The organism is Dactylosporangium sp. CA-233914, assembly GCF_050942935.1.
GTDB lineage: Bacteria > Actinomycetota > Actinomycetes > Mycobacteriales > Micromonosporaceae > Dactylosporangium.
Genome location: NZ_CP192030.1, coordinates 12,941,836 through 13,056,744, shown reverse-complemented (window position 1 = coordinate 13,056,744; position 114,909 = coordinate 12,941,836). Strand labels below are relative to the sequence as shown.

Below are 114,909 nucleotides of genomic sequence, written 5' to 3'. Positions count from 1 at the left end.
TCGCGGTGCAGAGCGCGGCCGTGAAGGTGCGCAGGGTGTACTGCTCCCGCTCGGTCAGCTTCACCGCCCCGGTCCGGAAGCGCAGCCGCAGCTCGCCGAGGTCGCCGTCGCCGCGGTAGCTCTCCAGCCGCACCGGGATCAGGAAGCCCTCGGCCTCCGGCGCGTCGCCGGGCGGGCCGTCGTAGGTGATCTTCTTGCCGTTGTGGCGGACCAGGCGCGACTCGCCGCTGGGCGGGCGGATCTCGACCTCGGCCTCGTCGGTGGAGAAGATGTCGGCCGCGCGGCGGACGGCGGCGTGCAGCACGTCGGTCTGGTCGACCGAGTTGAACTCGTCGGTGGCCTCGGCGAGGCGCTGCCAGGCCTCGTTGCCCTGCCGGGTGCGTACGTGGTTGGCCGTGGAGAGGTGCAGGGCGTAGACGAGCAGCGGCAGCAGGACCAGCAGCCAGGCGTCGACGTGATACGCCAGGACGGTCACGACGGCGACCGGCAGCTGCACGAACCGCGTGGTCAGCTCCGCGCCGCGGGGGGCGAGGATGCGCTGGCGGTACGGCGTGTTCGTGACGATCGCGAACAGTGCCTGCCAGATGATTTCGTCCACCAGTGCATAGGTGATAAATGCCGCAAAAACCGCGGCGAGTTCGCCGGTGACCGAGAAATGGGACGCGACCAGAATCGGCTCGGTGCCGACCCCGGCGACCGCGAAAACCGCGGCGGTCGCGGCGAGCGTCTCTTTGCCGACATTGAAAGCAATCTTTTGTGGATCGAAGCGCCGCCGGGCCAGCAGGCTGAGGAACATCCCGCAGAGCGCGCCGAGAATCATCGGCGCGGCGGGGAGGAAGACGGCGGCCACGGTGAGCAGCGCGGTGGTCGGCGTCGTGGCGAACCAGGTGGAGCGGACCCGGATCTCGATGAAGGTGAAGCCGGCGCCGATCATGGCCACGACCAGCAGCGCCATGGCGAGGAACTGTTCGCTGTGCGACGGGATGGTCCACAGCGCCCAGAACGCCGCGGCTCCCCCGCCGACGACGACGGGACCAACGAGGCGCCACAGGCGCCGGTTGGTCGCGTCGTCGGTTCGCGGTGGGTTCTGCATCGCTCCGAGGCCCATCGTGGCCGATGCTCCCCGGATGTCAACCCGCGTTACAGATGGTTCAGATCGAGACGATACGGATCCATGTGGATCCTTTACAGCCAGACGTAGTCCTTGTTCATTCTTTTCACCCCAAACAGTCGTCGTTGAATTCGACCCCCGTGTGCACCAGAAATCGAATGTCATCGAAGTTCTGAGTGCTGAACGCAGCCTAGGGTGCAAAACGCAAGATGCCCAAACCGATTTGTCCGTCGAATCATAGTTTGCGAACTATACCGGCCTTTGTCACGATTTGCCGACGCGAATGTGACGCTCCGTATAGCGAATTCGACGTTCCTAGCCCTAGCCTGCATGATCAACCGACGTTCCGCCCGGTGGCGGCTAGGCTCATCGAGTGCCAGAAAAGCTGACCCACGTGGACGCTTCGGGGGCCGCGCGGATGGTCGACGTGGCGGCCAAGGACGTGACCGCGCGGAGGGCCGTCGCGGCCGGATTCGTCCGCAGCACAAGTGAAGTGGTCGCGCTGCTGCGTGACGGAGCCCTCCCGAAGGGTGACGCCCTGGCGGTTGCCCGCATCGCCGGGATCATGGGCGCGAAGCGGACCCCGGACCTCATCCCCCTGTGCCATCCGATCTCCCTGCACGGCGTGACCGTCGAGTTGACGCTGCGTGACGAGGCGATCGAGATCGAGGTCGTGACGAAGACCGCCGACCGCACCGGCGTCGAGATGGAGGCGCTCACCGCCGTGGCCGCCGCCGGCCTGGCGCTCATCGACATGATCAAGGCCGTCGACCCGGCCGCCTCCCTCGAGAACGTCCGCGTGCTGCGCAAAGAGGGCGGCAAGACCGGGCTGTGGGAGCGGTCGTGAGGGCCGTCGTGGTGGTGGCGTCCAACCGGGCGGCCGCCGGGGTCTACGCGGACACGAGCGGGCCGATCCTCGTCGAAGGGCTGCGGGCGCTGGGCTTCGAGGTCCCCGACCCGGTCGTGGTGCCCGACGGCGAGCCGGTCGAGGCGGCGCTGCGCGAGGCGGTCGCGGGCGCCGCCGACGTGGTGCTGACCAGCGGCGGGACCGGGATCACGCCGACCGACGCGACGCCGGAGATGACCCGGCGGGTCCTGGACTACGAGATCCCGGGCATCGCGGAGGCGATCCGCGCGGCGGGGGCGGCGAAGGTGCCGGCCGCGATCCTGTCCCGCGGGCTCGCCGGGGTCGCCGGCCGCACGCTGATCGTCAACCTGCCCGGGTCGCGCGGCGGCGCCAAGGACGGCATCGCCGTGCTCGGGCCGGTGCTCACCCACGCGGTCGATCAGCTCCGCGGGGGCGACCACCGCACCGAGGACTAGGCTCTCCTCGTGACGTTACCGATCGCGTGGGCGGCCGCCCGCGAGGCGGTGTTCGCGGCGGGCACGGCGGCCGCGCCGGGCCCGGTCGCGGTCCCGCTCGCCGAGGCCGACGGCCTCACGCTCGCCGCGCCGCTTGCGACCCTGACCGACCTGCCGGCCTTCCCGACCTCCAGCGTCGACGGCTGGGCCGCGCGCGGGCCGGCCCCGTGGCGGATCATCGGGCGGGTGCTCGCCGGGGACACCGCCGAGCCGCTCGCCGAGGACGGCACCTGCGTGGAGATCGCCACGGGCGGGATGGTGCCCGAGGGCACGACCGCCGTCGTCCGGGTCGAGGAGTCGACCGTGACCGGTGGCGCCGTGACCGGCGAGCCGCGGAAGCTGCCCGACTGGCGCCGCCAGGGCGAGGAGGCCACCGCCGGCGAGCAGCTGCTGCCGGCCGGGACGACGGTGACGCCCGGCGTCATCGGGCTGGCGGCGTCGTGTGGGTACGACTCCCTGGTCTGCCGCCCTTCGCCAAGGGCCGCGCTGCTCGTCTTCGGCGACGAGCTGCTCACCGCCGGGACCCCGGGCGCGGGGCGCGTCCGCGACGCGCTCGGCCCGGCGCTGCCCGCCTGGCTGCGGCGCGCCGGCTGCGACGTGGTCCAGGTGCGCGGGCCGGTCGCCGACACGCTCGAGGACCACGTCGCCGCGCTGCGCGGGGCGATCGACTCGGGCGCGCGGCTGATCTGCACCACCGGCGGCACGATGCACGGGCCCGTCGACCACCTGCACCCCGCCCTGGCCGAGCTGGGCGCCCGCTACATCGTCAACACCGTCGCGGTCCGCCCCGGCTTCCCGATGCTCGTCGCGCAGCTTCCCGGCGGCCAGCTGGTGGCCGGCCTGCCGGGCAACCCGCAGTCCACGTTCGTCGCGCTGGTCTCGCTCGTACTTCCCCTGCTGGCGGGCCTCACCGGGCGCTCGCTGCCGCAGCTGCCGACGGTCACGCTCGGCGCCGACGTGCCCGGCCGCGGCGACTTCACGCACCTCGCGCTGGTCACCCTCGCCGACGGTCGCGCCCACCCGGTCGCGCACGTCGGTTCGTCGATGCTGCGCGGCCTGGCCAACTCGGTCGGCTTCGCGGTCATCCCGCCGGGCACCGAGGGGCGCGCGGGCACGGTCGCCCAGCTCGTGCCGCTGCTGGACGGAGAGCTTTCGTGATCAGGAGCGAGGTCACCACCGAGGCGCTCGACGTCCAGGCGCACGAGCGGGCCGTCGCGCACCGCTCGGCGGGCGCGGTCGTGTCGTTCGCCGGGGTCGTCCGCGACCACGACGGCGGCCGGGGCGTGGTCGAGCTCGAATACGAGGGGCATCCGAGCGCCGGCGACGTCCTCGCCGAGGTCGCGGCCGAGATCGCCGCCGACCCGGCCGTGTGCGCGCTCGCGGTGTCGCACCGGGTCGGCCGCCTGGAGATCGGCGATGTCGCACTCGTGGCCGCCGTGTCGACCGCGCACCGGGCCGAGGCATTCGCGCTCTGCGCCCGGCTCGTCGACGAGGTCAAGGCGCGGTTGCCGGTGTGGAAGCGTCAGGTGTTCACCGACGGCGAAGAGGAGTGGGTGAACTGTCCCTGAGGTGCCGGCGGGCCTTCTTCAGCGCCTTCGCGGCGTGCCCGGCCCGCCAGCGCAGGTCCGGCCGGCCCTCGCGATCGAGCGCGGCCAGCAGCAGCCCGCCCACCAGCCCCATGTTCTTCATGAACTGAATGCGCTGCATGTAGCGCTGCTGCGGGTCCTGCTCCGCCCAGAAGGCGTGCCCGGCCAGCGTCGTGGGCACCAGCGAGCCCGCGAGCAGCAGCGCCGCCGGCCGCGCCGCGTGCCCCGTGGCGAGCAGCACCCCGCCGGCCACCTGAGCCGCGCCGTTGACCCGCACGAGCGTCGCGGCGTCGGTCGGCAGGCTCGGGTGCAGCGCCTTGATCGTCGGCTCGAGCCGGTCGGTGACCGGGCGCGCCCGTTCGGCGAGCTTCGCCGGGTCGCGCATCGCCGCCCAGCCCTGAACCACGAAGATCGTCGCGAGCAGCGAACGGGCTGCTGTACGTACGGGTCTCATAACGCGAACATACCCACCCGCGAAATGTCGTACCCCCTCACTACGGTAAGCAGCATGGCCGAAACAACGACGGTCACCACGGTCTGGACCATCGACCAGGTGATGGCGCTGGCGCCCGACTCGTCCGCCCAGCGGGCGGCGCGCGGGCTCGCCGGCGACCGCGCGTGGCTGGAGACCGGGCTGAGTGCCGCCGACGACATCGACCCGACCCTGTGGGGGCTGTGCCAGGGCAGCGGCACAACGCCGTATCAGACCGCGATCGACCTGACCGAGCCCGCGTTCAAGTGCACCTGCCCGAGCCGCAAGTTCCCCTGCAAGCATGCGCTGGGGCTGCTGCTGCGGTGGTCGTCCGGGTCGGTGCCCGAGGCCGTCGCGCCCTCGTGGGCGAACGCCTGGCAGGCCGCCCGCGCGGCGCGCGCCGATCGGGCCGCCGCCGGGCCGTCGTCGGACGAGCCAAAGTCCGGCAGCAGTACTGCTAGCAGGGCCCCCACCAGCGAGAAAGCGCAGGCCCGCCGGGCCGACCGGATCGCCGCCGGACTCGAGGAGCTCGACCGCTGGCTCGCCGACCAGGCGCGCACCGGCCTCGCCGGGGCGGCCAAGGGCGGCGCCGCCTGGGACACGATGATCGCCCGGCTGGTCGACGCCCAGGCCGCCAGCGCCGCCGGCATCCTGCGCCGCACCACCGCCGTCATGGGCTCACCCGAGCGCCTCCTCGGCGAGCTGGCCCGGCTGCACCTGCTCGTCGGCGGCTACCGGCGCCTCGCCGACCTGCCCGAGGACCTCGCCGCCAGCGTGCGCATGCGCGTCGGCGTCCCGATCGCCACCGAGACCGTCCTGGCCGGTGAGCCCGTGCGCGACCGCTGGCAGGTCCACGGCGTCCGCGACGAGATCGAGGACCAGCTCACCGTCCGGCGCGCCTGGCTGCGCGGTGCCGGCTCCGGCCGCCCGCTGATCGTGCTGTCGTTCGCGGTCGCCGGCCAGTCCCTGCCGATCGATCTGCTGCCCGGCACCGAGTTCGACGCCGACGTGTGCCTCTACCCGGGCGGCCGGCCCGAGCGCGCCCTCATCGCCAAGCGGCACGCGCCGCCCGAGCGGATGCACTCGGTCGCCGGCGCGGCCGGGATCGAGGACAGCCTGCTGGCCCACGCCCGGGCGCTGGCCGCGGACCCGTGGCTGGACTTCTGGCCGATGGCCCTCGACGCGGTCGTGCCGGTCCGCGACGGCGCCGGATGGGCGCTGGCCGACGCCGGCGGCAACGGGCTGCCGCTGGACCCGGCCGCGGGCGAGCCCTGGCGGCTGATCGCCGTCACCGCCGGGCGCCCCGCCACCGTGACCGGCGAGTGGTCGGCGGCCGGGCTGCGGCCGCTCGGGGTCTGGGCCGACCAGCGGCTGGTGCGGCTGTGACGACTCCTGACTGGGGCGAGGTGCTCGCCACCGCGCTGGTCGGCACGCAGCGGCGGACGCTGCCGGCCGGCGTCGGGGCGCCTGGCGAGGACCCGGCCGAGGCGCTGCTGGACGTGGCCGGGACCCTGACGCTCTACCGGCGGGCCGGGTTCCGGGCCCGCGGCGGGCTGCGGCCGCCCGAGCCGGCCCCCGACGACTCTGCGATCCCGCTGGTCTCGTGGTCGGCGGCGGCGCGGGCGGCGGATCTGCTGGCCGTCGACGCCGCGGGCTACGGCACCAGCAACGCCGTGCCCGTGCGCGATGCCGACGGGCGGCTGGAGCTGCTCGCCGAGTGGCTCGGGGCGGTGCACGACCGGCGGGTTCCGGGCGAGCTCCTGCCCGCGCTGCTGGAGATCGGGCGGCGGCACCGGGCCCTGCGCCCGCTCGTCGCCGCGGCCGGCGGCCCCCGGGTGGCCTGGCTGGCCCGGCAGCGCCCCGACTGGGCCTATCTCGACTCCGCGGCCCTCGACGGGGCCGGCGGGGCGCCGGCCGACGATCCGCAGGGCTGGGAGCTCGGCACGATCGGGCGCCGAGTCGGCATCCTCACCGCCGTGCGGCGCGGCGGGCCGCAGGGCGAGCAGCGGGCCCGCGACATGCTCGCCGACGTCTGGCCCACCGAGACCCCCGACGACCGGGCCGCGCTGCTCGGCACGTTCGCGACCGGCCTGTCCGCCGCCGACGAGCCGGTGCTGGAGGCCGCGCTGGACGACCGGCGCAAGGAGGTCCGGCTCGTCGCCCTCGACCTGCTCGCTCAGCTGCCCGAGAGCGCCTACGCACGGCGGATGACCGAGCGGACCATGGCCGGCGTGCGGATCGCGGGCGGGCGCATCCACGTCGTGCCGCCCGCCGCCTGCGACAAGGCGATGCGCCGCGACGGGATCGTGCCCCGCCCGCCGGCCGGCGTCGGCGAGCGCGCCTGGTGGCTGGAGGAGCTGCTCACCCGCACGCCGCTGTCGGTCTGGGGCGAGCCGGAGGAGTTCCTCGGGCGGCCCGTCACCGACGAGTGGGCCGCCGTGCTGCGCCGTGGTCTGGCCCGCGCCGCCGCCGGGCAGCGCGACCCGCGCTGGGCCGCCGCCCTGACCGGCCGGCTCACCGAGGAGGTCGCCGCGGGCGGGCGTCCCGACGACCGGCTGCTGCTCGAGGCGCTCTATGACGCCCTGCCCTCCGAAGCCCTGGCCGCGCTCGCCGTCGACGTCCTGCGCCGGGGCCTGGCCGGCGCCGCCGCGGTCGGCGTCGAGCACGTCCTGGAGCTGTGCCCGCGGCCGTGGCCGCCGCCGCTGGTCGAGGCGGTCTTCGGCGCGCTCGCCGACTTCGACGACCTCGGCGGCCGGCGCTCCGCGAGCTGGCGACTGGCCGGCCTGTGCGAGCTGGCCGCCCTGCGCCTGCCGGCCGGCACCGCGGCCCGCGCCATGGCGCTGTCCGCCGCCCTGCCCTCCGACGACCCCCTGTCCTCGATCGTCGGCCGCTTCGCCGACACTCTTCGCTTCCGCCACGACATGCTGGCGGAGCTGAGCGCCTCCCCCGAGAGCCCTTCAACCGACACTTCCCCCGGTCAGCCTGAGGAGCCCGCGTGACCAGCACAGTCGATGTCACCGCCGCCCATGTCGACGGCGCGCCCGTCGCCGAGACGGTCCAGCGCCGGCACGCCGAGGACGAGTTCGCCGCGGAGCTGGCGGTGCTCGCCGCCGGCGACGACCGGCCGCGCCCGCCCGGCTGGAGGCTCTCCCCCGCGGCCGTCGTCACCTACCTGCTCGGCGGCGAGGCGGCCGACGGGACCGCGATCACGCCGAAATACGTCGGTCCCCGCCGGCTCATGGAGGTCGCCGTCGCCACCCTCGCCACCGACCGGGCGCTGCTGCTGCTCGGCGTGCCCGGCACCGCCAAGACCTGGGTGTCCGAGCACCTGGCCGCGGCGATCAGCGGCGACTCGACCCTGCTGGTCCAGGGCACCGCGGGCACGCCCGAGGAGGCCATCCGCTACGGCTGGAACTACGCCCGCCTCCTCGCCGAGGGCCCGAGCCGGGGCGCCCTGGTGCCGAGCCCGGTGCTGCGGGCCATGGCCGACGGGCGCATCGCCCGGATCGAGGAACTGACCCGCGTCCCCTCCGACGTCCAGGACTCCCTGATCACCATCCTGTCCGAGAAGACGCTGCCGATCCCCGAGCTCGGCCAGGAGGTCCAGGCCCGCAAGGGCTTCAACGTCATCGCCACCGCCAACGACCGCGACCGCGGGGTCAACGAGCTCTCCTCCGCGCTCCGCCGCCGCTTCAACACCGTCGTCCTGCCCGTGCCCGCCGGCGTCGAGGAGGAGGTCGACATCGTCGCCCGCCGGGTGGCCGCCCTGGGCCGGGCGCTCGAGCTGCCCGAGCTGCCCCCGGCCGCCGACGAGATCCGGCGCGTCGTCACCGTCTTCCGCGAGCTGCGCAACGGCGTGACCGCGGACGGCCGCACCAAGCTCAAGTCGCCCAGCGGCACCCTGTCCACGGCCGAGGCGATCTCGGTGGTCACCAACGGCATGGCCCTCGCCGCCCACTTCGGCGACGGCGTGCTCCGGGCCGGCGACGTGGCCGCCGGCATCGTCGGCGCCGTGGTGAAGGACCCGGTCTCCGACCAGGTCGTCTGGCAGGAATACCTGGAGACCGTCGTCCGCGAGCGCGAAGGCTGGCGCGACTTCTACCGGGCGGCCCGGCGCGGTGAGTGAGCCGTTGCTGCTCGGGGTGCGCCACCACGGGCCGGGCTCGGCGCGGGCGGTGCGCCGCGCGCTGGCGGCGTTCCAGCCCGACATCGTGCTGATCGAGGGCCCACCGGAGGCCGACCCGCTGGTGCCGTTCGCCGGTGACGAGGACATGCGAGCGCCGGTGGCCCTGCTGGCCTACCCGGCCGACAACCCCGACCCGAAGCTGCGCGCCTCGTTCTGGCCACTGGCCGAGTTCTCCCCGGAGTGGCAGGCGATCCGGTGGGCGGTCGCACGCTCGGTGCCGGTCCGCTTCATCGACATGCCCGCAGCCGTCCGCCTGGCCGCCACCCTTTCACCCACGCCCGCCGCCCCCACGTCCGCCGCCCCTGCGTCCGACGATTCAGTGCGCCTGGATCCGATCGGCGCACTGGCAGAGGCGGCGGGGTATGACGACCCAGAGCGCTGGTGGGAGGACGTGGTCGAGCACCGCTTCAACCACCCAGCCCCAACGTCGTCCCCACCCTCAACGTCGTCCGCGGCTTCGACGGCGTCCGCGGCTTCGACGGTGTCCGCGGCTGCGGCGGCTTCGGCAGCCGCAGCGGGCGAGGAAGCTGCGGCGGCCGAAGCCAGCGACCTCACCTGCGCTGACGTGGCTGTTTCCGGCGCGGCCAGCTCGGTGGCCGTGCCCTCCGCCGCCGTCGCCTCTTCCTCCGGCGTCGCCGCTTCCTCGGACGTTTCCCCGTCCGCCGCCGCTTCCTCGGGTGCCGCTCTCTTGGGGGACGGTTCTTCTCGGGGCGTTTCCTCAGGTGTTGCTTCCTCAAGCGACGGCTCCTCCCGCGACGGCTCTCCAGGCGTCGTCTCCTCAGGTGCCGTCTCCTCAGGCGCTGCTCCCCCTGGCGCCGCTTCCTCGGGTGCTGCTTCCCCGAGTCCTGCTTGCTCGGGTGCTGTTCCCTCCGCCGCCGTCTCCTCCCGCGGTGCCTCCTCAGGCGATGTCTCTTCTCTCGCCCCACCCTCCTCCCCCATATCGGATTTTTCGGACATGGATGGAATCGGGCTTTTCGCACACGAACCCGATATCGACGAAGGTGAGCTGGCGGCCGCGGTGGCGCCGTTCGGGGCCATTGCCGAGGCCATGAGTGTCGTGCGGGCGCATGCGCCGGTGCTGCCCGAGGCCGAGCGGGTCGAGGAGGAGCGGCGCGAGGCGTATATGCGGATCGGGCTGCGGGCGGCGCTGAAGGAGTACGAGCGGGTGGCAGTGGTGTGCGGGGCCTGGCATGTGCCCGCGCTGACCGCGCCGCTGCCCAGTGCCTCGGCCGACGCGGCGACCGTGCGCGGGCTGTCCAAGGTCAAGGTCGCGATGACCTGGGTGCCGTGGACGCACGCGCGGCTGGCGTCCTGGCAGGGGTACGGGGCGGGGGTGCGCTCGCCGGGCTGGTATCACCACCTGTTCACCTCGGTGGACGAGCACGCGATCGAGCGGTGGCTGGTGCGGGCGGCCGGAGTGCTGCGCAAGGATGGGGTGCCGGTGTCCAGTGCGCACGTCATCGAGGCGACGCGCCTGGCCCAGGCGCTGGCGACGATGCGCGGGCGGCCGCTGGCCGGGCTGGCCGAGGTGACCGATGCGGCGCACGCGGTGCTGTGCGACGGGGACGACCTGAGGCTCGCGCTGATCAACCGGCGGCTGGTGGTGGGGGATCGGCTGGGGCGGGTGCCGGATCAGACGCCCGGTGTGCCGATCGCCAAGGACGTGGCCGGCAGCCAGCGGAGGCTGCGGCTGCCGCCGCGGGTGGAGCGGCGGGAGCTCCGGCTCGACCTGCGGCAGCCGTTCGACCTGGAGCGAAGCCGGTTGCTGCACCGGCTGCGGCTGCTCGGGGTCGAGTGGGGCAAGGTGCTGGCGGCGGCCAAGGGCAAGGGGACGTTCCGCGAGGAGTGGGAGATCGCCTGGCAGCCCGAGTTCGCGGTGGACCTGGTGGAGGCGGGGGCGTACGGGACGACGGTCCTCGAGGCGGCCACCGCACGTGTCGCCGAGCAGGCCGCGTCGGCTGCGACGCTCGCCGACGTTACCGCGCTGGTGGAGCGGTGCCTGCTCGCCGATTTGCCGGACGCGCTGCCGGGGGTGCTCGACGCGCTGGATGAGCGGATGGCGCTGGACGCCGACGTCGCGCACCTGATGGACGCGCTGCCGGCGCTGGCGCGCACGCTGCGGTACGGGGATGTCCGCGGCACCGATCTCTCGGCGCTCCGCGAGGTCACGCTCGGGATGATCACGCGCATCTGTGTCGGGCTGCCGGCGGCGGTCGGCGGGCTCGACGACAGCGCGGCGGCGGTCATGCGGGACCGGATCGACGCGGTGCAGGGGGCGCTCGCCCTGGTCGACGACGCCGAGGCGCACGAGCGCTGGCAGGCGGTGCTCGCGGGGTTGTCGACCCGCGACGACCTGCACGGGCTGCTCACCGGGCGGATGAACCGGCTGCTGCTGGACGCGGGGGCGGTCGACGCCGACGAGATCGGGGCGCGGATGGCGCTTGTGCTCACGGTCGGGGTGCCGGTGGCGCGGACGGCGGCGTGGATCGAGGGCTTCCTGGCCGGCGACGGGCTGCTGCTGGTCCATGACGAGCGGCTGCTGGGGCTGGTCGACGCCTGGCTGAGCGGGATTCCGGCGGAGGCGTTCCTGGAAGTACTGCCGCTGCTGCGGCGGACGTTCAGCGGATACCCGGCGCCGCAGCGGCGCATGATCGGCGAGCGCGCGGCGAACATCGGCACCGGCAGTGCGGGGGCGGACGCGGACGACGACGTGGACGCGGCGCGGGGGGCCCTGCTGCTGCCGGTCGCGGCCCGGCTGCTGGGGAGGGAGCTGCATGTCTGAGGAGGAGCTGGACGCCGCCGGGGATGAGCGGCTGCGGCGGTGGCGGCTCGCGCTCGGCGGGGCGCCGGGCGCCGAGGGGACCGGGTACGGGCTGAGCGGGACGGATGCGGCCGTCGACGCGGCGCTCGGGGCGCTGTACGACCAGGGGGCCGACGACGGGGTGCCGCACCAGCGCGGGGCGGGGCTGGGGGCGTCGGCGCCGCGGGTGGCGCGGTGGCTGGGGGACATCCGGCAGTACTTCCCCTCGACCGTCGTGCAGGTCATGCAGGCGGACGCGATCGAGCGGCTCAACCTCACGCGGCTGCTGCTCGAGCCCGAGATGCTCGACGCCGTCGAGCCGGACGTGCACCTCGTCGGGACGCTGCTGTCGCTCAACCGGGTCATGCCGGACAAGAGCAAGCGGGCCGCGCGGAAGGTGGTCGCCAAGGTCGTCGCCGAGCTGGAGCGGCGGATCGCGCAGCCGACGCGCACCGCGCTGAGCGGGGCGCTCAACCGGGCCGCGCGGATCAACCGCCCGCGGCATCGCGACATCGACTGGGACCGGACGATCCGGGCGAACCTGCGGCACTACCAGGCCGAGCGGCGCACGATCGTGCCGGAGCGGCTGGTCGGGTACGGGCGGCGGGCCCAGGCAGTGCAGCGGGACATCGTGCTCTGCGTGGACCAGTCCGGGTCGATGGCGGCGTCGGTGGTGTATTCGGGGGTGTTCGCGGCGGTCCTCGCCTCGATGCGGTCGCTCAAGACCTCGCTGATCGTGTTCGACACCGCGGTCGTGGACCTCACCGAGCGGCTCAGCGACCCCGTGGACGTGCTGTTCGGCACGCAGCTGGGCGGCGGGACCGACATCAACCGGGCGATCGCGTACGGGCAGCAGTTGATCAGCCGGCCCCGGGAGACGATCTTCGTGCTGATCAGCGACCTGTACGAGGGCGGCGTGCGCGAGGAGATGCTGCGCCGGGTCGCGGCGATGACGGCGGCCGGGGTGCAGGTCATCACGCTGCTGGCGCTGTCGGACGAGGGGGCGCCGGACTACGACCGGGACAACGCGGCGGCGCTGGCGGCGCTCGGGGTGCCCGCGTTCGCCTGCACGCCGGACGTGTTCCCGGAGCTGATGGCGGCCGCGATCGAGCGCCGCGACCTGCGGGGAATCATGGAGCGGGCGGAGGCGACCAGGGCGGCGAAGTGACTACTCGGCGGGCTGGGTGCGCAGGTAGCGGGCGAAGTGGGGCACGGTGAAGGCGACCGTGCCGCGTTCGCCGGAGTAGATCAGGCCCTTCTTGATCAGGGCGTCCCGGGCCGGGGAGAGGCTCGCCGGCTTGCGGTTCAGGGTTTTGGCGATCTCCGCGGTCGGCACCGCCTCGGAGACGTCGACCGCCGGTAGCAGGGTGGCCATCGTGCGCATGTACTCGCGCTCGGCCGGGGTGGCGCGCTCGTAGCGGGAGCCGAAGAAGCCCACCGCCAGCTCCGCCTCGGCCTCGGGCGCGGCCACGCGCACGTCCGCGGCGGTGATCGGCGAGCGCGGGGCGTGGTCCCAGGTGGCCTTGCCGTAGGCCTGCACGAAGTACGGGTAGCCGCCCGAGGCCTCGTAGAGCGCGTCGAGCGCCTTCGGTTCGTACTCGACCTCCTCCCGCTCGGCCGGTGCGGTCAGGGCCAGGTCGGCGGCGATGCGGTCCAGCCGGTCGATGCGCTGGTAGCGGAAGAGGCGCTCCGAGTACGACTTCGAGGCCGACAGCAGGGCGGGCACGTGAGGCAGCCCGGCGCCGACCACGATGAGCGGCGCGCCGGTCTGCGACAGCTCGTGGCACGCCGCGCACAGGGCCGAGATGTCGTCAGCCGCGAGGTCCTGCAACTCGTCGATGAACAGCGCCACGCCGGTGCCGACGTCGGTGGCCACGCTCGCGGCGTCGGTGAAGAGCTCGACCAGGTCGATCTCGATGTCGCCGGAGTCGGCCCGGCCGGTCGCGGCGGGCACGTCGATGCCGGGCTGCCAGCGGTCGCGCAGCTTGGACGGGGGCTTGCGCGGGTCCTCGCGCAGGGCGAAGGCCTTCAGCACGCCCAGAAACTCTTCGATGCGGTCGGGGGCGCGGTGGTGTGGCGCCAGCTCGCGGATCGCCATGTGCAGGGCGGCCGACACCGGGCGGCGCAGCGACTGGTCGGGGCGGGCCTCGATCTTGCCGGTGCCCCACAGGTGCGAGATCGCCTCGGAGCGCAGGGTGTTGAGCAGGACGGTCTTGCCCACACCCCGCAGGCCGGTCAGCATCAGCGAGCGCTCGGGCCGGCCGCGGGCCACGCGCTCCAGCACGACGTCGAAGGCGTGCAGCTCACGGTCGCGTCCGGCGAGCTCGGGCGGGCGCTGCCCGGCGCCGGGCGCGTAGGGATTGCGAACCGGATCCACGAATCGCACAGTATCGGGCTGTCTAGCGCGCAGGCTAGAACCGCGTAGAGAAACCTCTACGGCGTGTCGTCGTGGGGCATCTACGGCTTTCTAGCGCGCACGCAAGACAGCCTTATAAGGCGCCATCGAACGTTACCGAACACGCGTTCGATGCCAGGCTCGAACTAATGTACTACACCCCTCCGGCAGCCCGTCGCAAGGGGGTGGAAAACGCCACACGGAAACGGCGACGGCCCGGGCAGGGGCCCGGGCCGTGGAGAAACCCCAGCTCAGTTGCGCAGCTTGAGGCAGAGCACGAAGTCGTTCGAGTCCACCGGGCTGTCGAAGAAGTAGTTGTGCGAGTAGCCGGCCGTGCCCTCGCACTTGTTCTTGTCCGTGGTGCCGGGGATCCGCTTGAGCACCTCATAGGCCCCGGCGCCGCACTGGGTCTTCTGCATCACCGGCTTCTGGTCGGTGCCGACGTTCTTCAGGCACTCGCCGACCTGGACCGACGCCGCGTCGCCGGCCTGCACGCCGCTGGCCTTGGAGGCCGACGGGGCCGCGCTCGCAGGCGCGGACTGGCCGTTGCCGCCGGCCGCGGAGCTGGACGAGCCCGGCTGGGCCGAGCCGGAGGCCGAGGGCGAGTCGGCCTTCTTGTCCTTCAGGACGTAGTAGTACACGCCGACGCCACCACCGCCGCACAGCAGCAGCGCGAGGAACGCGACCAGCGCGATCGTGCCGCCGGAGCGCTTCTTCTGCTGCGGCGGCTCTGAGCGCGGCGGGCCGCCCCACTGATCGTCGTTGTAGCCGGGCCGCTCGTCGTAGGGCTGGTAGCCGCCGCCGGGCTGCTGGTAGGTGCGATCGTCGCCGTAACCACCGCCGCGCCGGTCGTCGTAGCCCTGGTCGTAGCCGCCGGGACCCCCGTAGCCCTGGTTGCCGTAGCCCTGATTGCCATAGCCCTGGTCGCCGCCGTAGCCGCCACCGCCGCCCTGGCCGTAGCCACCCCCCTGGCCGTAGCCACCGCCCTGACCGCCACCGCCGCCCTGGCCGTAGCCACCGCCTTGGCCGTAGCCGCCGCCCTGGCCGTAGCCGCGGTCACCGCCGCCGCCCTGGCCCCGCTCGGGCGGGCCCCAGGGTTGCTGGCCCTGGCCGTAGCCCGGCTCTCCGTAGGGGTCCTGCTGACCGCCCTGCTGCCACGGGTCCTGAGGTTGGCCCTGGTACGGTCCGCCCGGCGGTCCGTAACCCGACATGATTGTCCTCCTGGTCTGCGGCCGGCTTTCGTGAGCCTATCGGGGTCGATGCAGCTACGGTAGCTCCAAGCACCACCCCTGTGACCTCACGGATCCGCGCCAAACCGAGTTCAGATCAGTCGCAGCTGGCGATCCTTCGGCTTGCGCGGGGCGGCCGGGCCGCGGCGTTCCAGCAGGCCGGGGTCGATCGCGGACAGGAACGGCGTCGGCGCCATCTCGCGCTCGGATCCGAAGCGGAACCGGATGCGGCTGTGCGATACGAACAGCCGGTCCTGGGCTCGGGTCAGGCCGACGAAGAACAGGCGGCGCTCCTCGGCGACGTCGTCCTCGGACTGGCGGGCGCCCGCGTGGGCCCGCAGCGGCAGCAGCCCGTCCTCGCAGCCGACCAGGAACACGACCGGGAACTCCAGGCCCTTCGAGGCGTGCAGGGTGAGCAGGTTCACTCGGTCGGCGCGCGGGTCCCAGCCGTCGACCTCGGCGCCGGTGGCCAGCGCTGCGAGGAACTCGTCGAGGTCGGCGCCGGCCCGCAGCGCGAGTGGGGTCATGAGGTCGACCGCGTTCCACACGTCGGCCTCGTTCAGGCTCATCAGGTCGCTGTCCAGCGTGCCGCAGCGCCCGGCGACGACCTGGCCGGCCAGGCGGACCCGGGCAGCGATCGAGCCGCCGAGGCCGTCGGCGTAGCGCAGCTCGCGGGCGATGGCGGCGACGCCGGGGCGGTCCAGCAGGCGGTCGTGCGAGCGCTTCTGCACGGGTACGCCCGCCCGGGAGAGCGCGTCGACGATCGGCGCGGCCTGCGCATCGGTGCGGTAGAGCACGGCGATGTCCGAGAACGACATCGCGCCGACGGTCGCGCGGGAGTCGACGCGGTTGTCGTGGGACCGGTGCGACAGGCCGCCGACCAGCTCGTCGACGGTACGGACGACGAAGTCCGCCTCGTCGGCGACGGAGACGGCCGGGTACAACCCAACCATCGGCGCCTCGAGGTCGAGCCGGGCCGGGTCGAGGCGGCGGCCCGGGACCAGCGTCGTCGGGGCGATCGCCTGCACGGCGGCGGCCAGGATCGGCGCCGAGGAGCGGTAGTTGCGGGTCAGCCGGACCACTCGGGCGTCGACCTCGGGCGTGGAGAAGTCGCCGGTGAAGCGCAGGAAGAAGGAGACCTCGGCGCCGCGGAAGGAGTAGATGGCCTGGTCCGGGTCGCCGATCGCGCACAGGTTGCCGCCCGGCGGGCACAGCAGCCGCAGCAGCTCGTACTGCACCGGGTCGACGTCCTGGTACTCGTCCACGAAGATCCACCGCCACCGCGCCCGGTACCGATCGACCAGCGCCGGCGTCTCGCGCAGCAGCTCGACGGTGAGCGTGAGCAGCTCGTCCAGTGACACCTGGTCGCGCGCCCGCAGCGCCTTGGCCAGCGTCTCCTTCGTCGCCGGCTCCATCGCGGCGAGCGCCTTGCGGGCCTCCCGCTCGGGCAGCGGCTCGAGCGCGGCCAGCAGGTCGGCCTCCTCGGCGATGCGGAACTGCGGGGTCAGCCCGACCGCGGCCGCGTTCTCGCGCAGGATCGACAGGCCCAGCGAGTGGAACGTGGAGACCGTGACCGCCTCGGTCACCGGCCCGAGCAGCCCCTCCAGCCGCTCGCGCAGCTCCTCGGCGGCGCGGCGGGTGAACGTGATCGCCAGGCACTCCTCCGGGAAGACGCCCAGCTCGGCGCAGAGGTAGGCGACCCGGTGCGTCAGCGTGCGCGTCTTGCCGGTGCCCGGGCCGGCCACGATGAGCAGCGGCCCGCCCGGCGCGGAGGCGGCCACCCGCTGCAGCGCGTCGAGCCGGTCGAGCAGCCCGGTCCCGACCTCCTCCATCCCGGCGAGCATCGGTTCGAGGGGCTCGTGCGGGGAGGGCGGCGGGGCGATGGGTGGCGGCGGAGGCGCGGCCTCCGCGGGCGTGGGCCGCTTCCGTCGTGGCTGGGCCTTCGGGGCCACCTCGGCTCGGCGCTGCTTCGGAAGAGCCGGCATCGGTACCTCGAACAGCGCGTCCTCCTGCGCGTTCACCCGCAGCTCGGAGGGGTCGAAGAGCTTGATGACGCCGTACTCCCCGTCGAAGCCGGGTGTGCGCCGCACCTGCCCGCGCCGCAGCCGGGCGATGCCCTCACCGAGCAGCTCCCCGCCGGCGCGGGTGATGTCCTCGACCGGCACGTCGCGCAGGATCGCAAGCTCCGGGCCGAGCTCCGCGACCAGCGCGGCGAGCTTCTCGTCGACCGTCTTCGACTTCGGGCCGACCCCGTTGATCTCGCCGAGGATCTCGTGCAACTGGATCAGGTGGGTGACCCCGGGCGCGCCCGCCGGGACGTAGCCGCCGGGCCGGTCCGCCAGCTCCTCGACCCGGTGCAGGACGCCGACGGTGAGCGGCTTGCCGCACTCGGGGCAGCGGCCCTGGGCCTCGCGGGTGCGCGCCGGTGGCCAGTTGACGTCGCAGGCACGGTGCCCGTCGGCGTGGTACTTGCCCTCCTCGGGGAAGAACTCGATGGTCCCGGCCAGTCCGTCGCCCGTGCGGAGCATGTCGCGCACGCCGGTGTACGACATCTCGCCACTGAGCAGCGTCGCCTCCCGGGCCAGCGCCGGGGCCGAGTGCGCGTCGGAGTTGGAGACCAGGCGGTACTGGTCCAGCGACGACACTCGCCAGTTCATCTCCGGGTCGGAGGACAGGCCGGTCTCGACCGCGAAGATGTGCTCGGCCAGGTCGGCGTAGCAGTCGGCGATCGCGTCGAAGCCGGACTTGGAGCCGAGCGCGGAGAACCAGGGCGTCCAGATGTGCGCCGGGACCAGGAAGCCGTCCGGGCTCGCCTCCAGCGTGATCTCCAGCAGGTCGCGGGAGTCCAGGCCGAGGATCGGGCGGCCGTCCGAGCCCAGGTTGCCGATGCGCCCGAGCGCGGTGTTGAACCGTGCGACCGCGTCGAAGTCGGGCTGGTAGATCAGGTGATGGACCTTGCGGGTGCGGTCGCCGCGCTTGTAGATCGTCGAGATCTCGACCGACAGCATGAACCGCACGGCGCTGTCGGCCACGCCGAGGCGGGCCGGCAGCCGGCGCAGGATGTCGGCCTCGCGGTCGGGGTGCAGCCGGTAGAGCCCGGGCTCGGCCGGGACCAGCGCCTCGCGCAGGTGGTCGAACCAGGCCGGGTGGGTGAAGTCGCCGGTGCCGAGCAGGGCGATGCCCTTGCGCCGTGCCCACCAGGTGAGCGTCTCGATGCTGAGGTCGCGGCTGCACGCCCGGGAATACCTGGAGTGGATGTGCAGGTCCGCGACGAACGAGTCGGAGGCGACGTTCGAGGGCACGCTGCATCCTGTCACAGGCGCCCCACCCGGCGCGGGCTACGCGCCGTGAAGCTCGACGATCGAGATGTCCGGTGGTGCCCCGAATCGCACCGGCGGTCCCCAGAAGCCGGCGCCGCGGGTGACGTACACCTGCGTGCCGCCGACGTTGCCCAGCCCCGCGACGATCGGCTGCTGCAGGCCCACGAGCAGGTTGAACGGCACCATCTGCCCGCCGTGGGTGTGGCCGGAAAGCTGCAGGTCGACGCCGTGCCGCGCGGCCTCGTGCGCCTGGACCGGCTGGTGGGCGAGCAACACCACGGGCCGGGCGGCGTCGCGGCCGTCGAGCGCCTTGGCGAAGTCGGGCCCGTCGCCGACGTCCTCGCCGCTGACGTCGTTCACCCCGGCGAGGTCGAGCCCGAGCACGTCGACGCGCTCGTTGCGCAGGACGCGCACGCCGAGCGAGTTCACCTCGTCGATCCACTCCTGGTATCCGGAGAAGTACTCGTGGTTACCGGTCACGAAGAAGCTACCGTGCTTGCCGCGCAGGTCCTGCAGCGGTTCGGCGGCCGCCCCGAGCTCGGCGACGCTGCCGTCGACGAGATCCCCGACGACGGCCACGAGGTCGGCGTCCACCGAGTTGATCATCCGGACGATCCGCTCGGTGTGCGACCGACCCAGCAGCGGCCCGAGGTGGATGTCGGACACCACCGCGATGCGGAACCCGTCCATGCTGGCCGGCAGCTTGGCGAGCCGGATCGGGACGCGCTTGAGGTTGGGGGCGCTCATCGCCTGGTACACCCCGATCCCGACCGCGCTCGCCGACAGCACCCCGGCGGCGACGGCGAGCGACCGCCCGAGCAGCAACCGTCGACCCGCATCGAACGTCGGCTCCGGTGGGGCCTCGGCCGAAAAGGCGCTCTCGTCGGAAATATCCCCCGCTCCGCGAGGGATATTTCCGACATTTCCGTTATGTCCGGAACTGGCGGCATGCGCCGGTGGCGAGGTGGGCAGCGAAGCCAAAGAAGGGGTCGAGAGCGCCGAAGGCGCCGCGAGACCGGACGGCACGGACGGCGCGGACGGCGCGGACGGCGCGGACGGCGCGGACGGCGCGGACGGCGCGGACGGCGCGGACGGCGCGGACGGCGCGGACGGCGCGGACGGCGCGGACGGCGCCGATTGCGCCCCGCTGGCGGACAGTGGTGCGGCGGCGGATGGCGCGGTTTGCGCTGCGGCGTCGGACGGTGGTGCGGCGCTGGATGGCGTGGACGGCGCTGTGGCGGCGGATTGCGCCGTGGTGGTGGATTGCGTGGTTGGCGCTGTGGTGGCGGATTGCGCCGTGGCCGCGGATGGCGTCACGGGGGCGGGTGTTGGGGCGGAGCCGTTGGAGCGGCGCTGCCAGAGCCGGATCGCCAGGCGCGGGATCTCCAGGATCAGCAGCGTGACCAGCAGGTAGAACATCAACGCGAGCCACAGGAAGCCCGGCCACGCGACGATCGCCTGGCGGGAGTGTGGCAGGGTCCGCGACAACGCCAGCGTCGCCGGGATGACCAGGGCCAGCACCACGACGGCGACCGAGCCGATCACGCGGGCGCGGCGGGTGCGGGTGGTGTCCTTGACCAGGCGCTTCCAGAGGTACCAGTGGATGCCCCCGACCACGACCAGGACCACCGCCAGGAGGACGGCGATCACCGGCTCAGCCGCCCGCGAACGGGGGCAGCACGTCGACCGTCGCGGCCGGTGGCAGGGCGGCGTCCCGGTCGCGCCAGGCCGTGCCGTCCACCAGGAACGAGCAGGCGGTCAGCACGCCGGCCAGGCGCGGGCGCTCGGCTGTCACCGCGGCGACGAGTTCGGCCAGGGTCGCCGCCTCGACCTTCTCCTCGGGCCGGCCGGCGGCCGCGCGGGCCCCGGCGAAGTAGCGCACGAGCAGCAAGTGGGTCAACCTCCGATTGCGGACATGGGCCGCGCGGGTTGCAGGAACCGAGGGTCGTTGATGCCGTGGCCGGCGGGCTTGGCCCACATCGCCTTGCGCCAGAGGTCGGCCAGTTCCTCGTCGGTCGCGCCGCCGCGCAGGGCGGAGCGCAGGTCGGTCTCCTCCTGGCTGAACAGGCACGAGCGCACGGCGCCGTCGGCGGTCAGGCGGGTGCGGTCGCAGGCGCCGCAGAACGGGCTCGACACGCTGGCGATCACTCCGACCCGGGCCGGGGCGCCGCCGATGTCGGTGCGGCCCTCGACGACCCAGGTCTCGGCGGGCGCGCCGCCGCGGACAGCGGGATCGGGCAGGAGCGTGAACTCGGCGCGCAGCCGGGCGAGGATCTCGGCGGCGGTGACCATCTCCTCGCGGCGCCAGGTGTGCCCGGCATCGAGCGGCATCTGCTCGATGAAGCGCAGCTCGTAACCCCGGTCCAGGGCGAAACGCAGCAGTTCGGCGGCCTCGTCGTCGTTGACGCCGTGCAGCAGCACGGCATTCATCTTCACCGGCAGCAGGCCGGCGGCGGCCGCGGCGGCCAGCCCTTCGACCACGTCGGCGTGCCGGTCGCGGCGGGTGATCGTTTTGAACCGGGCCGGATCGGTGGTGTCGAGGGACACGTTGACCCGGTCGAGGCCGGCGTCGGCCAGCGGCGCGGCGAGCCGGCTCAGGCCGATGCCGTTGGTGGTCAGCATCATGCGCGGGCGGCCGGGCAGCGCGGCGACGGCACGGACGATCTCGGTCAGCCCGCGGCGCAGCAGCGGCTCGCCGCCGGTGAACCGGACGTCGGTGACGCCGAGGCGGTGCACGGCGACGTCGATCAGGCGCACGATCTCGGCGTCGGTGAGCAGCGCCGGGTTGGGCAGCCAGTCGAGGCCCTCGGCCGGCATACAGTACGTGCAGCGCAGGTTGCACCGGTCGGTCAGCGAGACCCGCAGGTCGGTCGCCACGCGCCCGTGCCGGTCGGCGAGGCCCGCACCGGGTGGCTCGTGCTCCGAATGGGTCATGGTGGAACCGTACCCGTTTCACAGACCGCGAAGCAGGCCCCGCACCGACTCGCGATAGGCGGAGCCGAACAGCGCCGTGTGGACCAGCATCAAATAGAGCCGGTGCAGCGGCACCCGCTCCCGCCACCCGTCCGCGAGCGGCCACGCCTCCTGGTATGCCGCCATGAGCCGGTCGTGGTGCGGCACCCCGCCCCACAGGCCGAGCAGCGCCAGGTCGGTCTCGCGGTGCCCGCCGTGCGCGGCCGGGTCGACGAGCCAGCCCCGCCCGCCGCGGTCCCACAGCACGTTGCCGGGCCACAGGTCGCCGTGGATGCGCGACGGTGGCTCGTCCCCGCCATATCGCGAAATATCGGACATCACCCGCTCGACGGCCGTGATGTCCGCGTTGGTGAGCGCGTCCGCCGACGCATCCAGGAAGGGCCGCAGCCGGAACTGCGCGAACCAGGGGCCCCAGGCCGACGTCGAGGAATCGTTGGGGAGAGGAAGCGTCCCGATGTATCCCCGCCACGGCGCCCCGAACGCGTCAGCCCCGGCCCGGTGCAGCCCGGCGAGCCCGCGCCCGAGCTCCTCGGCGCCCAGCGGCGTCGCCTCGCCGTGGTCGATCCACTCCAGGGCCAGCAGGTCCGGCAGTTCGGCGATGATCTCCGGCACCGGCGCGGCCCCCGCCTCCCGCAGCCAGCGCAGCCCGGCGGCCTCGGCGGCGAAGAAGCCCGGCGGCGGGTCGGCGAGGGACTTGGCGAAGAGCGAGCCGCCATCGTCGAGGGTGAGCCGCTGGGCCGTGCAGATCGAGCCCCCCGGCACCGGCGTCTCGCGGATGCGCTGGTGCTTGATGAAGACGGGCAGCTGAGCCGGGTGTTCCCGCAAGTATGAAAGGTCCATCAGTCGGACTCCTCCAGCAGGTGGGTCGCGGCCAGGGCGGGCGGCAGGAACGCCCCGCCGATCAGGCTCAACAGGCTCAGCACCCGGTCGGTCGCGCCCATGTGCCCGGCGTGCAGGGCGTGGTAGCCGAAGTGCAGGGTGCCGAAGATCGCGGTGGCGATCCCGGCGAGCCAGCTCACGGCGGGACGGTCGGCGATCGCGGCGCCGAAGAACAGCGCGGCGAGGGTCAGCATCGTGGCGCCGAGGTCGACGGTGAGGTGCTGGTTGTAGGGCGGGTACGACGCCGTCCAGTGCAGCCCGAAGCCCGGGAACGTGTCGAAGAAGTGGCGCGGGGCCGCGACCGCCCAGCCGCCCCACGCCACGTTGAGCAGGCCGAGGCCGGCGAAGCCCAGCCTCCGGACGGCGCGGACGGACTCAGGCGGGAGCGAGGGCTTCACATGCGTCATCGTACGAGCGCGGCCCGTCCCGCACCGATGCGTCCTCAGGCGGCGGCGGCCAGGGCCTCGCGCGCTTCGTCGTACGAGCGCAGCACCTCCTGCACCGGCGCGACGATGTGCGCCTGGGCGACCTCGGCGATCGACTCGCGCAGCCGGCGCTCCGCCCGGGCCCGGGCGCGGCGGGCGGCGAGGCCGGCGAAGGGGCGTACGACCACGGAGAGCAGCAGACCGAACAGCAGGCCGCCGCCGAGCAGCATCGTGGCCAGCGGTATCCCGGCACCGACCGTCGGCCCCTCGACGCTGGGCAGGCCCAGCAGGGCGAACCCGGCCCGCACGCCGAGCCAGACCAGCCCGGCCAGCGCCGTCAGGGCGCCGATCCACTGCAGCGCGCCGACGACCCGCCACCAGGCGGGCCGGCGGGCCACGCCGAGGTCGGCCGAGGCGATGGCGACGTCCAGCGCGTCGGGCACGTCGGCGACCCGCGAGCGCGCCGCCTCGGCGACCGCGGCCGGCCACGGCTCCGGCAGCTCCTCCGACGCGGCTGCGGCGACCTCGCGGGAGGCGAGCGAAACCGCCGCCTGTTGCGCCGCGCTGGACTCCGGCAGCGAGCTCGCGGCCGGGCGCTCGACCGGGCCGGGCTCCAGGTGCAGGCGCTTGAGCGGGTCGGGGCGCAGGCGGCGGGCCCAGCGCAGCAGCGGCCAGCCGAGGCTGCCCGTGGCCCGGCGCCGGTAGGTGCGCTCGGTCGCCGCGGCGACGATCGGGGCGCCGGCCGCGTCGGAGAGGGCGGCGGCGAGGCGGTCGACCGCGGCCTTCGGCACGGTTGGCTTCGCCCCCGACGCCACCAGCGGCTGCAGCTCGGCGACCGCCTCGGTGACGTCGCCGTTGAGGCGCAGGAGCGCGGCCAGCCGCGCGGCGACCGTGCGCTCCAGCCCGTCGCGCAGCGTGCCCAGGCCGGGCTGGCCCTTCGCCGAGGTCGGGAAGACGGGCACGCCACCCAGGCCGTCGGCCTCCAGCAGCCGGCGCAGGTCGGCGACGATCCGCTCGGAGTCGGTGCGGGTGAGGCGGTCGGCCTGGTTGAGCACGACGACGGTGACGTCGCGGTGGCGCTGGAACTGGGTGAGGTACTGCTGGTGCACGACGCGGTCGGCGTACTTCTGCGGGTCCATCACCCAGATCACCAGGTCGACGAGGCGCAGCAGCCGGTCGACCTCGATGCGGTGCCGGGCCTCGACCGAGTCGAAGTCGGGCAGGTCGAGCAGGACCAGCCCGCGCAGCGCGGCCTGGTCGTCGCCGTCCAGCGCGCTCTCCCGGGTGAACCGGCGGTTCGGCGGCACGCCGAGCCAGTCCAGCAGCGGCGTGGCCCCGGCCTGGCCCCACACGCAGGCGTGCGCGACGCCGGTGGTCGGCCGGCGTACCCCGACCCGCGAGAGCTGGAATCCGGCGACCGCGTTGAACAGGCTGGACTTGCCGCTGCCGGTGGCCCCGGCGAGCGCGACCACGGTGTGCGCGCGGGACAGCGCGAGCCGCTCCCCGGCCCGGTCGATCACCGTGCGGGCGGTCACGAGCCGGTCCTCGGGCACGTGCCCCTCGGCCGCCGCGACGAACCGCTGCAGCGCCTCGACCTTGGTCGCGAGGCGGTCGGCGTCGACGGGCTGCCGCGGGATCTTCTGCTTCACCCGCTCGACCAGGCTCATGCTGTGTCTACCTCCGGCCGGGCGTCGTGGATGGTCGCGCCGGGAAGGCACGGAATCGGGCTCATGTCCGATCCACCTCCGGGCGTGCGTTGTGGATGGTTGCGCTGGGGGCGCATGGGACCGGGCTCATGTCCGATCCACCTCCGGCCGGGCGTTGTGGATGGCCACGCTCAGGGCGCGCAGGCGCGGCGAGAGCTCCTCGTCGACGCCGGCGCCGGCCAGCGCGCGGCGGAAGCGCTCGGCCTCGGCGTCGAAGAGCGCCGTGACCCGCTCGGCGAGCGCGTTGCGGGCCCGCTCGGCCAGGGACCGGACGGCCTGGTCGCCGAAGACCGCCTCGAGGACCTTCTGGGCCGCGATCGTGGTGCCCCCGGCGACCGCGATCTCCGCGCCGGTCGGGATGAACGCCGTGGCGGTGAAGACGCTGACCATGACCAGCAGGCCGGTCGCGTTGACCGCGTAGGCGCTGGCCTTGGCGACCACCCGCTTGTCGCCGGCCTCGGTGCGCACCAGCTCCAGCACCGAGCGCTGCCAGTCGCGGATGATCCGGTCGATGCGCTCGTCGAGGTCGTCGGAGGGGTGTACGAGGTTGGGCGCGGCGTCCAGCAGCGCGGCCCCGGCCGGGTGCGCCCGCCAGGCGGTGCCGGCGCGCTCGGCGGCATCGGTGGCGGCCCCCTTGAGCAGCACCGCGAGCCCTGTGCCGAGCGCCTCCTGGAATTGTTCCCCCGGTGCCGGACGCCCGGTGAGCGCGGCGACGGCCCGGTCGCGCAGCTTGCCGACCCGCGCCTGGAGCGCCCGCATGATGTCGCCGGTGCCGACGAGCTCCTGCCAGCGCGCGAGCACCTCGCCGCGCAGCAGCGCCCCGTCGTGGATGCCCCTGTCGAGCGACTCCGTCGCCGCGCGATACGCGACGAGCACCGCCTCGTCGAGCGTCATCGCCGCCGCGACCTGGTCCTCGGCCGCGGCGGCCAGGATGACGACGTCGACGGTGAACGCGTCGATCGCCCCGCCGACCGTCTGGCGTACGACGGCGGCCCGCAGTTCGGCGTCGCGGGCGAGGCGGGCGAGCCAGTCGTGCAGGCCCGCGATCTGCGCCTCGCCGAGCAGGCCCTGGCTGTCGAGGCGGGTCTCGGGGAGCACGAACAGCGGCACGCCGCCCAGCTTCTGCTCGGTCAGCATCTGCTGCAGGTGCGGGCCGATCTCCGCGGCCGCGTCGCTTCCGGGCACCCGGTCGAGCACCAGCGCGACGGCGGTGCCCCGGTCGCGGGCGGTGCGCAGCATGCCCCAGGGCACGGCGTCGGCGTAGCGGGCGGCGGTGGTGACGAACAGCCACAGGTCGGCCGCGGCGAGCAGCTGTCCGGCGAGCTGCCGGTTGGCGTCCACCACGGAGTCGATGTCGGGCGCGTCGAGCAGGGCGAGGCCGGGGGTCAGGGCGGGCGCCGAGACGACCTGCAGCGAGCGCGGGTCGCTGTTCGGTCCGGCGGTGCGGGCCAGCGAGGGCAGCACGTTGGCGCGGGAGAACCACGACATGTCGGCCGGGTGGCAGACCAGGACGGGCGCGCGGGTCGTCGGCCGCAGCACCCCGGCGGGGCTGATCGGGGTCCGGACCAGGCTGTTGATCAGCGTGGACTTGCCGGCGCCGGTGGAGCCGCCGACCACGACGAGCAGGGGCGCGTCGAGCCGTTCCAGCCGGGGCAGCAGGTAGTCGTCGAGCTGGGCGACCATGCCCGCGGCCACGGTCCCGGCGCGCTCGGCGCTGGGCAGTGGCAGGGCGAAGCGGGTCGCCTTGACGGTGTCACGCAGGTCGGCGAGGGCGCCGGCGAGCGAATCCTCCGGTCGGCGGGGGCTCGGTGGCTGACCGGACGACTTGGCCTCCGACGAATGGATCGGCCCCGTCGACCGGGCGGACACCGACTCGCCCTGTGTGGTCACGGGTAAATCGTCCCCGATGTGGCTCGTCAGCGCTATGCGACGCACGTGAGCATCGATGCCACCGAGCGCAATCACACACCGGGAATCACCCGGGGCATTTCACGGTTGCGTCTGGCAGGCTCAAGGTTCCACTTGACGATCGAGAGTCACGTGGCACTATTGAGTGACAGTCACTCAACTTCGCAGCCGGCGGTCAAACGCCTGCTGCCGCATGGAGGTCAAGCAGCTATGGCACGTGCGGTCGGCATCGACCTCGGAACCACCAACTCGGTGGTCAGTGTCCTGGAGGGCGGCGAGCCCAGCGTCATCGCCAACGCCGAAGGTGCGCGCACGACGCCGTCGATCGTCGCGTTCGCCCGCAACGGCGAGGTCCTCGTCGGTGAGGTCGCCAAGCGGCAGGCCGTCACCAACCCGGACCGGACCATCCGCTCCGTCAAGCGTGAGATGGGCACCAACTGGGCCATCGACATCGACAGCAAGAAGTACACCCCGCAGGAGATCTCCGCGCGGGTCCTCATGAAGCTCAAGCGCGACGCCGAGGCCTACCTGGGCGAGCAGATCACCGACGCGGTCATCACCGTGCCGGCATACTTCAACGACGCGCAGCGCACCGCCACCAAGGAGGCCGGCGAGATCGCCGGGTTCAACGTCCTGCGCATCGTCAACGAGCCCACCGCGGCGGCCCTGGCCTACGGCCTGGACAAGGGCTCGAAGGAGCAGACCGTCCTGGTCTTCGACCTCGGCGGCGGCACCTTCGACGTCTCCGTCCTGGAGCTCGCCGAGGGCGTCGTGGAGGTCAAGTCGACCTCCGGCGACAACCACCTCGGTGGTGACGACTGGGACGAGCGGATCATCGACCACCTGGTCAAGACCTTCCGCGGTCAGCACGGCATCGACCTGTCCGCCGACAAGATGGCGATGCAGCGTCTGCGTGAGGCCGCCGAGAAGGCCAAGATCGAGCTGTCCGCGGCGACCACCACGTCGATCAACCTGCCCTACATCACCGCCGGCCCCGACGGCCCGCTGCACCTGGACACCCAGCTGTCGCGCGCGGAGTTCCAGCGGATGACGCAGGACCTGCTCGACCGCACCAAGGTGCCGTTCGAGTCCGCGATCAAGGACGCCGGGATCAATGTCTCCAGCCTCGACCACGTCATCCTGGTCGGCGGCTCGACCCGCATGCCGGCCGTGACCGACCTGGTCAAGCAGCTCACCGGCAAGGAGCCCAACAAGGGCGTCAACCCGGACGAGGTCGTCGCCGTCGGCGCCGCCCTGCAGGCCGGCGTGCTCAAGGGCGAGGTCAAGGACGTCCTGCTGCTCGATGTCACCCCGCTGTCGCTGGGCATCGAGACCAAGGGCGGCATCATGCACAAGCTGGTCGAGCGCAACACGACCATCCCGACCAAGCGCTCCGAGGTCTACACCACCGCGGACGACAACCAGCCCTCGGTGCTCATCCAGGTCTTCCAGGGCGAGCGCCCGATGGCCGCGGACAACAAGCGCCTCGGCACCTTCGAGCTGACCGGCATCCCGCCGGCGCCGCGCGGCGTGCCGCAGATCGAGGTCACCTTCGACATCGACGCCAACGGCATCGTGCACGTGTCCGCCAAGGACCTGGGCACGGGCAAGGAGCAGTCGATGACGATCACCGGCGGCTCGGCGCTGCCGAAGGACGACATCGAGCGCATGATGCGCAACGCGCAGGAGCACGCGGACGAGGACAAGCGCCGCCGCGAGGACGCCGAGACCCGCAACCTCGCCGAGGCCCTGCAGTGGCAGACCGAGAAGTTCCTGGCCGAGAGCGGTGACAAGATCCCCGCCGACGCCCGCGACCAGATGAACGAGGCGCTGGGCGACCTGCGCAGCGCGCTCGGCGGCAACGACACCGAGCGGATCAAGGCCGCGCACGAGAAGCTCGCGCAGGTCTCGCAGCAGGCCGGCAGCGCGCTGTACGAGCAGCAGCGCCAGCAGGCCGCGGGTGACGCGAGCGGCGCCGCCGGGGCCGCGGGCGGCACGACCGGTGCCGGCTCCGCGTCCGGCCCGGACGACGTCGTGGACGCCGAGATCATCGACGAGGACAACAAGAAGTGACGGATGCCAAGGAGCCGGCCGCGCCGGAGGCGCCGGAGGCCGAGAGGGCCGGCACGGTCGAGGAGACCGTGACGGCCCCGGCCCCGGAGGAGCCGGAAGAGGAGAAGCCGGTCGAGGGCGAGATCGTCGACGAGGAGTTCACGGTCCACGCCCCCGACGAGGGTCCGAACCAGGCGGCCGCGCAGGGCACCACCGACGACGCGCACCAGCACGGGCTGGGCGCGGAGCTGGCGGCCCTGCGCACCGATCTCGACGAGCGCACGCGGGACCTGCAGCGGGTCACCGCGGAGTACGCCAACTACCGCAAGCGGGTCGACCGCGACCGGGCAATGGTGGTCGAGCAGGCCAGCGCCAACGTCCTGGGCGCGCTGCTGCCCGTCCTCGACGATCTCGACCGGGCGCGCGATCACGGCGACCTGGTCGGGCCGTTCGGGGCGGTGGCGGAGCAGCTGACCACCGCGCTGACCAAGTTCGGGCTGACCGTCTTCGGAGCCAAGGGCGACCCGTTCGATCCCACCCGCCACGAGGCGGTGGCCCACCTGACCTCGGCCGAGGTGACCGAGCCGACCTGCATCGACGTGATGCGGCGCGGCTACCTCCTCGGCGAGCGGCTGCTGCGACCGGCCCTGGTCGCGGTCGCCGACCCGGAGTAGACGAACGCCTGGAGGAGGTGGCGCAATGAGTTCGAAGGACTGGTTGGAGAAGGATTTCTACGCGGTTCTGGGCGTCACCAAATCCGCTCCCACCGACGAGATCAAGAAGGCGTACCGCAAGCTCGCGCGTGAGCTGCACCCCGACCGCAACCCGAACAACGCGGCGGCCGAGGAGCAGTTCAAGGCGGTGTCGGAGGCATACGACGTGCTCTCCGACCCGGCGCGGCGCAAGGAGTACGACGAGATGCGGTCGCTGTTCGGCGCCGGTCAGTTCCGTCGCAACGCCCGGGCCGGCGGCCCGGCGGGCGCGGGCGGGCCGGGGTTCGACTTCAGCGACCTGTTCGGCAACGCGGGCGCGGGTGCGGGCGGGGGCGCCGGCGGCGCGACCGTCGGTGGCGACCGGCGCTTCGGCGGGGCCGGCTTCTCGGACCTGTTCAGCTCGATCTTCTCGGGAGGCGGAGCGGCGCCCACGACGGGCCGTCGCAGCCGCGGGCGCGACGTCGAGACCGAGGTCGTGCTCAACTTCGCCGACGCGGTGCAGGGGGCGACGCTGCCCATCACCCTGCGCACACCCGGCACCTGCGAAACCTGCCACGGCAACGGCGCGGCCCCCGGCACGTCCCCCCGGACCTGCCCCAAGTGCCGCGGCCTCGGCGTGGTCAGCAGCAACCAGGGCTCGTTCAGCTTCACCGAGCCCTGCCGCGAGTGCCAGGGCGTCGGCACCATCGTCGAGGAGAAGTGCCCGGAGTGCCACGGCACCGGCGGGGTCACCAAGACCCGCACGATCAACGTGCGGATCCCCGCCGGCGTCTCCGACGGCCAGCGCATCCGCCTGGCCGGCCGGGGCGAGCCCGGCGCCCGGGGCGGGTCGCCCGGCGACCTGTTCGTGCTCATCAAGGTCCGACCCGATCCGGTCTTCGGCCGCAGCGGTGACGACCTGACGCTGACGGTGCCGGTGACGTTCGCGGAGGCCGCCCTCGGGGCCGACCTGCGCGTGCCGACGCTCGACGCGACCGTGACGCTCAGGGTGCCCCCGGGCACGCCGAGCGGCCGGACGCTGCGGGTGCGCGGCAAGGGCGTCGCCCGGCGCGACGGAAACGTCGGTGACCTGCTGGTCACCATCGACGTCCACGTGCCGGCCGAGCTGTCCGAGGCGGCCCGGAAGGCCCTGTCCGACTATGCGGCCGCGGCGCCGCCGCCCCCGAGGGAGCGGCTCGACGCGATCGCACGGGAGCACAGCAGCTATGAACGGTGACGAGAATCTCGAGCGCGAGGTGTACGTCAGCTTCAATGCCGTCCTCGAGGCGTCCGATGCCAAGGTGCTGATCATCTCCATCGCCGCCCGGCTGGCCGGGATGCACCCGCAGACCCTGCGGCAGTACGACCGCATGGGTCTGGTGCAGCCCGGCCGCACGGCCGGCGGCGGCCGCCGCTACAGCGAGCGCGACGTCGTGCTGCTGCGGGAGGTCCAGCGCCTCAGCCAGGAGGAGGGCGTCAACCTCGCCGGCATCAAGCGGATCATCGAGCTTGAGGGCCTGGTCGGCGACCTGCGGCAGCGGGTGGCCGACCTGCAGGCCGAACTGGCCCGCACCCGCGCGAGGCTGGCCCAGATCGAGGCGGCGGGCTTCCCGCGCCGCGACCTGGTCCCGTCGAACCAGCACCAGACGGCGCTGGTGGTGTGGCGCCCGGCAAAGAACGTTTGACCCGGCCCCGGCCGGGGCACCACACCATCAGGGAATGGTGCGGTCGTTCCGGAGGCTGACCGGAGCGTCTGTGCAAGGGGTGTGGTCATCCGAGGGGCGTCTCATCTGTCGAGGCGCCCTTCGGAGTTCTGTCCGTGCCTGCGTGGCCGTCAGGCCGCCCCTCGCCGTCAAAGCGCGAGCCGGCGCCGGTTTCAGCTGATCCGGCGGGGCTGGCGAACCAGGCCGCCCTCGCACCAGTCGTGGTAGTCGAAGAGGTCCGGGCGGGCCAGCAGCATGCGGGCGTTGTGGGCCCACGTCGTGAGCAGCTCGTCGCCGTTCTCCTCGGCCTGCTCCACGAACTTCTTCAGGCGGCGCTTCGGGTGGGCGCGGAAATGCGTGCGGATGCCGTCGGCCGCGTAGATGTACATGCAGTGCAGGGCGAACCGCCGCGCCGGGCAGGCCGGGTCCATGGCCAGCTCGAAGAGGGTGCCGATCAGGCGGTCGCCGGCGACCAGGAGATCCCAGTCGGGCGGCATGGTCTCCAGCAGCGAGGCGTCCGGGTGGTAGGCCCACGCGCGCAGTTCGGCTGGAGTAGGGTCGACCGGGTTCTCGAAGCCCCGGAATCCCGCCTGTGTCACGCTCACCATCAGCTCCCGTGGCCAGCGGGCCGTAACCGGGCGATGCGCCGCCACATCGCCAGGGTCCTGGTTCCCGCGACAACTTAGCCCGCCATCAGGTTGTATGGGAAGAGGCGGACGAGGTACTTACTCTCGGTAAACCCGAAAATAGGTGGATATTTCCGCCTAAAGGGGCGGCGAAACGCAGGATGTCAATGACTCGCGATGAGGTCTACAGTGACGTCGTGAGCACGGACCGCCCGGACATGCGTATCTCCGACGCCGAGCGGGAGATCGTGGTAGCCCAGCTCAACGCCGCTGTCGCCGAGGGACGGCTGACCCTTGCCGAATTCGAGGAGCGGGTCGACGGCGTGCTGCGTTCACGGACGTTCGGCGAGGTCGAGCCGTTTGTCGGGGACCTGCCGCAAAAGGGCGCGATCGCGCCGAAGGACCAGCAGGAGATCCGCAATCACTCGTCGAGTCTCAAGCGGACCGGGCGGTGGACGGTGCCGCGGCGGCTGATGATCAGCACGCGGGCGGGCTCGGTCAAGCTCGACTTCACCGAGGCGGTCTTCAGCTCGCAGCTCGTCGAGGTGCAGCTGGACGCGCGCTCCAGCTCGATCGACCTGGTGCTGCCGCGTGGGGCGACGGCCGACATCGACAGCATCGCGCCGCACTCGAGCTCGCTGCAGCAGAAGGTGCCGGCCGCCCACGACGCCGATCGCTCGGGCGTCGGCTCGGGCATCGTGCTGCGGATCGGCGGCGAGGTGCGTAGCAGCAGGGTGCGGGTGCGTTACCAGCGCCGATTCTGGCGCTGGCGTTGGTGAGGCGGCGTCGCCGGGCCCTGGCGCTCGGGCTCGCCGCCGCCCTGGTCGCGACGCTGAGCGCGGGCTCGTGCGCGCCGAACAGCACATCCCAGCCGGAGGCGGTGCCCAGCGACGACGTGTCCTACGAGGACCTGCCCACCGCCAACCCGCCCGACGACCCGCACGACCGGCAGAACGTGGTACCGGTGCCGAAGGGGACCTCGCCCCGCGGGGTCGAGTTCGCCGACCCGTCCACCGGATATGCGCTGTTCACCTCGTGCGTGGCCGGGCGGGCCTGCCAGGCCGGGCTGGCGGTCACCCTCGACGGCGGATACAGCTGGGTGGGGCGCAAGCTGCCCTTCGACGACGCGATCGACGTCGACATGCGACTCGGGCGCGGCAACGTGCTGATCGTCAAGGCGGCGCCGGACGGGTACTTCATCTCGAAGGACGCCGGGCGCACGTTCGAGCGGCGGCCGCTGACGCCGGCACCGGTCGAGACGAACCTGGCCGACCCGCAATACTCGGTCGGCTGCCAGGACGCCGCGGCGAGCGGCTGCTCCGACCCGCAGCCGTGGGTCGTCGGCGACGACGGCAACCGGGGACCGCTGCCGTCGCGCCCTTCCGGGCAGTACGAATGGACCGGCCTGACCGCCACCGCGAACGGCACCCTGTGGCTGGCGGGACGCTCGCCGGGCGGCACCGCCTCGCCGGCCGCCGGGACGACGATCAGCGCCTGGAGCAGCGCCGACCGGGGCCGCACCTGGAAACCGCAGGGCAGCGCGCACACGATCGAGGCCAATGCGGTCGTACGCCCCGTGGTCTCCGGCGACGGTGCGGACGTCTGGCTCGTCGGGCCGCGCTTCGCCGCGCATCTGGCCACCACCGGCGAGTGGGTGGAGGCGACCGGGATGCGCGAACTCGCCCAGGTCCTCTCGGCCGAGACGCTGCCCGGGCACAACCTGCTGGTCGCCAGCGACCAGGGCGTGTTCGTGGTCGACCTCGCCCAGCGCCGCACCCGCGACCCCGGCGCCCGCCTGGTCTTCCGGCTCCGGCGCCTCGACAACACCACGATCCTGGGATACCCCGCGCAGCAGTCCGGCGACGTGTGGCTGTGCACCGTGCGCGAGCAGGGCTGTGACTGGGCGCACGTCGGGGTCTCCGCGCGTTAGTCGGGTGACGCTCGGCAATTCAGACTTGAGTGGAATAGACTCAACCCCGTTGGTGTCGTACCTCCTGAAGGACGCACTGGAACGAGGAGTCGATGAACGCCGAACGCCTGACCACCAAGAGTCGCGAGGTCATCAAGGCCGCCGTGGACACGGCGAGCCAGCGCGGACACGCGACCGTTGAAGCCTGGCACCTGCTGCTGGCGCTGCTGGACACGGGCGGCTCGACCGCTGCCGGCCTGCTGCGCGCGGTGGGCGCGAATCCGGCCGACGTCCGCCGCGCTGCCCTGCACGCCGTGGAGCGGCTGCCCAGCGCCCGCGGTTCGAGCGTCGTGGAGCCCAACGTGGCCCGCGAGTTCGCCAACGCGATCGCGGCCGCCGAGCAGATCGCCCGGCCGCTGGGCGATGAGTACACCTCCACCGAGCACCTGCTGGCCGGCCTGGCCCGCGTCGGCGGGGCGGTCGCGACCCTGCTCAAGGAGGCCGGCGCGACCGAGCAGACCCTGGTCGCGGCGTTCCCGCAGGTTCGCGGCGGCGACCGGAAGGTCACCTCGGCCGACCCGGAGCAGACGTTCCAGGCGCTGGAGAAGTATGGCGTCGACCTGACCCAGTCCGCGCGCGACGGCAAGATCGACCCGGTGATCGGCCGCGACGCCGAGATCCGCCGGGTGATCCAGGTGCTGTCCCGGCGCACCAAGAACAACCCCGTGCTCATCGGCGAGCCCGGCGTCGGCAAGACCGCGATCGTGGAGGGCCTGGCCCAGCGCATCGTGGCCGGGGACGTGCCGGAGTCGCTGCGTGACAAGCGGCTGGTGAGCCTCGACCTCGGCGCGATGGTCGCCGGTGCGCAGTATCGCGGCCAGTTCGAGGAGCGCCTCAAGTCGGTGCTGGAGGAGATCAAGGGCTCCAACGGCCAGGTCATCACCTTCCTCGACGAGCTGCACACGGTCGTGGGCGCCGGCAAGGGCGAGGGCTCGATGGACGCCGGTAACATGCTCAAGCCGATGCTGGCCCGCGGCGAGCTGCGCATGGTCGGCGCGACGACCCTGGACGAGTATCGCGAGCACATCGAGAAGGACCCGGCCCTGGAGCGGCGCTTCCAGCCGGTGGTGGTGGGCGAGCCGTCCACCGAGGACACCATCGGCATCCTGCGCGGGCTCAAGGAGCGCTACGAGGTCCACCACGGCGTGCGGATCACCGACGCGGCGCTGGTCGCGGCGGCCGCGCTCTCGGATCGGTACATCACCGACCGCTTCCTGCCGGACAAGGCCATCGACCTCGTCGACGAGGCGGCTTCCCGGCTGCGCATGGAGATCGACTCGCGCCCGACCGAGGTGGACGAGGTCGAGCGCAGCGTGCGCCGGCTCGAGATCGAGGAGATGGCGCTGGCCAAGGAGCCCGACGCCGCCTCGGCCGAGCGGCTGCAGCGGCTGCGCGCCGAGCTCGCCGACCGGCGCGAGCAGCTGACCGCGCTCACCGACCGCTGGCAGAACGAGAAGGCGCACATCCAGAAGATCTCCAACACCAAGGAGCAGCTGGAGCAGCTGCGCGGCGAGGCCGAGCGGGCCGAGCGCGACGGCGACCTGGCCCGGGCCTCCGAGCTGCGCTACGGCGTGATCCCCCAGCTGCAGCACGAGCTGGAGCAGGCCGAGAGCGAGCTCACCGCCCTGCAGTCCTCCGGCGCGATGCTCAAGGAGGAGGTCTCCGCGGACGACATCGCCGCCGTGGTCGCCTCGTGGACGGGCATCCCGGCCGGCCGGCTCCTGGAGGGCGAGACCGCGAAGCTGCTGCGCATGGAGGACTCGCTGCGCAGCCGCGTGATCGGGCAGGACCGCGCGATCCAGGCGGTCTCCGACGCGGTGCGCCGCGCGCGGGCCGGCATCGCCGATCCGGACCGGCCGACCGGCAGCTTCCTGTTCCTCGGCCCGACCGGCGTCGGCAAGACCGAGCTGGCCAAGGCGCTGGCGGAGTTCCTGTTCGACGACGAGCGCGCCATGGTGCGAATCGACATGAGTGAGTACGGCGAGAAGCACACGGTCGCGCGGCTCGTCGGCGCGCCGCCCGGCTACGTCGGCTACGAGGAGGGCGGTCAGCTCACGGAGGCGGTGCGCCGCCGGCCCTACACGGTCGTGCTGCTCGACGAGGTCGAGAAGGCGCACCCGGACGTGTTCGACGTGCTCCTGGCGGTCCTCGACGACGGCCGGCTCACCGACGGGCAGGGCCGCACGGTCGACTTCCGCAACGCGATCCTGATCCTTACCTCGAACCTGGGCTCGGAGGTGCTCGCCGACGACCCGACGCTCAACGCCGAGCAGCGCCGGGACGCCGTGATCGCGGCGGTGCGGGGCCACTTCAAGCCCGAGTTCGTGAACCGGCTCGACGACATGGTGGTGTTCGACGCATTGTCGCAGGCCGATCTCCGTGCGATCGTAGAGATCCAGCTCAATGCATTGGGCCGGAGGCTGGCCGACCGCCGGCTCACGCTCGAGGTCTCCGACCCGGCGCGTGACTGGCTGGCCAGTCTTGGGTATGACTCGGTGTACGGCGCCCGGCCCCTGCGCCGCCTGGTTCAGACGTCCATCGGCGACCAGCTCGCCCGGGCGCTCCTGGCCGGCGACATCAGGGACGGCGACCGCGTGCTGGTCGACCTGTCGGACGACAAGAAGGCGCTCACGGTGAACGCCGGATAGACGGCTGTGGGAGGGTACGGCTCGATGCTGTGGAAGAAGCAGGCGTACGACGATGAGCTGCGTCTCCTCGCCGGCGCGGACACGCTCGCGTTCGGCGGGGTCGGCATCGCCGGCGCCCTCCTGCCCGCCACCAAGGCCTACTTCACCGTCGAGGAGGCTTTGCGCCAGCACGGGGGCGAGCTGCGTCCCCGGCTGGAGGCGATGCTCGACAAGGCCACCCCGGCCGGGCGTGTCTACGCCGCCGAGCTGCTCACCCACGCCGACGCGGCGGCCGGGCGGGCCGCCTGGCAGCGGCTGGCCGGGCAGTCCGGCGAGGTGAAGACGTTCAGCGGCTGCATCATGAGCAGCACGACGGTCGCGCGCTACGCGCAGGAGAGGCTGCGGGACTAGCCGGACATCGATACGGTGATTCCCAGGGACTTCCTGGGAGGAGATCCACCCGATGTCATTCGCCGCTCCGGCCCCGGCGCCACGCGCCCGGCCGACGACCGTCACCCTCGCCGCATTCGCGCTCTTCGGGGCGGCCGCGATCGAGGTCATCAGCGTTGTCATCGCGCTGCTCTACGCGGGCAAGATCGCCGAGAACACGAAGAGGCTGTACGAGGAGGCCGGCCTCAGCACCAGCAGCAACGCCGGCCTGGGGATCGGGTCCTCCGTCGGGGCCCTCTTCGGTTTCATCTTCATCGTGATCCTGGTGGTGCTCGGCTATCTCGTCAGCCGCGGCAACCAGGTCGGCCGGGTGCTGACCTGGGTCCTCGGCGGCCTCCTGCTGTGCTGCAGCGTGGTCGGCCTGGGCGGCACCCTCTTCGCGAAGACGTTCTGGGAAGCCGGCCGCAAGTCCAACTCGCGGCTGCCGGACTGGGACCGCTATCAGGACGTCGTGTACTCCGGCATCCCGGGGTGGTACCAGCCGGTCACGACGGTGCTGAGCGTCCTGCTGGTCATCGCGATCCTGCTGTCGATCATCCTGCTCGCGCTGCCGTCCTCGCACCCGTACTTCCGCAAGGAGCCACAGCAGTGGGAGCCGCCGCTCCCCGGCCAGCCGGGCTTCTGATCCTCTGACAAGGGCCGGGCCGGTGCCCGGCCCTTGTTACCCTCCGGCCGTGACGCGTACCGCACTCGTGACCGGAGCAACCGCGGGCATCGGCGCCGCCTTCGCGCGGCAGCTCGCCGCCGAGGGCTACGAGCTCGTCCTCGCGGCCCGCGGCGAGGAGCGGCTGACGGCCCTCGCCGCCGAGCTGACCGTGCCCGTCGAGGTGCTGGTGGCCGACCTCGCCACCGCCGAGGGCTGCGACGCGGTCGCGGCCCGGCTCACCGATCCCGCCCGGCCGGTCGAGATGCTCGTCAACAACGCCGGGCGGTCGCTCAACCGCTCCTTCCTGCACTCCAGTGTGGAGCTGGAGGAGGAGCTGCTGCGGCTCAACGTGCACGCCGTCATGCGGCTGACGCTCGCGGCGCTGCCGGGGATGGTCGAGCGGGGGCGGGGCGACGTCGTCAACGTCTCGTCGGCGTCGGGGTTCGCGGCACTGATGCCGGGCTCGACGTACCCGGCCGGCAAGGCCTGGGTGACGAACTTCAGCGAGTCGCAGGCCCAGCTCGTGCGCCCGATGGGGGTGCGGGTCATGGCGTTGTGCCCCGGGTACACCCGCACGGAGTTCCACGAGCGGGCCGGCATCGACATGTCGAAGACCCCCGCATGGATGTGGCTGGACGCCGGCGCGGTGGTGCGGGCGGGGCTGAAGGACCTGCGCCGGGGGCGGATGGTCAGCGTGCCCGACTGGAAGTACAAGCTGGCGGTCTTCGGCATGCGCCACGCCCCTCGGGGCCTCGTCCACCGGGTGTCCCAGGACACCAGGGGACGCATCGGTCACCAGGAGCGTTAACCGCCCAACCGGGGCACGTCGCGCATCGATGTTTGCACTACGACAAGCATTGAATTTGCTGTGTATTGAACATGATAGTGGTCACGTACGTTCGGATGATGGCCGAATGGCAGCGCTCCCATGGGCATTCGGGTGGTAGGGCACCTGGCCGTTCGGGTGTTTATGCAGGTCAGCGCCGTGTATCGAGCATTGCAACGATCCAATAGGAGCAAGATTCGGATTCGTCGTCGGGGCATCGGTGCATCGTTATCCCCCGCCACCGTCGCCTCTCGCGTCACTCGTGGTGATCGCTGCGATCACCTTCGTATTCACCCTCGTCCCCTCGACGGCCTTAAATTCCGGCGAGAGTGCGGGTCATCGATTCACGACGGAGTTTTAGCGCGTACGCTTCGGTCATGACCGACCGTGACGACCTGCTGAAACTCGTACGTGAACTTGCCGTGGTCCACGGACGGGTCACGCTGTCGTCCGGACAAGTTGCCGACTGGTATGTGGACCTTCGTCGCTTGACGCTGCACCATGCTGGTGCGCCGTTGGTCGGCCGGGTCCTGCTCGATCTCGTCGACGACTGGGAGTTCGACGCCGTGGGAGGGCTGACCCTCGGCGCGGACCCGGTGGCCACCGCGATGCTGCATGCGGCGGCCGCCCGCGGGGGACGGACGCTGGACGCGTTCGTCGTCCGAAAGAGTGACAAGGCTCATGGTCTGCAACGCCGGATCGAAGGACCCGACGTTGCCGGCCGGCGCGTCCTGGCGGTCGAGGACACCTCCACTACAGGTGGAAGTGTGCTGACTGCCGTGGAGGCGTTGCGAGAGGCGGGCGCCGAGGTGGTCGGTGTGGCCGTTATCGTCGATAGAGGCGCGGAAAAGGCGGTTCGCGCCGCGGGGCTGAGCTATCGCTCAGCATTTTCGTTGGCCGACCTCGGCCAACAGGGCTGAAAAATTGTCGATTCGGACCTGCGCATATGCAGGCGGGTCGATGGTGTTGGTGGAAGGATGGAAAACGTGGGAACTGCGCTGGCTGAGATGACCCTGCCCCAGATCTCGCCGCTTGCCGGCGAGCCGATTGACCGCGCTGACGCCGAGCGTCTGGCCGGCGTCCTGAAGGCGCTTGCCGACCCGGCCCGACTCCGGCTCCTGAGCCTGATCCAGTCGGCTCCCGACGGCGAGGCGTGTGTTTGTGACCTGACGGCCCCGCTCGGGCTCTCGCAGCCCACGGTGAGCCATCACCTGCGGATCCTCACTGAGGCCGGTCTGCTGGAGCGCGAGAAGCGGGGTGTGTGGGCGTTCTACCGCCTCGTGCCCTCCGCGATCGGCACCATCGCCGACCTTCTGACGCCGCCGCGCAAGCGTGCGACCAAGAAGGCCCCTCGCTGAAGATGCCGCCGACAGCGTCGGGTAGGGCCTCGTGACCTACCCGACCGGGGACCTGCGCGACCAGTTGGCCCACGCCGGGCACGCTGTCGTGCAGGCGGGACTCGTCGTGGGCTCGGGTGGCAATCTTTCCGCCCGGGCACCAGGCGCGGACGAATGCTGGGTAACCGCGGCCGGGACATGGCTCGACCGACTCGACCGCGGTTCATTCGTTCGGATCCGAATTAGCGACGGCGCGGCCCTTGACAGCAATGTCGGGGTCGTGCCGTCGTCGGAGCTCGCGCTCCATCTCGAGACGTACCGCACCCGCCCGGACGTCAACGCGGTAGTGCACCTGCACCCGCAGACCGTCCTGCTGCTCGACGCTCTGGCCGAGCCGATCCGGCTGGTCACCACCGACCACGCCTTCTACCTGCGGCAGGTTTCCACCATTCCGTTCGTCCCACCGGGCCGGCCCGAGGTCGGGACGCTGGCCGCCGCGGCGTGCAAGGACGACGTGAACTGCGTGGTGCTGTCCCGCCACGGATGCTCGGTCGTGGCCGAGTCGGTGGAGTTGGCGCACAAGCGCGCGTTCTACCTTGAGGAGGCGGCGCGGTTGACGTACCACGCGCTGGCCCTCGGCCGCCCGCCCGAGCCGCTGCCCACGGACTGGCTGCGGACGCCAGGCGCCACGGCCTGACATCGCACGTTGCCGCTTTCCCGGTCGCTGCGGCCCGCTGCTTCCGCCTGTCGCTGTTCCGGTCGCCGCGGCCCGCCGCTTCCGCCGGTTGCTCTTCCGGTCGCCGCGGCCCGCTCCTTCCGCTTGTCGCTGTTCCGGTCGCGCTTCCGCCTGCCCTTGCCCCGAGCCGGCCTGCTCCTGCTTGCGTGCGGGACGAGCCCGAAAATTCTCGCGTCCGTGAACGTCCCGAGTCCCGCCGACGGCCGCCCGGCGCAGCACCTCGAGGCGCGATGACCCGCCCTGCTTACCCTCGTGCTCCGTTCAACCGCTGGACCGCCCGTGACCTCGGCAGCGCAACGGCGGCGGGGCGGCCCACCACACCCCATAGGACGGGTCTATCCGCTCGCCGTGGTCAGCGGCAGGCCGGCCACGGACCTGGCCACAGCCGAACCACTGCGCGCCGCGCTCCCCGACTTCGCCAACCGCGACGCTTTCACGCGGCGCGGGTTCCGAGGCGTCGACGGGGCGTCGACGGGGCGTCGACGGGGCGTCGACGGGGCCGCCGGTAGCGGGGTCTCGCGGGCTGCGGTGCAGGTCGTCCCGATGGGCGACGGGCCGAGGGTGCTCGACGTGCTCGGGAACTCGAACGCGACCACCGGGCAGCCGCGGGTGCTCACGCTCGTCGACGTCGCGTCGTCGATGACCCGGCCGATAGCCAAGGGCGGGTCATCGCGCCTCGAGGTGCTGCGCCGGGCGGCCATCGGCGGGGCTCGGGACGCTCACCGACGACAGCGAGCTTGGGCTCCGGCCCACGCTCCTTGACCCACTCGCCGCCCACGACAGTGAACTGATCTCGGGCTCCTGGCGGCGTTCGTTGACCCACCAGGTCGTCGTGCCCGTTTCCGCCTTCAGCCAGGGCCGCAGGCGCGGTGTCCGGGGCGCGGGAACTGAGTGCGGGTCGAGCGGGCACGCCCAATCGCAGCTGGTGAAAGGTGAAGGGGCGAAGGCGTGCGGGCTGAGGCGGGGCGAGTCCGGGCGGCGGGGCGTTCCGGCTTTCCCACCCTACCCCGCCGATCCTAATCGATCTCCAGATCCGGTCGCGGAGCGTCAGGAAGCGCTACGCGGCGCGATCGGGCGCGACCAGGAGCGGCGGGGTACGGGGACGTCAGCGGTGGCTGCCGCGGCGCTCCGTCGGGGGTACGACCGGCAGGACCTCCGTCTGGGCGTTGGCCGGGTCGTGGTCGGCACCGGCGACCTTTGACCGGCGGCGCTCCTGCCAGCCGCGGAAGACCTCGATGAAGATCGGCAGCGCGGAGATCAGGACGATGACCAGGACGGCCGGCAGGAGGTACGTGTCGATCTTCTCCGGCGGGATCAGTTCGCGGATCTGCTTGGCCAGGGCCCACCCGACGAAGATGATGCCGTCGGTCCACAGGATGCCGCCGACCACGTTCCAGAGGAAGAACTGGCGGGCGGGCATGCCCACGACGCCGGCGACCGGGTTGAGGAACGTGCGCACGACCGGGATGAAGCGGGCGAGCACCACGGCCTTGGCCGGGCCGAACTTCTCGAAGTAGTGCTCGGCCTTCTCGACATACTCCTTCTTGAAGATCTTCGAGTTGGGCCGGTCGAACATCCGGCGGCCGTAGCGGGCGCCCAGGTAGTGCCCCAGCTGGGCGCCCGCGATCGCGCAGATCGGGGCGCCGATGAGCAGCTGCGGCAGGCTCAGCTTGGTGCCGAGCAGGTCCGTCGCGGCCGGCGACGAGGCGACGCCGGCCAGGAACAGCAGGGAGTCACCGGGGAAGAAGAAGCCGACGAGCAGTCCGGTCTCGACGAACATGATGAGCCAGACGCCGATCACGCCGAACGTGCTCAGCAGCCCCTTCGCGTCAAGAGGGTTGAGGGAGAGCAGGTCGCCCACGGCGCGCGTCTTTTCTTCCACGGATGACCAGGGTACGTGAGCCTTCTTACAACCGTGGATCCACCGGCTCGCTTTCGCACGCCTGCACCGCGAAAACGAGCTGGTGCACGCGCCAGGCGGGCGCCCCGGCGGCCAGCAGGTCGAGCGCGGCCAGGCCCAGACCCTGCTCGCGCAGGGCCAGGCCGCGTTTGCGCCCCAGGTTGCGCCCGCGCAGGGCCGCGAGCCGCTCCGGCTCGGTGTAGTCCGGGCTGTAGATGATCCGCAGGTACTCCCGGCCGCGGCACTTGATCGCCGGCTGCACCCGCGGGCCGGCGTCCTCGGCGGGCTTGACGACCATGCCCTCGCCGCCGGCGCCGGTCAGCTCCAGCCACCAGTCGACGGCCGCGGCCACCCCGGCCGGGTCACCCGGGTCGACGAGCAGGCGCCGGGTTGTGGTGAACAGCTCCGGGTCGGCCGCGACCAGGCGGTCCATCACGCTCAGATGCCACTCGTGCCCGTTGCGCGCATGGTTCGCCCCGGCGGAGGCGAGCACGTGGAACGGGGCGAGGCGGATGCCGGCCAGCCCGTCGGTCGGCCAGCAGTAGCGCCGGTACACCTCCGCGAACGCCCCGATCGCCGCCTCCCGGGCCGCGAAGCGCTCGGCCAGGTCCCCGACCGCGATCCCGCGCCCGGCGGCCGCGGCGAGCGCGGAGCGGGCCGCGGGCAGGGCGGCTCCGGCCGCGGCGGCCACACTGGCGTACTGGTCGCGGATGAGCGGCTCCGCCTTGGCCGACCACGGCAGCACCTCGGCGTCGAGCAGCAGCCAGTCGGTGCCGAGCTCGTCCCAGAGTCCGGCACCGCCGATCGCCGCGACGACGCGCTCGACCAGCGGGGCCACGTCGGGGAAGAAGGGCCGGCCCGTGCGGGTGTACACCACACCCGCGCCGTCCCGCCGCACGTTGAACACGGCCCGGGAACCCATGTGCTTCTCCTGGCACACCACGCGCGGCACGCCGGCGCGGGCGTAGTCGGCGAGGGCCTCGACCGGGTGCTCGAGGTACCCCTCCTGCGCCGACGTCGACGCGGGCGCCATCGTCGGCGGCAGCCACACCAGCCACGCCGGGTCGACCGCGAACCGGCTCATCACCTCCAGGGCGGCCGCGGCGTTTTCGGCCGCGACGGTGACCCGCCCGGCCGGCGTCTCCAGGCTGCGCCGCCCGGTGACGTCGGCGAGATCCATCGCGTCCGGCTCGTCCGGGGCGGCCGGGGCCAGCGGGCGGACCGGTTCGTAGTACGTGCGCTCGGCCGGCACCGACACCAGCTCGCGCGACGGGTACCGCAGCGCGGTCAGGGCGCCGCCGAAGACGCAGCCGGTGTCGACGCAGATGGTGTTGTTGATCCACTCCGGCGAGGGCGTCGGGGTGTGGCCGTAGACGACCATGGCCCGGCCGCGGTACTCGTTCGCCCACGGATACCGCACCGGCAGCCCGTACTCGTCGGTCTCGCCGGTGGTGTCGCCGTACAGCGCGAAGGAGCGCACCCGGCCGGAGGCGCGCCCGTGGTACGCCTCCTTGAGCCCGGCGTGCGCCACGACCAGCCGCCCGCCGTCGAGCACGTAGTGGCTGATCAAGCCGTCCAGGAACGACATGGGTGAGAAGTCCGGCTCCTCGGCCAGCTGCGCCATCGTCTCCGCGAGGCCGTGCGTCAGCGAGACGTTCTTACCGCGCAACTTCCGCAGCAGCTTGGCCTCGTGATTGCCGGACACGCACAGCGCGTGCCCGGCCGCGACCATCCCCATGACCAGCCGCAGCACACCGGGCGAGTCCGGCCCGCGGTCCACGAGGTCGCCGACGAACACCGCTGTTCGGCCCGAAGGATGGGCGGCGTCGACCGGGCGGCCGGAAGCATCGCGGGAGAGCGCATACCCGAGCCGATCCAGCAGCGTCTCCAGCTCGGCCCGGCAACCGTGCACGTCGCCGATGATGTCGAACGGCCCGGTCAGTTCCTTGCGATTGTTGAACAATGGCTCGTACTCGATCGTGGCGGCATCGATCTCGGAAACTCCCCGCAGCACGTGGACCTGCCGAAATCCCTCCCGGCTCAGCGAGCGCAGGGAGCGGCGCAGGTCCCGGTGCTGCCGGGCCACCACCGGGCGGCCGAAGTCGCGGTCCGGGCGGGTCCGGGTGCGCGCCCAGCATTCGTCCTCGGGCATGTCGAGCACGATGGCCACGGGCAGCACGTCGTGCTCGCGGGCCAGGGCGACCAGCGCCTGCCGGGCATGCGGCTGCACGTTGGTGGCGTCCACGACCGTGAGCCGGCCGGCCCGCAGGCGCTTGCCGGCGACGTAGTGCAGGGCGGCGAAGGCGTCGCCGGAGGCCGACTGGTCGTTCTCGTCGTCGGCGACCATGGCCCGGAACGCGTCGGAGGACAGCACCTGGGTCGGCGCGAAGTGGCGCCGGGCGAACGTCGACTTGCCGGAGCCGGTGACGCCGACGAGGGCGACGAGGCAGAGCTCGGGGAGCTTCACTTGAGGAACACCGCCATCTGGGTAGGTGATCCGGCGCCCGGGTCCTCGGGGCCGATGCCGCGCCGGGTGACCCGGTAGCCGTAGCGGGCCGCGACCTCGTCGCACCAGCCGGCGAACTGCGCCCGGTCCCACTCGAAGCGGTGGTCGGCGTGGCGCATCCCGCCGTGGGCCAGGCCCGGGTACAGCGCGTTGTACTCCACGTTCGGCGTGGTCACGACCACCGTCGCCGGGGCCGCGTGGCCGAAGACGCTCGCCGCGAGCGCCGGCAGCCGGGGCGGGTCGACGTGCTCGACGACCTCCATGAGCACGGCGGCGTCGAAGCCCTTGAGCCGGTCGTCGCGGTAGGTCAGGGCGGTCTGCAGGAGCCGGATGCGGTGGCGCTGGCGCTCCGGCAGCCGGTCGAGGTGGAGGCGGCGGGCGGCCATCTGCAGCGACACGGTGCTCACGTCGGCGCCGACGATCTCCGTGTACTGCCGCTCGCGCGCCAGCTCGCCGAGCAGCGCCCCCGGGCCGCAGCCCAGGTCGAGCACGCGCGCCGCGCCGGATTCCCGCAGCGCGTCGAGCACCGCCCGGCGCCGCTGGAGCTGCAGCGACTCCGGTCGCGGCGCGGATTCCTCCGCCAATTCCGACATTTCCGAAGAATCCGAGAGCCGGGCCAGCGCCGCCGACGTCAGCGCCGCGCGATGCGCCAGGTACCGCTTCGCGATCAGCGCCTTGCGCGGGTGGGCGGCCAGCCATCCGGTCCCGGCCCGCAGGAGCTTCTCGACCTCGTCCGGCGAGACCCAGTAGTGCTTGAAGTCGTCGAGAACCGGTAGCAGCACGTACACCTGGTTCAGCGCGTCGGCGAGCCGCAGGACGCCGGCGAGTCGCAGGTCGACGTAGCGGCTGAGCCCCCACTCGTACGGGATCGGCGTCGCCGTGACGCTCCAGCCCAGCGGCCCGAAGAGCTCTTCCGGGTCGCCCTTGCAGCGCAGCGCCGGGATGTGCAGCTCCAGCGGGATGGGCGTCGCGGCCAGCTCCGGGCGGTCGCGGGAGTCGCCGTGCAGCGCCGAGCGGAACACCTTGCCCAGCGCCGCCGAGAGCAGGCTGGAGGCCGCGTACGGCCGGTCGTTGACGTGCTGGTGCAGCGAGAACGTCTCGCCGGCCCGGCTGCCGCGCAGCTTCGCGGGGTCGACCTCCAGCAGCAGCGCCGCCGTGCACCGCTCCGGCGTCGCCTCGGCCGCCGCCGGCCGACTGCGTCTCCAACGACGAGGCCTGTGTCATTGAGGGTAGAAGACATGGGCCCGGCCGGAGGAGACGTCGAAGGTCTGCAGCCGGTCCGGGTGCTTCACCAGCAGGTAGCCCAGGTCGGTCGCGGGTCGGTGGGTCGTCGTCACGGTCAGCAGCACACGGATCATCATGGCGGCGCGAAAAGCAGCGGCCGAGGCAATTTCGCCGGGCTAGGCTGCAAGGTATGGCGGTGGTGGCGACCGCACACTGGCACCGGCTCGACGACGGGCGGGTGCAGTGCGACGTGTGCCCCCGCAACTGCCGGCTCCACGAGGGGCAGCGCGGGTTCTGCTTCGTGCGGCAGCGCGAGGGCGACGAGATCGTGCTCACCACCTACGGCCGCTCGTCCGGCTTCTGCGTCGACCCGGTCGAGAAGAAGCCGCTCAACCACTTCCTGCCCGGCTCGCCGGTGCTGTCCTTCGGCACCGCCGGGTGCAACCTCGGCTGCCGGTTCTGCCAGAACTGGGACATCTCCAAGAGCCGCGAGATCGACACGCTGGGCGCGAGCGCCGAACCGGAGCGGCTGGCGGCCGAGGCCGAGCGGCTGGGCTGCCGTTCGATCGCGTTCACCTACAACGACCCGGTGATCTTCATGGAGTACGCCATGGACGTCGCCGACGCCTGCCGGGAACGTGGCATCAAGGCGATCGCCGTCTCGGCCGGCTACATGAACCCGGCGCCGCGGGAGGAGTTCTACCGGCACATCGACGCGGCGAACATCGACCTCAAGGCGTTCAGCGAGCGCTTCTACGAGAAGATCACGTTCGCCCGGCTCCCCTCGGTGCTCTCGACGCTGGAGTTCCTGCGCACCACCGACGTGTGGTTCGAGGTCACGACGCTGCTCATCCCCGGGCACAACGACGGCGACGACGAGCTGCGCCGCCAGTGCGACTGGCTGCTGACGCACCTCGGCCCCGACGTCCCGCTGCATTTCTCGGCGTTCCACCCCGACTTCAAGATGCGCGACGTGCCCCCGACCCCGCCCGAGACGCTGCGCCGCGCACGGAGGATCGCCCTGCAGGCCGGGCTCCGGTTCGTCTACACCGGCAACGTCCACGACCCCGGCGGCCAGAGCACGACCTGCCCCGGCTGCGGCGCCGCGGTGATCGTGCGCGACTGGTACGAGCTGCTGACGTACAAGATCACCGACGACGGCCACTGCACCGCGTGCGGCTACGCCGTCCCGGGCGTCTACGAAGGGCCCGCCGGCGCCTGGGGGAGGCGGCGGCTGCCGGTGAGGATCGGGTGAGGCCGCCGGCCGTGGCCGGGAGCTTCTATCCGCAGGATCCCCAGGAGTTGCGCTCCGCCGTCGAAGCGCTCCTGGATGGCGTACCGTTCCAGCCCGATCGCTCGGCGCCGGATCGATCCTTCGCCCTCGTCGTGCCGCATGCGGGATACCGCTGGTCGGGCCCGACGGCCGCGCACGCCTACGCGCGCCTGGCCGGCCGGCGCGACATCGAGCGCGTGGTGCTCCTCGGCCCCGCGCACCGGGTGCCGCTGCGGGGCATCGCCGTGCCGAAACTCGCGCACTGGTCGACGCCGCTCGGCGCGGTGGAGATCGACACCGGCGGCGCGGCGGACCTGGTCGCGGCCGGGCTGGCGGTGGCGGACGACGCGCCGCACGCGCCCGAGCACGCACTGGAGGTACAACTGCCGTTTCTGCAGGTCCTTGGCTTCTCCAAGGTGCTGCCGGTGTGCGTCGGGGCGGCGGCGCCGGACGCGGTGGCGGCGCTGCTGTCGCTCGTCGCCGGGCCGGGCACGCTGGTGCTGTGCAGCACCGATCTTTCGCACTATCTGACACAGGAGGAGGCGCGGGCGGCGGACGAGGGCACCGTCGACGCCGTCGTGCGGCTCGAACCCGGCCGGATCGGCGAGCACGGCGCCTGCGGGCGCTACGCACTGCGGGGACTGCTCACGTGGGCCCGCGACCTGGCGCCCGACGTGCGCGTGCTGCACCAGGCGACCTCCGCGGACGAGGGCGGGCCGCGAGACCGGGTCGTCGGCTACCTGGCCGCGTCCCTCACCGCGAGCTAACTCTCCGTAGTTGTATTTGGCACACCGACGTCATAACGGTCGATTTCGTTGCGTCCGGTTCGGTCAAAAGACCCTGGCCGATCGGCCGACCTCCGGTGGCGGCCTCCGCACCCGTCTTTCGCTGTGGAGGCGCCGGCGGACGGCGCCGGAACTGGAGAACGGGGCATGTCTGCGACGACGACAGCCGGCCCGGCGACGGGCACCGGCTGGGTGCCGATGACGAGCGAGCAGCGGGAGCAGTTCGACACGGACGGTTACCTCATCCTGAAGGGCGTGCTGAGCCCGCGCGAGGTCAGCCACTACGCGTCGGTTCTCGATGTCGCCCACGCCACGCACCCGCGCGCGGCGGACGGCTCGCTGCACCTGCTCAGCGCCGTCACCAGCTGCCCGGAGCTGGTCGACCTGATCGACCACCCGGCGACGCTGCCGCTCGTCTGGTCGATCCTCGGCTGGAACGTGCACATCTACCACTCGCACCTCGACGTGCACCCGACCGTCCCGGCGGCGAAGCCGGACTGGTGGCACTGGCACCAGGACGGCGGCCGGCAGAACCGCGAGCTGGAGACCGACCCGCGCCCGCGGCTGTCGGTGAAGCTCGCGTACTGGCTCTCGGACGTCTCCGAGCCGGGGCGCGGCAACCTGACGCTCATCCCCGGCAGCCACAAGACCAACTGGCTGCCCGGCCCGCCGAAGCGCGACGTGCCGTGGCCGGCCCCGAAGGACGCCATCCAGGTCAAGGTCAACGCCGGTGACGTGGTCTTCTTCGACCGCCGCATCTGGCACGCCCGCTCGGACAACCACTCCGAGATCACCCGGCGCTGCGTCTTCCTCGGCTACACGTACCGCTGGATCGCCATCCGCGACGAGGTCGCCGCGCTGCCGTCCAAGCCCTGGTGGAGCCGGCTCAACCAGGTCCAGCAGCAGCTGCTCGGCGGGGTCGGGGCCGGCGACGGCGACCACCACTGGGGCCACTACCCCGAGTCCACGCCGCTCTACGTCGCGCTGCGCGAGCGCGGACTGCTCGACCCGAGCTTCCCGCCCCTGATCCCGTAAGGCCGCAATGTTCGTCCGGTCTCGATCCGTCTTAGGGTCGGGACCGGGCGGAGGAGACGGGTGACGTTCGAGGAGTTCGTCGAAGCGCGGCTGCAGGCGCTGCTGCGTTACGCCGTGATGCTGACCGGCGACCCGCACACGGCGCAGGACCTCGTCCAGGAGACGATGGTCCGGGCCCAGCTCAAGTGGCGCCGGATCGCCGCCGCGGACCTGCCCGAGCGCTACGTCAAGCGCATGATCACCAACGCGTACGTCGACCTGCACCGCGGCTCCTGGCTGCGCCGGGTCGCGCTGCGCGGCGTCGACCTCGAGTCCGACCTCGACCTGAGCCCCCGCGCGGTCGCCGACCACGCCGACGGGCTCGCCGAGCGCGACCAGATGTGGCTGTGGCTGGGGCGCCTGCCCCGCCAGCAGCGCGCGGCCCTGGTCCTGCGCTACTACGAGGGGCTCACCGACGGCGAGATCGCCGAGGTCCTGCGCTGCCCGGTCGGCACGGTCCGCTCGTGGATCTCCCGCGCCCTGGCCACCCTGCGCGCGCACGTCGCGCCCGCCCTGGCCGGCGGTGACCCGCCATGATGGACGACCTGATCCGGGACGCGTTCGCCCGCCACGAGGAGCTGGTCCCGGTCGCGCCGCCGGAGCTCGGGGAGTCGATCGTGGCGGATGCGCGCCGCCTGCGCGCACTGCGCCGCCGGGCCGTCGGCAGCCTGACGATCGGCCTGACCGGGCTGCTCGTCGCCCTCATGCTGATCGGGGTGCCGCTCGCGGCGCGGCGCGCCCCGGCCACCTCGGAGGTGGCCGCCCCCGGGCATCCGCTGAACCTGCTGATCATCGGCACCGACCGGGCCGCCGGCGAGCTGGCCCGGGTGAGCGCCAACGCGGTCGTGCTCGTGCACGTCAACCCGGGGGCGCGGACCGCGTACGAGGTCAGCATCCCCCGCGACCTGATGCTGGACCTGCCCGGCCTGGGCCGCGGCCGCGCCGACGGCGCCTACCTGCTCGGCGGCTACCGGCTCGCGGCCGACGCGGTCGCCGACCTGACCGGGGTGCCCCTGGACGGCGGCGCGGTCGTCGACATCGCCGGCCTGGAGTCGATCACCCGCGCGGCCGGCGGCGTGAACCTCTGCGTGGAGCAGCCCGTCTCCTCGCACCACCTCAACCGTGACGGGCAGACCGAGTTCTCCGGCTCCTACGGGCGCGAGGCGCTGCGCTACGAGCCGGGCTGCCGGCACTTCGAGCCGCGCGAGGCGGTCGACTACCTGCGCCAGGCCGTGGGCTCCGGCGACGACAAGGTGCTGCATCAGTACCTCGTGGCGCTCGCCCGGGCGGCGGTGGACCGGGCGCGGCTGCCGGCCATGCTCGCCGCGGCCGGCGACGCGCTGGAGCTGCACCTCGAGGCCGGCTCGCTCGGCGGCCTGGCGACCCGGCTGCAAGGCATCGACCCAGCGGCCGTCACCGCCGTGCGGCTGCCGATCGGAGCGGATCGCCAGCCGCTACCCGGCGGCGACGGCCTCTACCAGGCCATGCGGGACGGGCGCGTCGGAGCGTGGCTCTCCACGCACCCGCAATACGGGCGCTGAGGCCTTAGTACTCGTCGTTGAGGTCGACCTCGCGGTCCTGCTCGATCGCGTCGTATTCGTTGGCCTCCCACGGCCGGGCGTGCGGCGTGTAGGGCCGGTCGAGCGGATTCGCCGGCTGGGCCTGCTCGGCGGCGTCCTCCGGCGAGGCCTCCGGATCGCGCACGTCCGGTTCGAGACGCTCGTCGAGGGTCAGCAGTTCCTCATCTGGCTGGGTCATCGCCGGGCTCCCTGTCGCTCGCTCGGTTGCGGGTTCCGTATGGGCCGTTATCAACCGTACGACTGTTCCGCCCGCTATGCCGCGTGCCCCCGTATTTCGCCGAGCCAGTCACCCGCCGTCGGGGCAGGGTGGAGACTGCGAGATACTCCGTGAAGGACAGCGCGGTCCGCGTGGAGCCCGTGCCTGTCGGCTCCAAAAACCGCACGATCCAAACAGTCAAGGAGCGCCGTCATGCCCATCGCCTCGTCCGATGTCTACGCCGAGATGCTCGACCGCGCCAAGGCCGGCGCGTTCGCCTACCCGGCGATCAACGTCTCCTCGTCGCAGACGCTCAACGCGGCGATCCGCGGTTTCGCCGAGGCCGAGAGCGACGGCATCATCCAGGTCTCGACCGGCGGCGCGGAGTACATCTCCGGCCCGACCGTGAAGGACATGATCACCGGCTCGGTCGCGCTGGCCGCGTTCGCGCACGAGGTCGCGAAGAAGTACTCCGTCAACATCGCGCTGCACACCGACCACTGCCCGAAGGACAAGCTCGACAAGTTCGTCCGCCCGCTGCTTTCCATCTCCGCCGAGCGCGTCGCCAAGGGCGAGGAGCCGCTGTTCCAGTCCCACATGTGGGACGGCTCGGCGGTGCCGCTGGGCGAGAACCTCGACATCGCCGAGGAACTGCTGGCCAAGACCGCCGCAGCCAAGGTCGTGCTGGAGATCGAGGTCGGCGTCGTGGGCGGCGAGGAGGACGGTGTCGTCGGCGCGATCGACGAGAAGCTCTACACCACCGTCGAGGACGGCCTGGCCATGGTCGAGAAGCTCGGCCTGGGCGAGAAGGGCCGCTACATGGCCGCCCTGACCTTCGGCAACGTGCACGGCGTCTACAAGCCGGGCAACGTCAAGCTCCGCCCGGAGATCCTCAAGACGATCCAGGACGCCGTCGGCGCGAAGTACGGCAAGGACAAGCCGCTGTCGCTGGTCTTCCACGGCGGCTCGGGCTCGCTGCTGTCGGAGATCCGCGAGGCGCTGGACTACGGCGTGGTGAAGATGAACATCGACACCGACACGCAGTACGCCTTCACCCGCCCGGTCGCGGCCCACATGTTCAGCAACTACGACGGTGTGCTGAAGGTCGACGGCGAGGTCGGCAACAAGAAGGCGTACGACCCGCGCGCCTGGGGCAAGGCCGCCGAGGCCGGCCTGGCCGCCCGCGTGGTCGAGGCCTGCGAGCACCTGCGCTCGACCGGCACCACGCTGTCCAAGTAGTTCTTCGCGCAACGACGAAGGCCCGGCCGGGAATCCGGCCGGGCCTTTCGCTTGCCATGTCGGCTTACTCGTTGAGGAAGTTGAAGTAGCCGCCGCTGCTGATCGGGCTGCTGATCGGCGTGTTCGGGTCCGTCGAGTCCACGACCGTGACCGGGCAGGAGCCGGCGAAGACGCCGGTGCCGAGGCCGGTGGGGCTGTTGGTCACGTCGGGCGTGGTGACGGTCAGCTGCGTGCCGGTCGCGTTGACCGCGGTGACGGTGCCCGCGGTGCCGCAGAAGTTGACCGCCCAGGTCGGCGTCTGGCTGGTGTAGTCGGTGAGCGTCTTGTCGAAGCCGGTGCCGGTGATCACCGTGTTGGTCGAGCCCTTGGCCCGGCCCGAGGTCACGCTGAGCGACGTGACCGTCGGGGCGGCGACAACGCTGGCGCCCGTGTCGGAGGCCGGGAACGTCTTGCTCACGCCGCCCTGGGTGATCGTCAGGCTGGCGTCGTTGATCGACAGGCCGACAGGCGTCTTGAACGTGAGGTAGTTGCCGACGCCCGGCGCCGCGCTCGCGGTCGCGGCCACCAGGCTGCCGTTGGTGTCGTACACCTTGAGCTCGGTCACCGCCTTCCCGCCGAACTGGACCGCGAGGCCCTGGGAGGTGCGCGGGTCGAACGCGTAGGTGCTCGCGGCCTTCACCCGGACGGTCTGCCCGCCGTTGGTGATGAACCGCTGCACCTGGTTCGTCGACGCCAGCAGCGAGCTGTTCTCGTTGATCACCGGCTTGTCGCTGGTCGCCGCGATCGACGGCGGGGTGACGAAGTACAGGCCGCTGGCCTTGCTGAGCGTGTTGTTGCCGGCGAAGACGATGTCGATGGGGTCACCGTTCGGGGCCGTCGTCGCCGGGCAGCCGCCGGTCGGGGTCTTGACCGCGATCGTCGTCGCACTGGTCACGATGTACGTCGGGATGTTCTGGCAGTTCGCGTCCGTGCCGAGGTTCACGCCGGTGACGAGCGCCTCGGACAGCGTCTGCCCGGTGACGGTGAGCACCAGCACCTGCTTGGCGGTGTCGGCGCCGAGCTTGCCGGTCGTCGGGGTGGTGATCGTGATGGTGCCGGTCAGCGTGGCGCCGTATGCCACGTGCGGCAGGCCACCGACGACCATGGCGGTGGCGGCACCAGCGGTCAGGCCGAGTGAGACGGCTCGTTTTCGCCAGAATCGTTGCTGCGGCATGGGGTCTGGATCCTCTCTGCAACCTATTGCTGACCCAACGTAACAGCCGCATTACTTTCAGTAATGGCGAAACGCGCTCACCTAGGTCGTCAGAATTTCCGCCGCCTCCGCCACGTCGTCCGTGATGTGCAGCAGGTGGCGCAGGTCGCCGACCGGCGAGGCGGCCAGCAGCGGCTCCAGCAGCCCGCGCACCGGCAGCCGCTCGGTCCAGTGGGCCCGGTCGAGGAAGACGAACGGGCCGCTCGCGCCGTCGCTGGCGTAGAAGGTCTTGGTCGCGGCCTGGAACACCTCCTGGACGGTGCCGGCCATGCCCGGGGCGAAGACGATCCCGCCGCGGGACAGGCGCAGGATCGTGTCCTCGCGGATGGCGTTGGAGAAGTACTTCGCGATCTTCGCCGCGAACAGGTTGGCCGGCTCGTGGCCGTAGAGCCACGTCGGGATCGCCAGCCCGCCGCGCTTGGCCCAGGTGACCGGGTCGACGGCGGTCTGGTCGGCGGGCTGGGCCGAGTCCGGCGTCGGCGGGACCGGGCGGCCGAAGCGGGCCCGGACCTCCAGGGCCTTCGCCGTGTACGGCTGGTGGTCGTGGAAGTCCGGCGCGACCGCCAGCGCGTCGATCGCCTCGTGGACGGTCGCGAGCGGATGCTCGGCCAGGAACGCGCCCAGGTTGCCCGCCTCCATCACGCCCGGGCCGCCGCCGGTGACCACCAGGCGGTCCGCGCGGGCGAGGCGCCACGCCAGCTCCGCGGCCCTGCGGTACTCCACCGCGCCGCGCACCACCGCGTGCCCGCCCATGATGCCGATCGCCGCGGCCGGCCCCCGCGCGGCGATCCAGCCGGCGGTGACGTTGGCCAGCGCGTTGTCCACGCCCGAGTCGTGCATGCGCTGCGCGACCGCCTCGCGGATCTCCGGCGTCGCCCCGCCCGTGGCCCGGAAGTGCCGGTAGACGACGGTGTCGAACATGCCCTCGAACCCGTCGGAGGCGAACCCGGCGGCGAGGTCGTCGGCGTCGTACAGCTGGGAGGGATGGGTCGGATACGGGATGCCGGTGAACTCCGGCACCACCACCGCCCGGCGCCGCAGCAGGTCCACGACGCCGTCGAGGCCGTCGAAGTGGCAGCCGATGAAGAGCGAGTCGTTCACGTCCACGGTGGACAGGTCGAAGGCGGCGAGGTTGAGCCCCTGCACGACCTTGCCGGCGAGGGTGCCCTGGCTCAGGTGGAACTGCAGCTCCTCCGAGGACTCGATCTCATCCGGGGAATGGTCGTGCAGCGCGACGATGTCTGGCGGTGGCGGGGTAGGCACGCGCACATCCTGTCAAACCCCCGCAAAGGGCGACGGCTCGATCCGAGGATCGAGCCATCGCTGACCGGCTCCTGGGGAGGCTCCGGACCTTCAGCAGTTGGTAAGGCTGGAACCCCGGCCCTTCAGGGCCGGGAGGAAGCCGTCACGGACCAGGACGTTTCTGGTTTTCGATGTACTCGCGGGCCATGGCGAGGGGGTGCCACTACGATGGTGGCGTGAAGCTGGTGGTGCAGGTGAAGCTCCTGCCGGCGCCCGGACAGGCGGCGGCGCTGGAGGCGACCCTGCGGGCCTGCAACACCGCAGCGTCCGACGTGGCGGTTGTGGCTCGCGAGTCGGCGGTATACCGCAACTACGACCTGCGCGGGCACGTCTACGCCGGGATCAGGGCCGGCCACGGTCTGGGCGCTCAGGCCGCGCAGCACGTCATCAAGAAGGTCTGCGACGCGTACAAGACCCTGGCGGCGAACATCCGGGCCGGGAACCTGGGAAAGCCCGGGTCGAAACGGCGCCGCCGGGTTGAGCGCAACCCGATCAGCTTCCGCTGGGACGCCGCGCAGCCGTACGACGCGAGGATGCTGTCGTGGCAGCACGACGCCCGCACCGTCTCGATCTGGACCGTGGACGGCAGGCTCAAGCAGGTCTCGTTCACCGGTTCCCCGGACCAGGTCAAGGCCGTCGCCGCCCACCTGATCGGGGAATCCGACCTGGTCCACCGCGACGGCATGTGGTTCCTGCATGCCACGGTTGAGGTCCCCGAGCCGGAGCTGTTCGACCCGGGCGGGTTCCTCGGCGTCGACATGGGCATCGCCAACATCGCCTATGACTGCGACGGGAACCGTTACGCCGGGGCCCGCCTCAACGGCTACCGCCGCCGGCAGGCCCGGCTGCGGGCCAGGTTGCAGGCGAAGAACACCAAGTCCGCGAAACGGCTGCTGGCCCGCCGTCGCCGCAAGGAAGCGCGGCACGCCGCGAACGTCAACCACGTCATCGCCAAGACCATCGTGACCGAGGCTGCACGCACCGGCCGGGGTATCGCCGTCGAAGAGCTGACGGGGATCCGCGACCGGGTCCGGCTCCGAAAGCCCCAACGGGTCACGCTCTCCTCGTGGTCGTTTCACCAGTTCGGCTCGTTCTTGTCGTACAAGGCGCGCCGGGCGGGTGTACCGCTGGTCGAAGTCGACCCCCGGTACACCTCCCAGACCTGCAACCGGTGCGGTCACCGCGACACACGGAACCGGCCTGACCAGGAAACGTTCAACTGTCGGTCGTGCGGGGTCGTTGCCCACGCCGATCACAATGCGGCCCTCAACATCGCCCAGCGTGGTGTCGAGGGCTGGGGCGCAGTCAACCGCCCGCACGCGGCCTGACCCCACCGCCAGTGGGGAAGTGACCTGCAAGCCCGCCCAATTCATGGGCGGGTAGTTGACTTGTAGTACTCGCCCCAGAGCGCGCGCACCCCCCGTGCGCCCCGCGCGGCCTCAACCGTTCAGTCAGGGCGTGCCGGGGCGCATCTGGTGTAATTGCGGCATGCAGAACCTGCTGCCGGAGCCCCCGGCCACCCGGCTGCCCGTCGAGTCGCACTCCGCCGAACTGCTCGCCAAGGCCGACACCGAGGAGGCCGTCAAGGCGGTCGCCGCGGCGTTCCCTTCCCACAGTGCCGCCTGGGCGCGCCTGGCCGAGCTGGCACTGGCCGCCGGCGAGCCGGTGACCGCCTACGCCTACGCGCGGACCGGCTACCACCGCGGCCTGGACCAACTGCGGCGCAACGGCTGGCGCGGCACCGGCCCTGTGCCGTGGTCGCACGAGCCCAACCAGGGGTTCCTGCGGGCGCTGCACGCGCTCGGGCTCGCCGCCGGGGCGATCGGCGAGACCGACGAGGCCGAGCGCTGCGCCACCTTCCTGCGCGACTGCGACCCGGCCGCGGCGGCCGCACTCTCCTGAGGACCCTCTGCTCAGAGCCCTTCAGACACGTTTTTCAGAGCCCTTCCGACACGGCCGCGGCGACCTTGAGCCAGGCGTCGCGGCTCGCGGCCGACAGGCCCGGGTAGCGGATCGGCTCGCCCGAGTCGATGAACCGCTCGTAGGGCACGATGAGCACGGTCCGGGTCCGGGCCGCGAAGTGCCGGGTGATCGCCGGGACGTCCACGTGCCGGCGGCTCGGCGGCATCGACACGACGGTCACCGCTTGGCGCACCAGCCGCTGCCGGCCGTGCTGCTCGAGATGATCGAGCATGCGTGAGGCGGTCTCGGCCGAGTCGTTGCGCGCCGACATCGTGACCACGAGCTGGTCGGTCGCGTCGATCGCGGCCTGCCAGTTCTCGGCCCGCACGTTGTTGCCGGTGTCGACCACGATCAGCTTGTAGAACCGGCTGACCACGTCCCGGATCTCCCCGAACGCGTCGGCGGTGAGCATCTCACCGGCGGTCGCCGACTCGTCCGACGCGAGCACGTCGAACATGCCCTCGCCCTGCGCGCGCACGTACTGCGACAGGTCCCCGATCCGCCCCTGCGCTCCCTTGAAGTTGCCGAGGTCGTGGAGCAGATCGCGCACCGTGCGGCTGTGGAAGTCCTGCTGGGCCCGCATGCCGAGCGTGCCCTGCGTCTCGTTGTTGTCCCAGGCCAGCACGTAGCCGCCGCGCTTCTGCCCGAACGTCATCGCGAGCAGCAGCACCGCCACGGTCTTGCCGGCGCCGCCCTTGGGGTTGACGACGGTAACCTGGCGCAGCCCGCCGAAGTTGCGGCGGACCATCTCGACTTCTTGGCGAAACTCGAGCTCGCGCTTACCGGGCGCGACCGAGACCAGCCCCATCGTCCCCTTGGCGATCGCCCCACGCACGCCGCGCGACGCCACCGGGTCGACGGGCTTGGCCTGCCGCCGCCGCGCGAACTCCTCAGCGGTGGGCGTCGTGCCATCGTGCCAGTTGTCCTGCGGCATGGGCGGCAACGGCGGCACGACAGCCCCGGCCGGCGGCCCCATGAGCTGCCCCGGCCCGGGCGGCGCCCCGGCAAGCGGGTCCGCGTACCCCATCAGCGCCCCGTACGGCCCCGGCTGGTTGCTCGACCCCGGCTGGCTGTTCGGCCCGGCCTGTGCATACGGCCCCGGCTGGTTATTCGGCCCGGGCTGCGCGTATGGCCCCGGCGGGTTGCTCGAACCCGGCATGTTGGGTCCCGGCACGACCTGGCCCGGCATGTTGGGATCCGGCGTGGTGGGTGAAGGCATCCCGGGCGGAGGCATGCCGGGACCTGGCACGTTCGCCGGCCGGCCGTCCGGGCCGGCTCCGAGCGGCGGCATCGGCGGACCGCCAGCGGGTCCGGAATGCGGTGTTTGTCCCGATCCAGGGGGAACGGCAGCGAAGGACCGCACGGGCGCCGGGCCCTGCGGCGGCGATCCGAGCACGGGAAGCGCCTGAGTCGGCGGCGCCGACGGCTGCCCACCGGCCCCGGCCACGGGAACAGCGGGCGCAGGAGGGCCGGACACAGGCGGACCGCCCGGGCCGGGCAGCGGAGGACCGGGAGGACCGGACACCGGCGGACCGGCCAGGGGTGGACCGCCTGGACCGGGCAGCGGAGGGCCCGGAGGGCCGGACACTGACGGGCCAGGCACTGGCGGACTCGACATGGGGGGACCGCCTGGACCGGGCAGTGGAGGGCCGGACACGGACGGGCCGGGCATTGGCGGACCAGCCAGGGGCGGACCGCCCGGGCCGGGCAGCGGAGGGCCGGACATGGAGGGACCGGGCACAGGCGGACCCGGCACGGGAGGACCGGCGAGACCGGGCGCCGGAGGGCCGGACATGGGCGGGCCAGGAACCGGACCAGGCGGGGGCGGCACCGGGCCCTCCGTCGGTGGCGGTCCGGGCACAGGCCCCGGAGCCGGCGGTGGTCCGGGCATGGGGCCGCCCGCCGGCGGCCAGGCGGGCGAGCCGGGCGGCGGAAGAGTCCCCGGTGGTGTCGAGAACGGGCTGGGGCCGAGCGAACCCGGAAAAGCCGCAGTCGGACCAGGCGGCCCGGAAACCGGTCCGGGGGCCGGCACCGGCGGACCGGAGGTGGGTGCGGGCGGGCCCGAGGTAGCAGCCGGGCCCCCGGAGGATGCGGGACCGGTGGCCGGGCCGGGAGGGTCGGCGAACGGGCTGCCGAATGGGCCGCCGACCGGGATGCCGCCCGAGACGGGGATGCCGTTGCCGCCCGAGATCGGGATGGCGCCCGGTGCGCCTGAGGTGGGGATGGGCTCGCCCGGGGTCGGGGTGTGTGGGATCGGGCGGCCGTGCCGGAGGGCCGCCTCGTCGTTCGGGGCGTCGGCGCGGCCTGGGCCGGGGTTGCCGGCGTTCTCCCGGGCCGCCTCGCGGGTGGCGTCGCGGGCCGGGGGCCAGGCCAGCGGGTCGACCGAGCCGGGGGGCTGGGACCAGGGCGAGCCGACATGGTCGGAGCCGGCGTCCGGCTTGGGTGAGCGGTCAGTCCGCCGGCCGTCGATGTTCTCGTCCGGCGGCCAGATCATGTCGTTCACGGTCGATTCCCTCCCCGGGCGGTGCCCTACCACCGTATGCGACGGGTTCGACCTTCGACACATCTGAAGAGTCCGGCCTGCGGGGAAGGGCCCTATGGCACGTACACGGCCCAGGCACCCCGCTCCATCCACCACGATCGCTTGTGGGTGAGGGTGCCCTCCACGCCGTCGTCGACGAACGGGACGTCGGCGCGGGGGTGGATCGCCACGGCGCGGCCGTGGGCGCGGCGGACCTGGATCTCCACCCGGGGGCGGCGGAAGAGGCGGCGGGACGCGACCGGGACCGCGACCGCCACGTCCAGCATGCCGTCGTCGATCGCCGGCGCGGTGACCAGGGGCAGGCCGTCGACCGTGGCGTAGCGCTCGGCGTTGGCGACCACCGACATCAGGACCGGCTCGGTGCCGTCGGCCAGGACGGCGTCGTCGACCTCGACGCGGGCCAGGTAGGTGCTCGCGGTGCCCTCGGTGTTGATCCCGCCGAGCAGGGCGCCGTCCAGCGTGATCGAGCCGCCGTCGTTGCGCAGCAGGTCCAGGCGGCGGACCTGGCCGCCCAGGACCGCGGCCGCCACGTCGGCCGGGGAGCGGGGCAGGCCCAGCCGGGTGGCCAGGTCGGTCGCGTCCGGGCCGAGCGGGAGGATGCCGATCGGGGGCAGGTCGGGGATCGTGCGGTCGCCGGGGAGGGCGTCGGGGCGTTTGCTGGACGCAGGGGCGTACAGCCGCACGAGCCGGCGCATGACGGCCCGCAGTTGGCCGTCGGCGGCCGTCGCGACGATCAGCCGCGCCTCGGGCAGGGCCCGCAGGGCCTCGTCGATCTCCTTGTCGTCGTGCGCCACGACGGTCCGGACCTCGGCACTCGCCGTGCGCAGCGCGTCGCGGCAGGAGAGAATAGGGGTACGAGTGCCGCACGCGCCGTTGTCGCAGCCACACTGCGTGTCTTCGCCGAGCGTGAGCAGCACGATGTCGACCACCGTAGTCAGCCTGCCTTTCCGAAGGTTGTTAGCCTGGCACCCTGGGCGAACGCGGGTCGCCCGACCTTGGAGGGCGAGCAGACATGCCAGCGATCGTGCTCATCGGCGCACAGTGGGGCGACGAGGGCAAAGGCAAGGTTACCGACATGATTGGCGGCGGCGTCGACTACGTCGTGCGCTACTCGGGTGGCAACAACGCGGGTCACACCGTGGTGACGCCCGACGGTCAGAAGTTCGCACTGCACCTCATGCCGTCCGGCGCGCTCTGGCCCAACGCGGCCATCGTGATCGGCAACGGGGTCGTGGTCGACCCGAAGGTGCTGCTGACCGAGATCGACGGCCTGGCCGAGCGGGGCGTGGACGTGTCCCGCCTGATGATCTCGGGTGACGCACACCTCATCATGCCGCACCACCGGGCCCTGGACCGGGTGGTCGAGCGCTATCTGGGCTCGTCGCGGATCGGCACCACCGGGCGCGGCATCGGGCCCGCCTACGGCGACAAGGTCGCGCGCATGGGCATCCGCGTGCAGGACCTGCTCGACCCGGGCATCCTGCGCAAGAAGCTCGAAATCGTGCTGCGCGAGCGCAACCAGGTGCTTTTCAAGGTGTACAACCGCAAGGAGATCGACGTCGACGCGGTGGTGGAGGAATACCTCACCTACGCCGAGCGGATGCGGCCGTACATCACCGACACCCGGCAGGTGCTGTGGAAGGGGCTGGAGGAGGGCCGGACGGTCCTGCTCGAGGGCGCCCAGGCCACCATGCTCGACATGGACCACGGCACGTACCCATTCGTGACCTCGTCCAACCCGACCGCGGGCGGCGCCTGCGTCGGCGCGGGCATCCCGCCGACCGCGATCACCCGGGTGATCGGCGTGACGAAGGCCTACACCACCCGGGTCGGCTCCGGCCCGTTCCCGACCGAGCTGTTCGACGAGAACGGTGTGCACCTGCGCAAGGTCGGCCGGGAGTACGGCACGACGACCGGTCGCGAGCGGCGCACCGGCTGGTATGACGCCGTCGTCGCGAAGTACGCCACCCGGCTCAACGGCATCACGGACCTGGTCGTGACCAAGATCGACGTGCTGTCCGGCCTCGAGACCGTGCCGATCTGCGTGGCGTACGAGGTGGACGGCAAGCGCACCGACGACATGCCGATGACGCAGACCGAGTTCCACCACGCGACCCCGGTCTACGAGGAGCTGCCGGGCTGGTGGGAGGACATCTCCGGCGCCCGGACGTTCGAGGAGCTGCCGGCCAACGCCCGCCGCTACATCGAGCGCATCGAGGAACTGGCCGGCACCCGCGTGTCCGTCATCGGCGTGGGACCGGGGCGGGACGAGAACGTCGTACGCCACAGCCTCCTCTAAGCTGTGCCCGTGCGCGTACTCCTCATCGGAACGGGCGGCCGTGAGCACGCGCTCGCCGCCGCCCTGGCCGTCGACCCGGCCGTGACCGCCCTCGTCAGCGCCCCCGGCAGCCCGGGCCTGGCCGCGTTGGGCGAGATCGTCGCCGTCGACCCGCTGGACCCGGCCGCCGTGGCCGCGCTGGCCGTCGAGACCGGCGCGGACCTGGTGGTCGTCGGGCCCGAGGCGCCCCTGGTCGCCGGGGTCGCCGACGCGGTGCGCGCCAAGGGCATCCCCTGCTTCGGCCCGTCGGAGGCGGCGGCGCAGCTGGAGGGCTCGAAGGCGTTCGCCAAGGACGTGATGGCCGCGGCCGGGGTGCCGACCGCGCGCTCGTTCGTCTGCACCACGCCGGAGGAGGTGGCGGCGGCGCTGGAGGAGTTCGGGCCGCCGTATGTGGTCAAGGACGACGGGCTGGCCGCGGGCAAGGGCGTGGTCGTGACCGAGGACCGCGACGCGGCGCTCGCGCACGCGGCGGCCTGCGATCGGGTCGTCGTCGAGGAGTATCTCGCCGGCCCCGAGGTGTCGCTGTTCGTGGTGACCGACGGCGTGGCGGCCGTGCCGCTGCAGCCCGCGCAGGACTTCAAGCGCATCTTCGACGGCGACCGCGGCCCGAACACCGGCGGCATGGGCGCCTACTCGCCGCTGCCGTGGGCCCCGCCCGACCTCGTCGAGCAGGTCATGGCGAGCGTGGTCCAGCCGACGCTGGCCGAGATGCGCCGACGGGAGACGCCGTTCAGCGGGACGCTCTACGTCGGGCTGGCGCTGACCAAGGACGGCCCGAAGGTCATCGAGTTCAACTGCCGCTTCGGCGACCCGGAGACGCAGGCCGTCCTGGCCCGGCTGGAGACCCCGCTGGCCGGCGTCCTGCACGCCGCCGCGGTCGGCAAGCTCGCCGAGGACCCGCCGCTGGCCTGGCGCTCGGGCGCGTCCGTGTGCGTGGTCATGGCCAGCGCCGGCTACCCCGAGTCCGCGCACAAGGGCGACGTGATCACCGGCGCCGACGGCGTCCCCGGTGTGCTGCACTCGGGCACCGCCCGCCGCGAGAACGGCGCGCTCGTCACCGCCGGCGGCCGGGTGCTGGCCTGCACCGCCCTTGGCGAGACGCTCGCCGAGGCCCGCGACGCGGCCTACGCGATCGTCCGCGGGATCTCGTTCGACGGCGCGCAATACCGCACCGACATCGCCCTGGCCGCGGCGGAGGGAAGAATCTCGCTGCCGTAGGCAACCCGGCGTCCTGATGCCTCCGTTTCCTCCACGTACCCACACGGGAGGAAACGGATGACGCCGGAGCAGTCCTATCGCGAGTACGTCGCCGGCAACCTCGAACGCCTGCGCCGCACCGCGTTCCTGTTGTGCGGCGACTGGCACACCGCCGACGACCTCGCCGCCACGGTGCTGGTGAAGCTGTACCGGCACTGGCGGCGCGCGTCACAGTTCGAGAACCTCGACGCGTACGTCCGCCGCATCCTCATGCGTGCGTGGCTCGACGAACGCCGCCGCCCCTGGCGCCGCGAGTCGGCCACGGAGGAACTGCCCGAGCCCGCCGCCGGCGCGGGGGACCTCGACCGGCGGCTCGCCGTGCTCTCCCTGCTGGGTTCGCTACCCCCGCGCCGCCGGGCCGTGCTGGTCCTGCGGTACTTCTGCGACCTCTCCGTCGAGGAGACGGCCGAGGCGCTGGGCTGCAGCGAGGGGACCGTGAAGAGCCAGGCGGCCCGGGCGCTGGAGTCGCTGCGGGCCCACGTCAGCGAGGGAGACGCGCTGTGGACCTGAGAGGCGAGCTGTACGAGGCGAGCGCCGCCCCGCCGCCCACCGCGATCGACGTCGACCGGCTCATCGCCGGCGAACACCGCCGCGCCCGCGGCCTGCGCCTGCTCGGCGGCGTCGCCGCGGTGGCAGTGCTTGCGGCCGGCGTCATGACGCTGCCGCGGTACTTCGGCGAGAGCCAGGCCCCGCCGCCCGTGGTCGCCGCGAGCTCGGGGGCGACGACCGCGTCGCGGGCGCCGCTGCCCTGCCCGACCCCGGTGGCGACCGGCCCGGTCGTGGTGGGCGGCGGGCAGCCGCGGCACCCGGTGAGCGAGGACTGCGGCGCGGCGATCAAGCGGCTCACCAACGCCGTCGACGCGCTGATCGCCCGCGAGCTGCCGGGCTTCAAGGGGCACGACGCGGGCGTCGACAAGAGCGCGCCGCCGCGCTTCATCCGCGACCCGCACATGGTGACCGCCTACAACTATGCGGCCGAGTTCGAGCCCGTGAACGGCCGCCGCTCCTTCCTCTCCGTGATCGTCCAGGCCGGCGCGGACAGGCCAGAGGTGGCCGCGTCCGCGCTGGCCTGCCGCCCGGGCCAGAAGGACTGCAGCCAACAGGTCATCGATGGCTCGATCGTGCGGGTCCACGGGGAACCGATGCTGGACGCCCGCGGCTACCAGATCAACGTCTACCGGCAGGACGGCACCCAGATCGTTGTCATCGGGCGTTGCCCGGACCCCGGGTACGACCCGCCGTACACCTCGGATCAGCTGGTCCGCATCGCGTCGGCGCCGGAGCTGACCCTCTACCCCTGACACACCGCGACTGCGGTGCTGGCCACGGCCAAGCCGGGCCAGCGCCAGGCCGGCCACGGCAGCGCGCGATGGCGGAGGTTTCGCTGATAGTCACGCTGCCAAAGGACGGGTCGGAGCCGAAGCTGACGCTGAGAAGCCACCGACCCGAACCTCACGCTCTGCCCGGTCACGCAGTAGAGCAGCCCGGTCGGCCCGCGCGCTCATTCCTGGACTTAGCTTACCAAGATCCAAAAAATTCCCGCGAAACCCGTCACCCGGAGCGACATTCGCTAACCCTGGGTGACTCGCGCGGCTGAAATCGCGGTGATGGCTCGGCCGCGGACCTGAGAGACGGTGAACCGCCAGTCCTGGACGGTCACCGTCTCGCCGGGGGCGTCCGGCAGTTTCCCCAGCCGGGCCAGCACCAGGCCGGCGACCGTGGTGAAGGGCGCGTCGGGGGCGATCTCCAGCTGGATGCGGACGTCCTCCAGGTCGTGGATCGGGAACGTGCCGGGCAGGAGCACGGTGCCGTCGGGGTTGCGGCTCACGGGCGAGCCGGCGTCATGGCCGGCGACCGAGCCGACCACCTCGGCGACGGCGTCGGTGAGCGTCACGATGCCGTCGATCGCCCCGCGCTCGTCGACGACCAGGGCGAGCTCCTGCCGCTCGGCCTTGAACCGCTGCAGCGCGTCGGCGACCGGCAGCGACTCGGGCAGCAGCAGCGCCGGGCGCATCACGTCGCGGACCGTTCCGCCGGGGGCGCGCACCAGGTCCGCCCAGTGTACGATCCCGGCCGCACTGTCCAGGTCGCCGTTCTCGATCACCGGGGCGCGGGCGTGGCCGGACGCGGCGAGCTCGGCGGCGGCCTGCGCGACGGGCGTGGTGGCGTGCAGAGCGAAGACCATCGGCCGCGGTACCAGCACCGCTCGCAGGCTGCGCTCCGCGATCTCGACGGCGCCGGAGATGATCTCGCGTTGCTGGCGGGTGAAGGTCGGCTGGGACGCGACCAGGTCGCGCAGCTCCTCCGGGCCGATCTCGTCCTGGCGGCGGCGCGGGTCGGCCCCGGCGGCGCGGACCACGAGGTCGCTCGCGGCGGAGAGTACCCAGTTCGCCGGGCGCAGCAGCGTGGAGAGCACCCGCAGCGGCCGGGCCACGGCCATCGCCCAGCCCTCGGCCCGCTGCATGGCGATCCGCTTCGGGGCGAGCTCGCCGATGACCAGGGTGACGAAGGTGAGTACCAGGGTGACCAGCACGATCGCGATCGGGCCGGCGCCCGCGCCGAGGAAGCCCAGCAGCGGCTCGACCGGCTCGGCGAGCGAGACCGCCGCCGTGGCCGAGGCCAGGAAGCCGGCGAGCGTGATGCCGATCTGGATGGTGGACAGGAAGCGGTTCGGGTCGCGGGCGAGGCGGGCCAGCGCGCGCCCGGCGCCGTCGCGGCGCTCCAGCCGGCGCAGCTGCCCCTCGCGCAGCGAGATGAGCGCCATCTCGCTACCGGCGAACGCGGCGTTGAACAGAGTGAGGAGTAGGACCAGGGCGATTTCGAACCATAAGCTGTCCATCGGACGACCCAGGATACCGGCCCTAGCTGGGAAAAAGCTGGCGACGAACGACCTTTCCCGTCGCATTGCGGGGAAGTGCCGTCACAAAGTACACATCCCGCGGAACGGAGAAGCGGGCCAGCCGGTGCCGCACGTACTCGCGCACCGCGTCGGCGTCGACCGCCTCGCCCGGATGCAGCGCGATCCAGGCCGCCAGCCGCTGCCCGAACTCCTGGTCCGGGACCCCGGCCACCGCCACTTCGCGCACCTGGGGCAGTTCGGCGATCACGTCCTCGACCGCGACCGGATACACGTTCTCGCCGCCGGAGATGACCATGTCGTCCTCGCGCCCGTCGACGAAGAGCAGGCCGTCGGGGTCGAGGTGGCCGACGTCGCCGGTGGCGATGAGGTCGCCGTAGTACTCCCGGCCGGTGCCGTTGGTGTAGCCCTCGAAGAGCATGTCGTTGCCGACGAAGATCCGCCCGACCATGCCGGTCGGCTGGAGGGCGCCGGCCGAGGACAGGATCGCGATGCGCGTGCCGCGCGGGGGACGGCCGGCCGTGCCCGGGGCCGCGCGCAGCTCCTTCGGGATCGCGATCGAGGCCCACGAGGCCTCGGTGGAGCCGTAGAGGTTGTACAGCACGTCGCCGTACACATCCATGAACCGCGTCGCCAGTGGGCCGGTCAGCGCCGAGCCCGAGACGGCGACCACCTTCAGCGTGGGAGCCTTCGCCACCGCGGGCGCCTCGAGGATCCGCTGCAGCATCACCGGTACTGCGAAGAGCGACGTGCATTGATGCACGTTGATCGAGGCCAGGGCGTTCGCGGGCGCGAAGCGGCGGTTCAGGGCGATGGTGCCGCGCAGCGCGAGGCACAGCTGCAGGGCGGCGAGCCCCCAGGTGTGGAACAGCGGGGCGGCCACGAACATCCGCTCGCCGGCGTTGAGCGGGATGCGCGACACGACCGTGGCGAGCGGGCCGAGCCCGGCCGGGTTGCGGCGCCGGGCCCCCTTCGGCGCGCCCGTGGTGCCGCTGGTCAGCACCACGATCGACCCCGGCTGCGCCGGTGGGGAGATGTCGGCCGACGGCGAGCGGTGGATCAGCTCCTCGAGCCGCTCGGTCGACAGCCGCGGCAGGTTCGGCGGGACAGCCGCCAGCATGCCCAGGAACACCTCGTCGTGCAGCAGCAGCTGCAGGCCCTGGTCGTGGGCGACCGTCTCGACCTGCGCGTTGCCCAGCCCGGTGTTGACCAGCACCGCCTGCGCGCCGAGCGCGACGACGGCCATCATCGCCTCGACCATCGTCGCGGAGTTCTCGCACAGCAGCCCGACCCGGTCGCCGACGCGGATGCCCCGCTCGGCGCGCAGGGCGTTGGCGAGGCGGCGGACGCGCAGGTCGAGCTCGCCGTAGGTGACCTGGCGGCGCTCGTCGATGATCGCGACGCGGCCCGGGTCGCGGCCGGCGGCGGAGCGCATCTCGCCGTACAACCCGAAGCCCCACCGCCGCAGGGCGTTGAGCTGGCGGACCATCCGGGCGGGGGCGGCGGGGGTGAGGACCTTGCGGCGGGCGAGCGTGCGCAGTACGAATCCGGCGTCCATTGGCGGGGACTCCTCGTTCATGTTTCTTCGGGCGTGAGGGATAAGTCCGAAAACTACCCCCTCGCGACCGATGTTCGCGAGATCAGCGGATGTACATCCCTGAGATCGCGCGGGAGATCACCAGGCGCTGGATCTCGCTGGTGCCCTCGAAGATGGTGTAGATCTTGCAATCGCGGTACCAGCGCTCGACCGGGTGCTCCCGCAGGAAGCCCGCGCCGCCGAGGATCTGCACCGCCTTCTCGGTGACCGCCACGGCCACCTCGCCGGCCTTGAGCTTGCTCATCGAGCCCTCGCCGGCCTCGAAGACGCGGTTGTTGCGCCCCATCCAGGCCGCGCGCCAGACCAGCAGCCGGGCCGCGTCGATCTCCATGCGCATGTCGGCCAGGGCGAACGCGATCGCCTGGTTCTCGATGATCGGGCGGCCGAACTGCACGCGGCCCTTGGCGTACTCCAGCGCGTACTCGTACGCCGCTCGCGCCACCCCGAGCGCCTGCGCCCCGACGGCCGGGCGGGACAGCTCGAACGTGCGCATCGCGGCCTGCCCCTGCGACCGGCGCCCCTCGCGGGCCCGGGCGAGGCGCTCGTCGAGCGCGTCCTTGCCGCCGAGCACCAGTTCGCGGGGGACCCGGACCTCGTCGAGGAACACGTCGGCCGTGTGCGAGGCGCGCAGGCCGAGCTTCTTGAGCTTCTTCGAGCCGTCCAGGCCCTTGGTGCCCGGCGGGACGATGAACGCGGCCTGCCCGCGCGAGCCGAGCTCGGGTTCGACGCTCGCGGTCACCACGTGCACGTTGGCGATGCCGCCGTTGGTCGCATACGCCTTCTGGCCGCTGATCACCCACTCGTGCGTGGCCTCGTCGTAGCGGGCGCGGGTGCGCATCGAGCCGACGTCGGAGCCGGCCTCGGGCTCGGTGGTGCAGAACGCGGCGACCTTGGGGCCGGCGGCGTCGCCGAAGCACTGCGGCACCCACTCCACCATCTGCTCGGGCGTGCCGCTGCCGTAGATGGCGGCCACGGCGAGGCTGGTGCCGAAGATCGCCATGCCGATGCCGGCGTCGCCCCAGAACAGCTCCTCGTTGGCGAGGCACAGCGAGAGGCCGGAGGGGTCCGCCCAGGCGTTGGCGAGGAACTCGAAGCCGTACAGCCCGATCTTCGCCGCCTCCTGGATCACCGGCCAGGGCGTCTCCTCGCGGGCGTCCCACTCCGCGGCGACCGGGCGCACGACCTCGGCCGCGAAGCCGTGCACCCAGTCGCGGAGATCCCGCTGTTCCTCGTTCAGGTCGAGCGAGAACTCGGGCATGAACGTCAGGCCTTCGGGATGTCGAAGAGGTTCGCGATGTTGGCGGCCAGGCCGAGGTCGCCCTTGGCCTTGAGCTTGCCGGTCATGAACATCATCATGGGGTTGCCGACGCCGGAGACGACCTTGAGAAAGTCGACCGGGCCGACGGTGATCGAGAGCTTCGGGTCCTGGTCGGGTGCGGGCGACAGGGCGCAGGCCCCGTTCGCGATGACCAGCTCGTAGGAGTCGGCGCCGCTGTCCGGTGCGCCGGTGATGTTCCAGTGGATGACCGCGTTGGTCGAGCCGGCGCGGTCGGCCCGGAACAGCTCGGGGAACCGGGAGAAGATCGTGTCCAGGATTCTCTTGCGCTGCGGGCTGCTCATGATGTCGGCCAGCTGGGAGTCCGGCGCGGTTTTCACCAGCGCCGCGAACTGCTTCGGGTCGATGTTGTCGAAGTCGCCCAGGGCGTCGAGATCGGACATGGAAGTGCCCTCCATTGAGAAATAAGCTACTCGTGCGTAACCTTACGCACGAGTAGGTAGGGAGGCAAGATGCTCAAACGGCTTCCGCGCGTCGTCCGCGAACAGCAGATGCTCGACGCCGCGGTGAAGGTCTTCTCCAGCCGGGGGTTCCACGCCGCGTCGATGGACGAGATCGCGGAGGTCGCCGGCATCTCCAAGCCGATGGTGTACGCCTACCTCGGCGCCAAGGACGAGCTGTTCGTGGCCTGCCTGCAGCGCGAGGCGACCCGGCTGATGGAGGCGGTCGCGGCCGGCGTCGTGCCCACCGCGCGCCCCGACGAGCAGCTGTGGAACGGGCTGCGGGCGTTCTTCGCCTTCGTCGGCAAGCACCGCGACGGCTGGCGGGTGCTCTACCGCCAGGCCCGCAGCGAGCCGCACTTCGCCGGCGAGCTGGCCGGGATGCGGGCCCGGATCGTCGAGGTCGTCGCCGGGCTGCTGGAGGGCGCGTGCGCGCAGGCCGACGCCGTGGTGCCGGCGCGCCCCGACGACTTCCTGGCCATGGCCTACGCGTACGTCGGGGCGGCCGAGTCCCTCGCCGACTGGCTCGCCGACCACGAGGAGGAGGACCCGGAGCACACCGCGACCCGGATGATGAACTTCGTCTGGGTCGGCGCCGAGGCGCTGCTGCAGGGCCGGGTCTGGCGGGCCTGAGCGGCCCGGTCGCGACAGAATCCCCGCCTAAGCGGTGCCGACGGCGGGGACCTGCGACAGGCCCACCGCGAAGACGACCGCGAGCAGGACCAGGGTGCCGGCCACGGTCGCGACCTGCGCGGCGGTGCGCTGCTTGGCCGGGGCGTAGGCGAAGCCGGCGGCCACGATCGCGCCGGTGATCAGGCCGCCGACGTGGGCCTGCCAGGAGATGTACCCGCTGAAGCTGAACGTGACGACCAGGTTGAAGATCAGCACCGGCAGGACGCTGGCGACGCTGAGCCGCAGCTTGCGCAGGATCACGATGAGCGCGGAGAACATGCCGAAGATCGCGCCCGACGCGCCGGCGCTGGCCACGTTCGGCGCGGAGAGCAGGAACACGAGCACGCTGCCGCCGAGGCCGCAGAGCAGGTACAGCGCCAGGAACCGCAGCCGGCCCAGCGCCGCCTCCAGCGGCCGGCCGAGCACCCACAGCGCCCACATGTTCATCGCCAGGTGCAGGAGGCCGTAGTGCAGAAAGATGGAGGTGAACAGCTGATACCAGTGGCCGTCGGCAACGCTGTTGCCGGGCAGGCGGATGCCGGAGCCGCGGGCGGTGAAGTAGGGCACCTCCGCGCCCCAGTCGTGCAGCGGCGTCGAGCCACTGAGCAGCCCGCCGAGCCCGCCGCCGCCGAGGCCGTCGGCCGCGTTCCGGCCGGAGCTGATGATCCCGATGATGAAGACCAGCACGTTGATCACGATCAGCGTGATCGTGACCGTGCCGGCCGCGCCGGCCTGCGAGCCGCCGAACGCGGTCCGGGCCGGCCGCTGCGTGCGGGCGCCGTCGCGGACGCAGTCCGGGCACTGGAAACCGACCGAGGCCTCGTTCATGCAGTCGGGGCAGATCGGCCGGTCGCACCGGGTGCACCGGACATACGTCTCGCGGTTGGGGTGCCGGTAGCAGACGGGGACCACGTTCGCCGGCGGCTGAGTCATGCCCATAAGGTTAGCCAGAGCTTATGAGGCACTCACCCGGCGGCGTAACCCGTCGTCGCTACGCCGTGCGCTCGATCGTCACGCTCTGAATGACGACGTCGTTGACCGGGCGGTCCATCTGACCCGTCCGGGTGGTGGCGATCTGGTCGACGACCTGGCGGGACTCGGCGTCGGCGACCTTGCCGAAGATCGTGTGCTTGCCGTTGAGGTGCGGGGTCGGGCCCACCGTGATGAAGAACTGCGACCCGTTGGTGCCCTTGCCGAAGCGGATCCCGGCGTTGGCCATGGCCAGCAGGTAGGGCTCGCGGAAGGCGAGCTCCGGGTGGATCTCGTCGTCGAAGTTGTAGCCCGGGCCGCCGGTGCCGGTGCCCGTCGGGTCGCCGCCCTGGATCATGAACCCGCTGATGACCCGGTGGAAGATGACACCGTCGTAGTACGGGCCCTTGCCCGTCTCGCCGGTGCGCGGGTCCGTGTATTCCTTGGTGCCCTCGGCGAGCTCCACGAAGTTGCGCACGGTCTTCGGCGCGTGGTTGGGGAAAAGCTCAAGCCGGATGGGACCGGCGTTGGTGTTCAGCGTCGCGAACAGTTGCTCGGCCACCAGTTCTCCCTTTCCTTGGTGACATTCCGTCATCACGGTATCGGACGCGGATTCTGCCGGTTCCGGGTGTACGGGCCGCCGGTTCGTTGCACGATGACGGAGCGGTCCTGGCCGTGAGGTTCCCCCTGGTCGGATCGGGGTACCGGGGAGAGGACGGGATATCGCCTCGGGAGGTGGAGCAAGTGTTTCGACGTCGTCAGGTGCAGTCATACACCCGGCTCATGCGGGACGAGCTCGGGGAGAGCCTGGATCACCTGCGGATGGCCGCGGCGCATGCCGCCGATGGCGCTTCGGGCGCCTTGGCGCCACGCGTCGAAGCCGCCCGCAAGGCGGTGAAGCCGCGGCTGGACAGCGGGATGAACCGGGCCATGGGCGGTATGGAGTCGGTCGTGGTCATCGCCCGCGAGCGCTCGAAGCAGGCGGGCCGCAAGGCCGGCAAGATAGGGAGCAAGAGCCGCAACAAGCTGATGCGGCAGGAGCGGAAGTCGTCGCGGCGTTGGCCGATGACGATCGGCGGGCTGCTGGCGGCGGGGGTCGCGGTCGGGGCCGCGAGCGCGTACATGCGGCGCCGGCGCAACGAGCAGAGCTGGGACGAGTACGGCTCGACCCGTACGACCGGCGACACCGGATCGATGCTCGACACCGCAAAGTCCACGATGGACGCCGGCGTCGACAAGGCCCGGACGATGGGGGAGGCGGCCAAGGATCGCGCCTCCGACCTGATCGGCCACAAGAGCACCAACACCGGCCCCACCGGCAGCGGCGAGTACGACCGGAACCCGATGTCGCCGAACACCCGCTCTTAGTGCGCTCGATCACGTAGACGGGCCGTCCCCGGCCACGGGGGACGGCCCACCTACGTGATCACAGCCAGCCGCTGCGCCGGAATCCCCAGAACAGCGCCGCCGAGCCGCCGACCATCAGGGTCATCACGCCCGGATAACCGAAGACCCATTTCGTCTCGGGCATGTGCTCGAAGTTCATGCCGTAGATGCCCGCGATCGACGTGACGAGGGCGGCGATCGCGGCCCAGGCGGCGATCTTGCGCATGTCGTTGTTCTGGTCGACGCTCACCTGCGCCAGCCGCGCCGCGAGCACCGAGTTGATGACGTCGTCGAGGTACAGCACCTGCTCCACCGCGCGCGCCAGGTTGTCGGCGACGTCGCGGAAGTATCGGCTGATCTCGTCCGGCACGTCCGCCAGATGGCCGGTGACCAGCCCGTTCATCGGCCGCTGCAAGGGCAGGACGGCCCGCTTGAACTCCATCAGCTCCCGCTTGAGCTGGTAGATGCGCTGGATGCGGTCGGCGCTGCGCCGGCCCCGGTTGCTCCGCTGCGGGCTGAACACCTGGTCCTCGACCGCGGCGACGTCCTCCTCGATCCCCTGCGCGACGTCGACCAGCGTGTCGACCACGCTGTCGGCCACCGCGTAGGCGACTGCCCACGGGCCGCGGGCCAGCACCTCCTGCCGGCGCTCCAGGCCCGAGCGGACCGGGGCGAGCCGGCTCGCGTCGCCGTGCCGGACGGTGATGACGAAGTGCTCGCCGATGAACATCAGCACGTCGCCGGTCTCGACGACCTCGCTGGTGTCGGTCAGCTCGTCGTGCTCGACGTAGCGGGCGGTGCGCATGGTCAGGAAGGTCATCTCGCCGTACCGCTCGACCTTCGGCCGCTGCCGCGACTGCACCGCGTCCTCGACGGCCAGCTCGTGCAGCTGGAAGGTTTCGGCGATCGCCGCCATCTCCGCCGCCGCCGGTTCCTTGAGCCCGATCCACACGAAGCCCCGGTGGCGCCGCGCGGCCTGCAGCGCCTCCTTGTAGTTGCGCTCGCCCGGCTGGCGGATGCCGTCGACGTACAGCGCGCAGTCGACGATCGCGCTGTGTTCGGGCGGCGCCGCCGGGCTCGCGGCGGGCGGGGCTGAGTTGTTGAGTATCCGCGACATCGCCCGCACCGGCCGGGACAGCGCGCGCTGCAACGGACGGGAGTGGGGGTGCTGTTCGTCGGCCATCTCGACCTCCCGGGGGTGAGGCGGAGGCCGGCCCGCACGAGGCCAGAAAAAATGGCACCGGGCGGACCGACCGCAGGTGGGGGGTGGGGGCGCGGTCGGCCCACCCGGTGCCGTTGGGGGGCGGGGGGTGATGCCTGCAGCGCGACTTTGCAAAGCGCGCCGGGCTGGATTGTGATCCATCCGATACCGCCTGGGGAACCACCCCCACCATCACGGTTTGGTGTCAGGTTCCTTGGAACAGGTATTTCAGCGCATTTATTGCTTTCAGGTGGCCTTACGAACGGCCTCGATCGCGGCGGCCAGGCGCTGCACGCCCTCGTCGACCTGATCGGTCAGCACGGCCGAGTACGCCAGCCGCACCGAGTGCTTGCCGCCCTCGAGCAGGAAGTCGCTGCCCTTGACCACGGCCACGCCGAAGTCCCGGGCCGCCACCTTCTCAAGCTCCGTGGTGTCGACGTCCTCGGGCAGCTCCACCCACAGGAAGTAGCCGCCGTCGGGCTCGACGAACGTGGCGTCCGGAATGTGCTTGCGCAGCCCGTCGGCCAGCAGGCGGGCCCGCTCGCCCAGGGTCGCCGCGACCTTCTCGATCGAGCGGTTGATGTCGCCGCTCACGCAGAACTGGTGTGTGACGGCCTCGGCCACCATGCTCGGCGAGATGTAGATCGTCGTGGCGCGCTTGGCGATCCCGCCGATCGTCTCCTTCGGCCCGACCAGGTAGCCGACCCGCAGGCCCGGCGCGATGGTCTTGGTGAACGAGCTCGCGTGGACCACGACGCCGGTCGTGTCCTGCGAGAGCATCGTGGGCAGCTTCTCGCCCCGGAAGCGGATGTCCGCGTACGGGTCGTCCTCGAAGATCGTGAAGCCGTACTGCCGGGCGAGCGCGAGCAGGGCGGTGCGCTTCGCCGCCGACAGCGTGACGCCGGCCGGGTTCTGGAAGTTCGGGATGATGTGCGCGAGGACCGGACGGACCCCGCTCTCCAGCAGCGCGCGCAGCTCCTCGACGTCCAGCCCGTCCGCCTCCAGCGTCACCGGGTGGACCTCGGCCCCCAGGTTGCGCAGGTTGAGCAGCGTCCGGTCGTACGTCGGCTTCTCCACGACCACGGCGTCGCCGGGCTTGACCAGGTGCTCGAAGAGCAGGGCGTCGGCCTGCATCGAGCCGTTGGTCACAATGACCTGCTCGGCCTCCACGCCGTGCTTCTCGGCGATCCACGTGCGCAGCGGAAGATAGCCCACGGACGTGCCGTAGGCCGTGATGCCGGCCGGGTCCACCTCGAAGGCGCGGACCGCGGCGGCCTTGAGCCCCTCGACGTCGATGATGTCGAGACTGGGCGCGCCACGGGCGAAAGAAATCAGCTGCATGCTGGCAGCCTACGCACGCACGCGCTGGCCGTTCAGCCGAGTTCCCGCCCTCCACCTGGGGTGTTTTTCCGCCGGTAACCGGGGTTCTTGCGGCCGGACACCCCGATCACGCCAAGATTCACGCCGGGATCGACGTCTGGACCCAGACACGCACGATGTCGCGCACCGAGATGACGCCCAACACATCGTCGCCGTCGAGCACGACCAGGTGACGGAAGTCGCCGCGGACCATCGCGGCCGCGGCCTGCTCGATCGTCCACGACGGGCTCGCGTAGACGACCTCCCAGGTGATGTGGTCGGCGGCCCGCTCGGTGTCGGGGTCGAGGCCGCCGCCGATCGCGTTGAGGATGTCGCGCTCCGTGATGATGCCGAGCCCGGCGCCGTCGGGATCGATCACGATCGCCGAGCCGACCTTGCGCCCGGACATCAGCCCGGCCGCCTGGCGCAGGGTGTGGTCCGGGCCGAGTTGGACGACGGCCGTGGACATCGCCTCGTGTACCTGCATGTGATCACTCCTCGCGAGGGCGCGGTTACGGCTAATCGTCCCGCCCGGCCCGCGAAGTCTCAAGACCGGCTCACCCACCGGTGCGGGAGAGATACAGTTGCCCAACGTGCGGTTTCTCAACGACCAGACGCCCGGGCACGACCTGACCTACGACGACGTCTTCATGGTGCCGAGCCGGTCGGCCGTGGAGTCGCGGATGCAGGTCGACCTCACCACGCGCGACGGCAGCGGCACGACGATCCCGATCGTCGTGTCGAACATGACCGCCGTCGCCGGCCGGCGCATGGCCGAGACCGTCGCCCGCCGGGGCGGTCTGGCGATCATCCCGCAGGACATCCCGATCGACGTCGTCGCCGAGGCGGTGTCCTGGGTCAAGCGACGCCACCTCGTGCACGACACCCCGATCACCCTCGGCCCGACCGAGACCGTCGCCCTCGCCCTGGACCTGCTGCCCAAGCGCGCCCACGGCGCCGTGATCGTCGTCGAGGACGGCCGGCCGATCGGCGTGGTCACCGAGGCCGACTGCGTCGACGTCGACCGCTTCAGCCAGCTGCGCAGCGTCATGTCGAGCAACCTGCTCACCCTGCCCGACGACGTCACGCCCGAGGAGGCGTTCGACCGCCTCGCCGCCGGCCACCACCGCCTGGCGCCCGTCATCGACTCCGCCGGCATGCTCGTGGGTATCCTCACCCGCAACGCCGCGCTGCGCGCCACGCTGTACTCACCCGCCGTCGACGCCGACGGCCGCCTGTGCATCGGCGCCGCCATCGGCATCACCGGCGACGCGGCCGGCCGCGCCGACAAGCTCCTCGCCGCCGGCGTCGACGTGCTCGTCGTCGACACGGCCCACGGCCACCAGGAGCGCATGATCGGCACGCTGCGCGCGGTCCGGGCCCTGAACCCCTCGGTCCCGGTGGTCGCCGGCAACGTGGTCACCCGCGAGGGCACCGCCGACCTGCTGGCCGCGGGCGCCGACATCGTCAAGGTCGGCGTCGGCCCCGGCGCCATGTGCACGACCCGCATGATGACCGGGGTCGGCCGCCCGCAGTTCTCCGCCGTCCTCGAGTGCGCCGAGGAGGCGCGCCGCCACGGCGCTCACGTGTGGGCCGACGGCGGGGTCCGCCACCCCCGCGACGTCGCTCTGGCCCTGGCCGCCGGCGCCTCCAACGTGATGATCGGCTCCTGGCTCGCCGGCACCCACGAGTCGCCCGGCGACCCGCGCCGCGACCCCGACGGCCGGCTCTACAAGGAGAACTTCGGCATGGCCTCGGCCCGCGCCGTGAGCCGCCGCACCGCCGACGACAGCGCCTACGAGCGCGCCCGCAAGGCGCTGTTCGAGGAGGGCATCTCCACCTCGCGGATGTATCTCGACCCGCGCCGCCCGGGCGTCGAGGACATCCTCGACGAGATCGTCGCCGGCGTGCGCAGCGCGTGCACCTACGCGGGCGCCCGGGACCTGGTCGAGTTCGCCGCGCGGGCCACGGTCGGCATCCAGAGCGCGGCCGGTTACGCCGAGGGAAAGCCCCTCGATGTGAGCTGGTAGCCCCGGTCGTCGAGCCGGCCTGGTCCGGCCCGCGATCACCTGGGAATTGCCTCAATGACCGGATGGTCTCATCACTCTGGGGTCCCGTAAGGTGCGTGTCGTGAACCTCGCTCGCGACCCTCTCGGCTTGTGACGCCACGGCCGATGCTGCGCCGCCTGCAGGGTCTGCGCGGCGCATCCCGCTTCGTCGGAGCGGGCCTGCTCGACCAGGTCGTCATCGCCGCGGCCAACTCCGCGAACACGCTCCTGGGCGGCATCCTGCTGTCCAAGGAACACTTCGGGGCGCTGGCGCTCGCCCTGGCCGTCGGTTACTTCGCGATGTACCTCAACCGGGCGATCGTCGGCGACGTCCTGCTCGCCCTGGCCTCCCGCTACGACGGCGAGCCCCGCATCCGCCTGGCCCGCAACGGCCTGGCCACCGCCCTGTGCTCGGGCCTGGTGACGACGGTCGTCTTCGTCCTGCTCTGGGCGTTCTGGCCCAGCCGCGGCGAGATCGACCTGCAGCAGCTCATCTGGCTGGCGCCGTTCATGGTCCCGATCATGCTGCACGACACGGCCCGCTGCGATTATCTGGCCGACCGCCGCCCGGACAAGGCGCTCGGGATCGACCTGGTGTGGGCCGGCACCCAGGCCGTCATGGTCGTGCTCATGGTCGTCACGCACAGCTCCAGCGCCGGCGGGCTGCTGGCCGTGTGGGGGCTCGGGGCGACCGCGGGGATCACGACGTATCTGCTGCGCGAGCGCCGCCTGCCGTGGCAGGGCAGCCCGGGCGCCTGGCTGGCCGAGACCCGCCACCTGTCGAGCTGGTTCACGATCACCGCGATCGTCGCCCAGATCCAGGTCCTGGCGATCAGTTTCGTCGTCGCCGGGCGCCTGTCCAAGATCGATCTGGGCAACCTGCGCTTCGTGCAGACGGTGCAGCTGCAGCCGGTGCAGAACCTGATCCAGGCGATCCAGAGCCTGCTGGTGCCGCGGGCGTCGCGCAACGCCGCCGACGCGGCCAAGCCGGGCCCGGAGGGCGCCGAGGCCGCCGACGCGCTGCGCCGCCAGACCCGCACCCTGGCCCTGGCCTTCGCCGTTCTCGGCGCCCTGATGGTCCTGATCGTCTGGCCCGTGGTGTCGTTCGTGCTGGTGCACACCGGAAAGTTCGCCGAGGCCGCCCCGCTGGCGCTGCCGATCGCCCTGCAGGGAGCGGTCTATCTGCTGCAGGTGCCGTTCACGGCGGCCATGCGCGGGATGCACCGGGCGCGGATGCTCTTCCTGCAATACGTGGTGTTCGCGGTCGTCTCCCTCAGCGGCCTGACCCTGGGCGCGGACTACGGCGGCCTGCACGGCGCGGCGTGGGGCCTGCTGACGGGCTCGACAGCTGGCCTGATCTGCATGGTCGTCCTGTACTCGTACGCACTGCGCTGGGTCGGCCCGCCGGCCGGCACGACGGCCCCGGCCCGCATCGACGCCACCCAGAACGCCTGAACGACCCGGCGGAGTCAGTTACGCGTGGTAACGGTGCGGTACACGTCGATCAGGCGTTCGGTCAGGACGTCCGGGGCGAACTCCGACTCGTAGCGCGCCCGCGCCACCGGGGCGAGCTCCGCCGCGCCCGCGCTCGCCTTGACCAGACCCTCGGCCAGCGCCTCCGGCGTGGGCTCCACCACCCAGCCGGCGTCGCCGGTCAGATACGGCAGGCCGCCGCGGTCCGTGACCAGCACCGGGCGGCCGCCCGACAGCGCCTCCAGCACGATCGTCGGCAGCACGTCGTGCCAGGTCGACGCGGCGATCACGCACGCGGCGCGGGCGATCTCGGCGCGTACCTCGGCGTTGTCGACCGGGCCCACGTACGTGATGTCGGAGCGCGCCGCCGCGGCCTGCTCCGCCCGCGGGCGCAGTGGGCCGTCGCCGACGATACGCAGCGTGCCCAGCGCGCCGTCGCCGTGCCGCAGCCAGGCGTCGAGGACCAGCTCCAGGCCCTTCTCCGGGGTCAGGCGGGCGGCATACAGGAAGCCGCTGCCGGGGGCCGTGGCCGCGCCGGCGTCGGGGATCCCGTTCGGCTTGACGGTGATGCGGGACTCGGGGATGCCGAAGTCGGCCAGGTGCGCGGCGATGCGGTCGGTCAGCGCGATGAAGTGCTCGACCCGCTTCCAGGTGCTGCGGTGGTACGTCAGCGTCGCCGCCATCACCGCCGACTGGGCCTTCGAGCCGCGGTAGCACGTGTGGGTGACCGCCGGTAGGGGGAACGTCCGGCCGCGGCACTCGGTGCAGATGTGGCCGTCGCGGAAGTACAGGCCCGGCGCGCACACTTGGCGGTAGTTGTGGACCGTGTGCACGACGGGGACGCCGTGCGCGTGGGCCGTCTTCACCACCGTGGGTGACAGCAGTGGATACGGGTTGTGCAGGTGTACGACATCCGGCTTTTCGCTCTTCAGCAGCGCGGCCAGGGCGCGCTGTGAGTCGCCGCCCAGCATCGGCGACAGCGGCAGGAGCACCTTCTGGGCCTTGGAGAACGTGCCGATCTCGTCGGAGCTGCGCAGGAACGGCAGCACGGTGACCCCGGCCGCGCCGAGCTGCGCGATCTCGGCGTCGACGATCACATTCTCGCCGGAGGGCTGCCCGGAGGCATACCGGTTGTGCGCGACGACGATCTTCATTGACTGGCTTTCATGATGACGAAAAGCCTACGGCCCCCGCTTGAGGCAGACTGTACGGGTGCCCGAGCTTCCCGAGGTCGAGGCGCTCGCCGCGTTCCTGCGGGAGCGCGCCGCCGGCCACACCGTCGACCGCATCGAGGTCTCCGCGATCAGCGCGCTGAAGACGTTCGACCCGCCGATCACCGCCGCGGCCGGCCGGCCGATCACCGGCGCGTCCCGGCACGGCAAGTTCCTCGACGTCCACGTCGGGGACGATCTCCACCTGGTCGTCCACCTGGCCCGCGCCGGCTGGCTGCACTACCGCGACTCGTTCAACGCCAAGACGCCGCTCAAGCCCGGCTCCGGGCCGATCGCGCTGCGGGTCCGCCTCGACGACGAGTCCGGCTTCGACCTGACCGAGGCCGGGACGAAGAAGAGCCTCGCGGTGTACTTCGTGACGGACCCCCGCCTCGTCCCCGGCGTCTCCCGCCTGGGCCCGGACGCGCTCGAGGTCGGCGAGGAGGGCTTCGCCGCCGCGATGCGCTCCCGGCGCGGCCAGATCAAGGGCGTCCTCACCGACCAGACGATCCTCGCCGGGGTCGGCAACGCGTACTCCGACGAGATCCTGCACGCCGCCAAGCTGTCCCCGTTCGCGCTGACCAACAAGATCACCGACGAGGCGATGGGGCGCCTGCACGCGGCCATGCACACGGTGCTCACCGACGCCGTCGCGCGCTCGGTCGGGCAGAAGGCGGCCACGCTCAAGTCCGAGAAGCGCTCCGGGCTCGCCGTGCACGCGCGCACCGGGCTGCCCTGCCCGGTCTGCGGCGACACGGTGCGGGAGGTGTCGTTCGCGGACACCTCGCTGCAGTACTGCCCGACCTGCCAGACCGGCGGCAAACCCTTGGCGGACCGGCGCCTGTCCAAGCTCGTACGCTGAGCCGCGTGCGCCGCACCTTTCTCATCGCTTTCGCCGCGTTCTTCCTGTTGGGTGCCGCGTGGGCCCTGGCCCTGCCGCCGAACGGGACCTACGACGAGAAACAGCACCTCGTGCGCGCGTACGCGGTCTGGACCGGCCAGTGGCTGCCGCACGACCGCGCGGTCGACGCGAGCGGCATCGAGACGAACGCGTTCACCGGCCCGCGCAGCCTGCTGCCCGACAACGCCGACTGCACCTTTATCGACAAGCCGGACTACCACCCGGCGTCCTGTCTGGTGACGACGAGCGACCACGCGGACACGCTCATGCCGAGTGCGGCCGCGCGGTACAGCCCGGTCTACTACGCCCTGGTCGGCCTGCCCCTGCGGATCAGCCCCGACGGCACCGGCCTGATCTGGGCCCGGCTGCTCTCGGCCGCGCTGTCGGCCCTGCTGCTGGCCGCGGCCGTGGCGATCGCGCCCGGGCGGCTGGAGCGGCTCGCGGTAGTCCTGGTCACCACGCCGATGGCGGCGGACCTGGCCGGCTCGATCAACCCCAACGGGCTGGAGATCAGCGCGGCCGTGCTGCTCTTCGTCGCGCTCCTGCACCGCCGCTGGGCGCTGGCCGGAGCCGGCGCCGTGCTGCTGTTCACCGCACGGGACCTCGGGCCGTTCTTCGTGCTCGCGGTGGTGGTGATATCGCTCTTCGTGACCAGGACGCACCCCCGGGCGCTGCTGCACCGCGCGTTCCTGGTCCCGGCCGCGCTCGGGGCGGCGTTCGCGGTGTTCTGGGCGCTGGTCGCGTCCCGGGGCAGCGACCTCGACCCGGGCCGACCGGTGCCGCCCACGTCGTCCGGCGCGATCCTGAGCGGGATCGCGCATGGCCGGGCCGAGTTCTGGGCGCGACAAATTGTCGGCCAGTTCAACTACGGCGAGACCACGCTATCGATCGCCGTCATCGGAATGTGGTACCTGCTGTGCGCACTCCTCGTCCTGCCCGCGCTGCGGTTCGGCGACCGCCGCCTGCGCCTCGGCATCGTGACCGCCCTCGCCGGCAGCGCGGCGCTGCTGGTGGCGCTGGAGCTGTACTTCGCGCCGAAGGTCGGCGATTTCGCCCATGGCCGGTATGTCATGCCGCTCGGCGTCGGTGTGGTGTTGCTTGCTCCGCTGGCGTTGCGGGATGCGAACGGTCGTTACGCAACGTGGCTGGCGCGGCGGCCCTGGCGCGCGTGGGTGCCGGTCGCGGCGGCGGCGCTCGCAGTACCGATGCAGCTCTATGCCCTGGCCAGGGTGATGACCCGCTTCCAGCGCGGGATCGCGGCCGGGCTCAACCCCTTCGGCGGCAGCTGGTCGCCGCCGCTCGGCAGTGCGGTGCCACTTCTGTGTGCTTTGGTGGGTGCTGGGCTACTAGGTGTGATTGTTACGCGGAGTTCTGTCCGCCCTACGCCAGTGCACTCGACAGCGAATACGTTCAGCAACTAGTGTCGGCCGGTCGTCATCGGCAGCCGAAGCCGCCGTGGGACACTTTGCACGTACTTTTCCGGTGCCCGTGAACCAGCAGCACTCACGGGCTTTCAAACGCAACCGGCCGAGCGGAGCAGTGCCGCGATCCACGCATCGCGGTGCGAGTCAGTGCCGCGGTGTTCGCATCGTGGTGCGAGAGGACGCGCTGAGGTGACCGCTAGTCTCCAACGTCCGGCCACCCAGCCGAGCCGGAGATCGACCTTGGGTGAACTCGACAGTTTCGAGATTCTGCCCGACCACGCGGTGACCCCCCTGGGCCCCAACGGCGTGCCGCGCTCGGGCTGGCAGCGCACCAAGCGGGCCGCGCGCTGGCATCGGCCCTACGCCGCCATCCTGGTCCTGCTCGACATCGGCGCGATCGCGCTGTCCTCGTTGATCGCCCGGGCCAACCTGCAGAACGCCGACGTCGGCTTCAAGAACGAGCCGGGGCTGTTCACCCTGATCTCGTACGTGTTGCTGCCCGCCGTGTGGCTGCTGGTCCTGTGGGGTCACGGGGCGTACGACCGCCGCTATCTCGGCACCGGCACCGACGAGTTCAAGCGCGTGGTGCGCGCCTCGTGGACCGTCGTGGCGATCATCGCCTTCGCGGCGTTCGCGTTCAAGATCGACGTGTCCCGGTTCTCGGTCGGCTTCGCGCTGGTCGGCGGGCTCGTGTTCGTGCTGCTCTTGCGATACGCCGCCCGCCGCGTCCTGCACCTCGCGCGGACGAAGTTCCACCTGGCGACCCACCGCATGCTGCTCATCGGCACCCTGCAGGAAGCCCTGGAGGTGCACGCGGCGATCGCCCGTGACCCCGCCTCGGGCCTGGTGCCGGTCGGCATCCACCTGACCGAGGGATACGCGCCGCAGCCGAGCACCGTGACCCCGGTGCCCGTGCACGCCGGCCGTGACATCCTCTCCCTGGTCCGCGAGCTCAACGCCGACACGATCGCGGTCTGCGGCTCGGCCAGCGCCGAGCCCGTCGAGCTGCGCCGGCTCGCCTGGCAGCTCGAGGGCACCGGCATCGATCTGGCCGTGGCGCCGCAGCTGACCGACATCGCCGGCCCGCGCGTGCACATCCGCCCGATCGAGGGCATCCCGCTGCTCTATGTCGAGGAGCCCAAGCTCTCCGGCGTCGGCTGGCTGTTCAAGAACATCCTCGACCGGTTCCTCGCCCTGGTCGGCCTGCTCATCGTGCTGCCGTTCTTCCCGCTGGTGGCCCTGGCCATCAAGCTCTCCGACCCGGGCCCGATCTTCTTCCGCCAGCCGCGCGTCGGGCGCGAGGGCAAGACGTTCAAGGTCTGGAAGCTGCGGACCATGTACGTCGACGCCGAGGAGCGCCTCGCGACGCTGCACGACCAGAACGAGAGCGACGGGCTGCTCTTCAAGATGAAGAACGACCCGCGCATCTTCCGGGTCGGCAAGTGGCTGCGGGCGACCTCGATCGACGAGCTGCCCCAGCTCATCAACGTCCTGCTCGGCGAGATGTCCGTCGTCGGCCCGCGGCCGCTGCCGGCCGAGGACGGCGACTTCCTCGGCGACGTCCGCCGCCGCCTGCTGGTCCGTCCCGGCATCACCGGCCTGTGGCAGGTCTCCGGCCGCAGCGAGCTGAGCTGGGACGACGCCGTGCGCCTGGACCTCTACTACGTCGACAACTGGTCGCTGGTCCTCGACCTGAACACCATGTGGCGCACCATCTGGGTCGTGGTCTTCCGCAAGGGCGCCTACTAGCCCACTATGGCCGCGTGGGAGCCAACCTCGCGGGCGGGCTGATCATCGTCCTGCTCGTCGCCGCGCTGGGCGGGGCCGTGTACGCGGTCATCCGGCACCGCGGCCGGCGGGCCATCGCGACCGCGGCGCAGCGGGCGACGTACGACGTGCTGCACATCGCCGAGCTCGCCGCTGAGCCGCTGCGCAGCGGGCTCACCGAGGCCGCGGCCGGCAAGGCCATCCGGCACCTGCGCACGCTCACCGGCGCCGCCGGGATCGTGGTCACCGACGCCCGGCGGGTCCTCGCCTTCGACGGGATCGGCGAGCACCACCGCGACCAGGCCGCCGCCGCGGCGGCCAAGGCGGTCACGGCGGGCCGCCCGACCGTCCTGGGCAGCCGCGACCTGCCCTGCGACCTCGTCGACTGCCCGATCCGGGGCGCGGTGGTGGTGCCGCTGGCGCAGCGTGAGGGTGCCCTTGTCGCCCTCTCCGACGGTCCGCCCGCGCCCGGGCTGGTGCAGGCGACCGCCGAGACCGCGCGCTGGGTCGGCACCCAGCTCGCCCTCGCCGAGCTCGACACGTCTCGCGCCCGGCTGGCCCGCGCCGAGGTCCGGGCCCTGCGCGCGCAGATCAGCCCGCACTTCATCTACAACGCGCTGACCGCCATCGCGAGCTTCGTGCGCACCGACCCGGAGCTGGCCCGCGAGCTGATCCTGGAGTTCGCGGAGTTCACGCGGTACAGCTTCCGGGCCCACGGGGAGTTCACCACCCTGGCCGAAGAGCTGCGTTCCATCGATCGGTATCTCACCATCGAGCGGGCGCGCTTCGGCGAGCGGCTGCAGGTACGACTCCAGATCGCCCCCGAGGTGCTGCCGGTGACCCTGCCGTTCCTGTGCCTGCAGCCGCTGGTCGAGAACGCCGTCCGGCACGGGCTGTCCCGCAAGCCCGGCATGGGCACGGTGAGCATCGTGGCCCGCGACGCCGGCGCCGAGTGCCACATCACCGTCGAGGACGACGGCGTCGGCATGGACCCGGCCGCCCTGCTCAACGCCGACGACGCCACGGACGCGGGCCAGCACGTAGGCTTGCGCAACGTCGACGATCGGCTACGTTCGGTCTTCGGCGACGGCTTCGGCATCGTGGTCGATACCGCGCCGGACGCCGGGACCAAGGTGAGCATGCGCGTGCCAAAGTTCCATCCGGGAGTGAGGAGCGGAACGTGACCGACCACGGCTATCTCCGCGTGCTCGCCGTCGACGACGAGGTCCCCGCCCTGGACGAGCTCGCGTACCTGCTGCGCGCCGACCCGCGCGTGGGCCGCCTGCACTGCGCCGGCGACGCCACCGAGGCCCTGCGCGTCCTGCGCGACGCCGACGTCGACGCGGTGTTCCTCGACATCCGCATGCCCGGCCTCGACGGCATGGAACTGGCCCGCGTCCTCGGCCGCTTCGCCAAGCCCCCGGCGATCGTATTCGTCACCGCGTACGACGACCGCGCCGCCGAGGCCTTCGACCTGGGCGTCGCCGACTACGTGCGCAAACCCGTGCGCGCCGACCGCATCGCCGAGTCCCTCCGCCGCGTCCTGGCCACCCGCCTGGTCCCCGCCCACCCGTCCGTTGCTGCCGGCCGCGACCGCCAGGACGACCCGACGATCCCGGTCGAGCTCGCGGGCACGACCCGGATGCTGCCGCGCTCATCGGTCCGCTGGGTAGAGGCCCAGGGCGACTACGCACGCCTGCACACAGCCGACGCCTCCCACCTGGTCCGAGTCTCACTGGCAACCTTGGCCGAGCGCTGGGCGGACGCGGGATTCGTCCGAATTCATCGCTCGTACCTCGTGCAGCTCAAACTCATAACCGAACTACGCATGACAAACTCGGGCTACGTAGTGCTGATCGACGACCACGAGCTACCAGTCTCACGCCGGCACACACGGGAACTCAAGGACCGCCTGGTCCGCGCGGCCAAGTCGTGGACCTAAGCCGACCCAGGCCCGACAAGTCGGACGTGTTGGCATTTGAAGCGGGCGCGGGATTCTTCGCGCATGCGCTAGCCAACCTACGGCACGCCCGCGTCGCGGCAGTTCAAGCCGCTCGGCATGGTCTGAGCTCCCGTGGGTCGGCAATGCCAGGTGTCCAGCTCGGCGGCCAGGGCAACAGAGCCGCGACTTCGCCCGGTGACGACAACACTGTCATCTCGGCGGGGACCGTGCTCCGGCTCGGCCCCTACGCTCCGAGGCGATGAACGCAGGCAGCGACCGACCCGGCGTCGCCGGCCGTGGTGATGCTGTCGGGCCGCGTGTCCGGTGACTGCTGTGAGGTCGTCTGGTGGTCCAAGGCGGCAGTCGGTGAGATTGGGGGCGCGGGTGAGAAGGCGGGTGCGGTCCGGGAGAGGCGCGTGGTGGTCTGCCTGTGGCGGGGTTGGGTGGTGGTGCGGGATGTGTCGGTGGTGCGGTGGGCGGAGGGGTGGTGAGTGCTGGGGTTGGTGCGGTGGGTGGTGGTGCGGTGTTGCTGGACCGGCTCGGTTGCTGCGTTGGTGATGCGATGTCGCTGCCGTGATCGTGAGGCTGGTGCGGCGGCGGTGACGCAGTATCGCTGCCGTGACGGTGAGGCTGGTGCGGCGGTAGTGGTGACGCTATGGATCGACGGCACGCCGACTGGCCGGGCCGGGGACGCGGTGACTGAATCGATTGGGAGCGCGGTGACTCGATCGGTCGGGGGTGCGGCGGCTGAACTGGTCGGGAGCGTGGTGAGTCGATCGGTCGGGGGTCCGGTGGCGTCGGTGCGGGCTGAGAGCGCGGCGAGGGTGAAGGACTTGGCGAAGGCTCTGGCGATGGTGCACGGGACGTCGGCGGCGATGGTGGCCTCGGCGACTGCGTATGAGATGTCGGTGGCGGGGGCGGCGCCGGTGGGGCGGCAAGGTCGCGAGGACGCGGCGGCCCGGGCGGGGTGGGCGCGGACGGATCGCAGCGGGGGTTGGGCTGGGTGGCCGAACCACGGGAGTCGGGCTCACTCACCGGACCGCGGGTGCCGGGCTGAGTCACGAGACGGCGGGAGTCGGCCTTACTCACCGGACTGTGGGTGCCGGGCTGAGTCACTGGACTGTGGGTGCCGGGCTGAGTCACGAGACGGCGGGAGTCGGCCTTACTCACCGGACTGTGGGTGCCGGGTTGGGTCACCGGACTGCGGGAGCTGGGCTGAGTCACGAGACGGCGGGAGCTGGGCTGAGTCACGAGACGGCGGGAGTCGGCCTTACTCACTGGACCGTGGGCGCCGGGTTGGATCACCGGACTGCGGGAGTCGGGCTCACTCACCAGATCGCGGGAGTTGGGCTCAGCCACCGGACGGTGGGATTCGGGCTGGGTTGGCGAACAGCTTGGGGTGGGTTGAGTTGACGGGCGGCGGGGACTGGGCTGACTGGCCAGAGCGCGCCGGCGGGCGGCTCGGGCATCCTGTTCGGCCCAGTGGGCGGTGATCTCGGCGGTGCGGGCCTCGGCGTCCAGACGGGCCAGGCGCTCGGCGTGGCGGGCCTCCAAGCCGCGGCGGCGAGCCTCAGCGAACTCGGCACGCACCGCACGGCGACGGGCCACCCGACGACGGCTCTCGGCCAGCATCGCGTCCAACCGGCTACGCCACTCCGACTCGGCGATCCCGGTCAGCACCTCACTCATGAAGACAACCTAGAACACGGGTACGACAAAAACCGCTGACCAGGGGAAACATTGCGATCTTGACCTACTGGCAGTCGTTCGGCTGAACGGGCATGACTCCGATTCAGGCCGCGTTGGCCTCGATGAAAAGCCGGGTAGCGGGTGTGGGCGCGGGTCGGCGTGAAGGGTGGGCAAGGTTCTCCACAAATCCTGCACATTGCCGACTGAGTGCCTGCACGAGCCGCGAATACGCTGCTAGGTATGAACGCTGCTGGGGAGCGACGCCGTGTGCTCGTTGTCGATGACGAGCGGATGATCGCGGAGTCGATCGCGGTGCGGCTGCGGGCCGAGGGGTTCTCGGTGGACACTGCGCACGATGGGCCGGGGGCGGTGGCCGCCGCGCGGCTCATCCGGCCTGACCTCGTCGTGCTTGACGTCATGCTGCCGGGCTTTGACGGGCTTGAGGTCTGCCGGCGGATACAGGCCGACCGGCCCGTGGCAGTGCTGATGCTCACGGCCCGCGACGACGAGACCGACATGCTCGTCGGGCTGGCCATCGGCGCCGATGACTATCTTACCAAGCCGTTCTCGATGCGGGAGCTGGCCGCGCGCGTACACGTGCTGCTGCGGCGGATCGAGCGGCTCGCGCAGGTACAACCGGATCCCGATCAGACCCCGATCGTCCTCGGGGATCTCGAGATCAACCGGGCGCAGCGCCGCGTCACCCGGGCCGGCGTGGAGGCGCACCTCACGCCGACCGAATTCGATCTGCTCGTCAACCTGGCCAGCCGCCCGCGGACCGTACTGCCCCGCGAGCGGCTCCTCGCCGAGGTCTGGGGGTGGGCGGACGCGTCGGGCACCCGTACGGTCGACAGCCACATCAAGGCGCTGCGCCGCAAGCTGGGGGCCGACCTCATCCGCACCGTCCACGGCGTCGGCTACGCCCTGGAGACCGCATGACGCGAAGCATGAAGAAGATCATCGACCTGCTGCCACGCCCGTTGGACCCGCTGCGGTCGATCAAGCTCAAGCTGGCCATCCTGCTGCTGGCGTCCGCGTGCGCGGGGCTCGGCGTGTTTTGGATCGGCATCGGGTGGATTCCGCCGAACACGACGTACATCGCGCTGACCGTCGGCCTCGTCACCTCCCAGGTCCTGGCTCACGGCGTGACCCGGCCGCTGCGCGAGATGACCGCCGCCGCCCGGGCCATGGCCCGCGGCGACTACTCCACCCGCGTGCGCGCCACCTCCAAGGATGAGGTCGGGCAGCTCGCGGTCGCGTTCAACCAGATGGTCGGCGAGCTCGCCGCGGCCGACCAGCAGCGCCGCGAGCTGATCGCGAACGTCTCGCACGAACTGCGCACACCGATCTCCGCGGTGCAGGCCGTCCTGGAGAACATCGTCGACGGCGTGGCTGAGCCGGACCCCGCGACGCTGCGGACGGCGCTGGCCCAGACCGAGCGCCTCGGCCGGCTCGTGACCGAACTGCTGGACATCTCCCGGCTTGACGCGGGTGTCGTACCCCTGGATCGTGAGCTGTTCCACCTCGAGGACCTGCTGCACGAGGTCGTCGCCGAGGCCGAGGTCAAGGCGCAGGCGGCCGGTTACAAGGTCGAGTACCTCTCCTGCTCCTTCCCGGAGAACGCCCTGGTCAGAGCCGACCGGGCGCGCCTGCACCACGTCCTTACCAACCTCGTCGACAACGCCACCCGGCACAGCCCCGATGGCGGGACGGTCACCATCCTTGGCCGTCGCGAGCACGGCCGCGTGATGATCGAGGTCGCCGACGAGGGCCCCGGCATCCCGCACGAGGAGCGCGAGCGCGTCTTCGAGCGGTTCACGCGCGGCGCCCGCGCTTCGGGCGGCGGCACCGGCCTGGGCCTGGCCATCGCCCAGTGGCTGATCCAGCTGCACGACGGCACCATCGCCGTCGTCGAGCAGCCCGACAGTCTCCCGGGGTGCCGCATCCGGGTCACGCTGCCCGTCTGACCTTCACAGACCTTCTCCCCGTGACCGGCCATGAGCCGGCCGCGCGGATCCGCGCGCCCTGAAGCAGGAGTCCATCCGATGGTTATCACCCCGGTCCGCACGGGCCCGCCGCCGACCCTCTGGCAGCGCGCCTGGCCGCAGATGCAGCCGGTCGCCGGCCGTACCGCCCTGTATGGCGCCCTGACCGCGGCCGTGGTCGCCGCCGTCAGCCTCCCCACCGACCGTCCCGGCATCGGATGGTCGATCGCGGGTCTTGGCCTGCTCCTGCCGCTGGCGGTACTCCTCAGGCGCCGGCCGGAGTCGTTGCTGTGGTGCGCCGCCGCCGTGGCGCTGCTGTCGGTCGGCTTCTTCCGCGCGGCGGGCTGGCTGTTCGGGTTGTGCGCGTTGACCGCGTTCGGCTGCGTGGCCATCGCCGCCAGCCTCAGTCGCCGCATCCCGGCCGTGCTCCTGGCGCCATTCACGCTGATCTTCGCCGCCTTCCGCGCCGTGCCGTGGGCGGTAGCGACGATAAATAGTGAAAAATCCGGAAAGTCGGACAGCGGGAAGGGTGTGATTGGGGCGGGTGGTGCGGGGAGCTCGAGGACCGCAGGGAATGCAGGCGGCGCGGCGAGCACGGCGGGGAGCGCGGTCGGTCCGGGGAGCGCGGATGGTGCTGGCAGTGTCGGCGGTGCGGCGAGTGCCGGCGGTGCGGGGAGTGCGGACGGTGGCGGTGGCGAGAGTGTCGGCGGTGCGGCGAGTGCCAGTGGTGCGGGGAGCGTGGATGGTGCTGGCAGTGTCGGCGGTGCGGGGAGTGCGGGCCGTGCGCGGAGCGCGGGCGGTGCGGGAAGTGCCAGCCGTGTGGGGAGGGCGGATAGCGTCGGCAGGGCGGGGAACGTGGATGGTGCCGGCGGTGCGGGAAGTGAAGGGGGTGCCAGTGGCGCGGGGAATGCGCGGGGTGTCGGCGGCGCCGGAAGTCTGGGTGGTGGCGGCGGTGCGGTCAAAGCTGGCGGTGCGGGGAGCGCGGATGGTGCCGCCGGTGGGGGAAGCGCAGGGGAAGTCGGCGGAGCGGGGAGTGCGGGCGGTGGCGGTGGCGCGGGAACCCCAGGGGGTGCACAGGCCGCAGGAAGTGCCGACGGTGGGGGAAGTGCAGGGAACTCGGACGGGGCAAGGAGCGGCGGCGGGGCAGCGGGCGTGGGTGGGGCAAAGAGCGTAGGGAGCGCGGATGGCGTGAGGGGTGCGGGGAGTGCGGACGGGGCGGGGGGTGGGCTGCGGCTGCTGGTCTCGATTGGGATCGCCCTTGTGCTGGTGCTGATCTTCGGGGCCCTCTTTGCCAGCGCCGACGCCGCGTTCGGCAGCGTTGTGGACGAGGCCGTGCCGTCCGTGGATGCCGGTACCGTGGTCCGCTGGGTGTTTGTCGGGCTTCTTGCCGGCGGCCTCTCGTTGGGCGCCGCGTTTCTCGTCGCGAACCCGTCACGCGTCGGTGAGGGGGAACCCCGCGGCGGGCGCCCGGTCCGGCGGGTCGAGTGGCTGGTGCCGGTCGGTGCGGTGCTGGCCTTGTTCGTGCTGTTCGTGGCCGTCCAGCTGACCGTGCTCTTCGGCGACCGCGAGTATGTCATGCGCACCGTCGGCCTAACCTTCGCAGAATATGCCCGCAAAGGCTTCTGGCAACTCCTCGTCATCACGATGCTCACGCTCGGCGTCATGGCCGTCACCATGCGAAAGGCACCCCGGGACGCGAAGGCCGACCGGGTTCTGCTGCGGGCCGTGATCGGGGCGCTCGCGGTCTGCTCGCTCGTGGTCGTCGGGTCGGCGCTGTGGCGGATGAGCGTGTACGAGGAAGCGTACGGCTTCACGAGGCTCCGCGTTTTCGTCAGTGCCGTCGAGCTCTGGCTCGGCGGGATCTTCGTCCTGGTCGTCGCGGGCGGGCTGGAGCGTCGGGTGACCTGGCTGGGGCGGGCCGCGGCGGGCCTGTGGGTGGCGACGCTGCTCGGGCTCGCGGTGCTGAATCCGGACCGGCTCATCGCCGCGCACAACGTCGAGCGGAGCAACGCCGACATCTGGTACCTCGGCACGCTCTCCGCCGACGCCGCCCCCGAACTCGACCGGCTCCCGGCCGGCGCCCGGGAGTGCGCGCTCGCCGGGATCGCGGGTGAACTGTACGCCGACCGGGACGACTGGCGCGGATGGAACCTCGCGCGGGCCCGCGCGCGTCAGATCGTCCCGGAGCCGGTGCTGACCGGGGACTATCCCTGTTACCGGCGCTACTGAACGGGGGGCCGACATTCGGACGGGGGATGTCGGCCCCTTGCGTTCGTTTCACCCGCGTTGCGAGACTGCGGTCCATGGAGCCGCCAACTCCGCGTGTCCGTGTGGTGCTCGGTGACGTCTCCCGTGCCCCGATCCACCCGGCCCGCGCCAGGGCGGAGCTGGAGGAGCAGAGCCCGGTCGGCGCGGCGCTGGCCCGCGGCCTGGTCCGGGCGCAACTGTCCGTGGCCGTGCGGCTCTCCGCCGTGGTCGCGCTCGGGCTCGGCGGGCTGCCGCTGCTCTTCGCCGCCGTGCCGGCCGTCGCGCACGCCCGCCTCTTCGGCGTCTCGCTGCCCTGGCTGCTGCTCGGCGTGCTGGCGTTCCCCTTCCTCTACCTGGTCGGCGCCGTCTACGTGCACCTGGCCGAGCGGAACGAGCAGGAGTTCCTGGCCCTGGTCGAGGACCGCGGCCAGCACCCGGCGCCATGAGTGTCATCGCCGTCGTCCTGGTCACCCTGGTCACGGTCGCCATCGGCCTCTACGGGCTGCGCTTCGCCCGTACGACCTCGGACTTCCTGGTCGCCTCGCGGATGGTCAGCCCGACCTGGAACGCGGCCGCGATCGGCGGGGAGTACCTGTCGGCGGCGAGCTTCCTCGGCGTCGCCGGCCTGGTGCTCAAGCACGGCGTCGACCTGCTGTGGTACCCGGTCGGGTTCACCGCCGGCTACCTCGCGCTGCTGCTGTTCGTCGCCGCCCCGCTGCGCCGCTCGGGCGCGTTCACGCTGCCGGACTTCTGCGAGGTGCGGCTGGCCTCCAAGCGGCTGCGCAAGCTCGCGACCGCGTTCGTGATGTTCATCGGCTGGCTGTACCTCGTGCCGCAGTTCCAGGGTGCCGGGCTCACCCTGCAGACCGTGACCGGGGCGCCCTACGCGCTCGGTGCGCTGCTGGTCGGGGTGGTGGTGACCCTCAACGTCGCCCTCGGCGGCATGCGGTCCATCACGTTCGTGCAGGCGTTCCAGTACTGGCTGAAGCTCACGGCCCTCGCGGTGCCCTTCGTGTTCCTGCTCATGCAGTGGCAGCACGACGGCCGGCCCGCCCTGAGCCCGCCCGACGGGCCCCGCTTCCCCGCCGTGACGAGCGTCGAGATCGAGCATGACACCCGGATGACGATCGCCGAGCCGACCGCCGTCACCGGCCACGGGCTCGTCGACGGCGTGCTGATCGACGGTCCGCTACTGCTCACCGTGGGCGAGCATGCGGCCACGGAGGGCACTCTTCTGGTCTTTTCTCAGGCCGCAGCGGTACCGCAGGTGGCCGCCGTCACCGCGGACTCCCCCACCGACTGGCTCCTACCCGGCGGGAACGCCCAGGACCTCTTCGCCACCTACTCGCTCATTCTCGCCACGTTCCTGGGCACCATGGGCCTGCCGCACGTCCTCGTGCGCTTCTACACCAACCCCGACGGGGCGGCCGCGCGGCGCACCACGCTCGTCGTGCTCGGCCTGGTCGGCGTGTTCTACCTGACCCCGACCCTCTACGGCGCGCTCGGCCGAATCTATACCCCGCAGCTGCTCATGACCGGCAACACCGACGCGGTCGTGCTTCTGCTGCCCTCCGCGGCGCTCGGCGGCAACGTAACCGGCCGGCTACTGAGCGCGCTCGTGGCCGCCGGCGCGTTCGCCGCGTTCCTGTCCGCCTCCTCGGGCCTGCTCACCAGCGTCGCCGGGGTGCTGTCCACGGACGTGCTCGGCCACGGGTCGGTCCGCGACTTCCGCCGCTCCGCGCTGGTGGCCGGCGTCGTACCCCTCCTGCTCGCCCTCTTCGTGGCAAGCCTCGACGTCTCGCAGGTCGTCGGGCTCGCCTTCGCCGTCGCGGCCTCGAGCTTCTGCCCGCTGCTGGTGCTCGGCATCTGGTGGCGCGGCCTGACCGCGGTCGGCGCGGCCGCCGGGATCGTCGCCGGCGGCGGGGCGGCCGTGTTCGCCGTCCTGCTGACCGTGCTGGGCGGGCCGCTCACGGGCTGGGCCGGGGTGCTGACGACCCAGCCGGCCGCATGGTCCGTACCTCTGGCCTTTCTGGTCATGATTCTGGTCTCTCTGCTGACAAGGCACCGGTTGCCGGCCGGCGTCGGAACGATCATGCTTCGCCTGCACGCGCCCGATGCGCTGCGTTTGTAGTGGCCAAGGTGGACCGCGTGACCTACGTTCAGAATGTGACAGGCGAGCCGGGTTCGGCTCTCGCGCTGCGGGGGCTCACGAAGCGTTTCGACGACAAGGTGGCGGTGGCGGGCGTCGATCTCGACGTACCGACCGGATCGTTCTTCGGTCTTCTGGGGCCCAACGGCGCCGGCAAGACCACATCGCTGTCCATGGCGGTGGGCCTGCTGCGCCCCGACGCGGGCCACGCTTACGTGCTCGGCCACGACGTCTGGTCCGATCCCGTCGAGGCCAAGCGGCGCCTGGGCGCGCTGCCGGACTCCGCGCGGATGTTCGACCGGCTCTCGGGCAGCGAGCTGCTGGCCTACACCGGCCTGCTGCGCGGTCTGCCCCAGGACGTCGTCGACGCCCGCGCCGCGGAGCTGCTCGACGTGCTCGGCCTCGCCGACGCCGGCCGCACCCTCGTGGTCGACTACTCCGCCGGCATGAAGAAGAAGATCGGCCTGGCCTGCGCGATGCTGCACGCGCCGCGGCTGCTCGTGCTCGACGAGCCCTTCGAGGCCGTCGACCCGGTCTCCGGCGCCCTGATCCGCGACATCCTGATCCGTTACGTGCGCAACGGCGGGACGGTCATCTTCTCCAGCCACGTGATGGCCGTCGTGGAGAAGCTCTGCACGCACATCGCGATCCTGGCCGACGGGCAGATCAAGGTCGTCGGCACCACGGACGAGGTCCGCGGCGGCCGCGAGCTCGAGGACGTCTTCGTCGACGTGGTCGGCGGCCGGGTCGCCACCGGCGCGGAGCTGTCGTGGCTGTGATCCCCCAGCAACGGCCTCCGTTCGAGCAGGGGCCGGCGCCGATCGCCACGGGGCGCCCCAAGGTCTCGTATTTCGTCCGCCTCAAGCTTCGCATCCTGCGCAACTCGCTGCGCCCCGGGCGCGCCCACCGCGACGACTCGGCCCGCAAGCGCCTCGGCCGCCACTCGCGGCTGATCCTGTTCATCCTCGGCGCGCTGTTCGGCCTGTGGGCCGCGTTCGGCGGCTTCGCCGTCTTCGCCGCCGCCAGTCTCGCCGACGATCACCTGCGCCCGACGGTCGCCGCCTTCTCCGGCGCCGCCGTCGTGCTCGCCTGGATCTTCGTGCCGCTGCTGTTCTTCGGCGTCGACGAGACCCTCGACCCGGCCCGCTTCGCCCTGCTGCCGGTCCCGCGCCCCACCCTGGTCACCGGCATGCTCGCCGCCGCCTTCGTCGGCATCCCGCCGGTCGTCACCCTGCTCGCCACGCTCGGCTCGGTGGTCGGCGCCGGCCTCGACGGCGGGATCGGGGCCGCACTGGTCGCGGTGCTCGGCGCGCTGGTCGGCCTCGGCCTGTGCGTGGCCGCGAGCCGCGCGGTGACGAGCGCGTTCGCGCGGATGCTGCGCTCGCGGCGGGTCCGCGACCTGGCCGCGCTGCTGATCGCGCTGCTGGGCATCTCGTGCAACCCGGTGTTCCAGCTCGTGATCGCGCTCGTCCAGCGCGGCGAGTCCCGCCAGGCGACCGTGATCGGCGAGGTGCTGTCGTGGACGCCGCTGGGGGCGCCCTACGTGGCCTACGTCGACGCGATCGAGGGCGACTGGCCGCTGGTCCTGCCCCGGCTGCTGATCGGGGTCGCCGGCATCGTGCTCCTGCTGTGGTGGTGGCTGAACACGATCGAGTCGGCGATGGTCGGCACCGCCGCCGGGCCGGGCGCCGCCCGCCGCAACGGGCCCGCCGCCGCGCCGGTCCGCGCGTTCATCCCGCGCATCGTGCGCTTCCTGCCGCCGGGCCGCTTCACCGCGCTGCTGGCGCGCGAGCTGCGATACTGGCTGCGCGACCCCCGCCGCCGGGCCAGCCTGATCTCCCTGCTGGCCGCCTCGGTCGTCATCCCGTTCGCGTTCACCTTCGGCCTCAACGGCGGCGAGCACCGTAACGCGTCGCTGGGCGAGGGCGCGCTGGTCTTCTCGCTGATGTTCGCCGGCGCCTTCGTGGGCCTGGCCCTGGTCAACCAGTTCGGCAACGACGGCACGGCCTACGCCCTGCACATGCTGACCGCCGTCCCCGGCCAGGTCGAGCTGGCGGCGCGCGCCCTGGCCGCGGGCATCCTGACCTTCCCGCTGCTCGTCGTCGGCGCGACGGTCGCGTCCGTGCTCAGCGGGCACGTCGCACACCTGCCGGCCGCGCTGGGGGTGGGCCTGTGCTCGTACGGCATCTCGGTTGGCGCGGCCGGCCTGACGTCGGTCCTGGCCCCCTACCCGATGCCCGACTCCACGAACCCGTTCGCGATGAACAGCGGCCGCGGCGGCGCCAAGGGCCTGCTGTCCTTCGTGAGCATGCTCGCGACCTGGCTGCTGACCGCGCCGCTGGCGGCGGCCTACGCGCTGCTGCCGGACGCGCTGAGCTGGATCCTGCTCCCGCTCGGCGTGGCGTGGGGCTTCGCGGTGGCCTGGCTCGGCACGCGCCTGGCCGGCAACCTGTTGCAGCGCCGGGCGCCCGAAGTTCTGGCGGCGATCACCCCGAGGCGGGCCTGAGGCGAGAATGGGGACGTGAGCATCCACGCCTCGGACCCGTTCGCGACGCCGGACGAGCTCAAGTCGCCGATCCGCAGGCTGCGCGGCCGCCTGCCGTCCGGCGTGACGCTGTGGACCGCCACCGGCACGCGCCGGGGCGAGCAGGGCCTGACGGTCTCCTCGACGCTGGTGGCGGACGGCGATCCGGGCCGGGTCTTCGGCCTGATCGACGAGGAGAGCGACCTGTGGGAGGCCCTCGAGGAGAGCGGCCGCTTCGCGGTGGCGCTCCTGGAGTCCGCCGACCGCCAGCTGGCCGATCGCTTCGCGGGTCTGCTGCCGGCCCCCGGCGGCCTCTTCGCCACGGGCGACTGGGAGCGCACGGACTTCGGCCCGGTGCCGCCCGGCCACACCTGGGCGGCCTGCCGCCTGGCCGGCGCCGAGCCCAAGGGTTGGTCGCTGCTGGTCGAGGCCGTGATCGAGCGGATCACCCTGCCCGACGCGCCGGCCGAACCTCTGATCCACGAGCGCGGCCGCTACCGCCGCTGAGAAGTTTCGATACTACCGGTAACCGGTGTGACGGGTGTCACTCGGCGCAGGGGTGATGCCGTTCGGCGCACCCGGAGTACCGATGCGGGGTAGAGACTTTTATAGATGCCTGCCGGCTTTCTAGCGTGCGCGGTTACCCGCACCCCTAACGGCAGGTGGTGATCAACCATGAGCACCGAGACCCCGGCGTCCGCGGAGACCGGCGAGAACCGTTACGTCGCCGTCGCGCGCTCGCCGGAGTTCGACACGCTGCGGCGCGCGCTGCGGCGCTTCGTGTTTCCGGTTTCCGTCGCGTTCCTCGTCTGGTACGCGCTGTACGTCCTGTTGTCCGCCTACGCCCGCGACTTCATGAGCACCAAGGTCGTCGGGCACATCAACGTGGCCCTGATCTTCGGGCTCCTGCAGTTCGTATCGACGTTCCTCATCGCCTGGCTCTACGCGCGCTACGCCGAGCGGTCCATCGACCCGCTCGCCGACGACCTGCGGGCCCGCATCGAGGGCGCCCCGGCTACGGAGGAGGGGGACAGCGATGCCTGACCAGCAGTACCTGGCCGCGGTCTCGGTGGGCACGCAGCGCACGCTGACGCTCACGATGTTCGTGATCCTGGTCGCCGTCACGCTGGCGATCACGGTCTGGGCCAGCCGGCAGACCCGCAGCGCGGCGGACTTCTACGCCGGTGGGCGCTCGTTCAGCGGCTTCCAGAACGGCATGGCGATCGGCGGCGACTACATGTCGGCGGCGAGCTTCCTCGGCATCGCCGGCATCATCGCGCTCAACGGGTACGACGGCTTCCTGTACAGCATCGGCTTCCTGGTCGCCTGGCTGGTCGCGCTGCTGCTGGTCGCCGAGCTCATGCGCAACTCGGGCCGGTACACGATGGCCGACGTGCTCGCCTTCCGCATGCGGCAGGCTCCGGTGCGCACGGCGGGCAGCATCTCGACGATCATCGTGTCGATCTTCTACCTGCTGGCGCAGATGGTCGGCGCCGGTGCGCTGGTCGCCCTGCTGCTGGGCATCAAGGCCGGCGACACGTTCCTGGGCATGAGCACCGAGACGGCGAAGATCGTCACGATCGCGCTCATCGGCGTGCTGATGATCGTGTACGTCACCGTCGGTGGCATGAAGGGCACGACCTACGTGCAGATCGTCAAGGCGTTCATGCTGATGATCGGCGCTCTGGTCCTGACCCTGCTCGTGCTCGCGCACTTCAAGTTCAACCTGTCGAGCCTGCTCGGCGAGGCGGCCGCGAAGTCGGGCCGCAACCCGGCGGAGGTGTTCCTGGAGCCGGGGCTGCGCTACGGCCGCGAGTTCGCCGGCAACGCCACGGCGACCCTGGTCAGCAAGCTGGACCTGATCTCGCTCGGCCTGGCCCTGGTCCTCGGCACCGCCGGCCTGCCGCACATCCTGATCCGGTTCTACACCGTCCCCAACGCCAGGGCGGCCCGCAAGAGCGTCGTCTGGGCGATCGGCCTCATCGGCGTGTTCTACCTGATGACCCTGGCGCTGGGCTTCGGCGCCGCGGCGCTGGTCGGCCGCCAGGCGATCGTCGCGCAGGACGCGGCCGGCAACACCGCGGCCCCGCAGCTGGCGCAGGAGCTGGGCCGGCGGTACCTCGGGGGTGACTTCGGCGGATCGCTGCTCCTGGCGATCATCGCCGCCGTCGCCTTCGCCACCATCCTGGCGGTCGTCGCCGGGCTCACCCTGGCGTCGTCGTCCTCGCTCGCGCACGACCTCTACGCCAACGTGATCAAGCGGGGCCAGACGGACGAGCGGCAGGAGGTCGTCGTCGCGCGGTACTCCGCCTTCGTCATCGGCGCCGTCGCCATCGTGCTCGGCATCGTCGCCCGCAACCTCAACGTCGCGTTCCTGGTGGCCCTCGCGTTCGCGATCGCCGCGTCGGCGAACCTGCCGGCGATCCTGTTCTCGCTGTTCTGGAAGCGGTTCAACACCCGCGGTGCGACCTGGGGCATCTACGCCGGGCTCATCTCGGCCGTCGGCGTGGTGCTGCTCAGCCCGATCGCCTGGGGCGGGGTCAGCGACGCCCGCACCCCGGCGACGCTCACCGCGGCCCAGGCCAAGGACTGCGGCGTGGCCCAGGACAGCAAGCAGGTGTCCAACGCCACCGCGCTGTTCAGCTGCACGACCGCAGCACCGATCCCGCTGGAGAACCCGGGCCTGATCTCGATCCCGATCGGGTTCATCTTCGCCGCCATCGGGGCGCTGACCAGCAAGGAGCGGGACGAGGACAAGTACGCGGAGCTGGAGGCCCGGTCACTGACCGGCGCCGGCGCGCACTGAGAATCAAGATCCAGATACACCCGGTAAGGCCGGGTCCGGGGCGCCTGCCGGGGCTCCGGGCCCGGCTCGGGAACCGCTAGGCTGTCGGGCATGGTCGTTCCGCAGCGTTACGGCGAGGGTCACCGCGTCCTGCTGACCGGTGGTGCCGGGTTCGTCGGCTCTCACCTCGCCGATGCCCTGATCGCCCGGGGGGCCGAGGTCGTCGTCGTCGACAACTTCCTCACCGGGAGCAAGGACAACGTCGCGCACCTCGAGAGCCACCCGCGTTTCACGCTGGTGGAGGCCGACGCCACCGAGCCGCTGCCGGCCGTCGAGGCGCTCGCCGCGCGGTTCGACGCGATCATGCACTTCGCGTCGCCGGCCAGCCCGACCGACTTCGAGTCGCTGCCGGTGGAGATCCTGCGGGTCGGCTCGCTCGCGACCCTGCAGCTGCTGGAGCGGGCCGTTGCCGACGGGGCGCGGTTCATTCTGGCCTCGACGTCGGAGGCCTACGGCGACCCCCTGGTTCACCCGCAGCCGGAGACCTACTGGGGCAACGTCAACCCGATCGGCATCCGCAGCGTCTACGACGAGGCCAAGCGCTTCTCGGAGGCGGCCGTCATGGGCTACCACCGCGGCCGCGGCGCCGACGTGGGCATCGTGCGGATCTTCAACACCTACGGCGAGCGCATGCGCCCCGACGACGGGCGCGCGATCCCGACCTTCATCTCCCAGGCGCTGCGCGGCGAGCCGATCACGGTTCACGGCACCGGCACCCAGACCCGCTCGATCACCTACGTCTCGGACCTCGTCCGCGGCATCCTCGCGCTGCTCGACTCGCACGAGACCGGCCCGATCAACTGCGGCACCACCCACGAGATGACCATGCTCGAGCTCGCCGAGTCGATCGTGCGGATTTGCGACAGCACCTCCCGCGTGGCGCTCATCGCCCGGACGGCGGACGACCCCGAGCGGCGCCGGCCCGACCTGACCAAGGCGCGTGAGCTGCTTGGATACGAGCCGGAGATCGGCCCGGAGGAGGGGCTGGCGCGCACGGTGGAGTATTTCCGCAACCGCTGACACTCTCCCGGGTTCGTGCCGCGCCCACCGCGGTTACGTGGCTCGACGGCGTCGGGTTCGTATCGTGGTTGCTATGCCCACCACGCCTGCTTCACGTGGCCCGTCCTCGGGTCGGGCCTCGGTGCCCGGCGCGCTCGCATCGACGTCGGGCGGTCGTGCCCGCGTCTCCGCAGCCAACGGCCCCGCCGGCTCCGCGTCGTCGGGCGTGTACGGCCGGCCGAAGACGCCGCCACCGCCGAACCGCGGGGGTGGCCGCACGCCCGGTAACGGCGCGGAGTACTCCGGTCGCAAGAAGATCCGGCCGCGCTGGGGCCGCATCGCCCTGGTGGCCGGCGCCGGCATCCTCGTGCTGGCGCTGCTGGCCGGCCTCGGCGGCTTCATCTACTACAAATACGTCGACTCCGGCCTCAACCGCGACGACCCGTTCTCGCAGATCACCGACGGTCGCCCGCCGAAGGTGGCCGACGGCGCGCTGAACATCCTGCTGCTGGGCAGCGACTCCCGCGACCCCGACAACAAGGGCAAGGCGGGCGAGTGGCGCACCGACACGATGATCATGCTGCACATCCCGGCCGACCACAAGCACGCCTACCTGATCTCGATGCCGCGCGACCTCTACGTGCACATCCCGAAGAGCAAGACGACGCAGTACGGCAACACGAACGCGAAGCTCAACGCCTCCTTCTCGTGGGGTGGCACGCCGCTGACGGTGCAGACGATCGAGGAGTACACGAAGGTCCGCATGGACCACGTCCTGCTCATCGACTTCGGCGGGTTCAAGCAGGTCATCGACGCCCTCGGCGGCATCGACATGAACATCGAGAAGGACATCACCTCGATCCACCCGCCGAAGCGGCAGTTCAAGAAGGGCATGAACCACCTCAACGGCGACGAGGCGCTGGACTACGCGCGGCAGCGTTACCAGTTCGCCGACGGCGACTTCGCCCGCATGCGTCACCAGCAGGAGATGATGAAGGCCATCCTCGACAAGGCCGTCAGCTCCGGCACGGTGTCGAACCCGGGCAAGCTCAACTCGTTCCTCAAGGCGGTCACCAAGGCGATGACCGTGGACAAGGACTTCTCGCTGGCCGACATGGCGCTGCAGTTCCGCAGCCTGCGCAGCGACGACCTGACGTTCCTGGTCAGCCCGAACGACGGCAGCAAGATGATCAACGGCGAGGACGTCGTGGTGCCGAACAAGGAGAAGGCGGCGGCGCTCCACGAGGCCGTGCGCAACGACAAGATGGCGGACTGGATGGCGGCCAACGGGCCGAAGCCGTCCACGGCGCCGTCGGCGAAGGCTACTACCAAATAGATGTGAGAAATCGGGCAAGCCCGGGCATGTCTTCCCTTGGCGAGGGTTGCATGCTCGGGCTGTCGTGTAGATCTCATTGCCCAAACGTCCAGTGAACGATAGAAATCGGCTGTTTGGACGGCTTCGGGAAGCACACGCCCGGTCCGCGGGCGCGCGGACTTCTCGCCGCGAACGTAGACTCAGATGAATCCCGCCCGACGTGCGGGCGGGCGGCCTCGGGGGCAGCGCATGCTTGGGGAGTTGGACGACACCGCCGGTGCCTCCACTGTGCGCGAACCTCGCCCGGGCCAGAATAACGCGAAAAGTGCGAAAAGGCCCGGATCCGCGCCATCTGCGAAGAAGCCGAAACTTCCCGGGCACGACCCGATCTGGGCGCGGCTGCTCATCATCCTCGGCGTCGCGATCGTGCTGGTCTCCGGCACCGCGGTCGCCGGCGTCACCTTCCTCAACCAGCGCTACACCGCGAGCATCAACCAGCGGACCCTGCTGGGCGACAACTCGCGGGCCGGCAACGCCGACGAGGGGACCCGGCACCGCGCCGTCGACGGGCCGCTCAACTACCTGCTGCTCGGCTCCGACCTGCGCGCGCTCGACCCCGAGGACGGCCAGCGCTCGGACTCGATCATCATCCTGCACATCCCGGCCACGATGGACCGCGCCTACCTGCTGTCCATCCCACGCGACCTGCGGGTGAAGATCCCCTCGTTCGCGCCGACCGGCTTCACCGGCGCGTCGCACGAGAAGATCAACGGCGCCTTCCAGTACGGCGGGGGTGGCGAGGGCGGCGTCCAGCTGCTCGCCGAGACGCTGCACAGCCTGCTCGGCATCCAGTTCGACGGCGCCGCGATCGTCGACTTCGAGGGCTTCAAGACCGCGGTCGACCTGCTCGGCGGCGTCGACATGTGCATCGACCAGAAGGTCACCTCGATCCACCTCGGCTGGGACGACAAGGGCAACTACCTCTCGCCCGCCGACGGCGGCCACCCGGCCATCTACGAGCCCGGCTGCCACCACCTCGAGTCATGGCAGGCGCTCGACCTGGTCCGGCAGCGCAAGAGCCTCGCCAACGGCGACTACGACCGCCAGAAGAACCAGCAGAAGTTCATCCGGGCGATGCTCACCAAGGCGCAGCAGAAGGACCTCACCACCAACCCGATCGCGCTGGACAAGTTCATCCGCGCGATCGGCCAGGCGCTCACCGTCGACACCAACGGGGTGTCGCTGGCCGACCTGATGTTCGCACTGCGCAATGTGAGCCCGAACAACCTCATGGGCCTGCAGGTGCCGTCGGAGCCCCAGGACATCGGCGGGATCTCCTACGTCGTGGCCCTGCCCGAGTCCGAGGGCCTCTACACCGCGATGCGCGGGGATCTGCTCGACTCGTGGGCGGTGGAGAACCCCACCTGGGTCAACCACATGTAGTCACGGTCGCGCGGGTAACCTGATCCGGTGTTCAGGCGACCCTCCATCCCGGCGGTCTCGGCCGGGGACGTACCGGACGAAGCCTTCCTCCTCGACGTGCGCGAGGACGACGAGTGGGCGGCCGGCCACGCGCCGGGCGCCGTGCACGTGCCCATGATGGAAATACCGGCGCGGCTCGGCGACATCCCCGCCGACCGCGACGTGTTCGTGGTCTGCCGGGTCGGCGGCCGCTCCGGCCAGGTCGTGGCGTTCCTGCAGCAGAACGGGCTGGACCGCACGATCAACCTCGACGGTGGCATGCAGAGCTGGGCCGCGGCCGGGCGCCCGATGGTGAGCGAGGACGGCGGTGCTCCCCGGGTCATCTGAGCTGTCGGAGGACTACCGGCCGCTCGTCTTCGCCCACCGGGGCTCCTCGCGCCGTCACGCCGAGCACACCCTGGACGCGTACCTGCTCGCCATCGAGGAGGGCGCCGACGGGCTGGAGTGTGACGTCCGGCTCACCCGCGACGGCCACCTGGTGTGCCTGCACGACTCCCGCATCGACCGCACCAGCGACGGCCGCGGCCGGGTCAGCACCCAGACGCTCGCCGAGCTCGACCGGTTCGACTTCGCCTCCTGGCGCGCCGACCTGCCCGACTCGCCCGACGAGCTCATGATCGACCGCTACCGGGTCGACGACCGCTGGCGGAGCAAGGTCCTGACGCTCGACCGGCTCCTCGGCGTGGCCACCGACGCCGGTCGCCCGATGCGGCTGCTCATCGAGACCAAGCACCCGGTCCGCTACGGCGGCACCGTGGAGCTCGCGCTGCTCAAACTGCTGCGTCGGTACGGCCTGGAGCGCCCGGACCTCGAGCGCCCGCTGCAGGTCACCATGATGTCGTTCTCGGCCAACGCGGTGAAGCGGGTCCGGCAGCTGGCGCCGGCGCTGCCCACCGTCATGCTCATCGACGTCTGGTCGGTGCCGAGCCGCATCGGCTGGCTCCCGCCCGGCAGCACGATCGGCGGGCCCGGGGTGCAGCTGCTGCGGGCGTCTCCCGAGCTGGTCGAGCGCCTGCACCGGCGCGGGTTCCCGGTCTACGTGTGGACGGTGAACGAGCCCGACGCGGTCGACCTGGTGACCAAGCTGCGCGTGGACGGCATCATCTCCGACCGGCCCGCATACGTCATCGAACGCCTGCGTGAGATGGGTCATCGCGATTAGCCAAGGCTGATACAAGTTTTACGCACAACCTTTTCATGCGCGGCGCGGAGAGGCAGACTCGCACCATGGTCGATGCTGGTCCGCTGGTCTTCAGCGGTCTCGCCGAGGTGGCGGAGGAGCTGAACTCCGGCGGCGGCGGCCTCACCGGCCTGCAGCGCTCCGTCGAGGTGGCAGCCGCGGCCACCGGGGCGACCGGCGCGGCCTTCGTGGAATACGCGCAGGAGACCGGCCGGGTCGTCGCGGCAGCCCTGGAGCTTTCGTGGTCGCTCGGGCGCCCGATCGACCTCATCCACCCGGCGGTGCGGGGGATCCTGCAATACGGCTCGCGCGTCCGCGAGTTCCCGAGCAGCCTCATCGGCACCGCGGGCGGCCAGCAGCTGGACAGCCGCGGCCTGCACCGCGTGATGGCCGTCGAGGCCACCGCCAACGGCACGGCGGTCGGGGTGCTGCTGGTGAGCTTCCGCGACGCGGAGGGGGCCGCGGACGAGCGGCAGCGCTCGGCACTGCGGTTCGTGGCCTCGCTGATCGCGTTGCAGTACGGCCTGGGCCGCGGCCTGCCCGTCTACAGCGACGCGCCCGCGGTCCGGCCCGCCTCCGAGCCGTTCGCGGTGCTCGACGCCGCGCACCGGGTCCGCTCCTGGAACCCGCCGGCCGCGCTGCTGACCTCCCGCCCGGCCGACACCGCGATCGGGGAGCCGTGGCCGTTCCCGCTGCCGGCCGCCGACGAGGCTGTCGAGCATCAGCTGCCCAGCGGCACCTGGATCGAAATCCGCGCCGCCCGCGTGCCGGACTCCGAGGACCTCGCGGTGTCGTTCCGCGCGCGGCCGGACCAGCCGCCAGAGGGGCACGACCTGTTCATCGCGCTGACCGGGCACGAGCTGCGCACGCCGATCACGGTGATCCGGGGATACGTCGACACGCTCGTCGACCACTGGGAGTCCCTGCCCGAGGATGCGCGCCGCGAGGCGATCAACGTCGTCGGCCAGCGCGCCCGCGAGCTGAGCCGCCTGGTCGACCGCCTGCTCAACGCGGTCGGCGACGACGGCGCGGCGATCGACTCGGCCACGCTGCTGCCCTTCGACCTCGTGGAGTCGCTCGGCGCCGCGGTCGACGAGCTCAACGCCGAGCAGCGCCGGTCGTTGACGGTGTCGCTGCCGCGGACGCTGCCCAAGACCCGCGGCGACCGTGCGAGCCTCGCCACCGTACTGGCGGAATTGGTCACCAATGCGGGTAAATACTCGCCAAATTGGGTAGAGATCGAGCTGACCGCGGGTGCGGACCCGCAGACAGTCTGGTTTCGTGTGTCGGACCGGGGCGTCGGCATCCGCCCCGAACACGTCGAGCGCGCGTTCGACCGGTTCTGGCAGCTGGAGACCGGCGCCCAGCGCACGGGCGGCGGCGTCGGGCTGGGGTTGTACCTCGTCCGCCGGATCGTCGAGCGTCAACATGGATGGGTATCATTGCGACCACGTCGAGGGGGAGGGACTGTCGCCGAGGTGCGACTGCCCCGAGCTGACGCCGACGGCCCCGGGGAGGCTTGAGAGCGTGTCCACAACCGTCGCGGAACCGCGCGCCTGGTGCGTCGTGGTGCCCCACCACGCCCGGGGCGCGCATGTGGCCCGCCACCGCCTCGCCGACGAGCTGGACGCCCTGATCCCGGCGGACCGGCTGGACGACGCGATCGCGATCGCGGCCGAGCTGGTGGGCAACGCGGTCCGTCACGCCGCCCCGCTGCCGGGCGACGTCATCCGCGTGGCCTGGCGCCTGCTGACCGACGGCACCCTGGAGATCCGCGTGACCGACGGCGGCTCCCCCGCGGGGCCCCAGCTGCGTGTCGCCGCTCCGGACGCCGTGGACGGACGCGGGCTGACGATCGTGGCGGCGCTGGCTACCGGTTGGGGCGTCGAGCGCGACGGCCTGGGTCAGTGCGTCTGGGCGACCCTCTGATGGTTTGGCACGTTATGTCGGGCGCTGCCGCGCCGCGACATAACGGATTTTTCGCCTGACAGAGCATATATCCGACAGGTCGTGGCGGCCCGGCTTGTCGCGAGATGGCCGGATGTCGGCAACCGACGGCAAATGCCCGGTCACCGTGGCCGGCGCACCCGGAGGCAACCGGCCGATCTGGCCTGCGCCGATTGTCGCCAGGTGAAGTTCACGACGGGTCGTGAACGCGGCATTCATCCCATCCACTCCAGGTCATTCCGGCCATCGGAAGATGACGCCCTCCCCCTGTGCACGTACGGTGACCCGCATCGGATCCGTGCCGAGAGGAGGTGACGAGATGGAGTCCATCGCCCGGGAAGTCGGGCGGACGGTCCGGGAAGTCCTGCGAGACTGGCCACGGACCATCCGCGCGACGATCCTGCTAGCGGTTGCCGCCGCAGCATGGATCAGCTACCACCTGCTCGCCAAGTAGTAGACGCTTGCATCGTAAGCGTCGCCCGGTCGCTGACCCAAGGGATGGGCCTCCTCACTCATGTGAGCACCTCCGGTGCGGAGGCCTGCCCGAGCCGGTTGTCGCGCGCCGGGCACCGCCGTCGCGGGCGGAGGGTCACCGCCCGGCCGGGATCGCTCCGCCATGCCACCACCATCTCGACCCCGCAAGCCCCGCGGTGTGGTGATAAATCGGAAATGTCGGTTATCGGAGACCGGGGCGGGTGCGTGACGCGCCGTTGGGTGGTGGTGTGCGGCGGTCCGTGGGAGGGAAGGCCTAGGCTGGATCGCCGTGAGCAAGCGTGCGAAGACCCCCCGTGGCCGGGGCGGCAGCGGCGAGAAGCGCGAGAAGATCCGGGACGTGTACGTCGGGCGGCCCTTCGAGGGGCTGGCCTCCGAGCCGGAGTGGATCGCGCTGCGGGAGCTGGTGCCGGCCGCCTCGGCGCCGTTGAAGCTGGCGCCCGCGTTCGCCGAGAAGTACGGCGACCGGCCCGTCACCCTCGCCACCGTGCTGCCGATGGCCTGGCCCGCCATGACCAAGCCCGACGGGCGCGTGCTGATCGGACTGCAGCGCCATGTGCAGTCCGGCGACGTCTCGCGCGACCTCGCCGTGGCGCTGCAGTGCGCGCTGGAGACCCCGCCCGGCAAGACCGTCGACATTCCGGCGCTGCCCGGCGTCGGCGACCGGCTGCAGGACGTGATCGAGAATGCCCCGCTCGACATCACGATGCACACCGGCTTCGAGTTCTGGCTCGACGAGGACGCCGCCGAGGACCCCAATGTGCGGGCGTCGCTGGAGCGGGCCAACGCGAGCATCTTCCCGACCGTGAAGCTGGCCGCGGCGCCGGCGACCTACTGGTGCCAGGTGACCGACCGCTCCCACGTGCGGCTGGTGCTCGGCGACGACGAGGACCGGGCGCTCGACGCGCTGTCGCGCCTGTCGGCCGGCGGTGGGCTGCTGCTCGGCGACAACACCAAGTTCGCCGGCATGTTCCGGGCGCACGGGCTGCTGGCGCCGGTCTGGGACCTGCCGCTGGACGTCGAGGCCGAGGCGTGGGAGACGCCGGTGACGCAGTTCAGCAAGCGGTACCACGAAGCGCTCGCCGTCACCGAACCCCTCACGGCCGCCGAGCGCCGCAGCAAGCAAGGCCTGCTGGGACGGCTGCAGCCGCTGCGCTGAGCTCCGGCAGTACCGAATAAATCAGGCCCGATGGATCGGGGCGGACATGCAGCGTGGTCCGCCCCGGCCCGAACCCAGCTCGGAGCCGGGAATCCGGATGACCTCGATCCCCTGCCGTTCCAGCTGCGCGTTGGTCTCGATGTTGCGCTCGTAGGCGACGCACAGCCGCGGCGCGATCGCCAGCGTGTTGTTGCCGTCGTCCCACTGCTCGCGCTCGGCCGTCACCGGGTCGAGGCCGGTGTCGATGACCCGCAGGGTGTCGATGCCCATCGCCCTCGCGGCGGCGATGAGGAACGGCTCCGGGCCGGTGCACGCCTCGGCCGTGAGCGTCCACGCCCGCAGGTCGGCGGCGACGTTCGGATACATCACGACGGCGTCGACGTCCACCATCGTGCACACGGTGTCGAGGTGCATCGTCGCGCGCTCCTGCGCGATCGGGACGACCAGGACCGTGTGCGCGAGCCCCGCGGTGAAGCAGCGCCGGGCGAGCCGCTCGGCGCCCGACGGGCGGGTCCGCTCGCCGACGCCGACCGCCAGCACGCCCGGGGCGAGCAGCAGCACGTCCCCGCCCTCCAGATGCTCCAGGGAGGGGTCGTACAGCAGTGTGGTGCCGCCGAAGCGAGGGTGGTGCCGGTAGATGGCGTGCGTGAGCGTCGTCTCCCGCCGGCGGGCGTGCATCGCCAGGCTCGTCACCGCCACCTGCGGGCCGATCCACACGGATGAGTCCCGCGTGAACAGCAGGTTGGGCAGCGGGTCGATGACGAAGTCGCCGGGCGCCATGAGGGCGTGCACGAGCCCGCTGCCGGAGCCCAGCTCGGCCCGGCTCAGGCCGGCGATCAGCGTCGTGGCCAGCTCCGCCGGGGACAGCCCGGCCAGGTGGGCCGCGACGTGCTCGCGCAGGGTGTCGCCGAGGCGGACGTCGGCCAGGGCCGCGGCGCTGACCTCGGCGCGGGCGGCCTCCACGGCGAGCGTCTCGGCGAGCAGGGTGGCGACGTAGAGCACCTCGACCCCGCGTGAGCGCAGCGCGGCCGCGAACGTGTCGTGCTCCTCCTGGGCACGCCCCACCCACGGGATGCCGTCGAAGAGGAGCGAGTCGTTGTTGCGCGGCGTCAGCCTGGCCAGCTCCGCCCCGGGCCGGTGCAGCAGCACCGTGACCAGGTTGCCGACCTCTGTGTCGACACTCATAGGGTCACCCTAACGGTCGATCCGATATCGTCTGGTTGTCGCTATGTGAAATTCATGATGGGCCGTGAATGTGGCATTCATCCCAGTCACTCCATGTCATTCCGGCTACTCCATGATGCCGAGTGGGGGTCCGCTCACGTACGGTGTTGGGACACACACGCAACCGAAGCGGCGACATCGGAGGTGTGCGAGATGACCGACGTCCTGTACCGCGGTCAAGATTCGCAGCCCGAAGGGTACGAAGATCGCGTCATCGTCGACGCGGGCCGGCCGTCCCCCATCGACTGGGTTCGTTCCCGCCGGGCCGAGCGCGAGACGCGCCGGGAGGAAGTGGCGCACAGCCGCCTCTACCGCCGGATCGGCACCCTCATCGGCCACCTGGGCGACGAGTGGCACGTGCTGGACCTGCGCGAGCTCGGCGGCTCCGAGCGCTCCGGCTTCCTCGCCGTGGGCCCGGGTGGCGTCTTCGCCGTGACCGTCAAGGACCACGGGCGCAGCCGCGTCGCGTTCGCGGGTGACGTCGTGCAGATCGACGGCAAGCGGCCGCGCTACGTCGAGGAGGCCCGCCTCGAGGCGCGCGCCGTCTCCGAGGCGCTCTCCCGCAGTGCCGGCGTGTCGATCCCGGTGATGCCGGTGCTCGCGTTCGCCGGGACCGGAAAAATCAGCTTCTACGGCGTGCCGAAGGGCTGCCTGGTCACCGCATACCACGAGCTGCCCCGGGTCCTCAACGCCCGCGGTCACCGGCTCGCGGCCGGGACGGTCGACAAGGTGTTCGCCCTGGCCATGCACCCCACGACCTGGTATGAGGCGGGCTACGACGGGCTGGCGGAGGACTACCGCTGGTATCCCGACGGCGAAGAGGTGGGCACTGACAAGCGGGGTCACTCGGAGTAGCCTTCTCGGGGTGGCCGGACGCGATGCGATGAGGATTGACGATCGGGCCAGGATGCCGAGTGTTCGCATTCGCACGACCGGTGCCTGAGGAGACACGGTGGCGCAGCACGTCGAAATCTCCATCGCGGGCCTCCCGCCGACCGACCCGGGCCTGGATCGCTGGGGCACGACCGTCGACGGAGCCGCCGAGCCCTGCCTGGTGATCGACGCCGAGCAGGTCGTGGTGGCGATGTCGGTGTCGTTCGAGAAGATGCTGGGCCTGGCCGAGTCCCCGGTCGGCCGCCCGCTGCTCGGGGAGGACGAGCACGAGGGCGTGCTGCGGCTGCTCGACTTCGGCGACGGCATGGCGCTGGAGCAGACCGAGGTCGCCCGCACGCCCACGCTGATGGCGCTGACCTCGGGCCGGCTCGCCCGCGGGCTGATCCGCCTCCGGTGCGCCCAGGGCCCGTGCACCTTCGACGCCATCGCCACGCCGCTGGTCGAGGACGAGGCCGTGGTGGGCTCGCTGACCTTCTTCTCAGCGATCAGCTGAAATAGAGAGTTACCGTCGTCACGCATACCGCCACGTTGCGCGTTCAGACCGTAATCTCCTTGTCATGCTGGACCTTGCGCTCCTGCCGGGCGATTACGCGATCTGCCGCTTGCCGGCCGGATCGCCCGTGCCCACCGGGTTCGCGGAGGCCGCCGCGTCCGGCACCGAGGTCTTCTCGGTGACCTGGACGCCCGAGGAGGTGTCGATCCTCTGCCCGGCCGACCGGGTGCCGGCCGGGGCCGCGGTCGAGACCCCCTGGCGGTGCCTGCGGGTCGCCGGGCCGGTCCAGCTCGCATTGACGGGCATCCTCGCCTCGATCATCTCGCCGCTGGCCGACGCGCGGGTCAACATCTTCGCCTTCTCGACGTACGACACCGATTATCTGCTGGTGCCGGCCGTGCGGCTGGGCGAGGCCATGGCCGCGCTCGGTGCGGCCGGTCACCGCGTCACGACCTGACTTTTCGCGGCCGTCCGGCGCTCCTACGATGTGCCCATGCGAACCGGGGCGGCCGTGCTGGGGATCGTCATCCTTGGATTGCTGCTGGGCGCGTGCCGACATCCGACCGAGTCCGCGCCGCCCCCGCCGAAGCCCAGCCTGATCAGCCAGCAGCCGCTGGTGCCGGTGTTCCCGCCGACCGAGGAGCCGCCGGTGCCGAGCCGGACGCCGTCCCCGAGCCGCAGCGGGTCGCCCAGCCCGACCGGGTTCTCCGAGGCATACGTGAGCTACTGCAACGGCCGCCCCAGCGGCGATCAGGTCATCGCCGCCGTCCGGCGCTTCCGCTCCAACCTGCCCTCCGGCAGCGGCGTGTCGGTGCAGAAGGCGCCGGAGTGTGCCGGCATCTGGCAGTACACCGTGCTGAACGTGGCCGAGAGCGAGCCGCTGCAGGTCATCACCAAGGGTGACCCGGCGTCGCTGACCGTCGTGACCCTCGGAACCGATCCGTGCACGGTCGAGGTGCGCGCGGCCGCACCCCCCGCCCTGCTGGGCACGGTTGGTTGCTGACTACGCTGGGTGGTATGCCTGGTGTGCCGCCGACGCGGTTCGTGTACCTGGGGCCCGAGGGCACCTTCTCCGAGCAGGCGCTCAAGATGATCCCGGCGGCGGCCCGCGGGGTGCTGACCGCCGCCCGCAGCGTCCCCGAGTGCCTCGAGGCCGTCCGCGGCGGCGACGCCGACGCGGCGCTCGTGCCGCTGGAGAACTCCATCGGCGGCCAGGTCGGCGTGACGCTGGACGAGCTCGCGGGCGGCGATCCGCTGGTCATCACCCGCGAGGTGATCCTGCCGGTGCAGTTCGTCCTGGCCACCCGGCCCGGCGACGCCGACCGGCCGCTTTCGGCGATCCGCTCGGTCGCCGCGCACCCGCAGGCCGGCGCGCAGTGCCGCCGGTGGCTGTTCGAGCACGTCCCCGGCGCGACCGTGCTCGACGTGCTGTCCAACGCGACCGCCGCGATCGGCGCGGCCGAGGGTGAGTTCGACGCGGCGGTCTGCGCGCAGATCGGCGCCGAGCGATACGGCCTGCACGTCCTGGCCAAGGACATCGCCGACAACCCGGACGCGATGACCCGCTTCGCGCTCGTCTCCCGCCCGGGGCCGCCGCCCACCCCGACGGGCGACGACCTGACGACCCTCGCGGTCTACATCGCCCACGACCGCGTCGGCGCGCTGCTGGCCGTGCTCACCGAGTTGTCGGTGCGCGGGATCAACCTGACCCGGATCGAGTCGCGGCCGACGGGCGAGCGGCTGGGTCGATACGTCTTCTTCCTCGACTGCGGCGGGCACGTCGCGGACCTGCAGATGGGCGAGGCACTGCAGGCGCTGCGGCGCATCTGCGCCGATGTGCGGTTCCTGGGGTCGTACCCGCGTGCCGCCCACGACGGGCCGCCACCGCACCCGGCCCCGGGGCTGTCCGACGCCGACTTCGCCGACGCGGCCGCCTGGCTCTCCCGCCTTCGCCAGGGCGAAACGTCGTAGCTGACCGAACCGGCTCCGGGCCTGTCGGGCGCTCGTTCCGCCTGGGCGAGACGTCATGAGGCCAAAGTCTCTCGGCCGCATTTTGCCCACCGCCGCCCGGCTGTCCCGGTATCGCGGGGACGAGGCGTCACGAGCTCGCCCGCCGGATACTTCCGGCATATGCGTTCTATCGCGATTTCATCGAGCGGCCGGCCCGGCTCGGACCGTGCTCGCGTCGGCGATGTCCAGCGCCGCGGTCTCGTTCGCCACAGCCCAGCCGGCGGTGCGAGCGGTCACCCTCGTGCCCGCGCCGCGCGACCGGCCACCAGGTCGCGCGGCGCGGGGTAAGCGCGAGGCGCCACCCGGGGAGCGGGGTCAGCCGCCGAGCACACCGCCCAGGATGCCTCCGCCGCTGCTCTGCTGAGCCGGCGCCGGCTTGCCCTCGCTGGGCTGGACGATCACGAAGCCCTGGCCCGAAAGCGCCAGCTGGAAGAGCTCGCCCGAGCCGCCGCGCAGCATCGACTTGAGGCTCTGGTTCTTCTGGATGGTCGTCTGCAGGCTGCTCGACCAGCCCACGACGGCGTCCGTGTCGACGCACACCGGCGCCTGCGGGCTCACCGGAATCACGATCGGCGCGCCCTCGGAGGCGATGGCGAGCCGACCCTGGCCGGTGAAGACGCAGTTGAACAGGCCGCCGCCGAACATACCGGCGCCGCGGACCATCTGGATGTCGTACTTCAGCGACGGATCGAAGCAGAGCACGTTGCGCCCGTTGATGGACAGGGCGTCGTTCGGCTCGATGTCCAGGATGAAGCAGTCGGCCGCCCCGGAGGCGAACCAGACCTCGCCCTGGCCGCGGACGGACATGAGGGACACGCCCTCGCCCGTGACCGCGCGCTTGAGGAAGTTGCCGACGCCCTGGCTCTTCACCTCGAAGCCGAGGTTGCCGCGGAACGCGACCATCGCGCCCTGGCGGGCCAGGACCTCGCCGTTGACGGCGTACTTGACGCACTTGTGGTGTTGCAGGCTCATGCCTGCCTGGGTCGGGGGTTGGGCCATATTCTCGGCCTTGAAGATGTCACCTCGCACGAACGGCAGCGTAGCGAACGGCAACGGGCCCTCCACGCGCTGGTGGAGGGCCCGTTGTCAAGCTGGCGTCAGTCGCCGATCAGGCCGCCGAGCATGCCGCCGCTCTGTTGCTGGCCGCTGGCCGCGCCCGGCGCCGGCTCCTCGGAGGGCTGGACGACGACGAAGCCCTGCCCGGCGAAGCTCATCGTGAACGCCTCGCCGGTCCTGCGGCCGATGAGCGTGCCGAGGCCGAGCTGCTCGGCGCGGTGGTACCCGGTCTGCAGGGTCGCCGACCAGCAGATCGCGGCCTGCGGGTCGACGTACGTCGGCTGGTCGACCGTCAGCACCACCGGGATGCCCTTGGTCGTGATCGCGAGCCGGCCCCGGCCGGTGAAGACGCAGTTGAACAGGCCCGCGGACGACAGCATGCCCATGCCCTGGACCATCTTGATGTCGTACTGCAGCGTCGGCTCGAACGCGAGCACGTTCGCCCCGTTGATCGAGATCGCGTCGCCCTGCTCGAGGTCGATGAGGTGTACCTCCGCGGCCCGGTCGGCGAAGAAGACGTCCCCGCGCCCGCTGCACTTCATCAGCGGCACGCCCTCACCGGTCAGCTTGGACTTGAGCCACTTGCCCACGCCGCCCGAACCGAGCGCCTGGAACTGTACCTGGCCCTGGTAGGCGACCATCGACCCCTGCCGGGCCATGATCTCGCCGTTGAGCTCGGCCTTGAGCAGCTTGGAGTTCTGCAGCCGCAGACCGGGTTCTTGCGACTCCTTCTCCATGTTTTCGGCGGCGAACAGCGCACTGCGCATCCTGGCTCGTCCTCTCGAAGACGTACTGGCAACCGCACAGTGACGGTAGATGGTTGGCGCAACCCCTCAGTCCCAGCCCAGCGCGTGCAGCCGTTCGTCGGAGATGCCGAAATGGTGTGCGATCTCGTGCACGACGGTGATCGCCACCTCGTCCACCACGTCGTCCTCATCGTCACAGATCGTGAGGATGGGATTACGGTAAATCGAGATCCGGTCCGGCAGCACCCCGGCGTAGTCCCAGCCGCGCTCGGTCAGCGCGTGCCCCTCGTAGAGCCCCAGCAGGTCCGGATCATCCGGGGGCGCGTCGTCGACGACCAGGATCACCACGTTGTCCATGAGGTCGAGCAGCTCCGGCGGCACCTCGTCGAGGGCCTCCCCGACCAGCTCCTCGAACCGCTCCTTGCTCATCCGTACCGGCATGCGAAGAGGGTCCCCGAAAACGGGAACCCTCTCAAGAACGTTTGAAAGAACGTCAGACGAGCTGAGCGTCGAGGGTGATCTCGACCGCGGCGAGCGCCTTCGAGATCGGGCAGCCGGCCTTGGCGTCCTGCGCCTGCTTCTCGAACTCGGCGGCGTCGATGCCGGGGACGTCACCGCGGGTGGTCAGGTCGATGCGGGTGATGGCGAAGCCGCCCTCCACCTGGCCGAAGTGCACGGCCGCCGACGTCTCGACCGAGGTCGGCGTGAAGCCGGCCTTGGCCAGGCCGTTGGACAGCGCCATCGAGTAGCACGCGGCGTGGGCCGCGGCGACGAGCTCCTCGGGGTTGGTGCCCTTGCCCTCTTCGAAGCGCGACGGGAACGAGTAGTTGCCCTGGAACGTGCCCGAGCCGGTGGAGACGGTGCCGGCGCCGGAGCGGAGGTCGCCCTCCCAGCGGGCGGATGAAGTGCGAGTTGGCATGAACCAGACGCTAGTCCATTCCGTGTCGCCGGTGGGATGAGCCCGGCATACGGAAGGGAGGAAACCCGATGGTGCCCTCTTCGCCGCCGGTGGCCGGCTCGCGCGCGACCCCCGCCTGACACGTCGGGGCTCTACCATGCGGGGCATGCCTGAGCAGCCCGCATCCATGCCGGAGATCCTCGCTCCCGCACCACTGGAAGTGCCGAAAGCGGATTCTTCAGTACCGCATGAGCGTCGCCGCCCGAACGTGTTCGCGCTCGGGCTGCTGGCGGTCGGGTTCGGGCTCGCGATCGCCGCGCAGTACCTGCCCTGGGGCTCGTTCACCCTCACCGGCAGCCGCTCGATGATCACCGACGAGGAGCTGACTGGCGGCGTGCCCGCGGGCGGGCGGACGGTTGAGGTGCCGCTGACGTACCTCAACACCGCCCACGTGTCGATGTACCTCCTCACGCTCGCGCTCGCGCTGGCCGGCCTGGCCGTGGTGTTCACCGCGACCGGTGCGACCCGCCGCGTCGCCGCCGGGAT

104 protein-coding genes and 3 pseudogenes (2 of these 107 cut by a window edge) are annotated in these 114,909 nt (G+C 71.9%); 70 read left to right on the top strand and 37 right to left on the bottom strand.

Annotated features, from left to right (window positions below; translation table 11 throughout):
* Window positions 1-1,093, bottom strand: partial view of a putative bifunctional diguanylate cyclase/phosphodiesterase gene (locus ACQPY0_RS58570; RefSeq protein WP_432982514.1) — the beginning only. It extends 1,445 nt beyond the left edge of the window; 1,093 of the gene's 2,538 nt are visible here — the first part of the coding sequence; the start codon lies at window positions 1,091-1,093; its stop codon lies beyond the left edge, outside the window.
* A gap of 436 nt (window positions 1,094-1,529) precedes the next feature.
* Here ACQPY0_RS58570 and moaC point away from each other — a divergent pair, with 436 nt between their 5' ends.
* Genes moaC through ACQPY0_RS58550 form a run of 4 tightly spaced genes read left to right on the top strand, consistent with a single transcriptional unit; the run spans window position 1,530 to window position 4,041 of the window.
* Window positions 1,530-1,958 (top strand): cyclic pyranopterin monophosphate synthase MoaC, encoded by a 429-nt coding sequence (moaC, locus tag ACQPY0_RS58565; RefSeq protein ID WP_432995876.1) that lies wholly within the window; start codon window positions 1,530-1,532, stop codon window positions 1,956-1,958.
* Window positions 1,943-2,434, top strand: a complete 492-nt coding sequence (locus tag ACQPY0_RS58560; protein WP_432982511.1) for a MogA/MoaB family molybdenum cofactor biosynthesis protein — start codon at window positions 1,943-1,945, stop codon at window positions 2,432-2,434. The genes moaC and ACQPY0_RS58560 overlap by 16 nt, the downstream gene beginning before the upstream one ends.
* A 9-nt stretch (window positions 2,435-2,443) precedes the next feature.
* Window positions 2,444-3,631: a molybdopterin molybdotransferase MoeA gene (locus ACQPY0_RS58555; RefSeq protein ID WP_432982508.1), complete on the top strand. Its 1,188-nt coding sequence runs from the start codon at window positions 2,444-2,446 to the stop codon at window positions 3,629-3,631.
* A complete protein-coding gene (locus tag ACQPY0_RS58550; protein WP_432982505.1) occupies window positions 3,628-4,041 on the top strand; it encodes a molybdenum cofactor biosynthesis protein MoaE in 414 nt (137 codons plus the stop codon). Before ACQPY0_RS58555 ends, ACQPY0_RS58550 begins: the two co-directional genes overlap by 4 nt.
* Here the strand turns inward: ACQPY0_RS58550 and ACQPY0_RS58545 are convergent.
* Window positions 4,004-4,513 carry a DoxX family membrane protein gene (locus ACQPY0_RS58545; protein WP_432982502.1) on the bottom strand — a complete coding sequence of 170 codons (510 nt, stop codon included), beginning with the start codon at window positions 4,511-4,513 and terminating at the stop codon, window positions 4,004-4,006. The two genes, ACQPY0_RS58550 and ACQPY0_RS58545, sit on opposite strands and share 38 nt — an antisense overlap.
* Before the next feature lie 54 nt (window positions 4,514-4,567).
* Here ACQPY0_RS58545 and ACQPY0_RS58540 point away from each other — a divergent pair, with 54 nt between their 5' ends.
* The 6 genes and pseudogenes from ACQPY0_RS58540 to ACQPY0_RS58515 all read left to right on the top strand — a co-directional run bounded on the left by ACQPY0_RS58540 (window position 4,568) and on the right by ACQPY0_RS58515 (window position 12,685).
* Complete coding sequence (locus tag ACQPY0_RS58540; protein ID WP_432982499.1) at window positions 4,568-5,917, top strand: SWIM zinc finger family protein; 1,350 nt, start codon at window positions 4,568-4,570, stop codon at window positions 5,915-5,917.
* Entirely contained in the window at window positions 5,914-7,530 is a 1,617-nt protein-coding gene (locus ACQPY0_RS58535; RefSeq protein ID WP_432982496.1) for a DUF5691 domain-containing protein, read from the top strand. The genes ACQPY0_RS58540 and ACQPY0_RS58535 overlap by 4 nt, the downstream gene beginning before the upstream one ends.
* Window positions 7,527-8,657: an ATP-binding protein gene (locus ACQPY0_RS58530; protein WP_432982493.1), complete on the top strand. Its 1,131-nt coding sequence runs from the start codon at window positions 7,527-7,529 to the stop codon at window positions 8,655-8,657. The genes ACQPY0_RS58535 and ACQPY0_RS58530 overlap by 4 nt, the downstream gene beginning before the upstream one ends.
* Window positions 8,650-9,117: pseudogene (locus ACQPY0_RS58525) on the top strand (DUF5682 family protein); the annotation flags it as partial. The gene ACQPY0_RS58530 and the pseudogene ACQPY0_RS58525, both read left to right, overlap by 8 nt.
* A gap of 555 nt (window positions 9,118-9,672) precedes the next feature.
* Complete coding sequence (locus tag ACQPY0_RS58520) at window positions 9,673-11,499, top strand: DUF5682 family protein (RefSeq protein ID WP_432995874.1); 1,827 nt, start codon at window positions 9,673-9,675, stop codon at window positions 11,497-11,499.
* Window positions 11,492-12,685, top strand: coding sequence for a VWA domain-containing protein (locus ACQPY0_RS58515; RefSeq protein WP_432982490.1), 1,194 nt, complete (start codon window positions 11,492-11,494; stop codon window positions 12,683-12,685). Before ACQPY0_RS58520 ends, ACQPY0_RS58515 begins: the two co-directional genes overlap by 8 nt.
* Here the strand turns inward: ACQPY0_RS58515 and ACQPY0_RS58510 are convergent, their stop codons facing one another.
* The 10 genes from ACQPY0_RS58510 to ACQPY0_RS58465 form a co-directional block, all read right to left on the bottom strand.
* Window positions 12,686-13,894, bottom strand: a complete 1,209-nt coding sequence (locus ACQPY0_RS58510; RefSeq protein ID WP_432982487.1) for an ATP-binding protein — start codon at window positions 13,892-13,894, stop codon at window positions 12,686-12,688.
* 269 nt (window positions 13,895-14,163) lie between these two features.
* Window positions 14,164-15,123 (bottom strand): LppU/SCO3897 family protein, encoded by a 960-nt coding sequence (locus ACQPY0_RS58505; RefSeq protein WP_432982484.1) that lies wholly within the window; start codon window positions 15,121-15,123, stop codon window positions 14,164-14,166.
* Window positions 15,124-15,233: 110 nt separating this feature from the next.
* The gene (locus tag ACQPY0_RS58500) at window positions 15,234-18,443 is read right to left on the bottom strand and encodes a UvrD-helicase domain-containing protein (RefSeq protein WP_432982481.1); all 3,210 of its coding nucleotides are present in this window, start codon (window positions 18,441-18,443) and stop codon (window positions 15,234-15,236) included.
* Between the two features lie 36 nt (window positions 18,444-18,479).
* Entirely contained in the window at window positions 18,480-20,111 is a 1,632-nt protein-coding gene (locus tag ACQPY0_RS58495; protein WP_432982478.1) for a metallophosphoesterase, read from the bottom strand.
* Window positions 20,112-20,115: 4 nt separating this feature from the next.
* Window positions 20,116-20,361 (bottom strand): MoaD/ThiS family protein, encoded by a 246-nt coding sequence (locus ACQPY0_RS58490; RefSeq protein WP_432982475.1) that lies wholly within the window; start codon window positions 20,359-20,361, stop codon window positions 20,116-20,118.
* Window positions 20,358-21,395 (bottom strand): GTP 3',8-cyclase MoaA, encoded by a 1,038-nt coding sequence (gene moaA / locus ACQPY0_RS58485; RefSeq protein ID WP_432982472.1) that lies wholly within the window; start codon window positions 21,393-21,395, stop codon window positions 20,358-20,360. The genes ACQPY0_RS58490 and moaA overlap by 4 nt, the downstream gene beginning before the upstream one ends.
* 18 nt (window positions 21,396-21,413) lie before the next feature.
* A complete protein-coding gene (locus ACQPY0_RS58480; RefSeq protein WP_432982469.1) occupies window positions 21,414-22,274 on the bottom strand; it encodes a fructosamine kinase family protein in 861 nt (286 codons plus the stop codon).
* Entirely contained in the window at window positions 22,274-22,711 is a 438-nt protein-coding gene (locus ACQPY0_RS58475) for a hypothetical protein (protein ID WP_432982466.1), read from the bottom strand. The genes ACQPY0_RS58480 and ACQPY0_RS58475 overlap by 1 nt, the downstream gene beginning before the upstream one ends.
* A 44-nt stretch (window positions 22,712-22,755) precedes the next feature.
* On the bottom strand, window positions 22,756-24,405 hold the full coding sequence (locus ACQPY0_RS58470; RefSeq protein WP_432982463.1) for a GTPase: 1,650 nt from the start codon (window positions 24,403-24,405) through the stop codon (window positions 22,756-22,758).
* Window positions 24,406-24,531: 126 nt separating this feature from the next.
* Window positions 24,532-26,334 carry a dynamin family protein gene (locus tag ACQPY0_RS58465; RefSeq protein WP_432982460.1) on the bottom strand — a complete coding sequence of 601 codons (1,803 nt, stop codon included), beginning with the start codon at window positions 26,332-26,334 and terminating at the stop codon, window positions 24,532-24,534.
* 228 nt (window positions 26,335-26,562) lie between these two features.
* Between ACQPY0_RS58465 and dnaK the strand changes: the two genes are divergently transcribed.
* The 4 genes from dnaK to ACQPY0_RS58445 are packed head-to-tail and all read left to right on the top strand — an operon-like array spanning window position 26,563 to window position 30,781.
* The gene (gene dnaK, locus ACQPY0_RS58460) at window positions 26,563-28,425 is read left to right on the top strand and encodes a molecular chaperone DnaK (RefSeq protein ID WP_432982457.1); all 1,863 of its coding nucleotides are present in this window, start codon (window positions 26,563-26,565) and stop codon (window positions 28,423-28,425) included.
* The gene (gene grpE, locus ACQPY0_RS58455; protein ID WP_432982454.1) at window positions 28,422-29,078 is read left to right on the top strand and encodes a nucleotide exchange factor GrpE; all 657 of its coding nucleotides are present in this window, start codon (window positions 28,422-28,424) and stop codon (window positions 29,076-29,078) included. Before dnaK ends, grpE begins: the two co-directional genes overlap by 4 nt.
* Window positions 29,079-29,103: 25 nt before the next feature.
* Window positions 29,104-30,333: a molecular chaperone DnaJ gene (gene dnaJ, locus ACQPY0_RS58450; RefSeq protein WP_432982451.1), complete on the top strand. Its 1,230-nt coding sequence runs from the start codon at window positions 29,104-29,106 to the stop codon at window positions 30,331-30,333.
* Entirely contained in the window at window positions 30,323-30,781 is a 459-nt protein-coding gene (locus ACQPY0_RS58445; protein WP_432982448.1) for a heat shock protein transcriptional repressor HspR, read from the top strand. Before dnaJ ends, ACQPY0_RS58445 begins: the two co-directional genes overlap by 11 nt.
* A 191-nt stretch (window positions 30,782-30,972) precedes the next feature.
* On the opposite strand, the gene ACQPY0_RS58440 is transcribed toward ACQPY0_RS58445, so the two are convergent.
* Window positions 30,973-31,404 carry a hypothetical protein gene (locus ACQPY0_RS58440; RefSeq protein WP_432982445.1) on the bottom strand — a complete coding sequence of 144 codons (432 nt, stop codon included), beginning with the start codon at window positions 31,402-31,404 and terminating at the stop codon, window positions 30,973-30,975.
* A gap of 218 nt (window positions 31,405-31,622) precedes the next feature.
* Between ACQPY0_RS58440 and ACQPY0_RS58435 the strand changes: the two genes are divergently transcribed.
* From ACQPY0_RS58435 to ACQPY0_RS58390, 10 genes are all read left to right on the top strand, one after another.
* Complete coding sequence (locus tag ACQPY0_RS58435) at window positions 31,623-32,204, top strand: DUF1707 SHOCT-like domain-containing protein (RefSeq protein WP_432982442.1); 582 nt, start codon at window positions 31,623-31,625, stop codon at window positions 32,202-32,204.
* Entirely contained in the window at window positions 32,201-33,355 is a 1,155-nt protein-coding gene (locus tag ACQPY0_RS58430; protein WP_432982439.1) for a hypothetical protein, read from the top strand. Before ACQPY0_RS58435 ends, ACQPY0_RS58430 begins: the two co-directional genes overlap by 4 nt.
* Window positions 33,356-33,447: 92 nt before the next feature.
* The gene (gene clpB, locus ACQPY0_RS58425) at window positions 33,448-36,042 is read left to right on the top strand and encodes an ATP-dependent chaperone ClpB (protein ID WP_432982436.1); all 2,595 of its coding nucleotides are present in this window, start codon (window positions 33,448-33,450) and stop codon (window positions 36,040-36,042) included.
* 24 nt (window positions 36,043-36,066) lie between these two features.
* On the top strand, window positions 36,067-36,432 hold the full coding sequence (locus ACQPY0_RS58420; RefSeq protein ID WP_432982433.1) for a hypothetical protein: 366 nt from the start codon (window positions 36,067-36,069) through the stop codon (window positions 36,430-36,432).
* Window positions 36,433-36,484: 52 nt separating this feature from the next.
* On the top strand, window positions 36,485-37,096 hold the full coding sequence (locus ACQPY0_RS58415; protein ID WP_432982430.1) for a hypothetical protein: 612 nt from the start codon (window positions 36,485-36,487) through the stop codon (window positions 37,094-37,096).
* Window positions 37,097-37,145: 49 nt separating this feature from the next.
* Window positions 37,146-37,925, top strand: a complete 780-nt coding sequence (locus ACQPY0_RS58410; protein WP_432982427.1) for an SDR family NAD(P)-dependent oxidoreductase — start codon at window positions 37,146-37,148, stop codon at window positions 37,923-37,925.
* Between the two features lie 395 nt (window positions 37,926-38,320).
* Window positions 38,321-38,863, top strand: coding sequence for an orotate phosphoribosyltransferase (gene pyrE, locus ACQPY0_RS58405; RefSeq protein ID WP_432982424.1), 543 nt, complete (start codon window positions 38,321-38,323; stop codon window positions 38,861-38,863).
* 57 nt (window positions 38,864-38,920) lie between these two features.
* Entirely contained in the window at window positions 38,921-39,301 is a 381-nt protein-coding gene (locus ACQPY0_RS58400; protein WP_190248465.1) for an ArsR/SmtB family transcription factor, read from the top strand.
* A 31-nt stretch (window positions 39,302-39,332) separates the two neighbouring features.
* A complete protein-coding gene (locus ACQPY0_RS58395) occupies window positions 39,333-39,977 on the top strand; it encodes a class II aldolase/adducin family protein (RefSeq protein ID WP_432982421.1) in 645 nt (214 codons plus the stop codon).
* Between the two features lie 387 nt (window positions 39,978-40,364).
* On the top strand, window positions 40,365-40,778 hold the full coding sequence (locus ACQPY0_RS58390) for a hypothetical protein (RefSeq protein ID WP_432982418.1): 414 nt from the start codon (window positions 40,365-40,367) through the stop codon (window positions 40,776-40,778).
* Window positions 40,779-41,121: 343 nt separating this feature from the next.
* On the opposite strand, the gene ACQPY0_RS58385 is transcribed toward ACQPY0_RS58390, so the two are convergent.
* From ACQPY0_RS58385 to ACQPY0_RS58375, 3 genes and pseudogenes are all read right to left on the bottom strand, one after another.
* Window positions 41,122-41,898, bottom strand: a complete 777-nt coding sequence (locus tag ACQPY0_RS58385) for a DedA family protein (protein ID WP_432982415.1) — start codon at window positions 41,896-41,898, stop codon at window positions 41,122-41,124.
* A gap of 25 nt (window positions 41,899-41,923) precedes the next feature.
* Window positions 41,924-44,383, bottom strand: a complete 2,460-nt coding sequence (locus ACQPY0_RS58380; RefSeq protein WP_432982412.1) for a polynucleotide kinase-phosphatase — start codon at window positions 44,381-44,383, stop codon at window positions 41,924-41,926.
* Window positions 44,380-45,771 (bottom strand): annotated as a pseudogene (locus ACQPY0_RS58375) (3' terminal RNA ribose 2'-O-methyltransferase Hen1). The gene ACQPY0_RS58380 and the pseudogene ACQPY0_RS58375 overlap by 4 nt, the downstream one beginning before the upstream one ends.
* A gap of 65 nt (window positions 45,772-45,836) precedes the next feature.
* Here ACQPY0_RS58375 and amrS point away from each other — a divergent pair.
* The 5 genes from amrS to ACQPY0_RS58350 all read left to right on the top strand — a co-directional run bounded on the left by amrS (window position 45,837) and on the right by ACQPY0_RS58350 (window position 50,319).
* Window positions 45,837-46,901, top strand: a complete 1,065-nt coding sequence (gene amrS / locus ACQPY0_RS58370) for an AmmeMemoRadiSam system radical SAM enzyme (protein ID WP_432982409.1) — start codon at window positions 45,837-45,839, stop codon at window positions 46,899-46,901.
* Window positions 46,898-47,686, top strand: a complete 789-nt coding sequence (gene amrB, locus ACQPY0_RS58365) for an AmmeMemoRadiSam system protein B (RefSeq protein ID WP_432982406.1) — start codon at window positions 46,898-46,900, stop codon at window positions 47,684-47,686. Before amrS ends, amrB begins: the two co-directional genes overlap by 4 nt.
* Window positions 47,687-47,851: 165 nt before the next feature.
* The gene (locus ACQPY0_RS58360) at window positions 47,852-48,739 is read left to right on the top strand and encodes a phytanoyl-CoA dioxygenase family protein (RefSeq protein ID WP_432982403.1); all 888 of its coding nucleotides are present in this window, start codon (window positions 47,852-47,854) and stop codon (window positions 48,737-48,739) included.
* A 60-nt stretch (window positions 48,740-48,799) separates the two neighbouring features.
* Complete coding sequence (locus tag ACQPY0_RS58355; protein WP_432982400.1) at window positions 48,800-49,315, top strand: SigE family RNA polymerase sigma factor; 516 nt, start codon at window positions 48,800-48,802, stop codon at window positions 49,313-49,315.
* Window positions 49,312-50,319, top strand: coding sequence for an LCP family protein (locus ACQPY0_RS58350; protein WP_432982397.1), 1,008 nt, complete (start codon window positions 49,312-49,314; stop codon window positions 50,317-50,319). The genes ACQPY0_RS58355 and ACQPY0_RS58350 overlap by 4 nt, the downstream gene beginning before the upstream one ends.
* 4 nt (window positions 50,320-50,323) lie before the next feature.
* Here the strand turns inward: ACQPY0_RS58350 and ACQPY0_RS58345 are convergent, their stop codons facing one another.
* Window positions 50,324-50,536: a hypothetical protein gene (locus ACQPY0_RS58345; protein WP_432982394.1), complete on the bottom strand. Its 213-nt coding sequence runs from the start codon at window positions 50,534-50,536 to the stop codon at window positions 50,324-50,326.
* A 231-nt stretch (window positions 50,537-50,767) separates the two neighbouring features.
* Here ACQPY0_RS58345 and fbaA point away from each other — a divergent pair, with 231 nt between their 5' ends.
* Window positions 50,768-51,793: a class II fructose-bisphosphate aldolase gene (gene fbaA / locus ACQPY0_RS58340; RefSeq protein ID WP_432982391.1), complete on the top strand. Its 1,026-nt coding sequence runs from the start codon at window positions 50,768-50,770 to the stop codon at window positions 51,791-51,793.
* 64 nt (window positions 51,794-51,857) lie between these two features.
* Here the strand turns inward: fbaA and ACQPY0_RS58335 are convergent, their stop codons facing one another.
* A complete protein-coding gene (locus tag ACQPY0_RS58335; RefSeq protein WP_432982388.1) occupies window positions 51,858-53,006 on the bottom strand; it encodes a hypothetical protein in 1,149 nt (382 codons plus the stop codon).
* A gap of 81 nt (window positions 53,007-53,087) precedes the next feature.
* The gene (locus tag ACQPY0_RS58330) at window positions 53,088-54,308 is read right to left on the bottom strand and encodes an LOG family protein (RefSeq protein WP_432982385.1); all 1,221 of its coding nucleotides are present in this window, start codon (window positions 54,306-54,308) and stop codon (window positions 53,088-53,090) included.
* A gap of 215 nt (window positions 54,309-54,523) precedes the next feature.
* On the opposite strand from ACQPY0_RS58330, the gene ACQPY0_RS58325 reads away from it, so the two are divergent.
* Together ACQPY0_RS58325 and ACQPY0_RS58320 are read left to right on the top strand one after the other, a co-directional pair.
* Complete coding sequence (locus ACQPY0_RS58325; RefSeq protein WP_432982382.1) at window positions 54,524-55,675, top strand: RNA-guided endonuclease InsQ/TnpB family protein; 1,152 nt, start codon at window positions 54,524-54,526, stop codon at window positions 55,673-55,675.
* A gap of 160 nt (window positions 55,676-55,835) precedes the next feature.
* A complete protein-coding gene (locus ACQPY0_RS58320; protein WP_432982379.1) occupies window positions 55,836-56,249 on the top strand; it encodes a DUF3151 domain-containing protein in 414 nt (137 codons plus the stop codon).
* A gap of 34 nt (window positions 56,250-56,283) precedes the next feature.
* Here the strand turns inward: ACQPY0_RS58320 and ACQPY0_RS58315 are convergent, their stop codons facing one another.
* Entirely contained in the window at window positions 56,284-58,200 is a 1,917-nt protein-coding gene (locus ACQPY0_RS58315) for a chromosome partitioning protein (protein WP_432995872.1), read from the bottom strand.
* Window positions 58,201-58,904: 704 nt separating this feature from the next.
* Entirely contained in the window at window positions 58,905-59,780 is an 876-nt protein-coding gene (locus tag ACQPY0_RS58310; protein WP_432982376.1) for a diacylglycerol/lipid kinase family protein, read from the bottom strand.
* Between the two features lie 83 nt (window positions 59,781-59,863).
* On the opposite strand from ACQPY0_RS58310, the gene ACQPY0_RS58305 reads away from it, so the two are divergent.
* The 4 genes from ACQPY0_RS58305 to ACQPY0_RS58290 are packed head-to-tail and all read left to right on the top strand — an operon-like array spanning window position 59,864 to window position 63,747.
* Window positions 59,864-61,150 carry an adenylosuccinate synthase gene (locus ACQPY0_RS58305; RefSeq protein ID WP_432982373.1) on the top strand — a complete coding sequence of 429 codons (1,287 nt, stop codon included), beginning with the start codon at window positions 59,864-59,866 and terminating at the stop codon, window positions 61,148-61,150.
* Between the two features lie 9 nt (window positions 61,151-61,159).
* Complete coding sequence (purD, locus tag ACQPY0_RS58300; RefSeq protein WP_432982370.1) at window positions 61,160-62,407, top strand: phosphoribosylamine--glycine ligase; 1,248 nt, start codon at window positions 61,160-61,162, stop codon at window positions 62,405-62,407.
* A gap of 57 nt (window positions 62,408-62,464) precedes the next feature.
* Window positions 62,465-62,956: a SigE family RNA polymerase sigma factor gene (locus ACQPY0_RS58295; RefSeq protein WP_432982367.1), complete on the top strand. Its 492-nt coding sequence runs from the start codon at window positions 62,465-62,467 to the stop codon at window positions 62,954-62,956.
* Window positions 62,947-63,747 carry a hypothetical protein gene (locus ACQPY0_RS58290; protein ID WP_432982364.1) on the top strand — a complete coding sequence of 267 codons (801 nt, stop codon included), beginning with the start codon at window positions 62,947-62,949 and terminating at the stop codon, window positions 63,745-63,747. The genes ACQPY0_RS58295 and ACQPY0_RS58290 overlap by 10 nt, the downstream gene beginning before the upstream one ends.
* 269 nt (window positions 63,748-64,016) lie before the next feature.
* Here ACQPY0_RS58290 and ACQPY0_RS58285 read toward each other — a convergent pair whose 3' ends face one another.
* The 4 genes from ACQPY0_RS58285 to ACQPY0_RS58270 all read right to left on the bottom strand — a co-directional run bounded on the left by ACQPY0_RS58285 (window position 64,017) and on the right by ACQPY0_RS58270 (window position 68,619).
* The gene (locus ACQPY0_RS58285) at window positions 64,017-65,285 is read right to left on the bottom strand and encodes a hemolysin family protein (protein ID WP_432982361.1); all 1,269 of its coding nucleotides are present in this window, start codon (window positions 65,283-65,285) and stop codon (window positions 64,017-64,019) included.
* Window positions 65,286-65,307: 22 nt separating this feature from the next.
* A complete protein-coding gene (locus ACQPY0_RS58280) occupies window positions 65,308-66,861 on the bottom strand; it encodes an AMP-binding protein (RefSeq protein ID WP_432982358.1) in 1,554 nt (517 codons plus the stop codon).
* An 82-nt stretch (window positions 66,862-66,943) separates the two neighbouring features.
* Window positions 66,944-68,158 carry an acyl-CoA dehydrogenase family protein gene (locus ACQPY0_RS58275; RefSeq protein ID WP_432982355.1) on the bottom strand — a complete coding sequence of 405 codons (1,215 nt, stop codon included), beginning with the start codon at window positions 68,156-68,158 and terminating at the stop codon, window positions 66,944-66,946.
* Between the two features lie 5 nt (window positions 68,159-68,163).
* On the bottom strand, window positions 68,164-68,619 hold the full coding sequence (locus ACQPY0_RS58270; protein ID WP_432982352.1) for an SCP2 sterol-binding domain-containing protein: 456 nt from the start codon (window positions 68,617-68,619) through the stop codon (window positions 68,164-68,166).
* 69 nt (window positions 68,620-68,688) lie between these two features.
* Between ACQPY0_RS58270 and ACQPY0_RS58265 the strand changes: the two genes are divergently transcribed.
* Window positions 68,689-69,309: a TetR/AcrR family transcriptional regulator gene (locus tag ACQPY0_RS58265; RefSeq protein ID WP_432982349.1), complete on the top strand. Its 621-nt coding sequence runs from the start codon at window positions 68,689-68,691 to the stop codon at window positions 69,307-69,309.
* A gap of 27 nt (window positions 69,310-69,336) precedes the next feature.
* Here ACQPY0_RS58265 and ACQPY0_RS58260 read toward each other — a convergent pair whose 3' ends face one another.
* Both ACQPY0_RS58260 and ACQPY0_RS58255 read right to left on the bottom strand, forming a co-directional pair.
* Window positions 69,337-70,281: a rhomboid family intramembrane serine protease gene (locus tag ACQPY0_RS58260; RefSeq protein WP_432982346.1), complete on the bottom strand. Its 945-nt coding sequence runs from the start codon at window positions 70,279-70,281 to the stop codon at window positions 69,337-69,339.
* A 58-nt stretch (window positions 70,282-70,339) separates the two neighbouring features.
* Complete coding sequence (locus ACQPY0_RS58255; protein ID WP_432982343.1) at window positions 70,340-70,879, bottom strand: peptidylprolyl isomerase; 540 nt, start codon at window positions 70,877-70,879, stop codon at window positions 70,340-70,342.
* 221 nt (window positions 70,880-71,100) lie between these two features.
* Between ACQPY0_RS58255 and ACQPY0_RS58250 the strand changes: the two genes are divergently transcribed.
* Window positions 71,101-71,685: a hypothetical protein gene (locus tag ACQPY0_RS58250; protein WP_432982340.1), complete on the top strand. Its 585-nt coding sequence runs from the start codon at window positions 71,101-71,103 to the stop codon at window positions 71,683-71,685.
* A gap of 58 nt (window positions 71,686-71,743) precedes the next feature.
* Here ACQPY0_RS58250 and ACQPY0_RS58245 read toward each other — a convergent pair whose 3' ends face one another.
* The 3 genes from ACQPY0_RS58245 to ACQPY0_RS58235 form a co-directional block, all read right to left on the bottom strand.
* A complete protein-coding gene (locus ACQPY0_RS58245; protein WP_432982337.1) occupies window positions 71,744-72,886 on the bottom strand; it encodes a magnesium and cobalt transport protein CorA in 1,143 nt (380 codons plus the stop codon).
* A gap of 264 nt (window positions 72,887-73,150) precedes the next feature.
* Window positions 73,151-74,245, bottom strand: a complete 1,095-nt coding sequence (locus tag ACQPY0_RS58240) for a PLP-dependent aminotransferase family protein (RefSeq protein ID WP_432982334.1) — start codon at window positions 74,243-74,245, stop codon at window positions 73,151-73,153.
* A 118-nt stretch (window positions 74,246-74,363) separates the two neighbouring features.
* Window positions 74,364-74,750, bottom strand: a complete 387-nt coding sequence (locus tag ACQPY0_RS58235) for a CBS domain-containing protein (RefSeq protein WP_432982331.1) — start codon at window positions 74,748-74,750, stop codon at window positions 74,364-74,366.
* Between the two features lie 163 nt (window positions 74,751-74,913).
* On the opposite strand from ACQPY0_RS58235, the gene ACQPY0_RS58230 reads away from it, so the two are divergent.
* Complete coding sequence (locus ACQPY0_RS58230) at window positions 74,914-76,293, top strand: GuaB1 family IMP dehydrogenase-related protein (protein ID WP_432995870.1); 1,380 nt, start codon at window positions 74,914-74,916, stop codon at window positions 76,291-76,293.
* Between the two features lie 129 nt (window positions 76,294-76,422).
* Window positions 76,423-77,766 carry a hypothetical protein gene (locus ACQPY0_RS58225; RefSeq protein ID WP_432982328.1) on the top strand — a complete coding sequence of 448 codons (1,344 nt, stop codon included), beginning with the start codon at window positions 76,423-76,425 and terminating at the stop codon, window positions 77,764-77,766.
* 14 nt (window positions 77,767-77,780) lie between these two features.
* On the opposite strand, the gene ACQPY0_RS58220 is transcribed toward ACQPY0_RS58225, so the two are convergent.
* On the bottom strand, window positions 77,781-78,938 hold the full coding sequence (locus ACQPY0_RS58220; RefSeq protein ID WP_432982325.1) for a glycosyltransferase family 4 protein: 1,158 nt from the start codon (window positions 78,936-78,938) through the stop codon (window positions 77,781-77,783).
* 58 nt (window positions 78,939-78,996) lie between these two features.
* On the opposite strand from ACQPY0_RS58220, the gene ACQPY0_RS58215 reads away from it, so the two are divergent.
* From ACQPY0_RS58215 to ACQPY0_RS58110, 22 genes and pseudogenes are all read left to right on the top strand, one after another.
* Window positions 78,997-79,857 carry an Fpg/Nei family DNA glycosylase gene (locus tag ACQPY0_RS58215; RefSeq protein WP_432982322.1) on the top strand — a complete coding sequence of 287 codons (861 nt, stop codon included), beginning with the start codon at window positions 78,997-78,999 and terminating at the stop codon, window positions 79,855-79,857.
* A gap of 5 nt (window positions 79,858-79,862) precedes the next feature.
* Entirely contained in the window at window positions 79,863-81,317 is a 1,455-nt protein-coding gene (locus tag ACQPY0_RS58210; protein WP_432982319.1) for a DUF2142 domain-containing protein, read from the top strand.
* Window positions 81,318-81,560: 243 nt separating this feature from the next.
* Entirely contained in the window at window positions 81,561-83,069 is a 1,509-nt protein-coding gene (locus tag ACQPY0_RS58205) for a sugar transferase (RefSeq protein ID WP_432982316.1), read from the top strand.
* 14 nt (window positions 83,070-83,083) lie between these two features.
* The gene (locus tag ACQPY0_RS58200) at window positions 83,084-84,271 is read left to right on the top strand and encodes a sensor histidine kinase (RefSeq protein WP_432982313.1); all 1,188 of its coding nucleotides are present in this window, start codon (window positions 83,084-83,086) and stop codon (window positions 84,269-84,271) included.
* Window positions 84,268-85,029 carry a LytR/AlgR family response regulator transcription factor gene (locus tag ACQPY0_RS58195; protein ID WP_432982310.1) on the top strand — a complete coding sequence of 254 codons (762 nt, stop codon included), beginning with the start codon at window positions 84,268-84,270 and terminating at the stop codon, window positions 85,027-85,029. The genes ACQPY0_RS58200 and ACQPY0_RS58195 overlap by 4 nt, the downstream gene beginning before the upstream one ends.
* Window positions 85,030-86,958: 1,929 nt before the next feature.
* Complete coding sequence (locus ACQPY0_RS58190) at window positions 86,959-87,657, top strand: response regulator (RefSeq protein WP_432982307.1); 699 nt, start codon at window positions 86,959-86,961, stop codon at window positions 87,655-87,657.
* Entirely contained in the window at window positions 87,654-88,685 is a 1,032-nt protein-coding gene (locus ACQPY0_RS58185) for a HAMP domain-containing sensor histidine kinase (protein WP_432982304.1), read from the top strand. The genes ACQPY0_RS58190 and ACQPY0_RS58185 overlap by 4 nt, the downstream gene beginning before the upstream one ends.
* 1,206 nt (window positions 88,686-89,891) lie before the next feature.
* Window positions 89,892-90,932, top strand: a complete 1,041-nt coding sequence (locus ACQPY0_RS58180) for a DUF4153 domain-containing protein (RefSeq protein WP_432982301.1) — start codon at window positions 89,892-89,894, stop codon at window positions 90,930-90,932.
* A gap of 74 nt (window positions 90,933-91,006) precedes the next feature.
* Entirely contained in the window at window positions 91,007-91,396 is a 390-nt protein-coding gene (locus ACQPY0_RS58175) for a hypothetical protein (protein WP_432982298.1), read from the top strand.
* Complete coding sequence (locus ACQPY0_RS58170) at window positions 91,393-93,081, top strand: cation acetate symporter (protein WP_432982295.1); 1,689 nt, start codon at window positions 91,393-91,395, stop codon at window positions 93,079-93,081. Before ACQPY0_RS58175 ends, ACQPY0_RS58170 begins: the two co-directional genes overlap by 4 nt.
* Window positions 93,082-93,116: 35 nt before the next feature.
* Window positions 93,117-93,878: an ABC transporter ATP-binding protein gene (locus tag ACQPY0_RS58165; protein ID WP_432995868.1), complete on the top strand. Its 762-nt coding sequence runs from the start codon at window positions 93,117-93,119 to the stop codon at window positions 93,876-93,878.
* The gene (locus ACQPY0_RS58160) at window positions 93,869-95,605 is read left to right on the top strand and encodes an ABC transporter permease (RefSeq protein WP_432982292.1); all 1,737 of its coding nucleotides are present in this window, start codon (window positions 93,869-93,871) and stop codon (window positions 95,603-95,605) included. The genes ACQPY0_RS58165 and ACQPY0_RS58160 overlap by 10 nt, the downstream gene beginning before the upstream one ends.
* A gap of 15 nt (window positions 95,606-95,620) precedes the next feature.
* Window positions 95,621-96,130 (top strand): flavin reductase family protein, encoded by a 510-nt coding sequence (locus ACQPY0_RS58155; RefSeq protein ID WP_432982289.1) that lies wholly within the window; start codon window positions 95,621-95,623, stop codon window positions 96,128-96,130.
* A gap of 168 nt (window positions 96,131-96,298) precedes the next feature.
* Window positions 96,299-96,667, top strand: a complete 369-nt coding sequence (locus tag ACQPY0_RS58150) for a DUF485 domain-containing protein (RefSeq protein ID WP_432982286.1) — start codon at window positions 96,299-96,301, stop codon at window positions 96,665-96,667.
* Window positions 96,660-98,148 (top strand): annotated as a pseudogene (locus ACQPY0_RS58145) (solute symporter family protein); the annotation flags it as partial. The gene ACQPY0_RS58150 and the pseudogene ACQPY0_RS58145, both read left to right, overlap by 8 nt.
* A 371-nt stretch (window positions 98,149-98,519) precedes the next feature.
* Entirely contained in the window at window positions 98,520-99,488 is a 969-nt protein-coding gene (locus ACQPY0_RS58140; protein ID WP_432982283.1) for an NAD-dependent epimerase/dehydratase family protein, read from the top strand.
* A 73-nt stretch (window positions 99,489-99,561) separates the two neighbouring features.
* Window positions 99,562-100,803: an LCP family protein gene (locus ACQPY0_RS58135; protein WP_432982280.1), complete on the top strand. Its 1,242-nt coding sequence runs from the start codon at window positions 99,562-99,564 to the stop codon at window positions 100,801-100,803.
* Window positions 100,804-101,043: 240 nt separating this feature from the next.
* The gene (locus tag ACQPY0_RS58130) at window positions 101,044-102,225 is read left to right on the top strand and encodes an LCP family protein (RefSeq protein WP_432982277.1); all 1,182 of its coding nucleotides are present in this window, start codon (window positions 101,044-101,046) and stop codon (window positions 102,223-102,225) included.
* A 27-nt stretch (window positions 102,226-102,252) separates the two neighbouring features.
* The gene (locus ACQPY0_RS58125; RefSeq protein ID WP_432982274.1) at window positions 102,253-102,591 is read left to right on the top strand and encodes a rhodanese-like domain-containing protein; all 339 of its coding nucleotides are present in this window, start codon (window positions 102,253-102,255) and stop codon (window positions 102,589-102,591) included.
* Window positions 102,572-103,426, top strand: a complete 855-nt coding sequence (locus tag ACQPY0_RS58120; RefSeq protein ID WP_432982271.1) for a glycerophosphodiester phosphodiesterase — start codon at window positions 102,572-102,574, stop codon at window positions 103,424-103,426. Before ACQPY0_RS58125 ends, ACQPY0_RS58120 begins: the two co-directional genes overlap by 20 nt.
* Before the next feature lie 65 nt (window positions 103,427-103,491).
* Window positions 103,492-104,967 carry a sensor histidine kinase gene (locus ACQPY0_RS58115; RefSeq protein ID WP_432982268.1) on the top strand — a complete coding sequence of 492 codons (1,476 nt, stop codon included), beginning with the start codon at window positions 103,492-103,494 and terminating at the stop codon, window positions 104,965-104,967.
* Between the two features lie 4 nt (window positions 104,968-104,971).
* Window positions 104,972-105,373, top strand: coding sequence for an ATP-binding protein (locus ACQPY0_RS58110; RefSeq protein ID WP_432982265.1), 402 nt, complete (start codon window positions 104,972-104,974; stop codon window positions 105,371-105,373).
* 12 nt (window positions 105,374-105,385) lie between these two features.
* On the opposite strand, the gene ACQPY0_RS58105 is transcribed toward ACQPY0_RS58110, so the two are convergent.
* Window positions 105,386-105,610 (bottom strand): hypothetical protein, encoded by a 225-nt coding sequence (locus tag ACQPY0_RS58105; RefSeq protein WP_432982262.1) that lies wholly within the window; start codon window positions 105,608-105,610, stop codon window positions 105,386-105,388.
* A 100-nt stretch (window positions 105,611-105,710) separates the two neighbouring features.
* On the opposite strand from ACQPY0_RS58105, the gene ACQPY0_RS58100 reads away from it, so the two are divergent.
* Window positions 105,711-105,845: a hypothetical protein gene (locus ACQPY0_RS58100; protein ID WP_432982260.1), complete on the top strand. Its 135-nt coding sequence runs from the start codon at window positions 105,711-105,713 to the stop codon at window positions 105,843-105,845.
* 309 nt (window positions 105,846-106,154) lie between these two features.
* Window positions 106,155-107,042 carry a DUF5926 family protein gene (locus ACQPY0_RS58095; protein ID WP_432982257.1) on the top strand — a complete coding sequence of 296 codons (888 nt, stop codon included), beginning with the start codon at window positions 106,155-106,157 and terminating at the stop codon, window positions 107,040-107,042.
* Window positions 107,043-107,063: 21 nt separating this feature from the next.
* Here ACQPY0_RS58095 and ACQPY0_RS58090 read toward each other — a convergent pair whose 3' ends face one another.
* A complete protein-coding gene (locus tag ACQPY0_RS58090; protein ID WP_432982254.1) occupies window positions 107,064-108,227 on the bottom strand; it encodes an arginine deiminase in 1,164 nt (387 codons plus the stop codon).
* A gap of 192 nt (window positions 108,228-108,419) precedes the next feature.
* On the opposite strand from ACQPY0_RS58090, the gene ACQPY0_RS58085 reads away from it, so the two are divergent.
* The 5 genes from ACQPY0_RS58085 to pheA all read left to right on the top strand — a co-directional run bounded on the left by ACQPY0_RS58085 (window position 108,420) and on the right by pheA (window position 111,624).
* Window positions 108,420-109,121 (top strand): nuclease-related domain-containing protein, encoded by a 702-nt coding sequence (locus ACQPY0_RS58085; RefSeq protein WP_432982251.1) that lies wholly within the window; start codon window positions 108,420-108,422, stop codon window positions 109,119-109,121.
* A gap of 97 nt (window positions 109,122-109,218) precedes the next feature.
* Complete coding sequence (locus tag ACQPY0_RS58080; RefSeq protein WP_432982248.1) at window positions 109,219-109,653, top strand: hypothetical protein; 435 nt, start codon at window positions 109,219-109,221, stop codon at window positions 109,651-109,653.
* A gap of 64 nt (window positions 109,654-109,717) precedes the next feature.
* Window positions 109,718-110,110: an ACT domain-containing protein gene (locus ACQPY0_RS58075; protein WP_432982245.1), complete on the top strand. Its 393-nt coding sequence runs from the start codon at window positions 109,718-109,720 to the stop codon at window positions 110,108-110,110.
* 36 nt (window positions 110,111-110,146) lie between these two features.
* Complete coding sequence (locus ACQPY0_RS58070; RefSeq protein WP_432982242.1) at window positions 110,147-110,656, top strand: hypothetical protein; 510 nt, start codon at window positions 110,147-110,149, stop codon at window positions 110,654-110,656.
* 14 nt (window positions 110,657-110,670) lie between these two features.
* On the top strand, window positions 110,671-111,624 hold the full coding sequence (gene pheA / locus ACQPY0_RS58065; protein ID WP_432982239.1) for a prephenate dehydratase: 954 nt from the start codon (window positions 110,671-110,673) through the stop codon (window positions 111,622-111,624).
* Between the two features lie 354 nt (window positions 111,625-111,978).
* Here pheA and ACQPY0_RS58060 read toward each other — a convergent pair whose 3' ends face one another.
* From ACQPY0_RS58060 to ACQPY0_RS58045, 4 genes are all read right to left on the bottom strand, one after another.
* A complete protein-coding gene (locus ACQPY0_RS58060; protein WP_432982236.1) occupies window positions 111,979-112,692 on the bottom strand; it encodes an AIM24 family protein in 714 nt (237 codons plus the stop codon).
* Between the two features lie 68 nt (window positions 112,693-112,760).
* Window positions 112,761-113,486 (bottom strand): AIM24 family protein, encoded by a 726-nt coding sequence (locus ACQPY0_RS58055; protein WP_432982233.1) that lies wholly within the window; start codon window positions 113,484-113,486, stop codon window positions 112,761-112,763.
* Between the two features lie 66 nt (window positions 113,487-113,552).
* A complete protein-coding gene (locus tag ACQPY0_RS58050; protein WP_432982230.1) occupies window positions 113,553-113,906 on the bottom strand; it encodes a metallopeptidase family protein in 354 nt (117 codons plus the stop codon).
* Window positions 113,907-113,958: 52 nt separating this feature from the next.
* Window positions 113,959-114,384 carry an OsmC family protein gene (locus ACQPY0_RS58045; protein WP_432982227.1) on the bottom strand — a complete coding sequence of 142 codons (426 nt, stop codon included), beginning with the start codon at window positions 114,382-114,384 and terminating at the stop codon, window positions 113,959-113,961.
* Window positions 114,385-114,529: 145 nt separating this feature from the next.
* On the opposite strand from ACQPY0_RS58045, the gene ACQPY0_RS58040 reads away from it, so the two are divergent.
* Window positions 114,530-114,909: the 5' portion of a hypothetical protein gene (locus tag ACQPY0_RS58040; protein WP_432982224.1), read on the top strand. Its footprint extends 298 nt past the window's final position; the window shows 380 of its 678 coding nt (coding positions 1-380); it begins with the start codon at window positions 114,530-114,532; its stop codon lies off the right edge, out of view.

Coding starts and splice junctions, on each gene's coding strand:
- moaC (WP_432995876.1), top strand. CDS start 1,530: ATGGTCGACGTGGCGGCCAAGGACGTGACCGCGCGGAGGGCCGTCGCG.
- ACQPY0_RS58545 (WP_432982502.1), bottom strand. CDS start 4,513: ATGAGACCCGTACGTACAGCAGCCCGTTCGCTGCTCGCGACGATCTTC.
- ACQPY0_RS58540 (WP_432982499.1), top strand. CDS start 4,568: ATGGCCGAAACAACGACGGTCACCACGGTCTGGACCATCGACCAGGTG.
- ACQPY0_RS58520 (WP_432995874.1), top strand. CDS start 9,673: ATGGATGGAATCGGGCTTTTCGCACACGAACCCGATATCGACGAAGGT.
- ACQPY0_RS58515 (WP_432982490.1), top strand. CDS start 11,492: ATGTCTGAGGAGGAGCTGGACGCCGCCGGGGATGAGCGGCTGCGGCGG.
- ACQPY0_RS58505 (WP_432982484.1), bottom strand. CDS start 15,123: ATGTCGGGTTACGGACCGCCGGGCGGACCGTACCAGGGCCAACCTCAG.
- moaA (WP_432982472.1), bottom strand. CDS start 21,395: ATGACCCATTCGGAGCACGAGCCACCCGGTGCGGGCCTCGCCGACCGG.
- ACQPY0_RS58480 (WP_432982469.1), bottom strand. CDS start 22,274: ATGGACCTTTCATACTTGCGGGAACACCCGGCTCAGCTGCCCGTCTTC.
- ACQPY0_RS58470 (WP_432982463.1), bottom strand. CDS start 24,405: ATGAGCCTGGTCGAGCGGGTGAAGCAGAAGATCCCGCGGCAGCCCGTC.
- dnaK (WP_432982457.1), top strand. CDS start 26,563: ATGGCACGTGCGGTCGGCATCGACCTCGGAACCACCAACTCGGTGGTC.
- dnaJ (WP_432982451.1), top strand. CDS start 29,104: ATGAGTTCGAAGGACTGGTTGGAGAAGGATTTCTACGCGGTTCTGGGC.
- ACQPY0_RS58445 (WP_432982448.1), top strand. CDS start 30,323: ATGAACGGTGACGAGAATCTCGAGCGCGAGGTGTACGTCAGCTTCAAT.
- clpB (WP_432982436.1), top strand. CDS start 33,448: ATGAACGCCGAACGCCTGACCACCAAGAGTCGCGAGGTCATCAAGGCC.
- ACQPY0_RS58420 (WP_432982433.1), top strand. CDS start 36,067: ATGCTGTGGAAGAAGCAGGCGTACGACGATGAGCTGCGTCTCCTCGCC.
- ACQPY0_RS58415 (WP_432982430.1), top strand. CDS start 36,485: ATGTCATTCGCCGCTCCGGCCCCGGCGCCACGCGCCCGGCCGACGACC.
- pyrE (WP_432982424.1), top strand. CDS start 38,321: ATGACCGACCGTGACGACCTGCTGAAACTCGTACGTGAACTTGCCGTG.
- ACQPY0_RS58400 (WP_190248465.1), top strand. CDS start 38,921: ATGGAAAACGTGGGAACTGCGCTGGCTGAGATGACCCTGCCCCAGATC.
- amrS (WP_432982409.1), top strand. CDS start 45,837: ATGGCGGTGGTGGCGACCGCACACTGGCACCGGCTCGACGACGGGCGG.
- ACQPY0_RS58360 (WP_432982403.1), top strand. CDS start 47,852: ATGTCTGCGACGACGACAGCCGGCCCGGCGACGGGCACCGGCTGGGTG.
- ACQPY0_RS58350 (WP_432982397.1), top strand. CDS start 49,312: ATGATGGACGACCTGATCCGGGACGCGTTCGCCCGCCACGAGGAGCTG.
- ACQPY0_RS58345 (WP_432982394.1), bottom strand. CDS start 50,536: ATGACCCAGCCAGATGAGGAACTGCTGACCCTCGACGAGCGTCTCGAA.
- fbaA (WP_432982391.1), top strand. CDS start 50,768: ATGCCCATCGCCTCGTCCGATGTCTACGCCGAGATGCTCGACCGCGCC.
- ACQPY0_RS58335 (WP_432982388.1), bottom strand. CDS start 53,006: ATGCCGCAGCAACGATTCTGGCGAAAACGAGCCGTCTCACTCGGCCTG.
- ACQPY0_RS58320 (WP_432982379.1), top strand. CDS start 55,836: ATGCAGAACCTGCTGCCGGAGCCCCCGGCCACCCGGCTGCCCGTCGAG.
- ACQPY0_RS58315 (WP_432995872.1), bottom strand. CDS start 58,200: ATGCCCGGACCACCGCCGGCTCCGGGGCCTGTGCCCGGACCGCCACCG.
- ACQPY0_RS58305 (WP_432982373.1), top strand. CDS start 59,864: ATGCCAGCGATCGTGCTCATCGGCGCACAGTGGGGCGACGAGGGCAAA.
- ACQPY0_RS58295 (WP_432982367.1), top strand. CDS start 62,465: ATGACGCCGGAGCAGTCCTATCGCGAGTACGTCGCCGGCAACCTCGAA.
- ACQPY0_RS58285 (WP_432982361.1), bottom strand. CDS start 65,285: ATGGACAGCTTATGGTTCGAAATCGCCCTGGTCCTACTCCTCACTCTG.
- ACQPY0_RS58280 (WP_432982358.1), bottom strand. CDS start 66,861: ATGGACGCCGGATTCGTACTGCGCACGCTCGCCCGCCGCAAGGTCCTC.
- ACQPY0_RS58275 (WP_432982355.1), bottom strand. CDS start 68,158: ATGCCCGAGTTCTCGCTCGACCTGAACGAGGAACAGCGGGATCTCCGC.
- ACQPY0_RS58270 (WP_432982352.1), bottom strand. CDS start 68,619: ATGTCCGATCTCGACGCCCTGGGCGACTTCGACAACATCGACCCGAAG.
- ACQPY0_RS58265 (WP_432982349.1), top strand. CDS start 68,689: ATGCTCAAACGGCTTCCGCGCGTCGTCCGCGAACAGCAGATGCTCGAC.
- ACQPY0_RS58260 (WP_432982346.1), bottom strand. CDS start 70,281: ATGACTCAGCCGCCGGCGAACGTGGTCCCCGTCTGCTACCGGCACCCC.
- ACQPY0_RS58250 (WP_432982340.1), top strand. CDS start 71,101: ATGCGGGACGAGCTCGGGGAGAGCCTGGATCACCTGCGGATGGCCGCG.
- ACQPY0_RS58245 (WP_432982337.1), bottom strand. CDS start 72,886: ATGGCCGACGAACAGCACCCCCACTCCCGTCCGTTGCAGCGCGCGCTG.
- ACQPY0_RS58240 (WP_432982334.1), bottom strand. CDS start 74,245: ATGCAGCTGATTTCTTTCGCCCGTGGCGCGCCCAGTCTCGACATCATC.
- ACQPY0_RS58235 (WP_432982331.1), bottom strand. CDS start 74,750: ATGCAGGTACACGAGGCGATGTCCACGGCCGTCGTCCAACTCGGCCCG.
- ACQPY0_RS58230 (WP_432995870.1), top strand. CDS start 74,914: ATGGTGCCGAGCCGGTCGGCCGTGGAGTCGCGGATGCAGGTCGACCTC.
- ACQPY0_RS58220 (WP_432982325.1), bottom strand. CDS start 78,938: ATGAAGATCGTCGTCGCGCACAACCGGTATGCCTCCGGGCAGCCCTCC.
- ACQPY0_RS58190 (WP_432982307.1), top strand. CDS start 86,959: ATGAACGCTGCTGGGGAGCGACGCCGTGTGCTCGTTGTCGATGACGAG.
- ACQPY0_RS58185 (WP_432982304.1), top strand. CDS start 87,654: ATGACGCGAAGCATGAAGAAGATCATCGACCTGCTGCCACGCCCGTTG.
- ACQPY0_RS58175 (WP_432982298.1), top strand. CDS start 91,007: ATGGAGCCGCCAACTCCGCGTGTCCGTGTGGTGCTCGGTGACGTCTCC.
- ACQPY0_RS58170 (WP_432982295.1), top strand. CDS start 91,393: ATGAGTGTCATCGCCGTCGTCCTGGTCACCCTGGTCACGGTCGCCATC.
- ACQPY0_RS58150 (WP_432982286.1), top strand. CDS start 96,299: ATGAGCACCGAGACCCCGGCGTCCGCGGAGACCGGCGAGAACCGTTAC.
- ACQPY0_RS58140 (WP_432982283.1), top strand. CDS start 98,520: ATGGTCGTTCCGCAGCGTTACGGCGAGGGTCACCGCGTCCTGCTGACC.
- ACQPY0_RS58135 (WP_432982280.1), top strand. CDS start 99,562: ATGCCCACCACGCCTGCTTCACGTGGCCCGTCCTCGGGTCGGGCCTCG.
- ACQPY0_RS58115 (WP_432982268.1), top strand. CDS start 103,492: ATGGTCGATGCTGGTCCGCTGGTCTTCAGCGGTCTCGCCGAGGTGGCG.
- ACQPY0_RS58105 (WP_432982262.1), bottom strand. CDS start 105,610: ATGAATGCCGCGTTCACGACCCGTCGTGAACTTCACCTGGCGACAATC.
- ACQPY0_RS58100 (WP_432982260.1), top strand. CDS start 105,711: ATGGAGTCCATCGCCCGGGAAGTCGGGCGGACGGTCCGGGAAGTCCTG.
- ACQPY0_RS58090 (WP_432982254.1), bottom strand. CDS start 108,227: ATGAGTGTCGACACAGAGGTCGGCAACCTGGTCACGGTGCTGCTGCAC.
- ACQPY0_RS58085 (WP_432982251.1), top strand. CDS start 108,420: ATGACCGACGTCCTGTACCGCGGTCAAGATTCGCAGCCCGAAGGGTAC.
- ACQPY0_RS58075 (WP_432982245.1), top strand. CDS start 109,718: ATGCTGGACCTTGCGCTCCTGCCGGGCGATTACGCGATCTGCCGCTTG.
- ACQPY0_RS58070 (WP_432982242.1), top strand. CDS start 110,147: ATGCGAACCGGGGCGGCCGTGCTGGGGATCGTCATCCTTGGATTGCTG.
- pheA (WP_432982239.1), top strand. CDS start 110,671: ATGCCTGGTGTGCCGCCGACGCGGTTCGTGTACCTGGGGCCCGAGGGC.
- ACQPY0_RS58055 (WP_432982233.1), bottom strand. CDS start 113,486: ATGCGCAGTGCGCTGTTCGCCGCCGAAAACATGGAGAAGGAGTCGCAA.
- ACQPY0_RS58050 (WP_432982230.1), bottom strand. CDS start 113,906: ATGCCGGTACGGATGAGCAAGGAGCGGTTCGAGGAGCTGGTCGGGGAG.
- ACQPY0_RS58045 (WP_432982227.1), bottom strand. CDS start 114,384: ATGCCAACTCGCACTTCATCCGCCCGCTGGGAGGGCGACCTCCGCTCC.